Consider the following 112,172-nt stretch of genomic DNA (forward strand, 5'->3'; position numbering starts at 1 on the left):
CAGCAAGCTCTATGAACGCACCAGCATCATCATCACCACCAACCTCAGCTTCTCAGAATGGGCACAGGTCTTCGGTGACGCAAAGATGACCACAGCGCTCCTCGATCGGCTCACACACCGCTGTCATATCCTCGAAACCGGCAATGACAGTTCTCAGTGACATTCAACACAACTCAGTTTACAATCTACAAGGTTGTGAACTGACGCTGAAGTGCAGTTCCTGATATGTCTTTTTATTCCAATCGGTTCTGGATTTCCATCAGCTTGGTTTGGAAGACCTCGGCGGGCGTTTTGTAGCCCAAGCACTTGCGCGGCGTTGAGTTGAGGCGGTGGCAAATCGACCTCAAATATCGATTTGTCAGCGCCGTCGGTTCCGTTGATCTGGGGAGATATCGGCGCAGCCTGTTGTTCGTGTTCTCGACTGTACCCTTCTGGTAGGGTGCTTGCGGATCGCAGAACCAGGCGTCTGTGCCAATGCCATCCTTCAGGCGCTTCCAAGCTGAGAACTCAGTGCCGCGATCAAAGGTGATCGACTGGCGTACATCTGCGGGTAGGGGAGCCAAGCCGTTGATCAGCGCCTCCATGATCGGTTTAGACTGACGATCTTCGTTGCGCATCACAACAGCATAGCGGCTCATGCGCTCGACCAGGGACGTCACGTTGACCTTCCCATGCTCTTTGCGGAACATCATCAGATCGCACTCCCAATGGCCGAACTCCTTGCGATCCGCAACGCTTTCAGGCCTGTGGGACAAGCTTTGAACATCGAAGATGTGGGTTCGGTTGTGCCTGCGATATCCACGCGGCCTACGGCGTCTGCGATGTTCGGGAAGGTGGCGATAGAACTGCTCATCGCGACCGTCTTTGGAATAGGCGAAGCGATAGATCGTCTCATGGCTGACGCGGATCGGATGACGCTCCAGCCGCATGCGTCCAGCGATCTGTTCCGGCGACCATCCAGCCTTAAGCCGATCTTCGATGGCTTCCTTCAGTTCGGGATGCACGATCATCTTGCGATGGATCGCGCGGCGCTCCTCATACATGTCCTGAGCATTCAGCGCATAGTAGCCGTTCAGCTCAGGCAATTCGGTGTCCGTGTATCGGTTCCGCTCGATATCTCGGTAGATCGTGGAGGAGTCACGTCCCAGTCTATCCGCGATCTCGGAAATCGGCATCTTGGCTTCGAGCCACTTTGCGAGTTTGCGCCGTTCATCCAGTTTCAGGTGACAATAGTGGCTTCCCATTCTTCATACTCCATGCAGCTCTCTGTATTCGTACAGAATTTGCACTTCGTTTGTGAATCCACCCGACTACACTATGATCGGCGCGTAATCGGAATTATGTAAAATATTTCCAGTCTAGATAAGAGCGTAGGTCTGTGTTTTCTGCCTTTTCAAAAACAGGTTGTTTAGTGTTGTTCATGTCAGCTTAGCTTGGCTGATCACGTGTGTTGAAGGCTTGGCGCTGTCTGGCCGTCCAATTGACTGTGAGTGTCACACCGTCCTCGCTGGGCTCTTCGCCGTCAACCACACCCTGATCATATAACCATGCCCGCCCGCGGCCATCTTCGAATGGCAAATGGATCTCTTCAATTGTGCGGACACCATCCAGCGCCTGGGTGACGGTCTGGATCAATGGATCAAAACCCTCGCCCGTTTGCGCAGACAGTATCAGCACGTCATCGCGCCGGGTGGCTTGGGCACCGATTGTGGCGCGTCGGTCCGGTTGCAGCAGATCAACCTTATTCCAGACCTCGAATTGCGGCGTCGTCTCCGCCACGCCGAGATCAGCCATGATCGTAGCCACATCCACTGCTTGCTGTTCGGTTTCTGGATGCGCGATGTCCCGAACATGCAGGATCAGATCAGCGGCCAGAACCTCTTCGAGGGTTGCGCGGAACGCAGCCACCAACTGGGTCGGCAGATCGCTGATGAACCCAACAGTGTCTGACAGGATGATCTGCTGACCGGTGTTCAACGTTATGCCCCGCATGGTCGGATCCAGCGTTGCGAAAAGCAGATCCTGGGCAAAGACATCGGCGCCTGTCAGGCGGTTAAACAAGGTGGACTTGCCAGCATTGGTATAGCCGACCAAGGCCACAATCGGCAACGGCACCTTTGCACGGGCAGCACGGTGCAATGCGCGTGTTTTCACCACCTTGGCCAGTTGGCGCTTGATCCGGGTCACCGCCTCATCGATGGCGCGGCGGTCCGCCTCGATCTGGGTTTCCCCCGGACCGCCGACAAAACCCAACCCGCCGCGCTGCCGTTCCAGGTGGGTCCAGGCGCGTACCAACCGCGTGCGTTGATAGCTCAAGGCGGCAAGCTCAACCTGCAGCACACCTTCGCGGGTCTGGGCGCGGTCGGCAAAGATCTCAAGAATCAGCCCGGTCCGGTCAAGGCATTTGACCTTCCAAGCCTGTTCCAGATTGCGCTGCTGCACGGGCGTGACCGGACCGTCGATGACGACCAGCTCAACCTCCTGCGCCTTGAACAGCGCGTCCAACTCATCCAGCTTGCCCGACCCGAACAGCGCCGACGGCTGAACCGCGCGCAGGGTGACGACCTGCCCGTCCACCAGTTCAAGATCCGGCAGCGCATGGGCCAGCGACACGGCCTCAGCCAGTGCATTTTCGGGCGCACGCTTGCGATCTGCGCCTTGAATGTCAGGATGGATCACATAGCAACGGGTGCGACGATCACGGCTGTCAGCGGTATCGATTACTCTTCACCATCGTATAGATTGATGGGTTGCGCCGGCATGATCGTGGAGATCGCATGCTTGTACACAAGCTGCGACTGACCGTCGCGGCGCAGCAGAACGCAGAAATTGTCGAACCACGTAATGACACCCTGCAGCTTCACGCCATTGATCAGAAAAATGGTGACGGGAACCTTGGTTTTGCGAACATGATTAAGAAATGCATCCTGCAAATTCTGCTTGTCGGCAGCCATTGGATTAGCCTTTTTCTTGTGTGTTATCTTTGTTGTAGGTGGGTCAAGCGAGACCCGAAACTTCACTGACAATCCTGAGTATGGTCCGCCCATTCACAAGTTTCCAGCCCAAATGACCCTGGGTTAAGCCCGTTTTTTGCAGTTGCAGAAAGTACCGCCCCTCAGCGCCGCCAGAATTCCGGGTTCAGCAAGGCGATAATGGCCAAGGCTTCCAACCGGCCCACGACCATTGCAAAGGCCAGGATCAGCTTGGCGGGTGACGGGATGGCATTGATGACAATGGGCGCCTCAAGCGCGACGCTGGCCACAGGTCCGGTTGTCGACAGGGCAGCCACAGACAGCACGATCGCGTGTTCAAAGGACAGGCCCGTCGCGGTCAATGCCAAGGCGACAACCGCAAGGGACAAGGCAAACATCATAAAGAAGATCCAGGCGATATAGGCTCCCTGCCGCCGGATCCGCCGGGCCAACACGCCAGAGCCCCCCATGGAGGATGGGTGAACCAGGCGCTCGATCTCTCGGATGCCATGCTTGTAAAGGGCGTAAACCCGCATCAGTTTGACCCCGCCCGCGGTTGTCGCAACACCGCCGCCGATCAGAGAGAGGCCTAGCAGGATCACACCCGGCGTGCGCAATCCCGACCAGGCCCGCGCCGTATCCCAGTCCGCAGATTCAAATCCGGTGGTCGTCAGAAAGGACAAAACGCTGAAGGTGCTACCCCAGAAGGCCAGGATGGCCGCGCGCAGGTCGGCCTCCTCATCCACCTCATAGGCGCCGATCCAATGACGCAGGAACAGGATGGTGGGCACCATCAGAACCAGAAAGATCCCGATCCGGGCCTCTGGGTCGCTTTCCAGGCCCGTCACGCGGCCAGGCGTGAAGTCCGCGGCAAACGTGCGCCGCGTGATGGCGAAGACCAGAAAGGCAAAGATTGCGACCTCCCCGATGAACCCCGCCTTGGCATTGTCCAGCCCACCGACAGGGCTGATCCCGCTGGTGGCAAGCGTCGACATGGCGTGGCTGATGGCGACCAGCGGCGCCTCTCCGGCAATCAGCAGGCTGAGCCACAGGACCAAGGTCAACCCGCCATAGATTGGCAGGAACCGCCATGCATATTTCGCCAACCTGCGCCGGGCATCATCGGACCGGCGGGAGGCCGTGCGCTGGTATTGGCTGACCTCTGAACCAACGCCCGAGATCGAGGTGACCTCAAACCCGCCGAGGCTCATAGGGGCAAGGATCGCAATCGCAGCGACCCACATGAAATATCCACCAGTCCACCCGACCATGGCCCGCCACAGGTGGACCGCCGGGCTAAGCCGGTCCGGGGCAAAAAGCGTGGCGCCCGTCGTTGTCAGGCTCGACACCATCTCAACATAGGCATTCAGGAAAGTCGTGTCTCGCACGCTTTCATAAAACGGAACGGCCAGCACAACCGGCAGAACCGTGAATGTGGCGATCAGGGTGGTCAAATGGCTGCGCGCCAGGTTGACCACGGGCCGGTTGAACGTCGCCGCAGCAAACAGACCAGTCAACAAGAGGGTCAAGAAACCGGAATAGAAAAACACGCGGGCCGGCAACCAATCCCGCGTCGACAGCGCAAATCCCATGGGGATGAACATCAGGGCACCCATCCCTCCCAGCAGGACCACGAATAGCGGAAGCTCCAGTAGGCGGCGCATGGCCTAGAAGTAGTCGATGGAGACCTGCAAAAGCCGCTCCACCTCCGGCACATCATCCGTCAGGGCAAAGATCAGCACCAGGTCGCCTTCGGTCACCCGTGTATCGCTGCCCGGCGTGATCACCTTTTCACCGCGCATCATGGCGCCCACCAACACGCCTTCGGGAAAATCGACATCCCGGATCAGCTTGCCCGCAATGGGAGAGGTCGACAAAACCTGCGCCTCGATGATTTCGGCCTCTGCATCGCCGATGGAATAGACCCCCCTCACCCGGCCATGGCGGATATGGCGCAGGATGGAACTGACGGTGGTGGCTCGCGGGTTGATGTAGGCGTCAATGTCCAAAGGCCCCAGAAGCGGCACCAGGGTGGGATCGTTCACCAGGCAAATGGTCATCGGATCACCCGCTGATTTAGCCCGCACCGCCGTCAGCAGGTTCACCTTGTCATCATCCGTCACACACAGCACGGCGTCAGCCCGGTCGATGCCCGCCTCACTGAGCAGATCCATATCCAGGCCATCGCCGTTCAGCACGATGGTCCGCTCCAGCGCATCGGCGGCCCGTTCGGCGCAATGGCGGTTCCGCTCGATCACCTTGGCCCTGATGCGCTCTGCCCGGGCTTCCAGGGCCTGCGCCACGCCCAGGCCCACATTGCCGCCGCCGACAATCACGATGCGCTCTTGCTTGCGGGTGCTTTTGCCAAAGATCTCAAGTGTGCGGTTCACATCCGACATCTGCGCGATGATATAAACCTGGTCCCCGGCAAAAAGCTGATCCCGGGGTTCGGGCGCGAATAGCGTCCCGTCCCTGCGGACGCCAACAACAATGGCCCGGAGGGTCGAAAACAGATCGGTCAATTGCCGCAGCGGCGTGTCCAGCACCGGACAATCGTCATCCAACTGGATGCCCAAAAGCTGAACCTTGCCTTGCATGAAGCTTTCGGTGTCAAAAGCGGCTGGAGCTGCCAGACGTTGCAGGGCCGCCTCCGCCACCTCTCGCTCGGGGCTGATGACCACGTCAATGGGCATGTGATCGCGGCGGTAGAGGTCCGAATAGATCGCGGTCAGGTAGGATTGGCTGCGCAGCCGGGCGATTTTGCGTGGTACGTTGAACACCGAATGCGCGACCTGACAGGTGACCATATTCACCTCGTCCGAATGGGTTGCCGCAATCACCATATCGGCGTCGCGGGCCCCTGCCCTGTCGAGAATATCGGGGTAGCTGGCGAAGCCGGCAATGCCCTGCACATCCAGCGTATCGGTGGCGCGACGTACCAGATCGGCGTTGTTGTCGACCACCGTCACATCGTTCTGCTCGCCTGACAGGTGGCGGGCGATTTGCCAGCCGACTTGCCCGGCCCCGCATATGATGACTTTCATATGCCATCCCTGGCTGTTTCTGGGCGCTGTCCCCGCGGGGACAGAACCTGGTCGCGGCGCAATCCATGGCAGACTGCGCCGCTATGGTCAATCTTACTCGGCCGCGTGGACCTTGGCGACGGGCTCCTCCACATGGGCCACGCGCGCCCCTGCCTTGGAAGAGGTCACAACGCCCAGCGATTTTAGTTTTCGGTGCAAGGCCGACCGCTCCATCCCGACAAAGGTTGCCGTGCGGCTGATATTCCCGCCAAACCGATTGATCTGGGTCAGCAGATATTCCCGCTCGAACAACTCGCGGGCCTCGCGCAGGGGCAAGGTGGCCAGGGCGCCCGATAAAACAACGCGCCCTTCATCCGGTTCACTATGTTCGGCGCCTTGCAATTCACTGGGTCCGATGGGACCGGTCGTTTCACCCAGTATCAATACCCGTTCGACCATGTTGCGCAATTGGCGGACATTGCCAGGCAGATGCATGGTTTGCAAAAGGGCCACAGCCTCGTCACTCAGCTCGCGCAGCGGCAGGCCCTGGGTCGCATTCAGCGTCTCGATGAAATGGCGCGCCAGTTCGGGGATATCCTCGCGGCGCTCTTCAAGACCAGGCACACGGATCGGCACGACATTCAGGCGGTGGTACAATTCCTGCCGGAAATTGCCGTCCTGAATCTCTTGGTCCAGATCCTTGTTGGTGGAAGAGATCACACGCAGATCGACCCGGACGCGGTCCACGCCTCCGACCCGCGTAAACTGCTGATCCACCAGAACACGCAAGATCTTGGATTGGGTGCCGAGGGGCATGTCGGCCACTTCATCGAAATAGAGCACGCCCCCGTTGGCCTCTTCCAGCAAACCGGGCTCAACCCCACGTTCCGCGCTTTCGCGACCAAACAGCACTTCTTCCATCCGGTCCGGTTCGATCGCGGCGGAGGTGACGCTGACAAACGGGGCTGACGCCCGATTGGAGGCGGCATGGATATAGCGTGCGGCGATTTCCTTACCCGCACCGGCAGGTCCGGACAGCATAACGCGACCGTTGGATTTCGTGACCTTTTCCAACTGGGATTTCAAGGCCTTGAAAGACGGACTTGATCCGACCATATCGCTGGCCGACACATCCTTGCGTCGCAGTTCTGTATTCTCGCGCCGCAGACGAGAGGTTTCCATCGCCCGGCGCACGACGACCATCAACTGGTCGATATTGAACGGCTTTTCGATGAAGTCATAGGCGCCCTGCTTGATCGCGGCCACTGCAATCTCGATATTGCCATGGCCCGAGATGATGACGATCGGCACATCTGGATGGGACCGCTTGACCGATTTCAGAATATCGATCCCGTCCATATGGCTGTCTTTCAACCAAATATCGAGGACCATCAGCGCCGGTTGCTGCGCCTCGACTGCAGCGATGCAATCATCACAGTTCCCGGCCAGCCGGACCTGGTAGCCTTCGTCCCGTAAGATATCGCCGATCAACTCCCGGATATCCCGTTCGTCATCCACAATCAGTATGTCGCCCATTTCCTGCTCTCCCTCTTTTTATTCAGCCGCCTGTGGGACCGGGATCGCCCTGGGCAGGGTGATCTCGGCCAGCGCGCCGTGGTGAGTATTGCCGTCGAATAGCGGGGCATCGGTTAATTCCAATGTACCGCCATGTTCCTCGATAATCTTTTTGACAATCGACAGGCCCAGGCCCGTCCCCTTGTCCCGGGTGGTCACATAGGGCTCAAACAGCCGCGCCCGGTTCGCGGGCAGCCCAACACCATTATCCATGATACGAAGGGTGGCATGCTGTTCCGCCACCGTCAGCTCGACCCGCACCTCAGGTATGTAGTTTTCCGGCGCGCCGTTTTCCTGAAGGGTTTCAATAGCTTCACCGGCATTCTTAATCAGGTTGGTCAGGGCCTGCCCAATCATGGTCTCGTCCAGATCTGCAATCACGGCCATATCCGGCAGATCCGAGGACAGGGTTGGACCCAACGATTGCTCTTGCAGAACCACCGCATCGCGCACCAAGGCGGTCAGATCGCTGGGGACCCGGCTGGGTTCCGGCATCCGTGCGAATTTCGAAAATTCATCAACAATGCGACGCAAGTCGTTGGTTTGACGCACAATCACGTCGGTCATGTTCACAAAGGTTTCGCTGTCATGTTCTAGCTGGCGAGCATATTTGCGCTGGAGCCGCTCGGCAGACAGTTTGATTGGCGTCAGGGGGTTCTTGATCTCATGGGCGATCCTTCGGGCAACATCCCCCCAGGCCGCCATCCGTTGGGCGCTGACCAGTTCGGTCACGTCATCAAAAGCGACCACATATCCTTCTAGCCCACCTTCGGCATTGCGGCGCTTGGCCATGCGCACCAGAAAGTTCTCCATCTTGCCGGCCCGCGTCATGCGCAGTTCTTCCTGGGCCGTCTCCCGGGTGCCGTGGCGCAGTTTGTCAAATAGAACCTCAAATTCCGGAGCAATTGCCGCCAATTGTCCGGTCAGGGAGGATGCCCCCAAAAGTCGCAAGGCAGACGGGTTCGCAAATGTCACTTGCCCGTCCGGGTCGATCCCGATCACGCCAGCCGTGACAGAGGACAGAACGCTGTCAAACAACCGCCTGCGGTCTTCGATCTGGGCATTGGTTTCCAGCAGCGCATCGCGCTGGCCCTTCAATTGCCGCGTCATCTGGTTGAAGATCCGGCCCAGCATGGCGATCTCGTCATCGCCCTTTTCCTCGCGCACCCGCACCGATAAATCACCGGAGCCCACACGTTGCGCGGCACCCGCCAGCCGACCCACAGGGCGGGATAGACGTTCGGCAAACCACAAGCCGACCCAGATGGCGGCAAGCAGCAAGATGACGGCAAAGCCCAGATAAATCAGGCCAAAGTCGAACAGCATCCGCCCCCGGTCGCTCTCCAATTGCTGGTAGAGACCAACCGTTTCCTGGGTCTCGTCCAGCAGTTGCAGGATCGACCCATCGACCACGCGACTGACATACAGATAGTGATCGGGATAGGCGTTCAGCCGGATCAGCGCCCGGAATTCATTGTTGTCCCAATCCTCGATGATCAGCGGCGTGCCACTTTCCGCAGCGGCGATCTGTTCGGGTGTCGGCATCTCGAAGTCGAAGAGGTAGGATCGCTCCCCCCGCGCGCGGATCCGCCCGTCCGAATTGATGACAAACGCCTCCCGCAGGCCGCGCTGGATCTGCGACTGACCACGCCCCAGAACAAGCCGCAATTCACTTTCCGAGATCAACCGCTGCGACACCCGTGCGGCATTCAGATATTTGGCAAGGGCGGCGGCATCCTCCCGCAGATCCATATGGTGTTCGTCTTCGTAGGCCTGGGCCGCGGCCAGCGAATTGCTGAGCACGTTGCGCACCCGTTCAGAGAACCACCCTTCGAGACCAACATTGATGGTCAGCCCGGCAAAGACCGCCACCAGCACCGTGGGCACAAAGGCGATCCCGACAAACACGACCGTCAACCGCAGATGCAACTTTGATCCAGCTGATTTCGCCCGGCGCGCCGCAATCATGCGTGCGACCCGCACCATGACCAGGGCGGCAACAGCCAGAATGTACACGAGATCGGCCAGCAGGATCAGCCGTAGGGCTGGAGAGGTCGACGGCACCCCCTGCCCCCATGGCGCCAGGATCAAAAATGTCGCAACCGCCAAAAGCGGGCCTAACGCGACCAAACCCAACGTTGCGGCATTTTGAACGCGCCGTTCACGGCGCAACGCCGTCAGGTTATTCCAACGAAAAAAATTAGCGGGGCCTGCCACCTCGCGCCTCATTATTTTGTGCCGCCTGCACGGCTTACCGCCAAATACCGTGATCGTTAGCGGGGTCAGTCGCCCCTATGCCACGGCTCTGTTGCGGTTTTACATCAACTTGCGGCGCCGTGTCACGCGAATATCGAGGTCGGTGATCTTCTTTCTGAGCGTATTGCGGTTGATGCCCAGCAAATCGGCACATTTCGCCTGATTTCCACCGGTTGCGTCCAGCGCAATTTCAATCAGGGGCATCTCCACCTCCCGCAGGATCCGCTGGTACAGGCCCGGCGACGGCAACACACCGCCATGCAGGTCGAAATGGCGGCGCAGATGCTTGGCGACAGAGGTGGATAACTTCTCCCCCTCCCCGCCTCCGACAAAGGGTTCGATCTCTGGCTGGTTGCCCAGCACCAACTCCACTTCCTTGCGCCCGATCTCTTCCTCGGAGGATGTCACGACAAGCCGTCGGATCGTGTTTTCCAACTGGCGGACATTGCCAGGCCAGCTATAGGCGCGGATCAGGTCCATGGCGCCAGAGGAAAAACGGCGCCCGCCCGACACATCGCGGTCGGAGCGGCCCAGGAAATGCTCCGCCAGCAGGGGGATGTCATCCACCCGTTCGCGCAGGCTGGGCACAGTGATCGACACACCGCCCAGGCGGTAGAACAGATCCTGCCGGAACTGCCCCGTCTCCATCTTGTGCATCAGATCACCTTGGCTTGTAGCCATGACGCGCGGGGCGGTATCGCTGAAACTGTCGAGCATGCGCACGATGCGCGCCTGTGCTTCGGCATCCAGATCGCCAACTTCATCGAACAGGATCGATCCCCCCCTGGCCCGCGCAACAACAGAAGATGGCCCATCGACCCCTTCCAGATCCGATGCCGTGGCGACCACGAATGGCAAGGTCCGCCGGTCTGAAAAATCGTGGATCGCCCGCGCAATCAGCGATTTGCCCGTGCCGCTTTCGCCCGTGATCAAGACTGGCAGATCGGTGTTCATCACCCGCGCCACAAGCCGGTAGAGCGCCTGCATGACCGATGTGCGCCCCACAAGTGGCAGATCGTCGGTTTCACGTGGGGTCACCGGCTCAATGCGTTTGGCCACGTTCACGCGCCGCTTGGTCTCCAGCGCGCGGGCCGCCCGCTTCATCAGATCCGGCAGATCGAAGGGTTTGGGCAGATAATCATAGGCTTCGGCCTCCGCCGCCTGGATGGCCGTCATGATCGTGTTCTGGGCCGAGATCACGATGACCGGCAATCCTGGCCGTTCTTCGGTGATCTTGGGCAGGGTTTCCAACCCATTCCCGTCAGGCATCACGACATCCGAGATCACCAGATCCCCCTTGCCCTCCTCGACCCAGCGCATCAGCGTCACCAGGCTGGACGTGGCATGTACCTTGCACCCGGCCCGCGTCAGGGCCTGGGTCAACACGGTTCGGATCGTGCGATCATCATCTGCGACCAGAACTGTTCCGTCCATCAGGTGCTCTCCTCGGCAGTGTTTATATCAGTGGCCGCCCCCTTGGGCGCGACGGGTAGTGACAGTCGAAAAACCGTGCGCCCGGGCACACTGTCCACTGTGATCCAGCCATGGTGATCGGTGATGATTTTGGACACCAGGGCCAGCCCCAATCCGGTACCATTTTCCCGGCCCGATACGAAGGGTTCAAAGATATCGCTGGCAATGCCCGGCGGCAAACCGGGCCCGTCATCCACGACCTCAACCTGCAGGGGAACACGGGCGCGGCTTCCATCCGCGCGGCGCACCCGAAGCGACGCATCATAGAATGTGCGCAAGCGGATCACACCTGGCGCGCCGCCTGTCGCCTCTGCCGCATTCTTGAGCAAATTCAATAGGATCTGCAGAACCTGATCGCCATCCGCGTAAGTGGGTGGGAGAGAGGGATCATAGTCCTCGACAATACGCATATGGGCCGCGAACCCGACCATGGCCGATTTCCGCGCACGGTCCAGCAGGTCATGGATATTGACCTCCCGTCGCTCGGGCTCGCGCAGATTTCCGAACTGTTCGACCTGCTCTAACAACTTAACGATGCGGCGGCTTTCCGCCACGATCAGGTCGGTCAGTTCCAGGTCATCGGGACCCAGGTTCATGCTCAGCAATTGCGCGGCACCGGTAATCCCTGCCAGGGGGTTCTTGATCTCATGCGCCAGCATCTCGGCCATGCCGATGGCCGATTTGGCGGCTGTTTCCGCCTGGGCCGACCGCCCGATGCGGCCCGCCAATTCGCGCGGTGTGATCAGGATCAGGACGACGCCGGTCTCATCGGTTACCGGGGCAATCTGGACGGTGCAAATGGCAGGCGGGCGGTCCCCGGTGCCGACATCGACATCGTTCAGAACAAGCGGAGACTGGGCATCGCGCACCCGCGCAAAACTGCCGTCAAGCTGCGCATTGATCATCAACTTATCCCCGACCGGCGCACCCTTCATGTGTCTGAGCGAGGTGTTGAGGAACGCCTCTGCGGCCTGGTTCATGTCCAATATGCGATCAGACACATCCACCAAAAGCGCAGGCGACGGAAGCGCGGCCCAAATGGCATCCGACATGGCCGTCATGCGGCGACCGGAGCGTGATTGGCAAAGGCGCTGGTAATCTGGGTCAGCACCCGTTGGGGATCCCGCTGGGTCAGTACTTCGCGCCGCAGCGTCGCGGGTGTCACGATCTGATCCATGTACCAGCCCAGATGCTTGCGGGCGACCTTGCCGCCCAGATCGGCGCCGTAAAAGCGCAGCATCGCCTCATAATGCTCCGCGACAAGCGCCCCAAGGGCTGCACCGGTCGGCGGGGTCGGCGCCGGGGTGTCAAACAGTTCCGCCGCGACCTGGGCCAGCACCCAGGGCTTGCCCTGCGCACCACGCCCGATCATCACCCCATCCGCGCCCGACGCTGCAAGGGCAGCCCGCGCCGTGGCGGCATCGACGATATCCCCATTGGCGATCACCGGGATCTTAACCGCCGCCTTGACACCCGCGATGGCAGCCCAATTGGCGCGACCGTTGTAGAACTGACAGCGGGTACGACCGTGGATGACGATCATCCGAATGCCAGCCGCCTCGGCCCGTTGCGCCAGATCGGCGGCGTTCAGGCAATCATCATCCCAGCCCAGCCGGGTTTTCAGCGTCACGGGTACGTTGGTCGCGCCCACCACGGCTTCAATCAGGGTCAAGGCATGGTCCAGATCGCGCATCAAGGCGGACCCGGACAGGCCGTTCGTCACCTTCTTGGCGGGGCAGCCCATATTGATGTCGATTTGGCGGGCACCTTGATCGGTGACCATCCGCGCGGCCTCCGCCATCCAATATGCATCACGCCCGGCCAGTTGGACGGCGGTGCGGGCCGTGTCCAATCCCAACTCGGCCCGTTCGCGGACACCGGGCTTGGCCTGCACCATCTCTTGGCTCGCCACCATCTCGCTCACAACCAGCCCGACGCCAAACCGGCTGACCAACTGACGAAAGGGCAAATCAGTGATCCCGGCAAGGGGTGCCAGCAAAACAGGCGGTGAAAGGTCTAGGCCTGCCCCTGAAATCGGCATGTGCTTAATCGTTGAGCGCATATCCTGTGGTATCACGGCACATTGCCGGGATGCCAAGGGGGCAACTTACCTTTCCGCCTCTCAAACAGCATTCGCTTAATTTCTATGCAAGGTGACTGCGAAAACCGCACCCATTGCCCTCCCCGATGGCAGGTCTTACACCAAACGGGCCCGATATGAGCCTGACCATGCCAGACACGTCTTTGATCGCTGCCATCATTGTTGCCGCCGGGCGTGGTACCCGGGCTGGTGGCCCTGTTCCCAAACAATATCAGGATCTTGGGGGGCAACCGGTACTGCGCCGCACAGTCGATGCATTCCGCAATCATCCCCGGGTTGATCAGATCGTGGCCGTGATCCCGCCCGGGGATGACGCCGTGGTTGCCCGCTTATTGGGCATGGAAATCAGCCTTGTGCCCGGTGGGGCAACACGCGGTGAATCTGTCCTCGCGGGCCTACAGGCACTGCCTGAAACCATTGGCAAGGTCCTGATCCATGACGGGGCCCGCCCCCTGATCCACCGGGACGTCATCGACCGCGTGATCGATGCCCTGGCCGACCATCCGGGTGCCGCCCCTGCCCTGCCCGTCACCGACGCGCTGTGGCATGGCCGTCAAGGTCGCGTCCTGGCACCGCATCCACGCGACGGGCTGTGGCGCGCGCAAACACCCCAGGGATTTGACCGCGCCGCCATCATCGCGGCACATCAATCCCACCAGGGCGCGGCTGCCGACGACGTGGAGGTCGCCCTTGCCGCCGGTCTTGACGTCGCCATCGTCGCGGGGGACGAAGCAAATCTAAAGATCACCCATGCCCCGGATTTCGACCGGGCGCTGGCCCTGCGCGGCGGAGGACAGATGGATATTCGCACCGGCACGGGTTACGACGTGCACCGTTTTGGCCCCGGTACCGCCGTCTGGCTGTGCGGCGTCGAGGTGCCCCATGACAGAGCGCTGCAAGGTCATTCGGATGCCGATGTCGGCCTGCATGCCATCACGGATGCAATCTATGGCGCCTTGGCCGAAGGTGATATCGGACGCCATTTCCCCCCGTCAGATCCGCAATGGAAAGGGGCGGAGAGCCATATCTTCCTACGCCATGCCGTCGATTTGGCGGCCTCAAAAGGCTACCGGATCTCGAACATTGATTGCACGTTGATCTGCGAACGGCCCAAGATCGGCCCCCATGCCGCCGCGATGCAACAGGCCATCGCCCAGATCACGGGGTTGGCCCCCGACCGGATCAGCGTCAAGGCCACCACGTCCGAACGGCTGGGTTTTACCGGTCGCGAAGAAGGGATCGCCGCCATGGCCGCCACAACCCTGATCGCGCCATGAACCGCGCCATCGCAACCCTGTGTTATATCGGCCTCTTGCGGCCCGGTCCGGGGACATGGGGGTCGCTGGCCGCTGTTCCCATGGCGTGGATATTGCACGGTCTGGGCGGCTTTCTTCTGCTGGCTTTTGCCACCGTTCTGGCATTTTTCCTGGGCTGGTGGGCCACGGCGCAGGTCACCCGTGGCCAGACCGACCATGACCCATCCGAAATTGTGATTGATGAACTGGTGGGTCAGTGGATCGCGCTTTGGCCCCTCTCGGCGGGCCTGTGGGCCATGGGATCGGACCCTTGGATGTTTCCCTGGCCTGGTTGGGCGGGCGCGTTCCTGTTTTTCCGCGCCTTTGACATCTGGAAACCGTGGCCGGTTTCTTGGGCCGACCGGCAGGAAACGCCGCTGGGGGTGATGTTGGACGACGTGATCGCCGGTCTGATGGCCGCCTTGGTTGTTTCGGTCAGCGCTGCCATGGCGCATGGGATCTGATCCATGGACAAGGCCGCACATCTTCTGGGCCTGGCCCGGGATCGCGGCCTAAAGATCGCGACCGCTGAAAGCTGCACAGGCGGGCTGATCGCGGCGGCCATTACCGAGATACCTGGCTCCTCCGCCATCTTCGACCGGGGTCTGGTGACCTATTCCAACACCGCCAAGGAGACCGTGCTTGGGGTTCGCAAACAAACCCTGGCCGAGTGTGGTGCGGTGTCCAAAGAGGTTGCAGGTGAGATGGCCGCGGGGGCCCTCGCCCGCTCCGATGCTGATCTGGTTGTTGCCGTCACCGGGATCGCCGGGCCTGGAGGGTCAGAGTTCAAGCCCGAGGGCCGGGTTTGTTTCGCCATCGCCCAAATCGGCAAAGACCCAACCACCATGGTGCTTGATTTCGGCGCCCCGGGCCGCACAGCTGTCCGACAAGCCGCGGTCGATCAGGCGTTGGATTTGTTGATCGCCGCGATATTGGACGGCTAGGCCCCCCGCAACACCGCCGCAAGCCCGTCAACATCACCGGCTTCGATCGTCCGATGCAGGTGTTCGGCCAAGTCTGGGCCAAACAGCGATTGAGCCTTGTGGCGCAGGCGATCTTTCTTTTCAGCGATCATCAGGTTCTGATCAAGATCACCGTTTAAGACACTGCTTTCATTATCAAAGGTCAGCTCGACCCGTGCCTGCACCTCCGTCAAGCTGGCATCCTCTTGCACCGTAACTTTATCGCGTAATCGGACCAGATCAGGATCGCGACAGATATGGTCGCTGTAGGTTTCTAACGCCCCCGTATCGTGGTCATAAAGCGCCAGGGCGACCACGAAACGGAACGAGAATTTCGCCTCCAAACCTGTTTGCGGCGCGGGCTGATTGCACACGGTCAGCCACCGGGGATGGGTATGGATCACAACTTTGCGGATTGCCGAAGGGTCGACCTGCACGTCCCGCACTGCCTCGAGCATCGCATGTAAACCGTGGCAGCAGGCGTGGAACTTATAGCTGACCCTTTCCATTCGCCAATCATCGCCCAGCCCATCAAACGCCGTCGTATCTGCCATCCCCGCATGGGTTTCGGCAAAACCCTGGGAGCCATCCAGCGCGGCTGGGTCAGAAGTCATCCCAGCCGCAGCCAGCAGGGCGGCCTCCACCCCGTTACTGGAGGCAATTCCAGCATTAAGCGGCTTGCCCATTGTCCCAAATTGCGCCTTCAGGCCAGAGGCGCGAGTGCTGACAAGTGCCAAGGCATGCTCGATCTGTTTTGCGTTCAAATAAAGCAGCTTAGCGGCTGCAATGGTGGCACCGAATGCCCCCGCCGTGGCCGTCTGGTGGAAGCCTGCCTGGTAATGCGATCGCCCCAGCCAGACCCCGGCGGCAACAGACGCCTCAGCCCCGATCAGCGCAGCCTCCAGCAGATCGGGGCCAGTCGCCTGTGTCTTCTCAGCAAGGGCCAAGGCGGCGGGGATCACAGCAACCGATGGATGGCCGATATGATCAAAATGAGTGTCATCATAATCCAGCGAGTGGGAGGTCGCGCCATTGATTAAGGCCGCGATTTTGGCTGGTTGCTTGCCAGTCACACCGACGACGCTGGCATCAGCGGGGCCCCCCGAGCTGCCTTCAACATCCCGCAGGATCCGCGCGACAGGCTCCTCCCGACCAGCGATTGCCACAGCCGCCCAATCGAACAGCGATAACCGCATGATCTGCAGGGCAGATTCCGAAGGCGTTGCGGTGGAAGCGAAACTGGCCAGCCGGGCGGCAACGCTCACCCGTAAAGCTCCTGCGCGCGACGTTCAAAGGCGCGCACGACCCGCTGCATGGCATCGTTAAAGAACAGCCCCGCGGCCCCCTGCAACAGCGCATTCTTGAACTCGAAATCGACATCGAACCGAACCTCGCATCCCCGGTCAGAGGGCGCAAAGAACCACGAGGAATTCATGTGCCGAAACGGTCCGTCGATATATTCGCTGTCGATGCGGCTGCGGTCATTCCACAGGGTGACGCGGCTGCCGAACCGTTCGCGGAACACCTTGAAAGATATGACCAAATCGGCATCCATCACCTCCTGTATACCGTTATCCTTACGCGCCCGGATCCGGGCCGCAGCACACCATGGCAGGAACTGCGGATAGGAGCCCACATCGGCGACAAGATCGTACATCTGATCTGGGGTGTAGGGCAGTTGCTTGGTTTCAGAATGGCTGGGCATGAATCGTATTTTATGTTGGTTTGGTCGCGTGTCTTAGCGGATATAAGGCAGAAGATGGAGGAATTTATGGGGCAGCGACCCTATGTCATCGATCAAATGATCTCGGCCAAGGCGATTGCCGCCCGGATCGAAGGACTGGCGCGTGAGATCGAGGCCGAATTTGCCGGCACCGACAAGCTGGTTGTGGTGGGGCTGTTGCGCGGCTCGTTCGTGTTCATCGCCGATCTGGTGCGTGAATTGGACCTGCCGGTGGAGGTCGATTTCCTGGAGGCCAGCAGCTATGGTGACGGGATGGAAAGCAGCCGGGAAGTGCGCATTCTCAAGGACTTACGCGGCAAGATCGGCGGGCGCGATGTGCTGGTCGTGGAAGATATCGTTGATACCGGCCATACCCTGAACCACGTGGTGCAATTGCTGCGCGCCCGGGAACCCCGGCAGCTTGAAACGGTGGCCCTGCTAGACAAACCCATCCGCCGCGAGGTCGATTTCAAAGCCGACTGGACGGGGTTCGAGATCCCCGACGAATTCGTGGTAGGCTACGGCATCGATTATGCCCAACGGAACCGAAATCTACCGTTTATCGGCAAGGTGCGCTTCACCGACGAGAATCAGGGTTAATGCATTGAGCGGACTGTATTTTTGCTGGGCACAATCAATGCACAAAGCATGCACATTTCATGCATACGATTGGCGCCGCCGTTGCCGGTTAACACACCGCGCGGAGGTGAACGAATGAGCGCGGCAGAAGAGGCTTACTTAGTCGCTGAAAACATCATCGAACACGCTATTGCAGCAGGCGACTGGCTTATTCTTGGTGATGACGGAATTGATACTCCCGACTTAGAAAAGATTCCTCCTCGGATCGTGGAATTGAAAGATATGAAGGACCTGCATTTGTCGCGAACCCGCGTCACTGACTTGTCACCTTTGTCGGGTGCGACACAACTTGAAGCGCTCTGCTTGCACGGCTCGCCGATCTCCGACGTCTCGCCACTGTCACAAATGATTTCCATGACGAGTTTGGACCTCAATAAAACCTTGGTGAGCGACATCGGCATTGTGCGGCAGATGCCAAAGCTGACTGGACTGTTCTTCGAAGATACCAAAGTAACGACGTTGGAACCAATCCAAGACCTAGTTGAGCTAATAGACCTAAATTTGCGTGGGACACAGAACTTAGATTTGAGCATTAGCCGAGACGCTGGTAAGCAGAATTTGGGCTGTCTTGAAAGGCTCAAAAAACTGCAGCTTTTGCACGCCGCACGGACAAATCTAGACAGCCTCCAGCCCTTGGTCGCCCTAGAGAATCTTAACTACCTGGACATCGCCGACACCTCTGTTTCAGATCTTCGTCCTATGCTCGAAATTGGAGAGTTCTCGGAAAGGTCCGCTTTCGCGAATACCACGCTCATCTTCGCTGAATGTACCGCCACGAAAATCGATCCTAAACTCCGTGAGTTGTCCGAAATCGTAAACGACACCGAACGGACGCAGCAGACCTTAGCGTATTTACGGGAGACTGGGGAGAACTGGCCGCCGGTGGAGACAGAAGCTGACTTTCCGCCGATTAGTCTGAATTCGCCCGAGCAGGAAGCGGCGCCACGTGTGATCGCCACTGAAACCTCGGTCGATGTCGAGCGCGCTGTCGTCAGTGAAGCCAAGTTGAATGACTTGGTAAGGCAAAAGGCGTTGGAGCGTCTTCGGACCGCCGTGAATCAGCTCGTGCGTGCTGGGAACCGACATCCTGATCTCTACGATCCCTGTACCAGCCTGCGCGATCATATCTTGGGAGACTTGAGCGAGATTGACCTTCTGGAGGTCCATTTCGAACTGGAAGAGCTGCGCGGTATCTTTGACCGTCGGGATGAACGCACCGGGGAGGACGTTTTTGAGCCCGATGTTGTAAGTGCTTTGGATCGGGTCGGTCTCGTCGGACCGGGCTTGACGATGGACAACGCGGAAGTCGAACGGTTCGAGGCCCGTCGTGGCCGCTATCTGGATCTTCCGACTGCTCTGAAAGCGCTGCAAGAGAATGATGTGTTGTCACGCGCAATTTTGGACGATCCGCTATACGGTGAGGTTATCAAATCCTACAGCGACCTCTTCCTTCGGGGGGCCGCACGGGAACAAGAGCCAGCACGGTTGAGGGCTGGCCAATCATTCTTGAACCGCAATACCGTCATCACCGTCGGGTTGGTCTTTGCAAGTGGTTTTCTCGCAGGCCCGATGGAGCCAATTTCCATCGCGTCCATGCAGTGGTTGGCCAAGAATTACTATACGATCAATGCATTGGCACCGGGTTGGGGGCAGGCTTTTCAGGTTTGGATCACGCCCATCCTCATGAGAGCTCGTGAGTTATCGGTAGGAGCGCAACATATCCGACCATAGCCCCGAGTTATCGGATGGGGCGGTGGTGGGTGATAAGAGATTTGAACTCCTGACATCTTCGATGTGAACGAAGCGCTCTACCACTGAGCTAATCACCCGTGCAGGCGGAAATAGCGGCTTGGTGCGGGGGCTGCAAGGGGTTTGTCCGTTTGGGGCAAGCGCCATGTCACGGATCTGGCAGTGAGCACGGCAGACATCGTTGTCGCGCTGTGACGTTCACGCATGTCATGCTCAGGGCAATCTTGATATCACTATGGTTTGTTTCAGTGCGGGCGTTCAGTGGCCCGCCGCGTCGTAATCGAACACCACCCGGTCCGTGATCGGATAGGATTGGCAGGATAGGACATAACCTTGAGCGACCTCTCCGTCTTCGAGGGCGTGGTTGGCGATCATCTGGACGTCGCCTTCGACGATGCGGCAGCGGCAGGTGGAGCAGACCCCGGCGCGGCAGGCATAGGGGGCCTCGACCTGATTGCGCAAGGCGGCATCCAGGAGGGAGACGTCTTTGCCCGTCTCGAAACTGCGGCTTTCCCCGCCGAGCACGACCCGCGCCTGTGTGAGGCTGGGGGCGCTGTCCTCCGCCATGGCCGAAACGGTTTGCGGCACGCGCCCGGGCTGTGCGCTGGAGAACAGTTCGAACTTGATCTGATCCTCTTGCAGGCCGTGATCCCTGAGGGTACCTGCAATGGCCAGCATCATGGGTTCGGGGCCGCAGATGAACGCGGTGTCAATGCTGCTGATATTGACCCAGTGCCGGAAGAGCAGCGCGCATTTTTCCGCATCCACTCGACCGGTGAAAAGGTCAATCTCCTGCGCGTCCTGTTCCAGCACGTGGATGATGTTGATCCGGTCCATGTGGTGGTTCTTGAGATCCTCCAGCTCCTCCCGAAACATGATCGTGTTAACCGCGCGGTTGGCGTAGACGAGCGTGAACCGCGCATTGGGTTCACGCTTTAGGACGGTGCGCAGGATCGACAGGATCGGTGTGATGCCCGAGCCGCCGGCAAAGGCCAGGTAGTGCCGGTCGGATTGCGGATCGAGCGGGGTATGAAAGCGGCCCATGGGCGGCATCGCCTCAAGACGATCGCCGATCTTGAGGTCGGTATTGGCCCAGGTCGAGAATGCCCCGCCCTGCACCTTTTTGATGCCGACCTGGAGACGACCATCATCGCGTCCGGCGCAGATCGAATAGGAGCGGCGCAGTTCGGTTCCGTCAAAGGTATGACGGAAGGTCAGATATTGGCCCTGGGTGAAGGCGAACAGGGCCGGGTCATCGGGTTTGAGCGTGACCACCACCGCATCCCGGATGGTTTTGTGCAGATGCGTGACGGTGAGGGGATGAAAGCGCGCCATGGTACGGTGACCCGATCAGGAGTGGCGGAACAGTTTGGCGGTGATGCGCCAGGTGCTGTCGGCCTGTTGGACCAGATGAAAGTGGTTCGTGAAGGACAGACCGAGCAGATTGGTCTCCGCAAGCTCCGCGGTAGCAATGCGGTCGGTAACATCAACAGAGACGATGGTGGCCGTGTAATCCCGGCCCACTTCGTTCGCTTCGAGGGCCGCATAGAAAGGTTCAGGTCCCGCGGCCAAAAGATCGGAGCCAAGCCAACCGGACATCACGGCGCCCGTATCGAAAATCGATTTGAGCAGTGGGACATCCCGGGCGGCGGTGCCGGTCACATAGGCCTCCACGACGGCGCGGGGGGAGTGGGTGTGATCGCTCATGACGAGGCCCTTTAGATGCATTTGAAGTAGTCAAAGGGTTCCAGGCAGCTGCGGCACCGCCACTGGGCCTTGCAGGGCGTGGAGCCAAACTGGCTGATCCGTTCCACATCCGCAGAACGGCAATGCGGGCAATGTCCGGGGCCACCGGCTGCACGTGGTGGAGCGATGCCGTATTTTTCCAGCTGCGCGCGCCCCTTGTCCGACAGCCAGTCGGTTGTCCAGGCGGGGGCCAGCTTGGTCTGGATCGTGATCCGGTCAATGCCGTGGTCCCGCAAGGCGGTTTCGATATCCATCGCAATGACCGACGTTGCCGGGCAGCCCGAATAGGTGGGCGTCATTGCGACCTGCAGCACATCGCCGTGCCACGTGACATCCCGGACAATGCCAAGGTCTACGACGGAAATCACCGGAATTTCCGGGTCGGGCACAGCGTCCAGCCACTCCCAGATCTGGGCAACCGATGCCCGCGACATTGTCGTTGCGTCGGTCACCATCGCGCATCCGGGTAAGCGCGGGGCAGAAATTGCATTGTGGCCAGCATATGTCCCAGATGTTCGGAATGCCGCGCGCCCGTCTTGCCGCCCAACTGGGCATGGCTGCTTTCGGGCGGGGTCAGCATCGCCTCGGTAAACACCGCGTTGACCGTCCTGGTCCATCCAGGCTGAAGCTGGGCCAGATCGGGTACGGTGCCGTCTTGCGCCAGGGTGTGGTCGACATCATCCATCGCAAACATCTCCCCCGTAAAGGACCAGAGCAGGTCCAGCGCAGCCTGCATCCGGGCGTTGCTTTGCGCCGTCCCGTCACCCAAGGCGATCACCGTTTCGCGCGAACGTTCCAGATGATATTGCGCTTCCTTCACGGATTTGGCGGCAATCTCGGCGATGCGCGGATCGGTGGAACCCTGCAGGGCGGTCAAGTTCGCCACATCAAATGCATCGAACAGAAACTGCCGCATGACGGTCTTGCCGAAATCGCCATTGGTCTGTTCGACCAGCAGCAGATTGCGAAAGTCCCAGACATCGCGGCGAAAGGCTAGGTCGTCGGCGGTGCGCCCCTGCCCGTCAACCTCGGCCGCATAGCCCAGCCACATCTGGGTCTGGCCAATCAGGTCAAGCGCCGTGTTGGCCATGGCGATGTCTTCTTCCAGGGCTGGGGCGACCCCGCACCATTCCGACAGGCGGTGGCCCAGGATCAGCGCGGTATCCCCCTGGCGCAAAAGGTAATCAAACAGTGCGCCCTGCATCACATCGCGCCCACATCATCGGGGATGTCGAAAAAGGTGGGATGGCGGTAGACCTTGGAATTGGCAGGTTCATAGAGCGGGCCTTTTTCCTCGGGTGAGGAGGCCGCGATATGCTGCGCCTCGACCACCCAGATCGAGACACCTTCATTGCGGCGTGTATAGACATCACGCGCATTCAGGATCGCCATCCTTTCATCGGCGGCGTGAAGCGAGCCGACATGGCGGTGGCTCATGCCGTGTTGGCCGCGGATGAACACTTCCCAAAGGGGCCATTCCGGTTTCGTGTTGGTCATGCTCTCCCCTTCAGGCCGGTTCACAACGGGCATCACGCCATTTCGTGGCAGCCGCTAGGTGCGACCAGCCAAAGGCATGTTCCGTATCGCCATGGATCTGCAGATGGGCGAGCCGATCGGTGGCTTCGACGACAGTCGGGCGATGGCCCACCGGGACCCACCACATCGCAAAGGCCATTCTCTCCATGGCCCGAAACCATTCGGCCCGACGGCGATAAAACTGCACATGGGCGGTGCCCCAGACAAAGGTCTCCAGCACAGCCACATCCTCCCAGACGGAAAGATTTACAATCAGGCGCGGATCAGCGTCGATGCGCGTGTCGGTGGCGTTGCCCGTATCGTCAACATGACGCCAGACAAAGCCCGGCATCCGTTGGGCCAGACCATTGATTCGGCCAAGGTTATCAGCGAAATCGGCCACAGCCGGGTGGTCAATATCATGGGTCAGATGGGCGATATTGATCTCTGCCAGGTGCATCTTGGTCATTGGGCGGCGACTTTTGCGGCTTTTCTTTTCGCGGCATGGGCTGACAGGGCATCGCGGACCCAGGCACCATCATCCCAGGCCTTGTTGCGGGCCCCCAGCCGTTCGGCATTGCAAGGGCCATTGCCCTTGAGCACATCATAGAATTCAGACCAGTCGGGTTCGGTGAAGTCATAGCCGCCCTTGTCTTCATTCCAGGTCAGATCCGGGTCGGGCACGGTCAGGCCCAGATATTCCGCCTGCGGCACGGTCTGGTCGACGAATTCCTGGCGCAGCTCGTCGTTGGTGTTCATCTTGATCTTCCACCGCATGGATTGGGCGGAGTGAACCGAGTCCTTGTCCGACGGGCCAAACATCATCAGCGAGGGGCCCCAGAACCGGTTCAATGCATCCTGGGCCATGTGTTTCTGGGCATCCGTGCCCTGGCACATCTTCATCATGATGTCGAAACCCTGCCGCTGATGGAACGATTCCTCCTTGCAGATGCGGACCATGGCCCGCGCATAGGGGCCAAAGGAGGTGCGCTGCAACGGCACCTGGTTCATGATCGCCGCGCCGTCGACAAGCCAGCCCACCGCGCCCATGTCAGCCCAGGTTAGCGTCGGGTAGTTGAAGATAGAGCTGTATTTCATGCGGCCATCCAGCAACATTTCCGTCAGCTCATCACGGGTCACGCCCAGCGTTTCAGCGGCACAATAAAGGTACAGGCCATGGCCCGCCTCATCCTGGACCTTGGCCAGCAGGATCGCCTTGCGTTCCAGCGACGGCGCGCGGGTGATCCAGTTGCCTTCGGGCAATTGGCCCACAATCTCCGAATGCGCGTGCTGACCAATCTGGCGGATCAGTGTCTTGCGATACCCTGCAGGCATCCAGTCCTTGGGCTCAATCTTTTCGCCCGCATCGATCCTATCTTGGAACGACTGGAGCTGTGCGGGGTCTTCTTCACTCGCCTCGGATTTCACCATCTGAGCATACATCGGTCGGATCCTTCGTTGCACAGGTTTCAAGCCAACTTGAATCAACGATACCATCGGAGGCGTCCGCCACCAATAGAGATGTTACAGAAAATTAAAGGTTAACAGAAATTCGTAACGTTTTCAGATCACCGGATCAGGGCGCCACGATGCTGAACCACCTCTGCCGCGCAACATTGCCCGGCCTGAACCGACCGAACGATGTCTATAGAGCGGACATATTCGGCCAGGAACGCGCCATTAAACGAATCCCCCGCCCCGGTTGAATCGATGAGCTGGGGCACGGGCGCCGTCGGGTGATGCTGAACCCCGCGGCCTGTGCTGGTTTGAACCGCTGCCGCACCGTTTTTGAGGATCACGGTGCTGGCCCCGTAGCCCAGATAGCGATCAATCGTCTGTGCGGGTATGGCATCGTCAAAGCCCGCCTGTTCATCATCGAAGCTGGGAAAGACCAGATCCGAGATTGCGGCCGCCTGCGCCATCAAGACCGGCATCCGGGCCGGATCCGGCCACAACGCAAGCCGCAGGTTTGTATCGAATGCGATGAGCGCCCCGCGCGCCCGCGCAATCTTGAGGCTCGAGAGCAAGGTTTCCACATCCTCCTCGGGCAGGATGGCAAGGGTGATACCTGAAAAGTAGATCAGACCGGCCCGCGCCATATGGCGTTTCAGGTGATCGGGATCGGCAGCCAGCAACCGTGCGGCGGATCTGTCGCGCCAATAGGTGAAGCTGCGCTCCCCCTCATCAAGCTGGATCATATAGAGGCCAGGCCGCCTGTCGGGGATGCGGCGCACGGCATCGCAGGCGATCCCGGCATCTGTCAGAAAACCGATCATCTGATCAGATAGCGCATCGGTGCCAACAGCCGACAGAAGTTCGGACCGCCAATCCGGATCCAGGGCACGGCACGCATACCAAAGGGTATTGAGAACATCCCCTGCAAAGGATTGCCGGAACAGGCCCGGACCGTCCGGCGACAGCTCAACCATGCATTCGCCCAGCCCCATAATCACCTTCTGCATCGCCCATCCTTCGGTTGCACACTGGTATTCCAGTTAACTAAGCAGGCGGCGGATTGGACACAAGCGCGCCGCAGATCCAGGCCACTCGACAAGGGACAAGTCTGTGCGCTACGACACAGTGGGGATAAGGACAACGTCTTATGACATCATTACTGGTTCTAAATGGGCCAAATCTGAACCTTCTGGGGCAGCGGCAGCCGGAGGTCTACGGACACACGACGCTGTCGCAGATCGAGGAACAGTGTCACCAAATGGCCGAACGACTGGGGATCACGGTGGCGTTCGGGCAATCCAACCACGAAGGCGATCTGGTCGATGCCATCCACAATGCACGCGGCACCTATGCCGGGATCGTGCTGAATGCCGGGGCCTACACACACACGTCCATCGCGTTGATGGATGCCATTTCATCGACCCAGATCCCGGTGGTGGAACTTCATCTCAGCAACATCCATGCCAGGGAGGCGTATCGTCACCGCTCTTATATCGCTCCGGTGGCAGTGGGGCAGATCTGCGGGTTCGGGCCAGCCGGGTATTCCTTGGCGATCACAGCATTGGTCGGGCATCTGGAGGATGGGACATGATTGAATATACCGAAAAAGTCATGGCGGCCCGGGACATGGAAAGCCTGTGGCAATACCATCTGGAGCGCATGTCCCGGTTCGGGTTCGGCAAACTGCTTTACGGGTTTACCTTTCACCGGACGGAAACATCGCTGGGCGATCCGCAGGACTGGCTGATCCTGACCAATCACGGCAAGGGCTACATCGATCATTTCCTGAAGGACGGTCTGTATTTTCATGCACCCATGGTGCGCTGGGCGGTTGAGAATACCGGCCATTGCAGTTGGGCCTGGATCGAGGATCAGTCGCGCCAGGGATTGCTGACACCCAGCGAACAGCGGGTCTATGACTTCAACCGCGACCAGGGTGTGACAGCCGGTTACACGATCAGCTTCAACGATGTGTCCGCACGCACCAAGGGCGGCGTTGCCTTGACGGCAGCCGACGGCGTGAGCCAGGCGGAACTGGACGAGATCTGGGCGGTCCATGGCCGCAAGATCGTGGCCATGAACAACATCGCCCACCTGAAGATCATCAACCTGCCCTATTCGGGCGAACGCCGCCCCCTGACAAAGCGTCAGCGTGAAGCGCTGGAATGGGTGGGTGAGGGCAAGACGACTCAGGACATCGCGACCATCATGGGGCTGACTGCCGCTACGGTTGAAAAGCACCTGCGACTCGCCCGTGAAGCGATGGATGTCGACACAACGGCACAAGCGGTGCTGAAAGCGTCATTCCAAAACCAGATATTCGTGCTTGAACGTTAGGTTTGTTACAAACCTGGAAACAGTCTCGTGTGCGGAAATGTGGAAAAAGTAAGAGATTTTAGGTCATTTATGGCGTTTTTTGGGTCAGTTCAGGTCCATTTTGCCATCCGCCGTGAAACTAGCGTGAATAACCCGAAAGACTCGACCCGGTAACGGATTCCCCACTTCCTTTACCAAGCGTTAATTGGCATTTTGAGGTTGTTCCGTGAGTGGTGGCATTAGCCAAGGAACAGCAAGCACCAGACCCCGATATTATGTGGGAAACGTGTTCGCACCGGGAAACCGGATTGTCGATCTGTCTCGCGTATTCTCAGCGCGGCAGATCGACACCAAAGAGATTGGCGTCCTGTCCTCATCCCCAATAGATGTGGCGCCGTTCGGTAAAAGTTTGCGGGTTCGTGTGTGCACCCGCTTGTGTGTAAAAATGAGGTAATCAGTTCAGGCGTGCCGTCAATTACCGACGGCACGCCTTTTTCATTTCGGGATCAGCTTTGGCCGACTTTCGCCACTTCTGCCGCGAAATCCTCTTTCTCGACCTCAATGCCTTCACCCACTTCAAGGCGCTTGAACCCTGTAATGGCAACGCCAGCCTCTTCAGCGGCTTTTGCAACGGTCAAATCGGGGTTCACAACGAAAGCCTGGTTCAGCAGAGTGATCTCGGACATGAACTTTTTCATGCGGCCCACGATCATCTTTTCGATAACAGCCTCGGGCTTGCCGCTTTCGCGGGCAATGTCCATCTGAACCTGCTTTTCCTTTTCAACGACCGCCGGGTCCAGATCATCCTCGCTCAGGGAGGCTGGGTTGGTGGCGGCGATATGCATGGCGACCTGACGGCCAAATTCGGCATTGTCACCGGTCATCGCGACCAGAACACCGATCTTGCCCATATCGGTTGCGGCGGCGTTGTGGACATAGGTAACCACTGTGCCGCCTTCCAGCATCGCCATACGGCGCACGCCCATATTCTCGCCAATGGTCGCGATTTTGTCGGTCACGGTATCGGCGACCGACTTACCGCCCAGATCGGCAGCCAGCAACGCGTCCAGGGTATCAACCCCCAGCGCCGCGGTGGCGATGGCGTCGACCATGGATTGGAATTCCGCATTCTTGCCCACGAAATCGGTTTCCGAGTTCACCTCGACAGCCACGCCGCGGCCATCGCGGACCTTGACGGCCACCAGACCCTCGGCAGCTATACGCCCGGATTTCTTGGCGGCCTTGGCCAGGCCCTTGGTCCGCAGCCAGTCCATGGCGGCTTCCATGTCACCGTCGGTTTCGGTCAGGGCTTTCTTGGCGTCCATCATGCCTGCGCCGGATTTTTCGCGCAGTTCTTTCACCTGAGCGGCTGTAATGGCCATCTTGGCTCTCCTTGATCAGCAGTCGTGGTGTGGCGGGCCGTAACCCGCCACAGATGTCATTTCGATGACAGGTCGCCCTGGATCATGCCTCGGCGGGCAGTTCCTCGGCGGGCGGCTCGACAGCCGCGCCCGGGTCAACGGCCAGCTCTTCTTCCAGACCGGATTCCATTTCACCCAGATCGATTCCAGCGGCACCCATCTGTGCTGTCATGCCGTCCAGTGCGGCGCGGGCGATCAGATCGCAATACAGTGCTATGGCACGGGCCGCGTCGTCATTGCCCGGGATGATGAAATCCACACCATCGGGGGAGCAGTTGGTGTCAACGATACCAATCACGGGGATGCCCAGCTTCTTGGCCTCTGCGATGGCCAGGTCTTCCTTGCTGACATCGATCACGAACAGCAGGTCCGGGACGCCGCCCATTTCGCGGATCCCACCAAGGGACGCCTGCAACTTGGACTGGTCACGCTCCATGCCCAGACGCTCTTTCTTGGTCAGGCCCTCGGCGCCCATCGCCATCTGTTCGTCAATGTTCTTCAGACGCTGGATCGACTGGCTGACGGTCTTCCAGTTGGTGAGCGTACCGCCCAGCCAACGGTGGTTCATGTAGTATTGCGCACATTTTTCGGCAGCTTCAGCAATTGGCTTTTGCGCTTGCCGCTTGGTGCCGACGAATAGGACCCGCCCACCACGGGCCACGGTGTCACGGACAGCGACCAGAGCCTGTTCCAGCATGGGAACGGTCTGGGTCAGGTCCAGAATGTGGATGCCGTTCCGGTCACCATAGATGAACTCACCCATCCGGGGGTTCCATCGCTGGGTCTGGTGGCCAAAGTGAACGCCAGCTTCAAGAAGCTGACGCATTGAGAAATCAGGGAGCGCCATGTCTCATCCTTTCCGGTTTGATCCTCGGCAGGGCCATCAGGACAATTGTCCAACCGGCGGACCTTTGGGGATGTCTCCCCCATCGGCCCAAGCCCTACCTGTGAAGTGAGCGCGTCGTTAGACGAGCCGCGCCACCATTGCAACCCCTGTTTGCAAGCCGTCCCCGGTCAGGGCGTGCAACGGGCCGGTAACGCCGCGTCGAGCGTCGCCACCGTATCCAATCCCAAGGCAAAGGACGGAAAATCGGGGATCACCCCGTCCGCAACGGCCCCCTCGACACAGCGCGCGGCGGCAGAGGGATCCGTTGCCCCCTCAAGGCAGCTACTGACGGCTCTGCCCGCATTGCTCACCTCCAGATAGGCGCGCGCAGTTTCCACGGCTGTCGGATCACCATTGGCCGCACCATGGACGGCCAGGATCAACGTATCGCGGGTTCGACTGATCTGATCGCCAGCCAGACCCGGATAGTGAAAATCCCGCAGATACGGCAGCGTGGCCAGATCGGCCCGTGCCTGCACCTCGCCCGCCTTGGCGTGCGGCCACAACATGTCCCAGACCTTGGCACAATCGCCATTTTCCAAGGCGAACAGCGCTTGATCGCGGATCTGTGCATAATCCGCCGCCACGGGCTGCACGAAACAGATCAAGGCCGCGGCGCAAATGTTGGGTCTGACCATCATGGCCCCACCTCCTTTACAGCATGTTGGGTTAGGGAAGATGCGGGATCACGGCTTCATAGACCGACCGGGCGGGCCACCGCGAATTGGAATAGCCCTTGAGAAGATAGAAATAATCGCGAAAGATCTGCGCCTGCTGTTCGATCCCGTAAGCGTCAAAGTCATCGCTGGCGGCCAGCGGAAGGTAATCGTAGTCCCGCTCGACTGCACCGCGCACGGTCACCCATTGGCCCTGCTGATGCTGCCAGACATGGCCAAGCTCATGGATAAAGGTCGCCTTGTCGTGGATGCCGACACTGCGCGCTGAAAAATCGGCCTGATATCCCGGATCCGACGGCGCGAAATAGATGTTGCCATTGGGCGCCATCGCTCGGTCATCAGGTTGAAAAAACGCCCACTTCTCGTTGAAAATGCGCGGCTTTTTGCAGTTGATCGTGGATTTGTAGACGGATTGGGCCATCGCGATCTCTCCCGATGTCAGGGAACGTCCAGCCATGTGTAAACTCCAAGTCTTTGATCAGGATAATGTGGGGAAAATGCAAAAATAACTGCGCCCGCGGATGACAGGTATGAAGGGCTGCACGACAATACAACGGCCTCTATTGTGCCGGGGTCTCGACTGCGCGACAAGCATGGGCATGACACGTAAACCTGATATCCTTTGTATTGGCTCGGTTCTGTGGGACGTGATCGGGCGGCGGCCCGATGCCATGGAAAAGGGCGATGATCGTCCCGGGCAGATCACGCGGGTGCCTGGCGGTGTGGCCCTGAATGTTGCAATGGCCCTGCGGCGGGCCGGGTTGACCCCTGCCCTGCTCTCCTGCGTCGGGCAGGATGTTGAAGGGGACAGCCTGCTGGACACCTGCGCCGATCTGGGGCTCGATGCTGGCTACCTTTACCGCAGCAAAAGCCTGCGCACAGACATGTATATGGCGATCGAGGCTGCAGGCGATCTGGTCGCCGCCATGGCCGATGCCCGTTCGCTGGAACAAGCCGGTGCCGCGATCCTCAAACCCCTGGCCGATGGCCGGTTGGGCAGTGTCGACGATCCCTATCCCGGGACCATCGTGCTGGACGGCAACCTGACCCAGGAATTGCTGACCAAGATCGCGGAGAGCCCCCTGTTTCGGCGCGCCGATCTGCGGGTCGCGCCCGCCTCCCCCGGAAAGGCGGAGCGGTTGCGACCGATCCTGCTGCATCCCAGCCTGACGCTCTATGTCAATCTGCAAGAGGCGTCATTGCTATGTAATACGGCGTTCGACAGCGCCACCGATGCGGCCCAGGCCCTTGGCAAGATGGGCGCCCGGCGCGCCATCGTCACCAACGGGGACCAATCCCTGGCACAGATCTGCGAAAACGGCCTGGTGGAAGCAACGCCCCCGCCCGTCAATGTCACCCGCATCACCGGCGCAGGCGACACATTCATGGCCGGACATGTGGCCGCTGAATTGCGGGGCCTGACACGTCAGGAGGCCCTGACCTTCGCCCTCGACGTCACCGCAACCTACATTTCCGAAAGCGCAATTCAGTGACCCTACCCATGGATGTTTTGCCGCAGGTCGCCGCGGCATTGGCAGACGGCCAGCCGGTTGTCGCGCTTGAAAGCACGATCATCTCCCACGGGATGCCCTACCCCGATAACCTTGCCACGGCACAGCGTGTCGAACAGACCGTGCGCGACGGTGGTGCTGTCCCCGCGACCATCGCCGTTCTAAACGGGCGGCTCTGCATCGGGTTAGACCCGGATCAGCTTGAAATCCTGGCCCAGGCCAAGGATGTGGCCAAGCTCTCCCGCGCGGATCTGGCGATCTGCATGGCCCGGGGCGGGATGGGGGCGACCACCGTCGCCGCCACCATGATCGGGGCCCGGCTGGCCGGCATTTCCGTTTTTGCGACCGGCGGTATCGGCGGCGTCCATCGCGGCGCGGAAGAGACATTCGATATCTCGGCCGACCTGCGCGAACTGGCCGAAAGCCCGGTCAATGTCATCTGCGCCGGGGCAAAATCGATCCTGGATGTGCCAAAAACCCTTGAGGTTCTAGAGACCCTCGGTGTGCCGGTCATCACCTATGGTGCGGCAGAGTTTCCCGCCTTTTGGGCCCGCAGCGCCGGACAAGCCAGCCCGCAGCGAATGGAGAGCCCATCGGATATCGCACAGGCCTATCTGATGCGCCGCGCCATGGGGCTGCCGGGCGGCCAGTTAATCGCCAACCCCATCCCAGCCGCCGATGAGATCCCGCAAGATGTCATGGGCCCGATCATTGAACAGGCGCAGACGGATGCAACCGCCGCGGGCATCTCTGCCAAGGATGTGACCCCTTATCTGCTCTCCCGGATCGTCGCTTTGACAAAAGGCCGCTCCCTCAAGGCCAATATCGCCCTGGTGCTGAACAATGCGCGCCTGGCTGCCGCAATCGCACAGGAAATCAGCGCCGCACCCCGACTATAGACAGTTGTAGGCGTAACGTACCTTGCGTCCTCCCGGCACCGCCCCTAGTTACTACCGCAGACCGTTGCGAGTACCTCATGAAGTCCTCACCGCCTGAACAAAATCCGCTAAACCCCAAGAAGGCCCGGAAGCGTTTGGGCTGGCTCGCAGGGTTGCGCTCCAGCTTCCTGACGGGGCTGGTGGTGATCGCGCCCATTGGCATGACCGTCTGGTTGATCTGGACGGCGATTGGCTGGGTCGACGGTTTCGTTCTGCCCTTTGTGCCAGACCCCTATCAGCCCGACGTTCTGGTCAACCGCTTCTTCGGCGATCCCGATGGCGAACCGATCAAGGTCAATGTCCGCGGCGTTGGTGTGGTGGTGTTTCTTTTGTTCACCATCCTCGTCGGGTGGGTCGCGAAAGGGTTCATCGGGCGTTCACTGCTCCGCTGGGCCGAAGCCGCCGTCGAAGGCGTGCCCGTGGTGCGCTCCGTCTATGCGGGTCTCAAGCAGATTGCGGAAACCGTCTTTTCCCAATCCAACGATGCCAAATTCGACAAGGCGTGCCTGGTCCAATACCCACGTACCGGGATCTGGGCCATCGCCTTTGTCTCGACCCAAACCAAGGGGGAGGTGAACCGCAAGGTCCCGCGCGATGATGCGTTGGTGTCGATCTTCCTGCCGACCACGCCCAACCCAACATCCGGTTTTCTGCTTTTCGTGCCAGAGGCCGATGTGATCTACCTCGACATGACTGTTGAAGATGCGGCGAAACTCGTCATTTCCGCCGGGCTGGTCAATCCGCCCGATCGCAACCCCAATGACCCGGTGCCCCTGCCCATCCGCGAAAAGCGCGACGCCTGATTGCCTTGCCCTCGGCGCGTCAGTCAAACATCGCGCGCAGGTCGATACTGGACTCACGACCCAACTTGGCCTTGTCGTGTTCCAGAAAATTACTGGCCGCCCGGCGTCCCGCTTTCTTCAAACGATCTAGAATATAGGGTGTCGGCACCAATTTGGTGGCGACGCTCAGATCGTTCATCAGGTCGTCATCGGCGATCATGTGGATCAAGACATCCTTCATCGTGCCGGGTTTGACCTTGCCCGCGGCGATCAGCGTGCGCACAAAATTTATGGCCCGCAACTCCCGCAAAAGCGATGTGTTGAAGCTGATCTCATTGATCCGGTTCTGAATATCCTGCGCCGTGCGTGGTACGTCCGGACGACATAGCGGATTGATATTCACGACAACCACATCATCCGGCAGATGTGCCTCAAACAACGGAAACAGCGCCGGATTGCCCGTGTAGCCGCCATCCCAATAGGCCTCCACAGCGCCAGTCCTTGGGTCCTTGATCTCAACAGCGCGGAACAATGTCGGCAAACAGGCAGAGGCCATGATCACATCAGGTGTGATCTCTAAGCCTCTGAAAACGCGTATTTTTCCATTTCGGACATTCGTGGCGGATACAAAGAATTCCGGCCCGTCACCACTGCAAACCTCATCATAGTCGAATTTCGCGACGATGTCGGTCAACGGGTTCTTGTACAGCGGCCCAGACCCATACGGCGAAAACACCCGGCTCGCCGCGTCACTGATCTGAAATCCCGGGCTCATTTCAAGCAACTGGGACACGACCGCGGGGCTTGGCAGGAAAGGTTGCATCCAGGGGGCAATGCCCCCGTCATCCTTGGCGCCAACCTGGGTCCACAACGCATCCAGGGCGGCTTTGGCCCCGTCCCTCCCATCGCTGATCATGCCCGATTTGAACGCCGCCCCGTTCAGCGCCCCGGCGGAGGTGCCGGAAATCGCGGCAACCTCGATCTCCTCATCTTCCAGCAATCGGTCAAGCACACCCCAGGTGAACGCGCCGTGGGCTCCGCCGCCCTGCAGCGCAAGATTGATCTGCCGGACGCTCACAATGCGGTCCATCCGCCATCGACACTGATCGTCGTACCCGTGATCTGTGTGGCCGCGTCCGAGCATAAAAAGACAGCGACCCCGCCCATCTGTTCGGTCGTGGCAAATTCCTTGGACGGTTGGCGGTCCAATAGAACCTCCCGGATCGCGGTGTCGCGGTCCATGTCGTATTTCTTCATCGTGTCGGGGATCTGTTCTTCGACCAAAGGTGTCATCACGTAGCCCGGGCAGATGGCGTTGGCGGTGATCGGCTCCTCCGCCGTCTCTAGCGCCACGACCTTTGTCATGCCGACAACACCGTGTTTGGCCGCGACATAGGCTGATTTATAAGGCGACGCGGTCAGACCATGGGCCGAGGCGATGTTGATCACCCGGCCCCACCCAGCCGTCCGCATCATCGGCAAGGCAGCCGCCGTCGTGTGGAAGGCCGAGCTCAGGTTGATGGCGATGATCGCATCCCATTTTTCCATCGGGAATTCATCGATGCCAGCCACATGCTGGATCCCCGCATTGTTCATCAGGATGTCACAGGCCCCGGCCTTTTCCACCAAAGCACGGCATTCATCCGCCTTGGACATGTCGGCCTTGATGTAGCGCGTATTGGTGCCGGTTTCGTCGGCAATATCCTTGGCCAGGGCGTGGTCTTCATCGCGGTCGCTGAACGAATTCAGGACAACATCCGCCCCGGCCCGCGCCATTTCCCAAGCGACACCCAGACCGATGCCGGAATTCGACCCGGTGATAATTGCGGTTTTGCCTTTCAGTGACATGCAACGTCCCCCTGTTTGCAGTTGCCGCGAGCATGTCATGCTGCGCGTGCAAAGGAAACGGCTTAGGCGCCCGCATGTTCCCCGCGCCAGGGACCCACAGCTTCGTGAACGCGCCTTTGAATTGACACAGCGCAGACGCGCGGTTGCCCCGTTTCACTCCCAGATCTGGACCAATCGCACGCGGTAAGGATTACCCATGGAAAACACATTCTCAGATGTCAGCGAAACCGGATTTCGCTTTGGTTTTATGGATCCAGTTTTTGGTTTTATCGGCATTCAGATCGACGGCGCTGGCCTGACCTTTGACGCCACCACCGGTGCCCCGACAGGGGGCACAATCTCGACCCTTGATTTCTATTCCCAGGATGGTGCGGGCGGACTGGTGATTTTTCGTCTGACCAACTTCCCGGACCCCACCGTCGAAGGGCTGAACACCGCCCTACCGGAATGGTATACACCCGAAAAATTCTTTACGATCATTTTGACCCAGCCGGGTGTGCAGTTGACCACCGTGGATCTGCCACCCCCGCCTGCCGATGATCTGGTCCTCGTGGGCACCGCTGATGACGACACCCTGACCGGCCTGTCTGGCGATGACAGCATCCGCGGCAATGACGGCAATGACCGTATTTTCGGCGGTGCGGGCGACGATGATCTGCGCGGCAACAAAGGCAATGACCTGATCGAAGGCGGCGCCGGAAACGATACTCTGCGCGGTGGGAAGGGCGACGACCAGCTTTACGGCAATCAGTTGTTTTCGTTCGATACCGAGGATGGCGACAACACGCTTTATGGCGGGCGCGGCAATGATCTGCTGGAAACCGGGAATGGCAATGACCTGCTGAATGGCGGCAGCGGCAATGACCAGATCACCACATCCGGCGGCAACAACCGGATCATCGGCGGATCCGGTGACGATACCATCCTGGGCGGTGTCGGGAATGACCGGATCTCTGGCAATGACGGAAACGATACGATCGTCGACTTGGGCGGGGTCAACCGGATCTGGGCCGGTGCCGGTGATGACACCATTGCCGTTGTCGGAAATGACAGCCGTATCTGGGGCGGCAGCGGATCCGATACCTTTGCCTTTGCAGATACGACCCTCGCCAGTGGATTGCCCGAGCAGCCGACAGCCGGAACCGCGACCCTCTTTGATTTCGATGTGAGCGATGACATCTTTGCCGTTCAGTTCGACACCGATACCACGGCCCAAGAACAGTTCGACGCATTTCTAGCCCAGGCCAGCCAGAACGGCGCCAATGTGAACTGGACCAGTTCTGACGGGGCAACAACGGTGGTTCTGCGCAATACCGATTTGGACGATCTGATGTTGAGCAACTTCACCGATGTCGATGGCAGCCTTGCTGTGTTTGGCTGATGACCCGTCTCTTACCGGTGTCCCCGCGGGGACACAGATGTGTTGAGATTTACCAAGCATAAGAGTCTGTCCCCGCGGGGACAGTCCTCTTGGCAGGGGGATCCGGGCCGCCTACCTGTGCAACCACGCACGAATGCGTGATACGAATGAAGTGGACCTGTTTTGACGCCGTTAAAGACTGCCAACCTTACCCTGTTGATCCTGTTTCCCATCGCATGGTTCGCGCCGTTGATGCGCGCAGGCTTACTGCCGTTGTTCGGGCTGAGCGAAATCTCTGTCATCTCTGGCCTTCAGGCGCTTTGGAGTTCTGACGTCATCCTGGCGTTGATCGTCACCGCCTTTGCGATCTTTGCACCCTATCTCAAGACCATCGGTTTGGCGCTCATCCATTTCGGATTGATGAAACGCAAGGTCCTGCCGGTGCTGGGGATCCTGGGCAAGCTGGCCATGGCGGATATCTTTTTGATCGCGATCTATATCGTCGTCGTCAAAGGGATCGGTGTGGGCAAGGTTGAAACGGCCTGGGGGCTCTACCTGTTCACGGCCTGTATCCTCGCCTCGATCCTGTTCAGTTGGGCGACGGAGAAACACCGCAAATCAGACGCCACCAACACGCACGAGACCCGCCAGGTCGTTTGACCTTTCGCGCGGCGTCGGTCATCCCTGCCCCATGGCAAAGATGACATCGTTTTCCTGTTCGGCCTGCGGGGCGACCCATTCCAAATGGTCGGGGCGTTGCGAGGCGTGTGGTGCGTGGAACACCATCGTTGAAGAGGCCCCTCTTTCCGCGGGGCCTGGCAAAAAGGCACTGGGGGCCAAGCGCGGGCAGGCCATGGTCCTGTCGGATCTCAGCACCGACGAGGCCCCGCCTCCCCGGGTCAGTGCGGGAATGGTGGAACTGGACCGTGTGCTGGGCGGCGGGTTGGTCCCGGCCTCGGCCACGTTGGTGGGGGGCGATCCCGGCATCGGCAAATCGACGCTTTTGCTGCAGGCGGCGGCACGGTTTGCCAAGGCGGGCACCAGCACGCTTTATGTTTCGGGGGAGGAAGCCTCGGCCCAAGTACGGATGCGGGCCCAGCGACTGGGGCTGGCAGACGCACCGGTCAAGCTAGCCACGGAGACAAACCTACGCAATATATTGACAACGCTGGATGAAGAACGGCCAGATCTGGCAATCATCGATTCCATCCAGACCATGTGGTCCGACACGGTCGACTCGGCCCCTGGATCAGTCTCGCAGGTTCGCGCCGCCGCCCATGAGCTGGTAACATTCGCCAAACGCCGCGGCACCGCGGTGATGATCGTGGGCCATGTCACCAAGGAGGGCCAGATCGCCGGTCCGCGCGTGGTGGAGCATATGGTCGATACGGTCCTTTATTTCGAAGGGGAGCGCGGGCACCAGTTCCGCATCCTGCGGGCGGTGAAAAACCGATTTGGCCCGTCGGATGAGATCGGGGTGTTTGAAATGACCGGGGCAGGTCTGGCAGAGGTCACCAACCCCTCTGCCCTGTTCCTGTCGGACCGCGACGCCCCTGCCCCCGGATCGGTCGTGTTTTCCGGGATCGAAGGCACCCGACCAGTTTTGGTGGAGTTTCAGGCCCTGGTGGCGCCGACCCCGCATTCCCAGCCGCGCCGGACGGTCGTGGGCTGGGACAGCGGCCGGTTGGCCATGATCCTGGCCGTGCTGGAGGCGCGGTGCGGCATCCCGTTCACCGGCTTGGATGTCTACCTGAATGTCGCAGGTGGCTTGCGGGTCAGCGAACCGGCTGCCGATCTGGCTGTGGCCTCTGCGCTACTATCCGCCCGCGAAGATGTGGCTTTACCGAAACAAATGGTCGTTTTCGGGGAGATTAGTCTCAGTGGGGCGCTCAGACCGGTGGGGCAAACTGAAAATAGGTTGAAAGAAGCCCAAAAACTTGGTTTCAACGCGGCGGCTTTACCTGCCGGGTCCAAAGGCGCGGCTTCGGGGCTAGAGATCCGCAAGATGGCCGACCTGACGGCCTTTGTCGGAGAAATGTTCGGCGCAGGATAAGCGCCCAAATCGGCAGAGCAGGACGGGACAATGGAATTTACGATTTTCGATGCTGGGGTGGCCGTGGTCATCGTGCTGTCGGCGATACTGGCCTATAGCCGCGGTTTGGTCCGTGAGACGTTGGCGATTGCGGGTTGGGTGGCAGCGGCCATTGTCGCCTATCTGTTTGCGCCGCGGGCCGAACCGATCGTCCAGGAAATTCCCTATGTTCAGGATTTGCTGGATAATTGTCAGACCTCGACCATCGGGGCCTTTATCGGCCTGTTCGCGCTATGTCTGATCGTCTTTGCGCTGTTCACGCCGCTGTTCTCGTCCCTTGTGCAGCGTTCGGCCCTTGGCGGGCTGGACCAGGGGCTTGGCTTTCTGTTTGGCGCGGCCCGGGGGCTGCTGCTGGTGGCCATCGCGCTGGTTGTCTATGATTTCGTGGCGGGCACGCAGAACTTTGAGATTGTGGATAACAGCCAGTCTGCCAAGATCTTTGCCTCGTTCAGTGAGCAGTTGACGACCGAAATTGCGGATCGCGAGACAGCCCTGGCCTGGTTGACCGGTAAGTTTGAGGGTCTGATGGATGCGTCCTGCGGCGCACCGGCGACCACAACCGACAGCTGAACGTCAGGTCACGTGACAAGGGGATGACAGGGTAACGGCAACCCGTTAATCAACGGACAGCGACTCGTGTATCGGAGTGTGTCTTGCCGCTTGCCCCTTCCCCGCTGACAACCAACCCGTTTGACGATGACAAACTGCATGAGGAATGCGGGGTTTTCGGCGTAATCGGTGCCCAGGAAGCCGCCAATTTCACCGCCCTTGGGTTGCATGCGCTGCAACATCGCGGTCAGGAGGCCGGCGGGATCGTCGCATATCATCCCGATCACGGGTTCAACTCGGCCCGGCGGTTTGGTTATGTTCGGGACAATTTCACCGAAGCCTCGGTCATGGAGACGTTACCCGGGGCGCTAGCCATCGGGCATGTGCGCTATTCGACGTCCGGGTCCAAGGGGCATACGGCGATCCGCGATGTGCAGCCGTTCTTTGGCGAATTCTCCATGGGCGGCGCGGCCCTGGCCCATAACGGCAATATCACCAATGCTGCGGCCCTGCGGCGTGAATTGATCGACCGCGGTTCGATCTTTCAAAGCTCCTCCGACAGCGAATGCATCATCCATCTGATGGCGCGGTCCCTGCAACGCGATATCCCGGAGCGGATGAAGGATGCCCTACGCCGGGTTGAAGGGGCGTTCAGCATCGTTGCCATGACCCGGACCAAGCTGATCGGCGTGCGCGACCCGCTGGGTGTGCGGCCTCTTGTCCTGGGTCAGTTGGGCGACGGCTGGGTCCTGAGTTCTGAGACCTGCGCTCTGGATATCATCGGGGCGGATTACATTCGGGAGATCGATCCCGGCGAGATGGTGGTGATCACCGCAGCGGGTGTGGCCAGCCACCGGCCGTTCGAGCCCCGCCGCCCCCGGTTCTGCATCTTTGAACATGTCTATTTCTCGCGCCCCGACAGTATTCTGGGGGGGCAATCGGTCTATGAAACGCGCCGTCAGATCGGGGTGGAACTGGCACAGGAAGCCCCTGTTGAGGCTGATCTGGTCTGCGCCGTGCCGGATTCCGGGACACCCGCGGCGATTGGATATTCCGCAGCCAGCGGGATCCCGTTTGGGATGGGGATCATCCGCAATTCCTACGTCGGGCGGACCTTCATTGAGCCGACAGAGCATATTCGCAACATGGGTGTGCGCCTTAAGCTGAACGTGAACCGGGCCCTGATCCGCGGCAAACGGGTGATCCTCGTCGACGACTCGGTGGTGCGGGGCACAACGAGCCGCAAGATCAAGGAGATGGTCCTGGATGCGGGTGCGGCAGAAGTACATTTCCGCATCGCCTCCCCCCCGACGGCATGGCCCTGCTTTTACGGGGTGGACACGCCGGAACGGGAAAAGCTGCTGGCCTCGACCATGAGCGAGGCCGATATGCGCGATCATCTGGGTGTGGACAGCCTGAAGTTCATCTCATTGGATGGGCTGTATCGCGCTGTTGGAGAAACCCGGGGCCGAAACGCAATCGCGCCGCAATATTGCGACGCGTGCTTTTCCGGTGAATACCCTGTTGAACCGGCAGACATGATCAATCAGGGCTTCAAACTCAAACCGGCAGCCGAGTAATATCAGGCGGCTGTCTCTGCCTTACATAATGCGTTACGAAGAACCAAAAGCTCGTCGCGGCTGTTGGGGCACAAATCGGACCCAACTTTACCAAGTTCGTCCCGAAACAGGACAACCAACTCGTGTTTTGAAATACGCGGCTCTGCTTTCTCTTCCAAAGGCTTCGCTGTGCGGGAGCGCCAGGATGGGATCGCAATCCGAAGTAACGGAGCAGGCCGTTGGCTGAAACGTTTTGAAATACTCATGTCAACTCCCCCTCGTTCGATTCTCTAACGTTAATATTGTGTAAACAGGCGTACCAAACAGGGGGAACACAACGCAATAGTTGTCATTTTGGACAAAATTACCTCTTATCACCCCATAGTAATCTGAATTTAAACAGTTTTCTGACATGATTAACGGGCGTTACCCATCAAAAATTAACGCCACGTTAATAGGAGTTTTTTTGCCTACATATCTTTTTCGCCTAAAATAAAGGCAAATATATCGGCAAAAATCAGCGCATCGGTCAACTTGACCCCTGCGATACGACAGGTCACACACGACTCATGAAGACATGTTTAGTCACTGGAGCGTCTCGTGGGCTGGGTGCGGCGCTTGCTGAGTCGCTGACACCCTCCCATCACGTGATCGCGGTCGCCCGTACGGTGGGTGCGTTGGAGGAACTGGACGACCGTATCCGCGCGCGGGGTGGCGAAGCGACCCTGGCGCCGTTGGATGTGACGGATGCCGGCGCGATGTCTCATCTGAGCCGGTCGATCTTTGACCGGTGGGGGGGGCTGGATCTGTGGATCCATGCCGCGGTGCATGCCCCGCCCCTGTCCCCCGTGCCGACCGTGGACCAAAAGGACTGGACCAAGACCTACAAGACCAATGTCGAAGCGACGCTGATGATGATCACCAATATCGCACCGGTTCTGGCAGCGACATCGGGCGCCCGGGCCGTGTTTTTCGATGATCCCCGTCGTGGCCAGAAATTCTTTGGCGCCTATGCTGCCAGCAAGGTTGCCCAGATGGCCTTGGTGCAAAGCTGGCAAAGCGAGACGGTCAAGACCGGCCCCACCGTCACGATCCTGCAGCCAGCCCCCATGGCCACCGCAACCCGCGCGCGGTTCTTCCCCGGTGAGGATCGTTCAAAACTGGCCACACCCATGGACGAGGCACAGCGGCTGTTACCCCAAATCCTGAGCTAGAGCGTCGTGCGAATAGCTCAGGAATATCCAAAAAGCCGCGCCAAATTTTAGTACCCGTCTTCCCGGCGGCGATACATGATCCGTTGACGGGTATCTGACGCCTCAGTCAGCGCACCCTGATGCACGATGGTGTCTTGCTGCGCCCGGCAATAGGCATCGGCACTGATCCTGTTCTTGATATCTTCCAGCAGAACACTGAACTGATCCACAATATCGTCCATCTCTTCGCGGTCATCGGCATCTTCCTTGGCCAGAGTAACCCGTAAGTGCCAGGTCGATGTCTCGTACCGCAGGACAATCTGCCGGACATTCGACGAAATCGCGCCAATCATCGCCGCGCGAAACATGGATTCGATCCAAACCCAATCGGAAAGTGTGGGTTCTGCCATTAGTCGCTCCAGTTCGGATTGGTTGGGACGACACTGGGTTTGGCCGTGCCCTTGATAATGAAAATGTCCGTGGGTTGGTCCAAGTAACCCGCCCGCGGATTGTTGTTATAGCCCGTCACCCCTTTGACACGGACAATCGGGAACCCGTGCATATTGGTTCCCAGAACCTCGGCCTTGCCGTTTTTTGCTGCGGTCAACACAGCCTGTGCGTCATCGGTGCTATTGAAGTAGCTTCCCTGCCCCCGCTGAACCCATTCCGGACGATCCTTGACATGGCGGTATTGTTTTTGCGTTGAGATTTTACTGGCCACAGGTGTGAAATCATGGGTCGGTTTCGGCTTTGGGGCTGGCGCGTCTTCGGTTTTGTTCTTGGGCTTCGCTTGGGCCTCGGGGCCGTCGGCATCGCTGCTACGTTTGCGATTTGAATTGCCGCCGCTGCTTTTCGTGCGGTCAGTGCTGCCACCACCATTGCCGCCTTTGCCTTTTTTGCCGCTGCCGCCTTTGGGGATCTTGGGTGTGACGCGGCGCAGGAGGGCCTTGAAGCCTGCGACGGACAGGATGGTGATGGCGGCAGCCAGCAACCCGGCGGCGACCTTTAGGTCACGGTCAGATGTGGCACTGTCGACGGTTGTAAAAAACTCCCCCACCTTTTCGAAGGCCTTGAGCGCCTCCCATCCGGCAAAGGCCAGCCCCACGCCCAGCAACACGCCATCCACGATGAAACCCACGCCGACGGCATGGCTGCCCGCCCAGACCACCAGAATGCCTGCCGTGATGGCCAGGTTCTGGACGGAAAAGAACCCCTCGATCTCCTTGCGGGCCTGGGCGCCCAGCTTGTCGCCAACCTCGTCGGGGACCATCTCGCAGGCGCGCATCATCTTGTCGCCAAAGCTCATGCCCGCGACATTGTTCCCCGGGCGCGGCGGTGGCAGACGCTTGTCGATCCCTGCAGCCCGCAGATCCGCCTCTGTCGTGCCCGCCACATCATCAAGACGGACAAGGGCAGCCACCAGGGCACCTGTTTCGACGGCCCGCATGACGGCATCCACGACGTCGGCATGGGTGGCAGTGGGGCCAAAGCAGACGCCGATTTCGGGCCATTGCTCTGTCGCGAGGCGCAGCTGTTCCGCGCCGCCCAGCACCATCTCAGCCGACATCAGAAAGACGCGGATCGCACCGGCATCCGTGCTATTATCGACCTCGACAAACGAGGGAAACAGCTTTGCCGGTCCGATCACGGCGCGGTCGGGATGCAACGTGATGTCGCAAATCTCAAACGGGTTCAAAACACAACCATCCAAATAAGTCGGCATCTAATGCGTGAAGCCCGCCGATATGAGACCGTCAATGCCCCCGGAATTCAATGGAAAACTGTCGGCCCACCATAGCTTGCTGATGGCGCGGCCATCACCTAATCAGGAGGAAATGAACGGGGGCGCGCAGGATGCGTATTTTGATTACGAATGATGATGGGATTAATGCGCCTGGCCTGAAGGTCCTTGAAGAGATCGCAGCCACGATAGCTGGACCTGACGGGCAGGTTTGGGTCGTGGCCCCGGCATTTGAGCAATCCGGGGTTGGTCACTGCATCAGTTACACCCACCCCACGATGATCGCCAAGATGGGGGAGCGGCGGTTTGCGGCAGAAGGCTCCCCCGCCGATTGCGTGTTGGCCGGCATCCATGATGTGATGCAGGACAACCCGCCCGATCTGGTTCTGTCCGGCGTGAACCGGGGCAACAATTCTGCGGAAAACACCCTGTATTCCGGCACGATCGGCGGCGCCATGGAGGCTGCCTTGCAGGGTTTGCCCGCCATTGCCCTGTCGCAATATTATGGGCCGGGCAACACGGATCTGGCCAATACGTTCGAGGCGAGCGCGGATCACGGCGCCGCGGTCGTGCAATCGTTGCTGGACCATGGCGATTGGTCCCGCAGTGCCGGCTACATGACATTCTACAATGTGAACTTTCCCCCCTGCGCGTCGAAGGATGTGCAAGGCACGCGGGTCGTGGCCCAGGGCTGTCGCGAAGGCGTCCGGTTTTCGACCGTGCCGCACCAGGCCCCGTCGGGGCGCAGGTTTCTGTGGGTGCGGGGGGGCGCGCAGAACGTGGCGACGGCACCCGACACGGATGCGGCCGCCAATCTGGCCGGTTACATCTCTGTCACGCCGATGCGGGCGGATTTGACGGCCCATGACCAGTTGAACGCGCTGAAAGTAGCCTTGGAATGACGCTGGATGCCGAACGCAAGATGCAGTTCCTGTTCGCGCTCCGCTCAAAAGGGGTGACCGACAGGCATGTCTTGCAGGCCATGGAAAAGATCGATCGGGGTGCGTTTGTCCAAGGCCTGTTTGCCGACCGCGCCTATGAAGACACGCCGCTGCCCATTACCTGCGGCCAGACGATCAGCCAGCCATCGGTCGTTGGGTTGATGACCCAGGCGCTTCAGGTGACGCCACGCGACAAGGTGTTGGAGGTTGGCACAGGCTCGGGCTACCAGGCCACTGTGCTGGCCCATATGGCACGGCGCGTCTACACCGTGGACCGGTTTCGCCGCCTGACCCGCGCCGCCGAAGAGCTGTTTGCCCGGTTGCAACTGACCAACGTCATCACGTTTACCGCGGACGGATCGCACGGATTGCCCGACCACGCGCCCTTCGACCGTATCCTTGTGACCGCAGCTGCCGAAGACCCGCCCGGTCCCCTATTGGCGCAATTGCGGAACGGGGGTATCATGGTTTTGCCGGTTGGTCAGTCCGACACGGTCCAGACGCTGATCCGGGTGACGAAAACCGAGACGGGGCTGGATTATGACGAGCTGCGTCCGGTGCGTTTCGTGCCCCTTCTTGAAGGGCTCGGGCGGGAATAACAGAGTACAGTGAGCTGCGGTAAGGTAACACGAGATCAGGACATCCGATCAACGGATGCCGATATTTGAGGAAGAGCCCATGCAACGCGCCGTTTCGCGTCTATTCATTTTATCCGCGTCCTGCGTGGCCCTGGCGGCGTGCAGCGACTTTGACTTTGACCTGCGAGAGAACCTGGGCAACGGGTTCGACACGTCTCAATCGGTGGGCATTGCCGCCGGTCCCCGCCCCATCGCCGATGATCGCGGCATCATTTCGTATCCGAATTATCAGGTCGCGGTAGCCAAGCGCGGCGACACGGTGGCAAGTGTCGCCCGGCGCGTCGGCCTGCCGGCGGATGAGCTGGCCAAGTTCAACGGTGTCCCCGAAAACGCCAACCTGCGCGAGGATGAGATCCTGGCCCTGCCGCGCCGCGTGGCGGAACCGCAGGTCGTCCAGACCGCGGGCACCATCGCGCCTGCGGGTCAGGTCGATATCCAGACCCTGGCCGATGGCGCGATCCGTCGGGCGGAACCCACGCCTGCCGCGGCACCTTCCCCGGCGCCTGCGGCCCCGGCCAGCAACGAACCCGTGCGCCACAAGGTTGTTCGGGGGGAGACGGCCTATTCCATCTCGCGTCTTTACAACGTGACCATCCGGTCCCTGGCGGATTGGAACGGGCTTGGCAGTGATCTGGGCGTGCGCGAGGGGCAGTTCCTGCTGATCCCCGTGGCCAATGGTCAGCCGCCGGAACGCCGCGTGGCCGCGACCAAGCCGGGAACCGGCAGCCAGACCCCCCTGCCCCCGAGCGCGAAGAAGCCGCTGCCTGAAGAAAAGACCGAGGCCGCCGCCAAGACGCGCGAGAGCAAGCCGAAGGGTACGCCCCCCTCGCCCAAACTGGATCAATTCAAAACCCAGGCCAGCAGTGGCAAGATGACCACGCCCGCCTCGGGCAACATTATCCGCGCGTTCAAAAAGGGTAAAAGCGAAGGGATCGACATTGCCGCAGCCGCCGGTTCACCGGTCAAGGCTGCCGCATCGGGCACCGTTGCCGCGATCACCCAGGACACGGATCAGGTGCCGATCGTCGTGCTGCGCCATGATGGTGGTTTGCTGACGGTCTATGCCCAGGTTGACAATCTGAAGATCAAGAAGGGCGATAAGGTGCAGCGCGGTCAGACCATCGCGACGGTCCGCAATGGCAACCCGTCCTTTGTACATTTCGAGGTGCGCAAGGGTCTGGAAGCCGTCGACCCCGCGGAATTCATTGGAAATTGAACGCGTTGCGTGGCGCTGTTAAAGTGCCACGCCTTGTCGCCCCGCCAAGTCGATGAAATATTGCCACGCGACACGGCCTGACCGGCTGCCGCGCGTGGCTTGCCATTCGATGGCTTCGGCCCGCAGGGTATCCTCTGCAATATCAACGCCATATGCCCCGCAATAGCCGCGGATCATGGCCAGATATTCATCCTGACTGCAGGGATGAAAGCCCAACCACAGCCCGAACCGATCACTGAGCGACACTTTCTCTTCCACAGCCTCGGACGGGTTGATGGCACTGGAACGTTCATTTTCGATCATGTCGCGGGGCATCAGGTGGCGGCGGTTCGATGTGGCATAGAACACCACATTCTCAGGCCGCCCCTCGATCCCGCCATCCAGGACCGCCTTGAGGGATTTGTAGTGCTGGTCGTCATGGCTGAAGGACAGGTCGTCGCAAAACAGTACGAACCGCTGATTTGCCCCACGCAGCAGCGTCAGCAAACGCCCGATGGAGGGGAGATCTTCGCGCTGCACTTCGACAATCTTGAGGTCATGGCCACGGCGCACGGCCTCGGCATGGACTGACTTGACGAGGGACGATTTCCCCATCCCGCGCGCGCCCCACAAAAGGGCATTGTTGGCGGGCAGGCCGCGGGCAAATTGCAACGTGTTGTTCAGCAGGGTGTCGCGACTGCGATCCACCCCCAAAAGCAAAGCCAGATCCACGCGGTTGACCCGATCTACAGGCGCCAGCCGATCCGGGGCCACGTGCCAGACAAACGCCTCCGCCACGGTGAAGTCAGGGGCAGACAGCGGGGCCGGCGCCATCCGCTCCAGTGCGGCGGCGATCCGCTCCAATGCGGGGTCGGTCATACCTTGTCAAAGTCCTCATCATCGGCCCAGTCGTCGTCTTCATCGTCGAGCAGGCCCTGTTCGCGCAACTCCTTGTTGCGCTTGCGCTCTACGCGGGCGACGAGCCAGATCGAGATTTCGTACAGACCATAGACCACAACAAACAGGATCAACTGCGTGATCACATCGGGCGGCGTGACCAGCGCGGCCAGGCATAGAATGCCGACAACCGCATACTTGCGCACATCACCCAGCCCCTTGGCCGAGACGAGCCCAGCCTTGCCCATCAGCGTCAAGAGAACCGGGAGCTGAAAACACAAACCAAAGGCGACAGTCATCTTGAGCGTGATATCCAGCGTTTCATTCACCTTACCCTGGAACACGACATCCACGCCGGTGTCGTTTTCTGGCACAACCAGCGCCTCGGGCGTGGCTGGCAAGCCGTCCGGCAATTCAGGTGTCAGCACCGTCGACAACAAGGATGCCGCATCCGCAAAGCCAAGGAAGAACCGCATCGCCAGCGGTGTGACCACGAAATGCGCGAATGATGCCCCAAGCAGGAACAAGAGTGGCGAGGCGATGATGAACGGAAGGAACGCTGCCTTTTCATTGCGATAAAGGCCCGGCGCCACGAAACGCCACATCTGGTGGGCGATCACAGGAAAGGCGATGGCCAGCCCGAACACCATCGAGATGCGGACCAAGGTAAAGAAGTATTCCTGCGGCGCGGTGTACTGCATCACAGGGTTGGGATCACCCAGTTCCCGCATCGTCTTTTCGATGGGGATCAACATGAAATCCAGGATCGCGCCGCCGAAGGAAAAACAAATGACCATTCCGACAAGAAACGCACCAACCGAACGGATCAGCCGGGTCCGCAGCTCTGCCAGATGTTCGATCAGGGGGGCGGCACTGTCGTCGAGTTCGTCGGTATCGGTCGCATTACTCATGGCTTACTCTCCGCGAAGGTCTGGCTGTGCGGCGGGGCGAACCGCGTGCCAAAGCAGGGCCAGAACGGGGATCTGCGCCAACAGGCCCAGCATCCAGCCCCGGATCAATGTCAATTGCAAACCATCGGCCACCAGCCCCATCGATGCCGTAAGCTCCCCCAGATGGGCGGCAAGGTTGCGCAAGCTCTGGGGCGTCAGCACAAATGCCGCAAGGCTGATGCCAGCCAAAAACAGGAGCGGGGCTACGATCATATAGCCCCACGGTGCCTGATAGGCCTCGGGACGCTGTCCAACCCGAAATACCGCGCCCAGTTGGTAGATGATGACCGGCAGGGCCATAAAAACGCCCAACACGACGGACACTTGTGCAAATCGCAAAAAGTATTGCCCCGGTGAAGTGTAGACCATGACCGGATCGGGATCTCCCAGCGCCATCAGGGTCGTCTTGATCGGATGAAGTAATACGTCCAAGGCCGCGCCACTCACGGCAAAACTCAGGATACTGGCCCCGGTAACAGCCGCCGCGGACCATAGCAGGCGTTTGGCCAATTCTGTGCCAAACGTGCTCGGGCGCGCGATGGCGCTGCCCTGCGTCGGCATGGTCATACCTTGTTCTCTTGTTCAGGCGCGGGGGCGGCAGGTGCTGGATCAACAGCGGGCGCAGTTGTTTCGGCCTTGCGAGCGGCCGCCCGTTCAGCGGTTTCTTGCCGCAATTTGCGCGCGGCTTCGGCGCGGTCCTCGGCCAGTTTCTGAGTCTCTGTCCCCATGGGTTTGGCAGGCGCCGGTTTTTCGTCATCCCCGTCCAGCGACGTTGCCTTTTTCAAAGCGTCTATGCCATAGGCTTTGGGGTTGCTCGCAGTCCTCAACGTCTTGGCCATATCGTTCACGCCCGACTGGTCGGCGGCCTCATCCATGGCCCGCGAAAACTCCCGCGCCATACCGCGCACCTTCCCCGTGAACCGCCCTACTTCGCGGAACAACCCGGGCAGATCTTTCGGCCCCACCACGATCAACGCGACGATGCCGATCACCATTATCTCGGTCCAGCCGATGACATATCCTCCCGCTGGGTGGCCGACCGTTGGGTCAGGCTTTGTCTTTTTCGGGCGTATCGACCGTGTCAGCCGTCTCGGGCGTCACGTCCCGGGCATCAGCCACGCCGTCCTCGATCTCTTTCTTGCTGTCATCCACGCCGCGTTTGAACGCGGTGATGCCTTTGCCCACTTCCCCCATCAGGGACGAGATTTTGCCCCGCCCAAACAGGACCAGCACCACTACGGCAATCAGCAAAAGGCCCGGAAGGCCGATATTGTTCAGCATTGTCGTCTCCCATACTGCGCGAGGTCCAAGGCCTCACATTCGGTTCAGCACAAAGTTGTAAGGCGCAGATTGGTCCCGTTCAAACCTGATCGTCCGGGTTTTATCCGGAAATCACGCCCCGCACGGCGCCGTCGCGGAAAAAGAACTGTTTCGCCTTCTCAACTGACAGGTTTATGTCAGTTGGTAGAGGATAAACTCTGCAAAACCACGGGATCCAACCATGCGCCGTACTGACCGCCTTTTTGCCCTGATCCAGATCCTGCGGGATGGACGCCTACACAAGGCCCAGGATATGGCGGCGACTTTGGAGGTTTCCCAACGCACGATCTACCGCGACATGGACACGCTGGTCGCCTCCGGCGTGCCGGTTCAGGGTGAGCGCGGCGTGGGCTACATGATCACGGCACAGATCACCCTGCCCCCACTCAACCTCACAGCCGAGGAGTTGGAGGTGCTGCATCTTGGCATTGCCGTGGTCGAAGAAGTGGGCGATCCGGATTTGAAGGCCGCCGCCAAAAGCTTGTCCTCCAAGGTGGATGCGGTTTTGCCCGAAGGAACGCGCAAACCGCCCGAGGGCTGGGGCTTTGCCGTCTATCCCTTCATCGAAGGGTCAAACGCGTTTCACCTGATGCCCGGGATCCGCAACGCGGTGCAGACCCGCCATAAGCTGAGCCTGACTTATCTTGCCGCCGATGATATCGAGACCCGCCGCTATATCTGGCCGCTCAACCTGGAATATTGGGGTAAGGTCTGGACCTGCACGGCCTGGTGCGAGTTACGGCAGGATTTTCGCGTCTTCCGCGTAGACCGGATCAAGCAGTTGAAAACCTTGGACCAGTCGTTTCCGGATATGCCCGGTCGCCGCTATGCCGACTACCTTGCCACCTTGGCGGACAAGGCTGTCACGCCTCCGCCGGAAACACATGGCACCGATCCCGGCGAAGGCTAAGCCATAGGGCATGGCCGGGCTTGGGCAGGAACACGTTGGGCACGGTCGCCGTGATCAGGCTGCCATCATGGTCCATGCGAAACTCAACGAGGCTCTCGGATCCCATGAACCGCGCCCGCTGCACGATCCCGCGCGCCGGCACACCGTGGGTCTTTGACGGAACAGGCCCGACACCGGCCCGGTCAAAATCGATGGTCAGATGCTGCGGGCGCACAACGATTTCAACCCCATCCCCATCGCCCAGGCCCGGTGTCAGGAAACCGCCGAAGGCCGTCTCTACGAACCCACCGCGAACCTCGGCGCGCAACACGTTGATATCGCTGAAAAATGCCGCTGCATCCTTGTCAACCGGATAGGTGTAAACCTGATAGGGTGCCCCTTGCTGGACAATCGCCCCATCGCGCATCAAGGCGATCTCATCCGCCATGCGCATCGCCTCATCCGGCTCATGGGTGACGAGCAGAACAGCAGTGCCTTCTTCCTTCAACAGCGCCAGGGTTTCGTCCCGGATCCCGTCGCGTAACCGGTTGTCGAGGCCGGAAAACGGCTCGTCCATCAACATGATCCGGGGTTTCGGCGCCAGGGCGCGGGCCAGGGCCACGCGTTGTTGCTCCCCCCCCGACAGTTCATGGGGGAAGTTTTCGGCATAATGCGCCAATCCAACCCGCTCCAGCAATTCGGTTGCACGGGCTGTCTGGTGCTGCCGACGACCGGTCAGACCAAAGGCCACGTTTCGCAGAACGGTCAGATGGGGAAACAGGGCGAAGTCCTGGAACATCAGACCGATGGATCGCTGCTCTGGCGGGATATGGGTCTGGCTGTCTGACAGAACAGTGCCATCGACGTGAACAGCGCCCGCATCAGGGCGCTCGACCCCGGCCACCATGCGCAGGGTGGTGGACTTTCCGCAACCCGACGGCCCAAGAAGGCAGGTGATCTGACCAGCTCGCAACCTCAGGCTCACCTGATCTACGATAGCACGCCCTTCGATCAAGCGGGTTAAGCCGGTGATCTCCAAGCGGGCCGGGGCGGCGGCGGAAACAGAGGCGACGTGCTGCATTCTAATCCTAGCGAAAGACTAAGGTGATGTAGCAACCCTGCCCCAAGGCCACAAGGCAGACGGTGATGCGGTGCCGGGCCTCCATTGGAGGCCGGGGCCGCGGGAGGGCAGCCTTCAGGCTGCTTGAGCGCGGCCACCCTGCCCTCATCAGATCGTGGCGTTGGTCGCCCCGCCATCGACCAGGATGTTCTGCCCCACAATGAATGCCGCCTGACTAGAGCACAAAAAGGCGCAAACCGCACCAAATTCCTCTGCGGTCCCATAACGGCGCGCCGGGATCGTGGCTTCCCGCCGCGCGCGGGCCTCCGCCATGGAGATCCCCTGGGACTGAACCACACCCGTATCGAGCGAGACGGCCCGATCCGTGGCATGGATCCCCGGCAGGATGTTGTTGATCGTCACGCCATGGGGCGCCACTTGCCGTGATGTACCGGCCACATAGCCCGTCAATCCCGTGCGGGCGGCGTTTGACAGCCCCAAAGCGGGGATCGGCGCCTTCACGGATTGCGAGGTGATGTTTACCACACGGCCCCAACCACGCTCCATCATGGCGGGTAGAACCGCCTTCATCAGCGTGATCGGCGTCAGCATATTGGCATCCAATGCGGCGATGAAATCATCCCGCGTCCAATCGCTCCACATCCCCGGTGGCGGCCCACCGGCATTGGTCACAAGGATGTCTAGATCGCCCGCCGCTTCCAGCACCGCCGCTTGCCCATTCTCGGTGGTGACATCCGCCGCCACCTCTGTCACCTCAACGCCATGGGTGTCCCGGATGGCCGCGGCCGTTTGTGCCAATGTCTCAGGCGTGCGCCCGTTCAGGACGAGGGTCACCCCCGCCGCCGCCAACGCCTCCGCACATCCCCGGCCCAACCCTTTGCTCGACGCGCATACCAGGGCGCGCTTGCCCGACAATCCCAAATCCATGCTGATCTCCCGCTAAACCACCAGCTCGCCTTAGCAGCCCGCTACACTGACCGGTAGGGCATCGATCAGAAATCGCGGTTCTGATACGCTTCTAGGGCACGTTTACGCCCGTCTTCCGGGGATACGATCGGGGCCGGATAGGCATCTTCTGGTGACAGACCCCAGGATCGCGGGATCGCATCGAAATAAGACATCGCAGTCTCTGACGGGTTCGATTTCCCTTCCGCGATCCAGGCATCGACATAGGCGCGGGTCTTGTCGAATTTGTCCAATTGGGTCACCGGGTTGAATACCCGGAAATAGGGCGTGGCATCGGGCCCCGACCCCGCCGACCATTGCCATCCCATGGCATTGCTGGCGGGATCCCAATCGGTCAGACAGTCCTCGAACCAGCGCATTCCGATCTTCCAATCCACCATCAGATGCTTGGTCAGATAAGAGGCCACGATCATACGGCCCCGGTTGTGCATCTTGCCCGTGACATACATCTCTCGCATCGCCGCATCGACAAATGGGATACCGGTGCGACCCTGTTTCCAGGCGATCACATCAGCCGCATCCTCATCCGTCGACCAGGGAAAGGCCTGCCATTCCTCGCGCCAGTTATCCGACAGGATCCGCGGGGTATGAAAGGCGAGGTGATACGCGAATTCGCGCCAGACCAATTCCTTGAGGAAGGTCTCAGCTCCGGGCTTGCCATCCTGCAAGGCGCGATATCCGGCATGCCAACAGGTGCGCGGCCCGATTTCTCCCAGGCTCAGATTTTCAGAGAGCCGAGAGGTCCCATCCTCCGCTGGCACATCTCGGGTCGTGTCATAATCCGCCACTTTGCTGGCAATGAAGTTGTCCAGTCGCGCGAGCGCCGCCGCTTCACCGATCTGCCCATAGGCCCGCACGATTGCGGCACCTCTGTCCATCCCGGCGGCCAAGGCCCAATCCGACAGCGCATCCGATACGGGCCAGCCCTGCGGTGCCGTGACGTGCGAGGGGGGGGATTTCGGGTTCGCCACCTCGCGATCCTTCACCGATTTCCACATCGGTGTGTAAACCTTGAAAAAGCCGCCGGTCTTGGTTTCGACTGTCCAGGGCTCAAACAGTAAATGGCCGCCAAACCGTTTGGCTTCCAGTCCGGCATCGGACAAGGCAGATTTTACCGCATCATCGCGGACCTTTTCATCCGGTAAATATCCGTGACTCCAATAGACGGCCCCTGCTCCGGTTTCCGCGACCAGGGATTGCAGGACCTCCAGCGCATCCCCGCTGCGAAATATCAGGCGGCTGTCGACCTGGGCCAAACTGTCGGCAAATACAGCCAGCGCTTCGCCCAGCCGCCATTTCGGGGCGATGCCCAATCCGTCCACCAGATGGTCGCGAATGAAGACCGGGATCACCGGGCGACCCGATACGCAAGCAGCCGTCAGGGCCGGATGATCCCCAAGCCGCAGATCCCGCCGAAACCAAACGATGATCGGAGATGTTTCCCCCATAAATGCCCCCTATTCTTGATCGTGCCGGATTGGTCCGGCGCGTTACAAAACCTGATCTAGGGCCGTGATCAGGCGGTCAACCTCATCCGCGGTGGTGTAATGCACAAAGCTTAACCGCAGCACGCCATGGTCGGGATCGATCCCCATCGCCTGCAGCGGACGGCCTGCATAGAAATCACCGCCACCTGCCAGAATGCCCAGGGGTGACAGATCCCGGGCGACCTCCAGACCGGGCCGATCAAGGGCCAAGGCAACGGTCGGTGCCCGGTTCTGGGTCGTTCGCGGCCCAAGGATCCGGATATCGTTCCGCCCGCCTAAATAATGCATCAGCGGTTCAAGCAAGCTGACTTCGTGCTGGCGCATTAGATCATGGACCCACACACCCCGCGCTCCGGCATCCCGCCCGGCTTTCATGTGGTGATGGTAAAGTTTGTCGATGTAGTCGGCGATCCCGGCACAGGCTGCGACCTGCGCATGGTCCGGCCCGGCAGGCGTGAACCGATTGTAAAGAGTGCCACCGTTGAAGTGATGCCCCTGATTGGGCAACTGCGCCGCCAACATACGGCGCACCACCATGACGCCCTGATGCGGGCCGTAGGTCTTGTACGTAGAAAACAGGTAGATGTCGGCGTTCATGCGGCCCACATTCGGCAATCCATGGGGCGCGTAGGAGACACCGTCAACGCAGGCAAACGCCCCGGCGCGGTGGATGTGATACACCAGCCGGGCCGCATCATTGATCTCGCCCACCACGTTGGAGCAATGGGGAAAGCATACCAGCCTTACCCTGTCATCAGCCATCAGGGGAAAAAGATCATCGACGTTCAGGTGTCCGGTTTCCGGGTCGATCTGCCATTCCCGCACATCAATCCCGAATTCGGTCAGCCGCCTCCAGGGGCCCGAATTGGCTTCATGGTCCTGGTTGGTCACGACGATGGCATCGCCCACGGTCAGCATCCGCCCAAAGGCCTGGGCCAGGACGTAACTGTTCTGGGTGGTGGAGGGACCAAAGGCCACCTCATCAAAATTCACACCAAGGATGAGGGAGAGACGTCGCCGGGCTTCGTCCATCTCCCCCCCCGCAAGTTCAGAAATCGGATAGGCGCCGTAGGGCTGGACCTTACGTTCCCGGTAAAACCGGTTCAGCCGCCACGTTACATAGCGGCACGGGAACGATCCGCCGGCATTCTCAAAGAATGCCAGGTTGCGCAGGCCGGGTTCCTGAAAGGCCGGAAATTGCGCGCGTACGTAGTCCGTATCCAATTGCATGCATTTGACAGACTTCATGCCCCATCTTTAGGCAAGGCTCGCTTGCGACGCAGATTGTCGCGCCACCGACGCTGGGGTGCAGATTGCACCGCGACGCCACGTCAGAATGCCAGCGGGTGGCCGCCAAATGCCCTTTTGGGACGGGTGCGACAGGGGCCGGGCGACCAGCCCGCTTCGTTGGGCCGGCACCGGGTTCAAAACCAGGATCAGGCCGTGATATCGACCACGACCCGTCCCTTCACCTGACCCTTCAAGATATCAGACCCCAATTGCGGCAGATCCGCCAGCGTTGCGGGCTGTACCATCGCCTCCAGCTTATCCATCGGCAAGTCGGTTGCGATACGTTTCCAGGCTTCCACCCGGTTGACATAGGGCTGCATCACGCTGTCGATGCCCAAAAGGTTCACACCGCGCAGCAGAAAGGGGATGACCGTGGCCGGCAGAGCTGCGCCTCCAGCCAAGCCGACAGCAGCAACAGAGGCGCCGTATTTCATCTGACCAAGAACACGGGCCAACATGGCGCCACCCACGGCGTCGACACAACCGGCCCAGGTCTCCCCCTCCAGCGGTCGCTTTACGGTTTCGTTGATCTCCTCGCGGGCCACAATTTGCGTTGCACCGAGGTCTTTGAGGTAATCGACCGTTTCCGGTCTGCCGGTCACACCCGCAACCTCATATCCCAGATGGGCCAGGATCGCCGTCGCGACAGAGCCCACACCACCAGCGGCACCGGTCACCAGAACCGGCCCGTGATCCTTTTTCATTCCCTGTGCTTCCAGCGCCATGACGGCCAGCATTGCTGTAAATCCAGCTGTGCCCACGGCCATGGCTTGTCGCGTCGTCAGCCCATCGGGCAGTGGCACCAGCCAGTCCGCCTTGACCCGCGCTTTTTCGGCATAGCCGCCCCAATGGGCCTCGCCCACGCGCCAGCCGGTCAGCACCACCTTATCGCCGGGTTTGTAGCGGTCATCGCCAGACGCCTCGACCGTGCCCGCAAAATCGATGCCAGGAACATGGGGATAGTTGCGCACCAGACCGCCGCCTGGGCCGATGCACAGCCCGTCTTTGTAGTTCACGGTGGAATATTCCACGGCCACCGTCACCTCTGCCTCGGGCAACCGGTCCTCGGTGATATCCTGGACAGAGGCGCTGGTTTTGCCCTCATCATCCTTTTCCACGATCAGTGCGCGCATGCCTGTCTCTCCCCGTTGTATTTCCGATTGATCGAACTGGCCCGAGATGTCGGGCCTGTTCTTGTCACACACTCACCAGAGCTTAAATCCAAAATGTCTCATGCACAGTCGCAGTCCGTTCACCTTCGGGTGTCACCACCGTCAGGGTCGTGCCTTCGTCCCAGTGGCTCATACGGACCATGCCAATGGCAACATTGGTATCAAAGTCAGGCGACCAGGCGGCCGATGTGATGTGACCTACTTGCTTTGATGCGGCCATCAAGGGCCAGACGCGGTCGCAGCCCGGCACGGGATCTCCGGCGATACTGATCGGGCGGATCTGGCGGGAGGGTTCGTCGGTCGCCACCCGCAGCAGCGCGTCCCGACCGATGCACCCAATGGCGGTTTGCACGTCACAGAACCGGCCCAGCCCGCATTCATGGGGGGTGTTGGCGCGGGTCATATCATTGCCGTAGCTCAACAATCCGCCTTCGATCCGTTCAATCGCGTTAGGGCAGCCGGCGCGCACGTTCAGGTCCTCACCCGCCTCCATCAAGGTGTTCCAAAGCGGCATGCCCAGATGCCCGCCTTCCACGTAAATCTCGAACCCGCCTTGCTTGGAATAGCCAGATCGCGCGATGACAAGCTCCTGATCCTCGAACGGGAACAGGCCAAACCGGAAGAAACGAACATTGTGGATGCTTTCGCCAAAGACGCGCTCCATCAGCTCATCCGCCTTTGGGCCTTGGATGGCGAGCGGTGACACATCGGGCTCCTCCACGATCACCTCCATTCGCAGGCCGTTGGACAAACCCTTGACCCAGAACAGCAAATCACTGTCGGCGATAGAGATCCAATAGCGATCCTCCGACAACTTCACCGCCACCGGATCGTTGAGCATGCCGCCCGTCTCATCCACGATGGGTACATAATAGCAGCGCCCCGGCAGCATACCGCGCAGGTCGCGCGGGGTCAGCATCTGCATCAGGCGTCCGGCATCGGGGCCGCGCAGTTCCACCTGACGCTCGACCGAGACATCCCAAACCTGCACGTGGTTTTTCAGGTGATGGTAGTCGGCCTCGATACTCTCAAACACCGTGGGCAAGAGCATGTGATTGTAGATGGTGTAGGCCTTCACACCGGCCGCTTCGACACCTTCGGAAAACGGGGTCCGCCGCAACCGGCGGGAGGGAGAGATAAGCGCCATCAGAGGCCACCTTTTAAAGAGCGTTTACAATCCACCGGCGGACGGCCAGTCTGCGAATATGCGGTGACACCGCAGGTGCGACATCGATATTCTTGAAGGCCGGATCGTTTTCCGGCGGTGGACCATCGACACGCTTTGCGGCGAAGGAGGCGATCCAGCCTGGTTGAAACGGCAGCACCGGCACGGTGCCGCCCCCAGCTCCACCAAAGAAAGCCTGCAACGCCAATCAGGACGGCCATCAAAATGGGCATCGTGGGGGCCTACACCGTGTCGGGCATGAAGGGCAGATCAGTGTCTGCCGTCTTCACCCCTGCCGCGGTCAGCATCGCATGGACCTGGCCGCGGTGGTGGATTTGGTGGTTGAACATGGTCACAATGCACATGGTCATTGACTGGCTGATCGGCCCATCGACGACCGCTGAATGCCATGTCAGGTCACCGCGCAGATGGATTGGGCGCAAACCATCGGCCCAGACGCGGATCTGGCCATCGGTGCGCGATCGGTCGGCGGCCCATTGGGCGACGGTCTTGCAGTGTTTGGCGGTGTCCTGGGCGGTCGTGATTTTACCCGCAGGTGGCGGCATATCCGCCAACCGGCTGAGCCACATTTGGTCACCCCAAAGCAAGTGATTGAGCGTGCCAAAGATCGAGCCGAAAAACGCGCCACGATCCTTTGTGACATCGGCAGGCTTCATGGACTGCACAGCCTTTGCCACCCAACCGTTTTGCCAGGCATTGTAGCGCGCCATGGTCCGGGCATAGTCGACCGAGATCACTTCCCCGGCCCTTTCCAGTCAATCGGGCAGATCTCAGCTGATTTGCCCCCAAAATCCCAAACACGGCCATAGTCGCGCACGCGGCTTTTCAGACCGACAGCCGCGATGATATCGGGCCCCATCCAGTATTTGGAGTTGCTGATCATCACCGGGTGATCGTCGCTGGCGCCCTGGATCATCTCGATCTCGCCTTGGATCTTGCGTCCGATGGTGATGGAGCGGCGGCGCCCTTCGCGGGTGATCTGAACTGGCGCGCGTTCGGCGCCGATGATCTCTGATACCAGCATGGTGAACAGACCGGTCGTGCCACCCGCCGCGCCGGAAAAGATCTTGAGGATCCCGTTATAGGCTTTCTGGGTTGAACGCTCGTCAACGTAGGCCGCGACCTTCCAGTTGCCTTCGGCCATGCGGCCCGGGATCTCGACCATCAGACCGACATTCAGACCATCCAGGCTTTCGCCTTCGAAATGGCCCGTATCGATGGCAATGGCCATCCAGGCGATGCAGCGCCCTTCGGTCGGAGGATGCTTCCCCAGGGAGACCACGCAGGGACAAAAGAGATCGCAGGAGCAATTCAAAAACAGCTCGCCCTTGATGGCCCAATCCGTGGGTTTCATCTGGCGTCGCTTGGCGTCACTATCCATCTGCTGCACGATCTTGTCGCGCACCTGAAGACGGTCTGATTTGGTTACCGTGGTCGCCTCAGCCATTGTGCCCCCTCAACCTAAAATGCCGCTTGTCTTGGCGGTGAGCCCGATGGCCGCGACAATCAAAGCCACGCCAACGGGTTTCGTAATATAAGCCCCGACTTGCGGCAGTTTTTCAAGCACCATGATCACCGTCGCCAGCCCCATCCAAAGCAGGCTCATGACCCCGCCGACAAAGCCCAGGGCCATGAAGCCCCAACAGCAGCCGGCGCAATAGGCGCCAAGGCCCAATCCCATGCGCGTGCCGCCTGCAAAACCCGTGCGCCAATGGCCCAGGAAATAGTGCATCGGCGCATGGCATACGCCGTGGCACATTTCCTTGATCCAGGTGAATTGGTACAGGCCCACCACAAACAGCAAGGCCGCTGCGATGTAGCCGGACCGCGCGATCCCCATCCGGTCGATGAGCCCCCATTGCGCAAACAAAAGCTGGAGGATCGTGATGCCAGCGGCAAAGGTCAGCCACACAGCCGAATAACCCGCCAAAACACCCAACCATCCCGGGCGGGAGCCGTCGGCGCTGTGGATCAGGGTATCATACGTCGTCAATGTCGGCACCAGCGTCGGCAGCATCATGGCCGCCATCATCACCGTCCACATCAGGAATAGCGGCCAAAACCGTGCCATGTCCTGCATCATGTCCATGGGCATCATCGCATCGGGTCGCACGGCGCCGACCAGATCCAGCCCCATGCGCCGCGCCATGTCATACAGCCAAATCCAGCTGGCCAGAATCGCCGCGAAAAAGCCCAGCCAAAGGGCTGAGCGCAACGGTACTTGGCGTGCCGAATTCAGCATATTATCCTCCCCCCTTGCGCACTGTTGGAATTTTGTTCCTGCCCTGTCAATCGGTGTCTCAGTTTTTGCCCCATCCCACTGGCGGACTACCTTTGCATCAACGGAGAACCCCATGATCGACATACTGAATATCGTTGCCGCCGTAATCACAATCGGGTTGGGCTGCTTTGGCTGGCTCGCCCCGCGCTACACCGCCAGCGCGTTGGATCTGCAGACCGGCGCCACAACGATGGGACTGTCCGAATTACGCGCCTCGGTCGGATGCCTGTTCGTGGCACTTGGCGCAGGCGCGATCGTGCTTGGCACGCCCATGGCCTATTTCATGATGGGAGTGGCCTATGCTGGCGCAACTGTCGGGCGTGGATCATCTGCCCTGTTGGATGACCCACCCAAAATGAAAGTGTGGACCTATTTTGCGATTGAAGCCGCCCTGGCAGGTTGGTTGATCCTTGCAAATTGGGGCGCAGTATCGGCGATCTAATTCAATCTGTTGAACCAGAAACGTCCGAAGAGAAATACCGCCAATCCGATAGTTGGTCTTGAATTTTGTAGCCTCAATACGTAGTTAGATAATGTCTTTCGGGACTATGGCGATAAACGCGCCCGTAATAAGCGGATCGGACCCGGGGGCGGTACCCGGCGGCTCCACCAAACATCCTTCATTAGCAGGATCTTGGGGCCGAAATAGGATCGACGGACGTCTAAAGGGGTTAGCTTTTGCTCGGCAGGACGCCACCGTTACCGGCTCAAGCTTTATAGTTGCTAATGACAACAAAGCTCCGGTTGCGCTCGCTGCCTAAGCAGTGCGCAAGACCAAATCTTAAGTCCTAGCCTCTAGCAAGGTTAGGCGGGGTTCGCAGGCACCTGGCAACAGAAGCCTGCATTTTTAATATTTGTGTGTTGAACTCAGACACACCCGAATTGTGGATACCGATTTGGGCAACTGAGCACTTGTTGAAATATGCACCCGTTGGACGTTGTGGGTGACCCGCGTATGCTGCGGCGCGCCCAATGCCACCGCTCCCGCATGATTGACACGAACCGCGAAAATCATCAAATGTCCCCCCCCGGGGTCTGTGCGAACACCCCCTTAGGCGGTCGCCCAAGTTTCGCATCCCTACGCTATGGAGGGATGCAATGATTGGGACCCTATCACCCGAAAATCTGTTTGCCGGGATCGCTCGTGACGCGCCTCCTGTTGTTTTAGATGTGTGCATCGATGCGGATTTCACCAATGATCCCCGCCTTATACCGACGGCCCGACGTTTGGCCCATGACCGCGTCGCAGACGCCGATCTGCCACGAGACCGACCGATCGCTGTTGTCTGCCAAAAAGGCAAAAAGCTAAGCATGGGTGCTGCCGCCTTACTTTGCGATGCTGGCTATCAAGCCGCGGTTCTGGAGGGAGGCAACGAGGGTTGGGATCGTGCGGGCCTGCCGCGGATCCCCGTGGCGGTCTGCCCAGCCAATCGCCGGTGGGCCACGGCACATGGCGACGCCCGTGACACGACGTTATGCGCGTGGATGATCCGGCGCTTTTTTGATATCGAAGCCCACCTGATGATCGTTTCGCCGGTGGACTTGCCAAATGTCGCATCCCTGTTCCAAGCCGCGCCGTTTGGCCCGACCGAAGGTGGTTTTGCTGCCCTGCGCACCAAGTTGATGTTGGATCAGCCGCTATTTGATCGCTTTGCGACCGCTATCCGGGCCACGCCGTGGATCTTTGGCACCGCGGCCGATCCCACGGAACTGGATACTGCAACCCTGGCTGCCACATTTCCGTTGCTTGATCGCGCATATACTTGGGCGGTTGACCAGACAGAGGGCGCAGCGGCATGACAGGGCAGACATCCACCCAACAGCCAGACCTGACCGATGTTACCCGCGTTTTCGGGCGGATCGGGCTGCTATCCTTTGGCGGGCCAGCCGCTCAAATGGCCTTGATGCACCGGGAACTGGTCGAGGAGCGTCCTTGGCTGACCGAGCGACAATATCTGGGCGCGCTCAGCTTTTGCATGCTTTTGCCGGGGCCAGAGGCAATGCAGCTGGCGACCTATGCGGGTTGGCGTCTGCGCGGAATGACGGGCGGTTTGATCGCCGGCGGCCTGTTCGTGTTGCCGGGTTCCGTAGTGATGCTGGCCCTTGCCCTGATTTACGGCAGTTATGGCAACCTCCCTTTGGTTCAGGCGCTTTTTCTGGGGGTCAAGGCTGCGATCCTGATCGTGGTCTTCCAAGCGCTGGCAAAGGTGGCTGGGCGGGCCTTGGGGTCTGGCACCGCATGGATCGTGGCGATCCTAGCCTTTCTGGCGCTGTTTGCCTTTGGCCTACCCTTTCCGCTGGTTATTGTCGCCGCCGCCGCCTGGGGTGTCTCTACGGCGCGCGGGACTACAACGGATGTGATTGCACCGCCTGCGATATCTGCTGCGCAAACGGCCCGAACTGTCGCACTCGGTGCCGCAATCTGGGCGCTCCCCCTGATCCTGACTTTCGCGTTCGACGCGCGTCTTTTGACGGAGATCGGGTTGTTCTTTTCAAAACTCGCCGTGGTCACCTTTGGCGGGGCCTATGCAGTGCTGACCTACATGACCCAGCAGGTCGTGCAGGATTACGGTTGGCTCACCACCGCGCAGATGATGGACGGGCTGGGCCTTGCCGAAACGACACCCGGCCCACTCATTCTTGTCACACAATTCGTGGGTACGCTGGCCGCCTTTTCAGAGGGAGGGTGGGTTTTTGCCTTGGCCGGTGCAACGATCACGCTTTGGGTCACGTTCGTGCCATGCTTCATCTGGATCTTTGCCGGCGCCCCATACATAGAATGGATCACCCACCAGCCCCGCCTGAAAGGCGCGCTTGACGGGATCACGGCCGCCGTGGTGGGCGTGATTGCCAATCTGTCACTCTGGTTTGCGGCCCATGTGTTTTTTGCCGATGTGGGGCGGTGGCAAGCGGGACCAGTCGATGTCATTTTCCCTAACATTGCCACGCTGGACCTCACCGCCGCAGTCTTGGGTGTTGTGGCCTGGTTTCTGCTGGTGAGGCTGAGAGTATCGCTCCCCGTCGTCCTTGCGGCGCTTTCCATCGGCGGAGCCGCGCTGTTGTGGATCCTGGGCAGCATAACGGGCACATTTTTTTAACGGAGGCGGGGCTATCATTGCCCCGCCAAAAGCGCGTATGGTCAACACACTTTAAAGAGGTTTGGACCTTTTCCAATGGCGGATACCATCAAATACGGCCAGTTGATGCACCATGCGATGCGGGGGCTTATCCAGAATGTGCTGTCCATCGTGGCGCAGGATGGTCTGCCCGGCGCGCACCATTTCTTTGTGACGTTTCAGACGACGCATCCGGATGTGCGATTGGCGGATTGGTTGCGCGACCGCTATCCCGATGAAATGACCGTTGTGATCCAGCATTGGTTTCAGGACCTGATGGTGCAGGATGAAGGCTTTGCCATTACCTTGAATTTCGGAGACAACCCAGAGCCTTTGTATATCCCCTATGACGCGATCCAAACCTTCGTGGACCCGTCCGTGGAATTTGGTCTGCGGTTCGAAAGCCAGGATGACGGCGAGACCCCGGTCGAAACCGACGAAGCGCCCATGGTCGAAGCCGAGGCCCCCGAAAAGGAAAGCGAGGCCGAGGTAGTGAGCCTCGACAGCTTCCGCAAATAAACCTGCAGTTGCCCCCATGGGGGCGTATCGTTACATGGCTCTCGACCCAGTTCCGGAGGAAGCCATGTCTCAGACCCGCACAGAAACCGATAGCTTCGGCCCGTTGGAGGTTCCGTCCGACAAGTACTGGGGTGCACAAACCCAGCGCTCAATCCAGAACTTCCCCATCGGGTGGGAGAAACAACCGGTCGCAATCGTTCGGGCGCTGGGTGTCATCAAACAAGCCTGCGCCAAGGCCAATACAGCGTCGGGGAAGCTGCCCGCCAATATCGGTGATGCCATTCAAGCGGCTGCCGCCGAGGTTGTCGCGGGGAAGCTTGATGACAATTTCCCTCTGGTCGTTTGGCAGACCGGGTCTGGCACACAATCCAACATGAATGCCAACGAGGTCATCGCGAACCGCGCGATTGAGGCTTTGGGCGGCCAGGTCGGTTCGAAATCACCGGTTCACCCGAACGATCATTGCAATATGGGGCAATCCTCGAACGATACGTTCCCGACGGCGATGCATATTGCCGTCGCCACGACCGCCCATGACGTGACCTTGCCCGGGCTTGCGAAGCTCCACGCCGCACTGGAGGCGAAGGTTCTGGAATTCGACGGTATCATCAAAATCGGGCGGACCCATACCCAGGACGCGACGCCCCTGACGTTAAGCCAGGAATTTTCTGGCTACACCCATCAAGTTGCCATGGGCATTGCCCGGGTGCGCCAAGCGCTAGGGCGGATCTATGAGCTGGCCCAGGGTGGCACCGCCGTGGGCACAGGTCTGAACACCTCCCCTGGCTGGGCCGATGACGTTGCTGCCAATATGGCAGAGATCACTGGCCTGCCCTTCGTCACCGCACCCAACAAATTCGAGGCGCTGGCGGCCCATGATGCCATGGTCGAGATGTCGGGTGCGTTGAAAACCGTGGCTGCGAGCCTGTTCAAGATTGCCAATGATGTCCGGTTGCTTGGCTCCGGGCCGCGTTGTGGCCTGGGTGAGCTGGTCTTGCCCGAAAATGAACCAGGCAGCTCCATCATGCCCGGCAAGGTCAATCCAACGCAATGCGAGGCGCTTACCCAGGTCTGCGCCCATGTGATGGGCAATGATGCTGCTGTTGGTTTTGCCGGTAGCCAGGGCCATTTCGAACTGAACGTCTACAAACCCATGATGGCCTATAACGTGCTGCAATCCATGCAATTACTGGGCGATGCGGCAGTGGCCTTTACGGATAACTGCGTTGTTGGTCTGAAGGCCGACGCAACCCGGATTGACAAACTGATGCGGGAAAGCCTGATGCTTGTGACGGCGTTGGCCCCGACCATCGGCTATGACAACGCCACCACGGTCGCCAAAACCGCGCATAAAAATGGCACGACACTCAAGCAAGAGGCCATTGCACTGGGCTTTGTCGACGAAGCGACGTTCGACGAGGTTGTTCGGCCCGAACACATGGTCGGGCCGAAATGAGCAAACCCATCAATCTGAACCGCGCCCGAAAAGCCAGGGCGCGGCAGGAAAAACGCCAGAAAGCGGACGAAAACGCCGTTATTCACGGCAGAACAAAAGCTCAGAAAGCAACCGACGATGCGGCACGCGAATCATTGCAAAAGCATCTTGATCAACAAAATCTGAGACCCGACAACTAGTTTTCCGAAACAATTCACCTATTTTTATGTCGATATCCTAACAAAACGTTACCCCAAACACTCCTGATCATCGCCGCACTAAGGACAGATTTGTTGTTAGTATGCATACGGGAAGAAGTGCACGGGTAAGAAAAATGCAATTAAAAGCTGAAAAAACGCAACTTGGCGTTCTAAGCGATTCTATGCTGATGAGGCAGTCAGGCGGACCATCATGGAAATGAGCCGTCCTCGCAAACACTCCCTCACCTTGGCTGGGCATCGTACATCGGTCTCGCTGGAGGATCCCTTCTGGCGCGCCTTTCAAGACATTGCCTCCGAAGAAGGTTTGGCGCTGAATGCGCTGGCCGCCCGGATCGACCGGGAACGGGGTACCAATACCGGACTGGCATCCGCCATCCGTCTTTATGTGCTGGCCCATTTCCAGCGGAAGTGCATGCCGCAGCAGGCGTAGAATACCTGCGCAGGTCTCATCCCGGCAGAAGGCAGGGATTATGGGACCTGCGCCGCGCATGTCACTTGAGATGCCCCACGATCTTTGGATCGGTCGGGGCATTTTCCTGTTGCAAAATCGATACTATAATCGGGGGTAAGGCATGAGACGACGACAGCCTCCGCTTACGTGATCCTGCCCCAATGCAGACATATCAGCCGATAGCGGCCATCCAGGGAAAGACCTCAAGCAGCCAAAAGGCGAACTGCGAAAACCCACCGGTGATCATCAAAAGGCCGACCGTCCACAAGAGCAGGCCCATAACGCGCTCGATCCGGTCCATGTTTCGCTTCATCCACGCCATGAAACCGGTCAGGCGGGGAAAGAATATCGCCACCAACAGAAACGGGATACCCAATCCGGCGGCGTAGATCGCCAATAGGGTCGTGCCCTTTGCGACATTGGCCTCCGATGCGGCAAGGCTGAGGATAGCACCCAGCTGGGGTCCGATACACGGGGTCCAGCCAAAGGCAAAGGCCAGGCCCAGAACGTAGGCCCCAAGGGCAGATCCCCCGCGGTCGCCCGCATCCAGGCGGGCCTCACGTTCCAGGAAAGGGATCCGGTAGATCCCGACAAAATGACCACCAAACCCCATCACCAGGATGCCAGCAAACAGGTTGAAATACCCCTGATTCTGCAAAAAAAACTGACCAAAGATCGATGCGGTGAAGCCCAAAAACAGAAAGACGGTCGATAGACCCATCACGAAAAACAGCGCCGTGATGATCACCTTGCGCCGGTCGGCCTGACTGTCCTGCATGTCTGACATGCTGACGCCACCCATATAGGCAAGGTAAGGCGGCACGATAGGCAGTACGCAGGGGCTTAAAAAACTGATGATCCCCGCCATCAGAGCAACCGCCATGGCAGGCAATAAGCCTGCATCGATAATGTCGAATCCGAACATGTCCGCTCCTAGCCCCGAGCTTCTGATAACCAATGATCCGGCCAAGGTCACTCTAACAGCTGTCACATTGACGTGCTGTTTATGTCACCTAGGAAATCGAGACACGGCCAGTTAAATATCGACGCTATGACATACCATGCCGAACTTGATGCTTTGGGGCTGCTTTGTCCCCTGCCCGTTTTGAAGGCGCGCAAGCGCATGTCAGCGCTGGAGGCGGGGCAAGTGCTTCGCATGGCGACCGATGATCCTGCGGCGCTGATTGATGTGCCCCACTACTGTGCCGAGGCTGGCCATGATTTGCTCGATCAACAGGAGGCGGACGGTATCGCCACCTTCCTGATCCGCAAATCCGCCTGAAAGCCCACAGCGCCGATCCACCCTCAAAAAGAAAAAGCCGCGGATGATATAATCCACGGCTTTCTGTTGGGTGTATGATCAGATTAACGGCCGAGTGACCACCAGCCCTTTCGCTTTGGCTTGGCCGGTTTCTCCGGCTCGGGCACTACCGCAACCTCGACCGGAGCGGAAGCCAGGGCCGGTTCACTGACAACCGCTTCGGCCATGGGTTCTGGCTGTTTGACGTCTGCCACCTCCGCAACGACCTCAGGTGCAGGCTGCTCAGCTTCCACTTCGGGGGCCTCAACACTGGTGGGCGTGGCCTTGGTTGGTGCTGGCTCTGCCGGTGTACTTTCCGTGGCCTCAGCTTCCGTCTTGCGCTTGCGGGTCCGGGTGCGCTTTTTCGGCGCCGGAGCCTCCTCACCAGCGGTGGCTTCCCCTTCGACGACCTCCGGTTTGTCTTCGGTCTTTTTGGCACGGGTGCGGCGGCGCGGTTTCTTGGCTGGCTTCTCCGCATCCTCGGCGCTGGTTTCCGCGTCCGCGACTGGCTCCGGAGCAGCCTCGGTTGGGCCACCCGCATCCGCCGGAGCGTCTTCGGCCTCGGCAGCAGGCTTGTTGGCATCGCCGTCGGCAGCGTCCTGCGTGTCATCGTTGGCCTGTGTCTCTGCATCCGCGCCATTGCCGGAACCACCCCGGCGACGGCGACGGCGACGACGGCGCTTTTTGGGCTGGTCCCCTTCGTCGGCAGCCTCGGTAGCCGCCTCGGGAGCGGCCTGGTCTTCAACTTCCTCCTCAACATCCGGCATGTCAGACGTATCGATAGAGATCACCGGCGCTGTGGCAACGACGACGCGGGTCGCGGTCTTGAACTTCTCGATGCTGAAATCCGGGCTGATCAAATGCGGATCCGCTTCGATCCGAACGGATAACCCGTAGCGCGCTTCGATCTGGGCCACGTGATCACGCTTTTGGTTCATCAGGAAATTACAGATGCCCACGGGCGCCTTCACAAGAGCTTCACGCGTTTTCTGACGCGTTCCCTCCTCTTCCAGTTGCCGCAGGATCGTCAGGCCAAGGCTGTCATCGGACCGAAGCAGACCGGTGCCATGGCAATGCGGACAGGGTTGGGTTGTCGATTCCAACATACCCGGACGCAAACGCTGGCGGCTCATCTCCATCAGGCCAAAGCCCGAGATGCGGCCCACTTGGATCCGTGCACGGTCGGTCTTGAGCTTATCCTTGAACAGCTTTTCGACCTTGGCGTTGTTCCGGCGATCCTCCATATCGATGAAGTCGATCACAATCAGACCGGCGAGGTCGCGCAGGCGCAATTGGCGGGCCACTTCCTCGGCCGCTTCCATATTGGTCTTGGTCGCCGTTTCCTCAATCGAACCTTCCTTGGTGGCTCGGCCGGAGTTGACATCAATCGCCACCAACGCCTCGGTCACGCCGATGACGATATAGCCGCCCGATTTCAACTGAACGGTCGGGTTGAACATTCCGCTGAGGTAGCTTTCAACCTGGTGCCGCGCAAAAAGCGGCATCGGATCCTGGTACTGCTTCACGTTCTTGGCGTGGGACGGCATGATCATTTTCATGAAGTCTTTGGCCGTCCGGTAGCCTTTGTCGCCTTCGACCAGAACCTCATCGATATCGCGATTGTACAAATCGCGGATCGACCGTTTGATCAAGTCGCCTTCCTCGTAGATCGGCGCAGGCGCCATCGATTTCAGCGTCAGTTCGCGAATCTGCTCCCAGAGGCGCTGCAGATATTCGTAATCGCGCTTGATCTCTGTCTTGGTCCGCTTGGCACCAGCGGTGCGCACGATCAGGCCTGCGCCTTCCGGCACGTCGATCTCGCCTGCGATGTCCTTCAGCTTTTTGCGATCGGCGGCGTTGGTGATCTTGCGGCTGATGCCCCCGCCACGCGCCGTGTTCGGCATCAAAACGCAGTAGCGGCCAGCCAAGCTCAGATATGTGGTGAGGGCCGCACCTTTATTGCCGCGCTCTTCCTTGACGACCTGAACCAGCAGGATCTGACGGACCTTGATAACTTCCTGGATCTTGTAGCGACGCACGCGGGGTTTGCGGCGGGGGCGGATCTCTTCGGTGACATCCTCATCGGCCACGGATTCGATGCTCTCGTCCCGTTCGCTGGCATCCAGAACCTGGGCGTCTGCGTCGTCATCCTCGCCTGGGGGCGTGTCGGTGGATGCGGGTCCTTCAGCGACGACGAGATCAGCGTCGGCCGTAGCGGTATCGCTTTCAGCGACCGCATCCGTCCCTTCCTCAGGTGCAGGTTCCTGGATCTCTGCCTCTGTTTCCGGCGCTGCCTCAGTCTCTGCTGCGGCGGCCTCGGGTTTGGTTTCGTCATCAGCGGCGGCTGGCGCACCGTCTTCAGCAACCTCGATCGGCGCTACCGGGTCGTCATTGTCAGTGTCATCGTCAAGATCGACCACATCCATTCCACTGATCCCACCGGACTCAGATGAGGCGACATCGCGGGTTTCGACCGCATCCTTGTCAGCGCTCTTGGCGGCCTTGGTGGACCTGCGCTTGCGGGCCGGTTTCTTTTCAGGCTCGTCCTCTTCAGCCTCTTTGGCGTAAGCACGTTCTTCGGCCAGCAAGGCTTCTCGGTCGGCGACGGGAATCTGGTAGTAATCCGGGTGGATTTCCGAGAAAGCGAGAAAACCATGGCGATTGCCGCCATAGTCCACAAAGGCCGCCTGCAGGGACGGTTCGACACGGGTTACTTTGGCGAGGTATATATTACCGGCAAGCTGGCGCCGATTTACAGTTTCAAAGTCGAACTCATCAACCTTGTTTCCGTCAACCACAACCACGCGCGTCTCCTCGGCGTGGGTGGCATCGATAAGCATTTTCTTAGGCATGTGATCCAATCACATCTCAAAGCACCGGCCCCGGGCGGGGCCAGCACGCGTGTGAGATGTTTTGTAAAGGCGAAACGCGCGGCAGAGCATCGGCCGATTGGCCTGTCTATGTGTCTGTTCATCGACGGCGCGCGTTGCATCGCGGTTCTTCTCCGATGCGCTGTCGCAAGGCAACTAGCGCATCCATTCAAATCCCAAACATGTTTTCGTCTGGGCGTTACGTCAGGCCCAGGGGGCCAAATCGGTCCGATCACGAGGCAGAGCCACATGCCCTTATCCCCGGTGATCAGAGAAACTAACCGGGCCCACCAACCGTATTGGCCGCCCGTCTGACAACATTAAGGTGGATAAGGACGGGATTACAATGGGCAATTCTGCAACGGTACCACCCAACCTCCCGGTCGCGGCCAAACAGCTGCTGTTCCGTCCCGCCATGTCGGACGATTACATCACAGAGTTCCCGGCAATTTCTGACGGAGGCCGTTCAATACCGTTCATCGAAGAACAAGATGATCTTTCCCGTCAGAGCCAGATTCACGTCCCACGTCCAGATTTTTGGTCGCAGCAATCTACCGCTGCAGAACGGGACGACCTTCCGCGATGACAGGCCGGATACCCACCGCAACGATAATAGCGGCCAAAGCGGCATCCAGTGCCCGGCTGAAGCGAAGGACCACAAAGGCACCCAGTAGATGACCGAAATCAAACCAAAAAGCACAAGTGTTCGGGTACAGCCGGTTAGCCAAACGGCTTAGAACGGTATCCTCTCTATCAACAGAACCGTCGACCGAAGACCACTTTATCCAAGGTAATCAGAGCGTTGCAGGCCGTACTTCGCCATTTTTTCGTTCAACGTACGGCGCGGCAGGCACAGCTCTTCCATGACATTGACGATACTACCGCGATGGCGCCGCATGGTATTGTCGATCAGCATGCGCTCAAATGCTTCGACATATTCCTTTAGTGGTTTGCCATCTGTCGTCATGACAGGTTGGCTCTCATCCTCTTCGGTCATCAGAAGCGAGGCAATCGTGCCCGAGCCACGCCGATTTTGCAGCACGGCGCGTTCGGCCACATTGATCAACTGGCGGACATTGCCCGGCCAAGGGGCCTGCAGCAACTGTGCAGCCTCCTGCGCACTGACCTCCGGAGCGTCACAGCCATATTCATCGGCAAACTGCTCGCTCAGGCGGGTGAAGAGCATCAGGATGTCTTCCCCCCGCTGCCGCAGCGGTGGAAGCGTGATCTTCATCGCGGCCAGACGGTAGAACAGGTCGGGCCGCAACGCGTCTTCACAGGTCTTGCCTTGCTCCTGCAGGTTACAGATGGCGACAATACGGGTTTCGGCAGGTGTGCCCTGATCGTTGATAAAGGTCAGCAGCCGGGCCTGCAACGCCGCACTCAGCGCCTCGATATCCTCAAGGCAAAGGGTGCCGCCGCGCGCCTCTTCGACCAACGGCAGTACGCTGGCTTCGGGATCACCCTCAAAGAGCTTGGTCGTCAGTTCCTCCTCCGTATGGGCCGCGCAAGACAGGATCACGAATTTTCGTGCAGCCCGTGGGCCCACCGCGTGCAGGGCATGGGCGGCCAGTGTTTTACCCGTGCCGGTTTCGCCGTCGATCAGGACGTGACCATCGGCCTGCCCCAGATCCAGTATGTCTTCACGCAGACGATCCATGACTGGGCTGGCGCCAATCAGCTTTTTCATCAAACCGGTGCCATCGGACAGCTCTTTGCGCAAAGCGCGGTTGTCCATGGCAAGGCGGCGGCGCTGGGTGGCGCGTTTGGCCAGTTCGGTCATCCGGTCCGGGTTGAACGGCTTTTCCAGAAAGTCGAACGCCCCCACGCGCATCGCTTCAACCGCCATGGGCACGTCGCCGTGACCGGTGATCATGATCACCGGCAGGCTGCTATCCTGCGCCATCAGGCGCTTCAGAAAAGACATGCCATCCATGCCGGGCATTCGAATATCAGTAACCACAATGCCAGGGTAATCCGCGTTGATCGACTTCAGCGCATCTTCGGCCCCGGGGAACACCTCGGTATCGAACCCGCTGAGCGCCAGCCACTGGCTGATCGACTGCCGCATATCCTGTTCGTCATCGACAATCGCAATTTTCATCGCTTTCGCCATCGGGCTCACCTCACGTTCTTATTCCGCCGCTTGCATCTCGTTTTGCAAGATCGGCAATTTGACTTCAAATACTGCGCCGCCATCCCGGCCATTGCGGGCTGTCAGGCTTCCGCCGAAATCGTTTATGATCCCAGATGAGATAGCAAGACCCAGCCCAACCCCGTCTCCAGGCGCCTTTGTGGTATAAAATGGCTCAAACAGCGTTTCGAGATTTTCAATCCCTGTGCCATTGTCGCGCACGGTTATTGTTGCGGTCTCGCCCGTGGTCAGCATCAGATCAATGCGAGGGGTGGCATTGTTGCCCGTCGCATCAAAGGCGTTGCGGAAGAGGTTGATCAACACCTGCTCCAGGCGCAGCCGGTCAGCTTTCACCATGACCGGGTGGGGTGGCAGGTTACGCACGATCTCCACCTGTCGCCGTTTCAGTTGCGGCTCCATCATCGACAGGGCAGAGGACATGGCATCCCTTACATCCAAGGGTTCCATGGCCTGATCACCCTTCCGGGCATAGGATTTTAGCTGCCGTGTGATCGCCCCCATCCGGCGGATCAAATCATCAATCCGGTGAAAGCTCGATAATGCCTCATCCGGACGCTGCCGCTGTAGCAGCAATCGGGCACCGGCAAGGTAGGTTTTCATCGCCGCAAGGGGCTGGTTCAATTCATGGCTGACAGCCGCCGACATCTCCCCCAACGCGGCCAATTTCGAGCTTTGGGCCAGGGTCTGTTCGGCGACTTCCAGGTTCTTTTCAGCGCGTTTCCGCTCAGCAACTTCGCGCTGTAGGGCCTGATTGAGTTGGCGAAGCTCTGCTGACTCGCGCTGAAAGCGCTTTGATCGCGTCCGCTCGCGGCGCCCGATCATGTAGAACGCCACCGCCAGAAACAGCGCCAAACCCATGATTTCGAGCGCCAGAACACCGTTCACGCGTTCCCGCACGGATTGATAATTGGTGAAGGTGGTAATTCGCCACCCCTGAAACGGGATGCGAGTCTCTGATCGCATCACCGCCTCGCCCAGCAGATAGGCATCGGGCGGCAACGCAAACGAGAATTCCGCAGTGGCATTCCAGGCCCGCTTGATGGCACTGGGCGGCGACTGGCGCGCGAGCGCCTGTTCCACCGTTTCGCCACGCCAGCGCGGCTCGGTCGCCAGGATCACCTTGCCGGTGCTGTCCGTGACCATAACCGCATCAGAGATCCCCGCCCAACTGCGTTCGAACTTGGCCAGGTCAACAAACACAACGATCACACCGATCTGCTGCCGATCCGAGACCAGCTTGCGGGCATACGTGAATTCAATCGCACCGTTTTCCCGTTCAATCGTGCTGAAAACAGTGTCCTTTGCACGGATCGCATCAATGAAATACCGCTCTGACCGGTGCCGACTGCCCAATTGGTTCCGGTCTGTCGCGGCAACGGCCCGGCCATCTTCGTCCAGCAACAGGAAACCCGCTGCGCCGATCTCGTCCAGGTAACTGATCAGCCGCTGGGAGCTTGTGGAAAAATCGGCCGAATTCAGCGCGCCAACCAGGTTTGGATCCTGGCTCAGCAGCAAGGGCACAACGGAATTTCGCTGCAATTCGCTGACGATGTTGCCAGTATAAAGCGCCATGCGTAATTCGGCACGGTTGCGGGTATTTTCCGTAAACCGCTCGGTCAGCAACGTGTTGGTGACGTAAAGCAGTGCGGCGGCCAGAGTCAGGAATGCGCCGAGTGCCAGCCGCACGCGACGCGACTTGCGCCGTTGCACGGGTGTCAGCTTGTCACGTTTCTGCGGCGCATCGGACATAGGCGAAAGTCTACGTGAAAGGTTAGGAAAGCCCAAGCCCCGCGTTACGCGGTGTTCATCACCTCGATCAAGCCAGCAAAGAGCGGCGCACCATCAGTGTCCCCCAAGGCCGGATCAATGGCGCGTTCGGGATGGGGCATCATGCCCAGAATGCGGCCATTGGCAGAGGTGATGCCCGCAATATCGCGGGCCGCTCCATTTGGCGTATCAACATAGCGGAACGCGACCCGCCCTTCGGCGTCCAACTGGTCCAGCTCGTCATCCGATGCCTGATAATTGCCATCATGGTGCGCCACGGGCACCGTGATGCGATTTACCCTGTAGCCATCGGTAAAGATGGATCTCCCGGTGATGCGCAGGTCCACCGGCTTTGCGACAAAGGTCAGCCCGGCATTGCGCATCAGGATGCCCGGCAACAGGCCCGTTTCCGTCAGGATCTGAAATCCGTTGCACACGCCCAAAACGAAACCGCCACCATCGGCGAAGCGCACGACATCTCGGCAAATCGGGGACTGCGCAGCGATAGCACCGCATCGCAGGTAATCCCCAAAAGAAAACCCGCCGGGCAACCCGACGATATCGGTGTGTTCCGGCAACGTGGTGTCTTTGTGCCAGACCCGGGTCACATCAAACCCGGCATTGGCAAAGGCGATAGCCAGATCGCGATCACAATTCGATCCGGGAAAGGTGATGACGGCGGCGCGCATCAGGTCAGCTCGATCCGGTAGCTTTCGATCACGGTATTGGCCAACAGCTTTTCGCACATTTCGGTGACGGTCGCCTCAGATGTGCCCTCGGCCAGGTCCAGTTCGATCACTTTGCCCTGGCGTACACCGTTGACGCCGTCAAACCCCATACCGCCAAGGGCAGATTTCACAGCCTCACCCTGCGGATCCAGAACGCCGTTCTTCAACGTCACATGCACGATTGCCTTCATTGGCCTGTCTCCCGCTTGGTTTGGACGGTGCATTCCCACCCGTCATAATGCCAGCCCTGCCCCAGAAACACACCTGCCAGCTCCTCGGTATGACGATCGAAATCGTCCGAGGCGACCTCACGCGTTTCGCGCAAAATGGCGCCGGGGCGTAGAACTTCATCCTCGATGAATTCCATGTTCAGATACGCCAGCGCTAGCATCAAATCATCTCGGCCGGCCCCGGATCCGTCGGGTGCGGGATAGGCAAAATGCACAACCTCGCGCGGACCGGCACCGCTGTCGCCATAATCTCCCAACGCCGCGCGGATCTTGTCGTTCTTCAGAGCGCGATCGGACCGCCCATCGACCTTTGATTTGCGAAACCAGCCGAACATGGCACCTAGTTGATGAGGGTCGGTTTGGTGATCGGTGCGGCATTCATGGGCAACACTCCCAAACGGCGCGCCACCTCGGTATAGGCATCTGCCAGGTTGCCCAGATCGCGCCGAAACACGTCCTTATCCAACCGCTCACCGGTTTTTATGTCCCACAACCGGCAACTGTCCGGGCTGATCTCGTCGGCCACGATCAGGCGTTGGAAATCATTGTCCCAGATCCGCCCGATCTCGATCTTGAAATCGATCAGCCGGATGCCGACACCCATCATCACACCAGATATGAAATCGTTCACCCGCAGGGCCAGCGCCACCATGTCATCCATATCTTGCTGGCTGGCCCACCCAAAGGCGATCACATGTTCCTCAGTCACCAGCGGATCGCCCAGATCATCGTCCTTATAATAGAATTCGACGATGGGCCGAGGCAGTGGGGTACCCTCGTCGATCCCGAGCCGTTTTGAGATGCTACCCGCCGCAAAATTACGCACGACAACTTCCAGCGGAATAATCTCCACCGACCGGATCAGCTGTTCGCGCATATTGATACGGCGAATGAAATGGGTGGGCACCCCAATGGCATTCAGACCAGTCATGAAAAATTCGCTCAGGCGGTTGTTCAAAACGCCTTTGCCATCGATCACGTCGCGCTTTTCCGCATTGAATGCGGTCGCGTCATCTTTGAAATACTGGACCAGCGTCCCGGGCTCGGGGCCTTCATACAGAATTTTGGCCTTGCCTTCGTAGACCTTCTTACGCCGTGCCATGGGATCCTTTCCGTGCCGGGCAGCCGATGCCGCCGACCACCCCTTCGGCCTGCGCTATAAGGGAACGCGCGAGGGCAAGCAACCATCGCAGCGGCGGCGCGCGACCCGCTGGGCACTTGACGGCGCAGGATAGAGGCGGCACGGCTGTCCAGAGGAGTAAAGGGCCCCCCACGCTAATGATTGACGATTTTGCCGTTCTTGATTTCGCTTTGCTCGCGCTCCACCCGGCCCGGGTTGCCGCCGCCCTCAACGCGTTGCGTGTCAAAAACGCCGAAGATAAGCCTGCGTCCAAGGGGATTTTGACGCGGCTTTTCCGCGGTGACGGGCGGGGGCCACGTCCACTGTTGGTGCATGCCAATACCAAGTTGCGTCGTGGGCCCCATGCCCGCATCGATATCAGCGCCAACCGCAGCGGGTCGGATCTGCCGATCCGGATCTCCATCGCGCCCGGCCCGGCACAGATGACACTGGTCGAATTTATCGAGACGGAGATCGGCCAGTCTTCTGTCGCGCGGGGCCTGAGCGAACAGCATCCCGAGCTGGAGGTGTTTTACTTCCGCTACAGTGGTGCGCGCCATCCCGGTGCCGATTTTGCGTTCCACGTCTACCAGAATGGGCGGGCCCTTCGCCGAACCTCTGCTCTAAGCTTCAAGGGGGCGGGACCGGATGCGAATTGGACCGCCACGGATAGCGGCCTGCCCCATCCAGCTGAAACAGAATGCCTGTCGGATCCCGAAACGCCCCGCAATCAGGTGATGAGCCCTATCCATCAAGGCACAATTCTTGAAGCATTGGGGATCGATACCGAATGTCTGTTCAGCAGCCCTGATCCGTCGCGCACCGGTCTGGTCCTGTCGCCTGATGCGGGGGGCAGCCCGATCGACACCCTGCCGGTTCAACCCGTCACCGACCCATCGCGATTGGCGGACGAAAGCTCCCTACCACTCCCCCCTGCCCTGGAACCAACGGTAGCGCCGCGACCCATGCTCAAACCCGTCGCCACACCGGACCCGGGCAGCGAGGGGAAACTGAAGGCGCAACCCCGGCGCAAGATCCGGACCACAGGTCCGCCGAGCCACCCACCCGTGCCGGTCCCCGATCCCGATCCCGATCCCGATCCCGTGGGGGAAACTGTGGAGGCGGTTCACGCGCCAGACGATAGTTTGGAACCCGTGCAACCTGTTGAAATGGAGCCCCTTTCCGAAACCGCATCCCTGGCCGAATTATTGCCCGCCAGCACGTCAGGTGGTGAGCCAGTACCGATATTCATGCGCCCCTCAGCGTCCGAGCCGTCGGCAGAGGAGACGGCCGCTCCTGAACGGATCGATGATCACGTCCTGCCCGAACCGGAGCCTGTTGAGCCACACACAGCCGACATCACGCTGTCGGACGACGGCGAGGCATCGCCTGCCATACCTGCAATAGGCACGCGCGATTGGGAAACGGAGGTGACGCGCCTTTTGCTGGATGCCGTTGAAGCCGGCCTGCCCCCGGCCGAGCAGGTGCCCTGGCTGGATGACCTGACCAAGCAGCTCCAAGCGGGTGAGGTCAGCAGCGCATTGTCCCGTGCCACAGCGTTGATCGAGCGTGGCAACCGGCAAGACGATGAAAAACACCGCGCCATTGATCGCCTGACCGCTCTCTACCGCGCGGCAGAACCGCCGCTCGATTGAGCGGCGACACCGGTTAGCTGCCTGTGATCGGCCGCCATTGTTCAAATAGCTGTATAATACGACGCGACGGCGTCAAACAAACCTAGTGCCGGGTTACGGCAGTTTTACACCTAATTTGGTGCCCGAGGAGAGACTCGAACTCTCACGCCCGTGAAGGCGGGGGATTTTGAATCCCCTGCGTCTACCATTCCGCCACTCGGGCCACCGGCGGGCAGAAATATCAGATTGGACCGGCGAGGCAAGCAAATTCACCGAAGCAGTCACACAAAAACGGGAACCAATTTCTTAACGGCAAGTTACCTCAACAGGTAACAAAAGGAGATTGTCATGAACCGCATCATCTACCTCGTTGGACTTGTCGTCGTTGTCGGTGCCATCCTTGGTATCGTACTTTAACACGTGTGCTGAGCCGGGACACCTACACAGCTATTCCGACCAGCCACAGCGTTATGGCCGGGAAAGTGACCAAAATGATAACCCGTATGACATCCGAAATGACGAACGGCGCAACCCCGGCATAGGTTCTTGAGATCGGAATATCGCGGGCAACCCCGTTGATGATAAAGAGGTTCATCCCCACAGGGGGGGTGATCAACCCAACCTCCACCACGATCAGCGCGAGGATACCGAACCATATGGCGGTTTCTTCCACGCTCATCCCGAAATCCAGCACTTCGATGATTGGAAGGAAAATGGGGATCGTCAGCAATATCATCGAAAGGCTGTCCATCACGCAGCCAAATAACAGATAGCACAGCAACATCACGGTCAGCACCATGAGCGGTGTGAACCCTTGCATCGTGACCCAATCAGCAAGCAGGTCCGGTGCCCGGGTAAGGGCCAGGAACCCCTTGAACACCTCTGCTCCCAATAGAATGAAAAAGATCATTCCAGTGGCCTTGGCCGTCTCCAATACGGCTGCCAGGAAACCCGACCACGTCAACCGCCCGACCAGCATACCGTACAATGCAGTCGATGTGACGCCAAACGCCGCCGCCTCATTCGGGGTGAACAGAGCCTGCGCGTCAGGCTTGACCCAATTCCAGTCCCCTACAATCCCCCCCATCGTCAGACCAAAGATCACAATGACCGGCCAGATGGCGCCAAGAGTCTTTAACCGGGCCGCATATGGGATCCGTTCGGCCGCGGTTGCGCTATCGGGCCAAAGCCGGACATAAACGGATACGGTCAGCATATATCCCGCCGCGGCCAACAATCCCGGGATCAGAGCTGCAACGAACATCTTGACGATATTCTGTTCCGCCATGATCGCATAAATTACCAAAATAACCGACGGCGGAATGAGGATACCTAATGTCCCGCCCGCCGCCAAAACGCCCGTGCTAAGGCTGTCGGAATAGCCACGTTTGCGCATTTCGGGCAGGGCCACCTGACCCATGGTCGAGGCGGTCGCCAGTGACGATCCACAGATCGCACCAAACCCCGCACACGCCCCCACACTGGCCATGGCGACACCGCCACGCCGGTGGCCCAGCCAATCGCTGGCAGCCCGAAAAAGGGCAGCGGACATGCCCGTGCGTGTCGCGATTTGCCCCATCAGGATAAAAAGCGGCACGATTGCCAGCCCCTGATTGCTGAAGGTTTCATATGGCAGGCCCTTCATCTGGGCCAGGGGCGCATTGGGCGTGCCAAGCACATACCAAGAACCAAAAAAACCGGTCAGCCCCATGGCCAATGCGATAGGCACCCGCAGAAAGATACCAATCAGCATCAGACCGAAGGCGGTGAGGGCAAGGGCGATCCCGGTCAAAGCGGCTGCTCCTGCCCGTCACGCACCCAAACCACGCTACGCCAGACGGTGTAAAGGCTGACCACCACCAGGATCAGCGCCCCGAAAAGTGCCGCGCCGTAGAGCGTCCAAACCGGAACCTCCAGCTCATAGGTTGTTTCGGGGAAAAAGGGTTTGTACCCCATGCCAAGCGTGTTGCGCAGCGCGTCGGAGCCGTAGGGAAATTTCTCACCAAAGGCGAACCAGAGCTGCCGGAGGATCACAAGGCTAACCACCGCAATCAACAAGTCGCCGATCAGACCAAAGATGGCTTGAACCCGGGCTGGAAAGGCCTGGATCAGAATATCGACCGTGACATGCCCGCGTTTAAGCTGGCACCAGGGCAAAAAGAAAAACACCGCCAAGGCGCATCCATTTGCCACCATTTCATAGTCGCCGGGAACCGGGCCAAACGGACCAAGGCCATTCAGCGCGCGCCCGGTGATCGATGCCACCGTCATCACCGAAATGAAGGCCAGAATGCCGCCTCCCAGATAGGCCAGTCCGCGCGTTGCGGCTTCCAGACCCTGTGTCATACGTCTCTCCCTTGGATCGGCGCGAGGGCCGTCCATTTCCGACGTGTAATTCGGCATAGCCACACCCAAAGCGCAAGCCGCAAAAGGGCAGCATGTTCAATGCAGCGGCCGCCCTACGGTAAGCAAAGGCTTTGTTTAGCGGGTGGAAGGTTGCGTCTGGCAGTGGGGATCAAGATCGCTGGACGCCACCGGGGCTTCCCCATAAGTTGGTGAGTGTGTTCACTGTTTCGGAGTTCCCATGACCGACCAGCCCGACGGCTATCAGGTGCTCGCGCGGAAATACCGCCCGCTGACATTTGCCGATCTGGTGGGTCAGGACGCCATGGTGCGCACCCTGAAAAATGCGTTTGCCGCCGACCGGATCGCCCAGGCCTTTATGATGACCGGGATCCGTGGAACCGGCAAAACAACGACGGCTCGGATCATCGCCAAGGGGATGAACTGCACCGGGCCTGACGGGACGGGTGGCCCCACGACCGAACCTTGCGGGCAATGCGACGCGTGTCTTGGGATTGCCGAAGGGCGCCATGTGGATGTGCTAGAGATGGATGCGGCCTCAAATACCGGGATCGATGACATTCGAAACCAGGTGCTGGACAGCGTGGCCTATGCGCCGTCATCCGCGCGCTACAAGGTCTATATCATCGATGAAGTTCACATGCTGTCCAAATCGGCCTTTAATGCGCTGCTCAAAACGCTGGAAGAGCCGCCAGCCCATGTGAAATTCATCTTTGCCACGACCGAAATCCGCAAGGTCCCCGTCACGGTTCTGAGCCGATGCCAACGGTTCGACCTGCGCCGGATCGAACCGGAGGACATGGTGGCCCTTCTGCGCCGTATCGCCGATGCCGAGGGCGGCCAGATCACCGATGACGCGCTGGCCTTGCTGGTGCGCGCCTCCGAAGGGTCGGCCCGTGACGCCACCTCCCTTCTGGATCAGGCGCTGAGCCAGGGCACAGCTGAGGCCACCGCGGATACCGTGCGCGCGATGCTGGGCCTTGCAGATCGCGGGCGCATCCTGGATCTTTTCGACATGGTGATGCGCGGCGATGCGGGCGCCGCCTTGTCGGAGTTAAGCGCACAATATGCCGATGGCGCTGACCCGCTGGCGGTTCTGCGCGATCTGGCAGAGGTCACGCATTGGTTGTCGGTCACCAAGATCACACCGGATGCCGCTGACGATCCGGCCATTTCTCCCGATGAGCGCGACCGGGGCCGCACTATGGCAGAGGCCTTGCAGATGCGGGTGCTGACCCGGACGTGGCAGATGCTGCTCAAGGCGTTGGAAGAGGTTGCCGCGGCCCCCAATGCCATGATGGCGGCCGAGATGGCGATTATCCGGCTCACCCATGTGGCCGACCTGCCCGCGCCCGAGGATATCCTGTCAAAGCTCAAGGAATTGGGTCCACCGCCTCCGCAGCCCCCCGGCGGCGGACGCGCGACCCCGTCCCCTGCCCCGGTACAGGCTGCGGCCCCGCCGCCAAGTGCGCCCGCGGGAACACCGGCTGGTGCGGGGCCACAGGCCGCCTTGGCCACGGCACCCGCAACTGCGCTCGCCCGCTATCCGACCTTCGACAGCGTGGTCGAACTGATCCGCGCCAACCGCGATGTGCGGCTGCTGGTCGAGGTCGAAACGACCCTGCGTCTCGCCAAATACACACCCGGGCGGATCGAGTTTGAGCCTGCGCCAAACACCGCCCCCGACCTCGCCCAACGGTTGGGCCAACGGTTGAGCCAGATGACCGGCACCCGCTGGGCGGTATCGGTGGTCAATGAAGGGGGTGCCCCGACCATCGCAGACCTGCGTGACGCGGAGGATGCAGCCAGAAAGGCCGAAGCAATGGAACATCCCATGGTGCAAGCTGTACTGAAGGCGTTCCCAAAGGCGCATATAACCGACATCAGAACGCCGGGTCAGATCGCAACGGAAGCTGCAATCGACGCGCTGCCCGAGGTTGATGACGAATGGGACCCGTTCGAAGACAGCTAAAATACAAACAAATCGACGATATCACTCAATCTTGCTGAAGTGCGTTCAGAGTGATTGATCACAGCCATGTCCGCGCTTCTCTGGCCGGCCCTCGTTAAACCTAACCCACAGCAATCCGGCGTCCGAACTTGCGTCGCGGGGTTCGCGCAGGCATTACAGCGGTTGAACAATGACTGCCGGGAGAATGCAGATGCTGAAGGGATTAGGCGGCCTGGGCGATATGGCCAAGATGATGAAGGCTGCCAAGGACATGCAGGAAAAAGTGGGCGAGCTTCAGGCCAGCCTCGATGCGATCCTGGTGACCGGCGAAAGTGGTGCGGGCTTGGTCAAGGCCACCTGCACAGCCAAGGGCGAATTGAAGGGGCTGGACATTGATCCGACCATCTTTAACCCCGATGAAAAGGAAGTGGTCGAAGACCTCATCTTGGCCGCCATCACCGATGCCCAGCAAAAGGCACAAGCCAAACACAAGGAAGAGATGGGGCGGCTCGCCCAAGAAATGGGCCTGCCGCCGGGCATGGATCTGCCTGTTTGACGGGTCATGCCGGAGGCTCCCAGTCAGATCGAGGTGCTGATCGCGCTCATGGCCAAACTGCCTGGGCTTGGTCCCCGTTCGGCCCGCCGCGCCGTGTTGCAGTTAATAAAGAAGCGCAGCCTGTTGCTGATCCCCCTCGCTGACGCGATCCAAACAGTGGCCGAAACAGCGCGCGAATGCGTGAACTGCGGCAATATCGGTACCACGGATCTGTGCGAGATCTGCACATCCACAAAGCGGGACCGGAGCCAGATCTGCGTCGTTGAAGATGTTGCGGACCTTTGGGCCATGGAGCGAGCCGATGTGTTCAAGGGGCTCTACCATGTGCTGGGCGGCACGCTATCGGCTCTTGATGCCATCGGACCAGACGAGTTGCGGATCCCGCGCCTGGCCGAACGCGTCAAGACAGACCAGGTGAGTGAGGTTATTCTGGCCCTTTCCGCGACCATCGACGGCCAGACCACCGCCCATTACATCGCCGATGCGCTCGAAGGGACCGGGGCTGTCGTGACATCCCTGGCCCAGGGTGTGCCGATCGGAGGGGAGTTGGACTACCTGGACGATGGCACGATCACGGCCGCGTTGCGCGCAAGAAAGGCGCTTTGACGGTCAACTCCCTCACCTGAAACCTTGAAATGCCGCGCCGCAGCGACGAGGTAACCTCCAAAGGTATCACCGGGGGCACCATGGCGTTGGCCGGAATTCTTTTGGCACTGGGTCTGCTGATCTGGCTGGCCTATCGCGGCATATCGGTACTGATCCTCGCCCCGATCATGGCGGCCTTGGCTGCGGCATTCTCGGCAATGCCCCTCATGGCGACCTATTCACAGGTCTTCATGCCGGCCGCAGGCGCGTTCGTCGTGACGTATTTTCCACTATTTCTGCTGGGCGCGGTCTTTGGCCGGTTGATGGACCGTGCGGGATTTGCCCGCGCCATCGCTGACGGGATTGTCGGCTGGCTAGGCCCGTCCAACGCGATCCCCGCCGTCGTCATGGCCTGCGCCTTCCTGACCTATGGGGGCGTGTCCCTGTTCGTTGTCGTCTTTGCCATCTACCCGATTGCGGCGGCCCTGTTCCAAGCCGCGAACATTCCCAAGCGCTTGATGCCCGCAACAATCGCCCTGGGCGCGTTCACCTTCACGATGACGGCCCTGCCCGGAACGCCCGCCATTCAAAACGCCATTCCCATGCCGGTTTTCGGCACGACACCGTTTGCCTCCCCCGGGCTGGGGATGATCGCTGCGGTGATCATGGCGGCGTGCGGATGGGTCTGGCTGACCTACCGCGCGCGTCGCCTGGCCCATCAAGGGTATCACGGCGCGGTGGCGGCGGAGGTTGCCGCCAACCCACCTGCCCCCGCGGTTGCGATCCGATTTGCCTGGGCCATTTTCCCAATCCTTTGTGTGATCGCGGCGAATTACGTCTTTAGCGTTCAGGTGTTTCCACGGCTCGACACCAGCTACCTCGCCCTGCCGGAATATGGTGCCACAACCATTGATACTGTGCGCGGAATCTGGTCCATCACCCTGTCACTGATCATCGCGATCCTGCTTGTGGTTGGCCTGGGCCACCGCAACCTGACCCACCCAACCAAAACCATGGGGCGCGGGGCCGAAGCCTCCCTGGTGCCCATCTTCAATACCGCGAGCCTTGTCGGGTTTGGCGCAGTTGTCGCGGGCTTGCCCGCCTTTGCCCTTGTGCAGGAAGGGGTGGACGGGTTGGGCGGTGGGCCGGTCGTGGCGCTTGCCATTTCAACATCCGTGTTGGCGGGTCTGACAGGCTCGGCCAGTGGCGGCATGTCAATCGCGCTTGACGCTGTCGGAGCATCCTATCTGGAACAGGCGATTGCGCTCGGGATCTCTCCAGATTTGCTCCACCGCGTCACAACCGTGGCCACGGGCGGGCTGGATGCCTTGCCCCATAACGGTGCGGTCGTGACACTCCTGTCGATCTGTAAACTGACCCATCGGGAAAGCTATGGGGATCTGTTCATGGTCGCGGTGCTGGTCCCTGTTCTGGCCCTGGTCACCATTCTCGCAGTTGGGCTCAGCTTCGGCAGTTTTTGACCCCAAAGGCATGGGGAGCGGTCAGCTTGTGGTATATTGGGCCAGGAATTCGGGGCTCGGCGGGATGGGCTTGATCACATCGATCAGCACACCGTTGGGATCATGGGTGATGAAATGGCGCTGCCCAGAGAGTTCATCCTGGACGTGTTGCAGCATCGGCAGGCCCGCGGCGCAGATCCGGTCATAGACAGCATCGACATCCGCCACCTCGAAATTCAACAGCAATCCCTTGGTGCAGCCCCGCCCCACCGCTGGGATCGTCTCATGATCCTGCTGCAGGATGGCAAGATTGACCGATGCATCCTCCGCCGATTGCAGATGCACATACCAATCGCTGTCAAACACCGGCGCAAAGGCAAAATGATCACAATAGAACTGCGCAGTCTCGGTGACGCGGTCAGTTTGAATGACGGGGTAATATTGGGTGCATTTCATGGGTTCTCTCCACGTTCAGAAAATCATACACTCTGCATGTTTAATTAAATTAACATACAGGATGTATGTATGCAAGAGAAAGCGCCCCCCAAACCCAATGCCCAACGCTCCGCAGAGACAAGACAGGCTTTGATGGAGGCAGCACGCCGGTTGTTTCTGGATCAAGGCGTGGCAGAAACCGGCACCCCGCAAATCGTGAAGGCGGCCAAGGTGACACGCGGCGCGCTCTATCATCACTTCAGCGACAAGACGGACCTGTTTCGTGCGATTATCTCGTCAGAAGCAGAGGATGTGGCCAACCAAATTCAACGACAGACCCGAGACAGTACAGCGCCCATTGACGCACTGATCAACGGCGCCGCCACCTATTTTGATGCCATGGCCATTCCCGGTCGCGCGCGCCTGCTGCTGATCGACGGCCCTGCCATTCTGGGGGCCGATGAAATGCGCGATGTCGATCGTCAGACGGGGGGAGAGGAACTGCGTCTTGGGCTGCAGGCCATGGTTGATGCCGGGCTGATGGATGCGCCGGTCGATGCCGTCGCAGAGCTTTTATCTGCAATGTTCGATAAGGCCGCACTGGCCATTGCCGGGGGCCAATCCGCCGACGCCTACAAAACCGCCACGAACCGTGTGTTGCGTGGTCTGTTCAATACGACGGGTAACGCATAACGACATCACACCACCATGGATCATGGGGGCAGACTAGCCCGCAACGCTGTCACACATCGCGGCAGGCACGGGCAAGCTGACCCACCCCATCCCAATGATCTGACCATCCTCAACGATCTGGACAAAGTCCCAACCGTCCGTGGCCTCGTGTTGGTAGATCAGGATGGCCCCCGGCGTGATCTCACCTGTCACGCGCGCCCCCGCACGGCGTGCGGCCAGCAACGGAACCGACCGCCCCCGCCATCCAATACACGCGCTTTCGCCTTCGAACGGCACCGGTAGATCCACCATCTGCTTGCGCTGCTCCCATGACGGGACATTCAAGAGGGTCCGATCGGTATCGACGTTGCAGGCCCATTCCCGCTCTGCCGCCTGCATTCGGCTGACCAATCGTTTGTCGGATGAGGTCAGAGCTGGTTGCGTCGTCCGGCAATCCCTGTTGTCGAACACGACCTGCCCCAGTACGGAGCCAAAACAATAGCCCGCGCGGTCAAAGACCAGATTGCGCGTGAACCATAACTCTGCACACATATCCAAGGCAGCTGCTGGCGATGCAGCCATCACAGCGCCACAAAACAATAGGATCCGGCGCATGGGAAACCTCCTGAAACTGGCCACGAAAAAGCCCGGCACGTAACTGTGGTGCCGGGCTCAAATTACGCATCCTGTGAAAGGAGGAAAGCCGTTTAGGGCTGTTCATCCTCATCCGTGTTGCTTTCAGGTAGGTTGAACAAGCTCTCGGCATCGAGGATCTGTTCTTTTTCCTCATCCTCGGCATCACCACGCGGATCTTCACCGAAGGCAAAGGTTTCAAGCCCACTCATGGACGATGGCATCTTGGGCTCTGGCTCCGCGCCCAGGCTTTGCTCGGTCGATACCAGCTTGCGGCGTTCATCGTCTGACATGACCGCGCCCTCGGCCGCCTTTTTGGCGGCGGCCTTTTGCACGGCGGCATCCAGTTCCGACTGCTTGCACAGCCCCAAAGCCACCGGATCGATCGGTTGGATCGCGCTGATATTCCAATGGGTCCGCTCGCGGATCGACTGGATCGTGGGCTTGGTCGTGCCGACCAGCTTGCCGATCTGCCCGTCGGTCAATTCGGGATGGAACTTAACGAGCCACAGGATGGCCGCGGGTCGATCCTGCCGCTTTGACAAGGGCGTGTATCGCGGCCCGCGCCGCTTTTCTTCGCCGACGGCGGCAGCGTTAAATTTCAACTTCAGCTTGTGCAGGGGGTTAGCCTGCCCTTTCTCGATCTCGTCCATCACTAGCTGATTGTTGGCGATGGGATCGAACCCTTTCACACCGGCGGCCACATCACCGTCGGCGATGCCTTGCACCTCCAACTCGTGCAGACCACAAAAATCCGCGATCTGCTTGAAGCTGAGCGTCGTGTTGTCCACCAGCCAGACGGCTGTCGCTTTTGCCATGATGGGCTTGTTCATCCGCCTCTCCTTGGGGCAATACCTATCCTGCGCCGGAAACTCGGCTGCGCCGCGTGGCGCGATCCTCGATGTCGGGGATGATATGGATATAGGCGGCGGGCGGTTGAAAGGAAAGAGGCAATGCGGCAGATCATCGTGGCGTCATTGGTCCTGTGGGCGATCACCGCGCAAGCCAAGGCCGATGGAGAGCTTGCCGGGCAGTTCGATTACTATGTCATGGCGCTGAGCTGGAATGCCACCTGGTGCGCCGTCGAAGGCGACGGGCGTGGTGCAGATCAGTGCAACCGGGGGCGTGGTCTGGGATGGACCCTGCACGGGCTGTGGCCGCAATTCGAAAAGGGCTGGCCGAGTTATTGCCGAACGGCCGCGCGCGATCCATCCCGCCGCCAAACCGCCGGGATGGCTGACATCATGGGATCCGGTGGATTGGCCTGGCATCAATGGAAAAAGCATGGCCGATGCTCGGGACTAGAGGCCAGCGCCTATTTTGACCTTAGCCGCAAAGCCTATGGCAGCGTCACCCGCCCTCCGGTTCTGCGCAAGCTGGACAAGGATATCAGTGTCCCCGTGTCAGTCATTGAGGAGGCGTGGCTTGAAGCGAACTCGACCCTCTCTGCCGATCAGATCACGCTGACTTGCCGCGATGGCCATATCCAGGAGGCGCGCATCTGCCTGACCAAGGATCTCAAGCCGCGCCGCTGTGGCCGCGACACGATCCGCGACTGCCAAAGCGATGGGGCCCTCCTGCCCGCGATGCGGTAACGCGAATGGCTGACAGAGGATTGGTCTGCGTGGCAACTCGGGTTTGTCAGGTCTGACGGCGCGCCAGTTCGATCACCCGTGTCCAAAGCGGGTCAGGCACATCGACCGGGTCCAGCTTGCGACGTGGAACACCGGGAATACGTACATCCGGATCCAGCGCCACGGCCTCTGCCACGCGGGCAAACCTGTGCGCAACGTCGCCGCCATGGGCCGCTGGATCGATCAGCAGATAGACCTGCCCCAGATCGTGCGGCGCCCCGTCGGGCAGTTTCAAACCGCGCACGTCAAGCGAATTGACCGATCCGGTGAGCCCCGCTGCCATGGCTTCCACCAACAGTCCAAGCGCCCAACCCTTGTAATCCGCGGCAGAGATCAATGCCCCTTCCAACGCGCGCGCCGGATCGGTCGTCGGCGCACCGGTGGCATCTACTGCCCAGCCCAGGGGGATCGCTTCTCCCGCGGTTTTGGCCATTGTGATCTTACCAAGTGCCACAGCGGCGGTTGAAAAATCGGCATGCATCAGCGGTGCGCCATCCCCCGGCAGGGTGATGGCAATCGGATTTGTTCCCAGGACGGGATGTTTGCCGCCGGGTCCGGCCACGATGGCAGAGGCATTGGTAAACCCAATCCCGATCAAACCCTCCGCCGCGATCTGCTCGGTGAAGTAACCAAGCGAGGTGCAGGTATGGGAATGCGCCACCGCAAGGGAGGCGATCCCGTTCGCGCGCGCCGCCACAACAGCGGTTGGCAAGGCCCGGGCAAAAGCGGGTTGGGAAAATCCGAACCGGGCATCAGCGCTGATCGCCCCCGGCCGGGAGGTCGTCACACGCGGCTCAATCGTCCCGTTCACCCGGCCAGACAGCAATTGGAGGCAATAGCTCTCCAGATAATAGAGGCCGCAGATGATGTTGCCGGTTTCCTCTGCACGCGCCACGGCCGTGGCAACCGCATCGGCCTGCCAAGCGCCGGCACCATGCGCAACAAGCGCGGTTTCACTGCGCGCTTTAATTTCCGCAATTGATATCTGCATGGACCACCCCCTTGAGTTTACCCAAACCCGCCCCGCGTCGTATCAAGGGTTTGATCAGCCCCCTGCCCGGCTTTACCGGCAGATCAGCTTACTTTCAGGACGATCTTGCCAATGTGGTCAGAGCTTTCCATGCGGGTATGGGCCTTGGCCGCATCGGCCAATTCAAACTCGCTGTCCATGACGGGGGCAATCCGGCCATTGGCCAAGAGGGGCCAGACCTGCCGGCGCAAGGCATCCGCGATGCGGGCCTTGGCAATTTCCGATTGAGGACGCAGGGTTGATCCGGTGATGGTCAGCCGCCGCATCATCACATGGGCAAAGTTCAACTCCACCTTGGGCCCCTGCAGAAATGCGATCTGAACCAGCCGCCCATCATTGGCGAGCGCTTTCACATTCCGCGGCAGATACCCACCACCGACCATGTCCAAGATCACGTTGGCGCCGCCTTGGTCCCGGAGGATCTGGACAAAGTCTTCGTCGCGATAATTGATGGCCCTCAGCGCACCCAACGCCTCACTGGCATCACACTTTTGCTGCGATCCGGCGGTTGCGAAAACGCGCGCGCCAAAAGCCTTGGCCAATTGAATGGCCGTCGTCCCGATCCCGCTGGACCCGCCATGGACCAAGAACCGCTCCCCCGCCGTCAGACCACCGCGCATGAACACGTTGGACCAAACCGTGAAAAATGTCTCTGGCAGACAAGCGGCCTGTCCCAGGGATAAGGGTTTTGGCACAGGCAGGGTATGGGCCGCAAAAGTGCAGACATATTCGGCATAACCGCCCCCCGGCAGCAACGCACAGACCGGATCGCCAACAGCCCAATCCATGACGCCTGGGCCCACAGCCGCCACATGGCCCGATGCTTCCAAGCCGGGCAAATCACTGGCATCTGGCGGCGGAGCATAAGATCCGGCCCGTTGAAGCGCATCCGGCCGGTTCACACCCGCATAGGCCACCTTGATCACGATCTGACCCACAGCCGGTTCAGGGACGGGCCGTTCGGTCACCTGCAAAACCTCTGGTCCGCCCGGCTGCGTAATTTCAACCGCTTGCATCGTCTTTGGCAGGCTCATCTGGTACTCCGGCGCTTGATTGCCGGCCTTTATGATGCCGTAGCGTTAAGGATTGCAATCCGCTATTATCGGCTAGTCTGGAGCACGCGTCAGGGATTAACCGGCGCGTCCTCCTGCCATGTGCCCGGCATATCGGACTGCCCTTTTTTCGAAGGCGCCTTGACCTGTGACGCCATCCAAAGCGGACCGGCAAACATCCGCTTTAGCACCGGATTGTCATTGACCTGCGCTTTCAGCTTTTCGAACTGCATGACGTTGTCGATGCGACGATCCAGGAAATCCCAGGTGCATTGATGCGCGCTGCTGTCATCCCCCAACCAGTACAGAACAGTGGCACCATAGACACCCGACAGCGTGCCACGCTTTGTATACCAATTGATATCGTCGGATTGATCATCCAACGCAGTCCAGATCGCATCTGCGGTCCCCCAAAGCGCCTTAGCGCCGTCACCGGCATATTGCGGCAGCGAAAACAGCGTCGTGCCGCGGCGCACCAATTCCTTATCGTCGACCGCCTCAAGCCGCAGGCGCACGGCGCGCGCGATACGGTCTCGAAACCGCAGATCGGTCAAATCTTCATCCTGCAACTGCTGGATCATCTGGGCATCGCCCTTGGCATGGAAGGCAAGCGCCAGATCGATTGCACCGCGCGGGCAGGCCGTCCGGGCAAGAGCCGGGTCGATCTCAGTATCAGCCATCGCTGCGCGAAAGCTGGTCTCGGACCAGCCGTCAAAGGGCACATGGGCCTCCGCTGCGGCCAGCAAAGCCGCCCGAATATCGTCGATGGATCTGTTGGCGGTATCGGACATGGATCTCTCCCGGTGATGAAAGGCGTTGCTAGACAAGCTAACTCGCGTTTGCTATACGGCTACTTCCTGCGAATGACGCAACTTTAACCCGGAAAGGTGGTGACAACCACATGCAGGTCAGTGTTCGTGACAACAATGTCGATCAGGCGCTCCGCGCCCTGAAGAAAAAGCTCCAACGCGAAGGTGTGTTTCGCGAGATGAAGCTGCGGCAACATTTCGAAAAGCCGTCTGAAAAGAAGGCACGCGAAAAAGCCGAGGCGATCCGCCGTGCGCGCAAGCTCGCACGCAAAAAGGCGCAGCGCGAAGGTATGCTCTAAACGACATTCCGTCCGATACGCAAACGTCTGTGACGTTCCAAAGGCCCGGCATAATTGCAGGGCCTTTTTCTTTGTTTGGTTTCTATTTCAACGCAATTGCGCCCAACTAAGACCTAACGAATTGTTAAACTCTTGCGGTGACACAGGATTGAATGGCTGCGCGACAAAGCGGGCTGACGTTCCGGTAACAGTGCATGTGTGAGAGCAAAGACATGGTTTATACGACAGCGGCCCACCCCATCCCGTTTGATACGGCGACCAAAGCCCTGACATGGGCAACCACGCCTGTTTCTTATGAATTCGGCGCAGGCCCCAGTTTTGCACATGATACGCGGCTCGGCGGTACGCTTAATCTAACAGTGGCTGCCTTCGAACAGGATTACGATGCGCAGCTTATGTCGGGTCAGGCAGGCATCATTGCCCAGAATGACCAGGGTTGGGGCATTCAAGGCGACCGGACATACGACCGTATCGGGGCCGGACAGGCCTTGCTTCTTGAATTCGGCATGCAGGTGGATTTGATCCGGTTGACCCTGGCGACCTTCGGACCGGCTTCGCAGTCTTTCGACATTTACGTCGATGGCAGACGTGCATTGAGCCGCGAAACGCCGCCCGACGCTCCGGCTGGAATGGTCGAAATTGCTTTGTCAGATCTGTGCGGACGTCAGTTCGCCCTTGTGGGGCGCGGTGAAACCGTTGCGGATTGTGGCATCACCCTTTGCGGATTGGCGGCAGAGGCTGTCGCGGAACATGGCCAATCGGACAGCGGGCGCGGTGTGACACATGCCCTTGGAGACTTGCTTGCCGGATGGGCCGGATGGGCGCCGCGATCCACAAGGACCATTCGGTAAACCAACGCGCAAAAAAAGCCCGGCCATGACCGGGCTTTTCAGGGAGGCAATTGGTGAGACGTAGCCTATTGTTGTTTCAGCGCGTCCCGGATTTCGATCAGGATGTCCTTTTCGCTTGGACCGGCCTCCGATTCCGCGGCCTCTTCTTTCTTTGCGGCGGCCTCTTTCAACCGGTTCACCGCCTTGACCAGCAGAAAAACGACAAAGGCAATGATTAGGAAATTGATCACCGCGGTGATGAATTTGCCGTACATGAACTGCGCGTCGGCGACACCAAAACTCAGCCCGCTGAAATCCAGCCCACCGACGATCAAGCCGATCAATGGTTGAATCAAATCGTCGACCAGCGATGTCACAATTGCCGTAAAAGCTGCACCGATGATGATGCCCACGGCCAGATCCATGACATTGCCCTTGGCAATGAAATCGCGAAATTCTTTAATCATGATGTGTCCCCCACACGTTGTCTTTGTTTTCACGTCCACCGGTTGTTCCGGTTGCGCGCACAACTATTACCACATGGGTACACAGAAACAGCCCTTTTTGTGGTTCAGCCTTCGCGTTAGGTGGAAGTACACCGAAATGGAGACACCCCCATGACAGCGCTTAGCAGTTTCCCCATCACGCAGCGATGGCCCGCCATCGATCCCACCGTGATCCAGCTTTATTCCTATCCGACGCCAAACGGTGTGAAGGTTTCCATCGCGCTGGAGGAAATGGGCCTGGATTACGAGGCCCACAAGGTGACGCTGTCGGATGCCGATGTGAAAAGTGACGCGTTTCTATCGCTGAACCCGAACAACAAGATCCCGGCGATCATTGATCCGAACGGGCCCGATGGGCAGCCGGTTGGCATGTTCGAGTCAGGTGCGATCCTGCTTTATCTGGCAGAGAAGACGGGCAAACTGATCGGCAGGTCGGCCATAGACAAGGCGCATGTCACCCAGTGGCTGATGTTCCAGATGGGCAGTTTGGGCCCGATGTTGGGCCAGCTTGGGTTCTTCACCAAATTCGCAGGTGGTGCATGGGAAGATAAGCGCCCCCAGCAGCGTTACATCGCAGAGGCCAAGCGATTGCTGGCGGTTCTGGACAAGGAACTGGACGGGCGTGATTGGATCGCCGGCGCGTATTCCGTCGCGGATATCGCCATCGCCCCCTGGCTGCGGGCGCTGGATTTCTATGGCACAAGAGAAACCGTTGGTTGGGACAACCACCCTGCCCTTGTGGCCTATCTTGAGCGGTTCCTGGAGCGCCCTGCCGTTCAAAAAGGCATGGTGACACCGCCCCGCGACTGAAACCAACCGGTGGTGCTCCCGCCCCCTTGGGCAAAGCGGCAAAGCCGCCGGCCCAAGGCGTTGGGGCCGGCGGCGCCCTTGCGGGCAAGGTTATTATGCCTCCGGCGGGAGTATTTTCGCCAATAAGAAAGGAGGGCAGTTCCTGCCTATTCAGCCGCCTCGGCAGATCCTGCCTGGGGCAGTGCTCCGGTGAGGATGTAGGTCAGGATCTCGACCACCTGGGAGGGTGTTTCCGCCACGGCGAGGGCGGCTGCGTCGACTTCCTTGAGCGCGTGCTGGTGGTCGGCACCGTGCAGGATGATCAAGGACTTGCCCAAGGCGGCCGCATAGCCCGCATCGAAGGCCGCGTTCCATTGTTTGTATTTCTCGCCAAAGCGGACGACCACGATATCGGCATCGGCAAGACCCTTGCGGGTGCGGATCGCATTGACCATGGCGCCCTTGTGGTCGTGCCAATATTTGTTGGGCTCTGCCCCCAATATCGTCACGCCGCAATCATCGCTGGCCCCATGGTCTGTCACCGGACTGTGGAACGCCACATCCAGCCCTGCCGCACCGTCAATGATCTGTTCGCGCCAATCGGTGTGGATCTCGCCGGAGAGATAGATGTTGAATGTCATGGCTTTTCCCTTCGATCTGGGCCTGCTCGTATGTGATCGAGCAAGCGGCGGTGTGTAGGGGTCAGTTCTGATTCAGCGAAATAAAGGGCGGGTGTTAGCTGCGCAAGGTGCCGCCCGTCGCCTTGGTGACCTTTTCGATGATCTTGGCACCGACCGCTTCAATATCGGTTTCGGTCAAGGTCTTGTCGCGGGGCTGCAAGCGGACGCTGATGGCCAGGGATTTCTTGCCCGCGCCCATCTGCGCCTCGGCCTTGTCGCCTGTGAATTCATCAAAAACATGGACCCCTGCGATCAGGGCCTTGTCAGCACCGGCAGCGGCATTGACCAGGGTCAGCGCCTCGATATCGTGATCGACGACAAAGGCGAAGTCCCGTTCGACCATTTGTAGATCTGGCAGGTCCAGAACGCTGCGCGCGGCGCCTTTGGATTTCGGCTGTGGCACGGCATCGAGAAACAGGGTGAAGCCCACAGCCGGGCCTTTCACATCCATCTCGCGCAGGACCTTTGGGTGGATCTCGCCAAAGATGCCCAGGACGTTTTTGGGGCCCAGGCACAGCTTGCCGGACCGCCCGGGATGCCACCAATCCTGCACGCCGCGCAGGATCTGCATTTTCGCTGGCGCACCGATGGCGGCCAGCGTCGCCTCGGCATCGGCCTTGGCGTCATACACATCCACCGCGCGGCGGGCGCCGTGGACATCACGCGGTCCGGTTTGGCCCACCAGCAGGCCCGAGGCGAGGATATGCTGCTCATCCGGCTCGCCGCCATGGAAGGCCGCGCCAATTTCGAACAATGCAAGATCAGCAAAACCGCGGGCCTGGTTGCGCGCGGCCGCCTGCAGCAGACCAGGCAGCAGGGCGGGCCTGAGATGGCTCATCTCCGAACTGATCGGGTTTTCCAACTCGGTCGCCCGCTCCCCACCGGCGAACAAGGCCGCGGCCTTGCGGGCAATGAAGCTGTAGGTCACGCATTCATTATACCCCAGCGCCGCGATGGTCCGCCGCGCATTGGCCTGGCGCCGTTGGATCGTGGTGAGGATCGGCTTGGGCACGCCGGAGGCTGCGCGCGGCATCGGGCGGCCCTGCAACTTGGTAAGCGACGCGATGCGGGCCACTTCTTCAACCAGATCCGCCTCGCCCCGCACATCGGGCCGCCACGACGGCACATGGGCTATGTCGCCGTCCATCCGGAACCCCAGCGCCTTCAGACTGGCGCGTTGTGTGGCCTCGGGGATCTCCATCCCGACCAGGCTTTCGACGCGCTTGGCGTCCAGCTTGTAGGCGCGGTCCGTATCCGGCATCTGGCCAGCCACAACGATTTCAGACGCCTCACCACCACATAGATCAAGGATCATGCAGGTGGCATGTTCGATGCCAACCGGGGTCCAAGACGGGTCGATCCCGCGCTCAAACCGATAGCGGGCATCGGAATTGATCTTGAGCGCGCGGCCCGTATAGGCCGTGCGGATCGGATCGAAGTAAGCGGCCTCCAGAAAGACATTGACCGTCTCATCGGTGCAGCCCGTGGGCAGCCCCCCCATAACGCCGCCTATGGATTCGACGCCCGCCTCGTCCGAGATCAGGGTCATCCCTGCTTCAAACATGTACTCCTTTTCATCCAGGCCCGTCAGGGTCTCACCCCCCGCAGCCTTGTGGACGCGCAGATCGCCTTGCACCTTGTCGGCGTCAAAGACATGTAGGGGCCGGTTGCGGTCAAAGGTAAAGAAGTTGGTGATATCCACCAGGGTCGAGATCGGGCGCAATCCGATGGCACGCAAAATATCCTGCAGCCAATCCGGGGAGGAGCCATTTTTCACGCCGCGAATGACCCGACCATAGAAAACCGGGCATTGGTCCAACGTATCCGCGTCAATGCTGACGCTGATGGGACAGGGGAACGTGCCCGCGACCGGGTCAGCGTCACGCGGTTTCAGCACCCCAAGGCCACGGGCCGCCAAATCGCGGGCAATGCCGCGCACGCCCAGGGCATCGGGGCGGTTCGGGGTGATCGCAATCTCGATCACCGGATCGACCTTGGCCGGATCGTGTTGGGCCAGCCAGTCGGTGAACTTTTGGCCAACCTCGCCGGAGGGCAGTTCGATGATCCCGTCATGCTCGTCTGACAGTTCCATCTCCCGCTCCGAGCACATCATGCCGAAACTGTCGACGCCGCGGATCTTGCCCACACCAATCGTCGTGTCGATCCCGGGCACATAGGTGCCGGGTTTGGCGATGACAACCGTGATCCCGGCCCGCGCATTCGGCGCGCCGCAGATGATCTGCGTTACACCCGCATCCGTCTCAACCTGACATACGCGGAGCTTGTCTGCGTCCGGATGCTTTTCCGCTGTCTGCACCTTGCCGATGGTAAAGGCCGCCAACCGCTCGCCCGGATTTTCGACGCCTTCGACCTCCAGCCCCAGATCGGTCAGGGCATACAGAATGTCGTCAAGCGTGGCTTCCGTCTCCAAATGATCCTTCAGCCAGGACAAGGTGAATTTCATGGCGCGCTGGCCTCCCTCAGATTGCGCGCTGTGCTTAGCGCATCACCTGGCGGGCGGAAAGTGCTGTCAGTACCCGTGGAAGATACCAGTTTAGGCAAAATTACGGCCAAACCGCGATTTGTTGACTCGTCGCCTAATTCAGTCAGGTTGACGTTTGTCAAGGGCTTAGGGGGTGCCATCCTTGTTTTCGGCTGAATGATGCCTTATTAACAAATTGGTAACCAGTTCGCGACGATTCTGCATTTTCCTTTGGGAGTTCACCCCATGACTTTTTTCAGCAATCTGTTCTACGGTTTCGGTCGACCGGTTGTGTTGGCCCTGGCATTGATCATTGGCCTCGGCATGATCTCGGATGACAGTCAGTCCGGGTTGCGTGGTGCCGATGGCTTCGCCTGCCGGGGTATGACGAACAACCCTGATATCAACCGGGCTCTCTGCCGTTTAAATCCCGCACGGATCTGGAATACCCCAATTGCGGAGCTTATATCGGGCCTAGGCGGTTGAGGTTGTTTTTGGGCCGAAATTAGTAGTCTCAAACAATCTCGACAGTTAAATATTGATTGTCCCTAAAATTGCCTAAATTGCCAACTAATTGTTCTTTGTTGGGCGATTGGGGGCAATTCTCATGTCATTATTCGAGGGGCCAGGATCGGGTACGATCACGCTCTTGGCGGCCATCGTCATAGGCGTGGCCACCGTAGGTGTCTCTGTGTCTGACAGCGTGGTGTCGCAAGCCGGCCCAAAACGGATCGAGATGAATTCGGCCACCAAGAAAACCTGTGCCAATCCCGGTCAGCGGATCGCGCAATATATTTGTTCGTTCTCCGCCAAGCCAACCTATGGGCGCAAGATCGTCATCGGCGACTAAAGGTACTGAACAGCCTGGATTTATCGGTTCAGACCGGCATGCAATGTGGGCGTGTCCAGGGCCGAAAAGCCGAAATGGCGCAGCCAACGCAGGTCTGACTCGAAGAAAGCGCGCAGATCCGGCATCCCGTATTTCAGCATCGCAATCCGGTCGATCCCCATGCCAAACGCGAAACCCTGCCACTCGGCCGGGTCGATCCCGCCCGCTTCCAACACTTTGGGATGCACCATGCCGGAACCCAGGATCTCAAGCCAATCATCCCCCTCGCCCAGCTTGAGCGTACCGCCTTCCCAGGAACAACGAATATCAACCTCCGCCGATGGCTCCGTGAACGGAAAATGCGAGGCGCGAAACCGCAGTTCGATCCCGTCCAGGCCGAAAAAGGCGCGGCAAAACTCTTCGAGCACCCATTTCAGGTTGGCCATACTGATATCGCGATCCAGCGCCAGCCCCTCAATCTGGTGAAACATCGGCGTATGGGTCAGGTCATAATCACTGCGATACACACGACCCGGGCAGATGATCCGCAACGGCGCGCCATGTTCCTGCATCGACCGGATCTGCACCGGCGATGTATGGGTCCGCAACACATGGGGCGGGCGATTGTCGCCCTCCGCCCGCGCCATATAGAACGTGTCCATCTCCGCCCGCGCCGGATGGTGGCCCGGAATGTTAAGCGCGTCGAAATTGTACCAATCGCTTTCGACCTGCGGCCCCTCGGCCACGGCAAAACCCATATCGGCAAAAATCGCGGTCACTTCCTCGGTCACCTGGCTGATCGGGTGGATCGTGCCCTGCCCGCGCCCGCGTCCGGGCAGCGTCACATCCAGCCATTCGTCCTTGAGCCGCGCATCCAAAGCGGCATCAGCCAAGGCGGATTTCTTGGCCGTCAAAGCCGAATTGATCTCATCCTTCAGGGCGTTCAACGCAGGGCCTGCCACCTGCCGCTCCTCGGGCGTCATCTTGCCCAGCTCGCGCATCTTCAGGCTAACCTCGCCCTTCTTGCCCACGGCCTGCACGCGCAGATCTTCCAGCGCGGCCTCATCGGCGGCTCCGGCAATCGCGGTGATGTATTTGTCGCGCAGGTCATCCATGGCGCAGCCCCCTGTCTCACTATCGCGCGGGTCCTAGCCTGTTCCCCCGGCACGGGCAAGGATCACGATGACGTCAGGCACCTGCACAGTCCCGCGCAAACTGCCGGCCACCCCTCGACATTCTCCAATCTCTCACGATAGCGAAAGCCAATCATTGACCAAACCCGAGCTTTCGACGTGCCCATTGCCAAGATCCTCGCCGCCCTTTTTCTGACCGTCACTCTGGCCGCCTGCGGAGGGACACCACAGGTCGCCACCCAGACCGAGATTGCAGAGCTGGCCCGTGGTATCCGCGCCCTGGGCCCCGATGTCGACCCGGTCGAGGCTGAGCGCGCGGCCCAGATCACCTACAGCTATACCCGCCAATTGGCGATCCAGTACCAGATCACCGATCCGCCGCTGGTCCATAACACCAAGGTCAATCTTGGCTTCAAGCCGCGCGGCCTGTGTTGGCACTGGGCCGAAGATATCGAACGCCGCCTGAAACAGGAGGGGTTCAAAACCCTCACCATGCACCGCGCCATCGCCAATGCCGATAATCAATGGCGGATCGACCACAGCACGGCGATCATCAGCGCGCGCGGCGATGACATGTATGATGGCATCGTGCTTGACCCCTGGCGCAAAGGCGGCGTCCTGTTTTGGGACGAACTGCGCGACGACACCCGCTACAAGTGGCGGCCCCGCGCCGTGGTTCTGGCCGAAAAGCGCGGCAAACGTGAAGAAGAGGGCGGCCTGCCCGCGGCGGCATTCGAATAGCACAAGGGGCCCGCCCCATAGGATCAATCACGGCGCTCAGATGATCGCGGCGGAAAAACCGCCACCAGGCCAGCCGCCGCGATGAGGCCCATGCCGATCAAGGCGGTCACATCCGGGATCTCTGCAAAAAACAGCCGCCCCCAGGCAAGGCTGAACCCCAGATAGGCGTAATCAAAGGCCGCAATCGTGGCAGGCGGGCCGTTCTGATAGGCGACCGCCGCGCCAACACTTCCAATCAGCAACAGCACGGCCAGCGCCGCAACGGTGGCGATCAGGCCGGGATCCACAGATTGCCATGGACCAAGCAAGACCGACCCGTCCCGCCCCGCAACCGACGCAAGCGCGGCGCCGCCAAGGATGAACGCCACGTTCAAGGCCAGGGCGAGCGAAAACGGGTCCTCCCCTCGGCATTTCGCCGATGTCAGAACCATCGCTGAAGCATAGAGCATCGCCGCCAGAACAGGCAGCAGCGTGTGCGCGTCAAACCCGGACGCGTCGGGCCGGATGATCAGCACAACACCGATAAACCCGCTGGCAGAGGCGGCCAGGGCCAACATGGGCGGCCATTGCCGCGCAACCAAGGCAGACAACACGACAATGAAAACCGGCCCTGTGTAATAGGCCGCCGCGGCCACCGGCAGGGGCATCCTCGACAGGGCCGCGTAATAGCTCAGCCACATGGCGACCAACAGCGCGCTGCGCAGCACAACCCATCCGGGTGCGGTTAACCGCACCATCCCACGCCTGCGCGCCAGCCACCAAAGCAGCGGGATCGTCAGGGCTGATCGCAGGATGAACATCTGCCAAAGCGGCAGCGACAGGCCCGTCCCCTTGATCAGCGCATCGCCAAGGGACAAGGCGCACACCGATGCGAGTATCGCGGCTATGGCATATCCGGTTTGGCGGCGTTTGGTTTGGGGCATCTTGCGATCTCGATGTCTTGCTTTCGGTCGGCAGCCCGTTCAAATCATGTATTGTGACGTTCTAAAAAAGAGTTCTGGGCAGTTTTGCATGAGGCCAAGTTATGGATAGTCCAACCCTGCCCCCGCTCTCTCGCCTCAAACCGTTCGAGGCTGCGGCCCGCCATGAAAGCTTTTCCCGGGCCGCTGCCGAACTTGGCATGACCCAGACGGCAATCAGCAAACAGATCGCACTGCTGGAACACGAGTTGGGGACCGCGCTGTTCGAACGGCGCAACCGTGCGGTGTTTTTAACCGATGCCGGGCGCCGCCTTGGCCGTGTCGTCAGTGCCGCCTTGGCCGAGATTGTAGCAGAAGTCGCCCGTCTCAGCGGGCAACGGCGCGCCGGTGAAGTGATCCTGCATTGCCAGCTTTGCGAGGCCTTTTACTGGCTGATGCCACGGCTCGCCCGGTTTCACGGGCGGCATCCGGATGTCGAACTTCGCGTCATCAGCACTCTCAAACCGTTGACCGAAACCACGGAACAGTTTGACGTCGCGATCCAGACAACCGGCCGCCCATCTGGAACAGCTCGGCTGGTGGGCACGGCAAGCGATGACATCTTCCCGGTCTGCGCCCCGTCCCTGATCCAGGGTCACGCATGGCCGCTCCCGGTGACAGACCTCGCAGCCTTTCCGCTGTTGTCACACATGGTCGTGCCGCAGGATTGGATGGAATGGCAGGATTGGTTCATAGCCGTCGGGGCGGTGCTGCCCCCCGCCCATCCACGCCTTGTTGCCATGGACAGTTACCCACTGGCCCTGCAGGCCGCTGTGGCGGGGCAAGGCATCGCGCTGGGATGGCAACGCACGACCGAGGGGATGATCGCCGAAGAGAAACTCATACGCCCCTGTGCCGAATACGTGTCACGACCGACCGAGCTTTCGATCTATCGCAGCACAGCCCGCGACCGGCATCCCGACACAGAAAAGCTCCTTAGCTGGATTTCGGATGAGCTTTCGGCCTGACAGATCTCCGTATAAGCCGTTTGAAAGACCCAGCGATGGTTGCCGTTCGAGCAGCGAACTGATCGGCAAAGGATGAACGCCACCTAACCAGATCGCGCGCCAAATGCTGCGCTGCGATATGCATGGTTTCTGTATCGAATATGCATGCTTTGTGCATCGCAGTTTCGGCGCAAATTCAACACCTTGCACGACGATCTGGGCGACCGCGCTCACTGAGCCATAGACCGATCACTACGCAACAAAAAACGCGCCCTCACAATGGGGCGCGTTAATGCTCTCGCAACTGTGGAAGCGGTCAGACCAAAGCGGCCTTCGCCTTATCCACGATGCTGTTGAACGCGTCGGGTTCGTGAACCGCCAAATCGGCCAGAACCTTGCGGTCAACCTCGATCCCGGCGAGGGACAGACCGTTGATGAAGCGCGAATAGGTCAGGCTCTCATCATGGGCGCGCACCCCGGCATTGATCCGCTGGATCCACAGCGCGCGGAACTGGCGCTTGCGGTTCTTACGGTCGCGGGTTGCGTATTGATTCGCCTTATCAACGGCTTGGGTTGCGGTCTTGAAGTTCGTGGACCGGCGACCGTAATAGCCCTTGGCGGCGTTGATGATCTTCTTGTGGCGTGCGTGTGTGACGGTTCCGCCTTTAACTCTCGACATCTATCACTCCTCCTTCAGCGGGCATAGGGCATGAAGCCCTTGACGATTTTTTCGTCGGCGGCGCACAGGGTCGTGGTGCCGCGCGCGTTACGGAGGAATTTGTTGGTGCGTTTGATCATGCCGTGGCGTTTGCCCGCCTGGGCGGCCTTCACGCGGCCCGATGCCGTCACTTTAAAGCGCTTCTTGGCGCTCGATTTCGTCTTCATCTTGGGCATTTTCGTCTCCTTGGCTTGGACGTTCAGCGCGGTGAAAGGCATGCCACTTGGCCCACCCGCGTGGTTAGAGAGCCGTTGATTACGGCCCCAAACCCTTTTACGCAAGAGAAAAAATCGCCCTCAGTTGATCCCGCCGCTTAGCACCCGAATGATAATGCCCGGCGCTTCTGCCACGCTGTATCCTGTGGGGCTGTTGGTGGCGGCATAGCCAAAACTGCCAGCGGAAATCAGGAATAACAGGGCCGCGCCGCGCACACCACGGCCATGGGTGAACGAGCTAAGCAACGTGGGGATCGCGGCCGCACCGCTAAACACACCGATGACGAACAGCAGATCGGGATCCAGGTCCAAGTCCATAATGCCAATGTCCTCTCTGCCCCCGGCGATGACATTACTCTGGATCGGCGCTGAAAATCAACCTTTCCTCGCATGGGGCGACCCGCAGGATATTGGTTGTTCCCGGGACGTTAAAGGGCACACCTGCGGTTACCACGATCTGATCCTGGGGGGTGGCAAAGCCGCTATTGCCGGCAACCCGAACCGCATTCACCACAGCCATCTTGAACCGGTCGACCTCCTCCGTCAGGAAACAGTTGGTCCCCCAATGCAGGCTCATCCGCCGCGCCGTGCCCATCAGAGGGGTCAGCGCCAGGATTGGCACACGGGGCCGTTCACGGGAGACTTTGGTGGCGGTCGTGCCCGAATGGGTGAAACAACAGATCGCCTTGATATCCGTGCTTTCCGCGATCTCCCGGGCGGCGGCTACGATCCCATCAGACACGCTTTCACGATGGGCTGACCGGCTTGCTTCGATCACGGCGCGGTAGGTGGCGTCGCTTTCCACTTCGACGGCCACGGCGTTCATCGTCGCCACAGCTTCGATTGGATAGGCACCGGCGGCACTTTCCGCACTCAGCATGATCGCGTCGGTGCCTTCATAGATGGCGGTGGCCACGTCTGACACTTCGGCACGCGTAGGCACCGGGCTTTCAATCATGCTTTCCAGCATCTGGGTCGCGACGATCACGGGCTTGGCCGCCGCCCTGGCCCCCCGGATCAAACGTTTCTGAATCGGGGGCAGTTTTTGCACAGGCAGTTCCACACCCAGATCACCCCGGGCCACCATGATCCCGTCAGACGCTTCAAGGATCTCCTTATACGCCTCAACCGCGGCAGGCTTTTCGATCTTTGACATGATCGCCGCGCGGCCGCGGGCCAGCGTCTTGCCTTCTTCCACATCCGCCGCGCGCTGGACAAAGGACAGGGCCAGCCAGTCCACGCCCAACTCGCAAACAAATTCCAAATCCGCGCGATCCTTGTCCGACAAGGCTGCCAGCGGCAACACAACGTCGGGCACGTTGACGCCCTTGCGGTCCGAGATTGTGCCACCGGCAATCACTGTGCAATCGGCATGACCGTCGCTGCAATCGGTCACCTTTAGCTGGATTTTGCCGTCATTGACCAAAAGGGTCGCACCCGGTTTCAGGGCGGCGAAAATCTCGGGATGTGGCAGGGTGACCCGCGCGCCATCGCCGGGCTTGTCCTCCAGATCCATGCGAAAGCTTTCTCCTTCAACCAGGTCCTGCGGGCCACCGGCAAAGGTGCCGACGCGCAGCTTTGGTCCCTGAAGGTCGGCCAGGATGCAAATGGGGCGCCCGGTATCGGCCTCCACCTTGCGGATGATCGCGTGGCGTGCGGCCACATCCTCATGGGTGCCGTGGCTCATATTCAGGCGAAACACATCGACGCCGGTATCGAACAACGCCCGGATTGTGTCGTGATCGCTAGATGCCGGTCCCAACGTGGCGACGATTTTTACGTTGCGCATACGTCTCATGGTGTGCCCCCTGTCCTCTTTCGTTTCTGCCTGTTAGCGCTAAAGATGCAGGGTCACAACCGGACCCGGACCGCACCACGAGCGTTCGACATGGTATATCGAGGTAACAGGACCATGACCTACACACCCTACCGCGTCCATGGGCAGAACCGTCAAAGCCCCTGGTTGATCAGCTGTGATCACGCCACCAATACGGTGCCAGATGACGTCAATGGCGGCACATTGGGCCTGCCCGAGGCAGAGATGAAACGCCATATCGCCTTTGATCCCGGCGCAGCCGGACTTGCCTTGACCCTGGCCGATGCGTTGGGTGCACCTGCAATCCTGTCGAATTTCTCACGCCTGGTGATCGATCCAAACCGCGGGCTGGATGACCCCACACTGGTGATGAAGCTTTACGACGGTACGATCATCCCGGCGAATCGATCCGCAGACGCGGCAGAGATCTGCAGGCGGCAAATCCTGTGCTACGATCCGTACCACGCTGCCTTGGGTGATCTGGCCGCGCGGCCCGGCATGATCCTGGTATCCGTCCACTCCTTTACACCGCAGTTGAACGAGCATGCCCCCCGCCCGTGGGAGGTGGGGGTTCTCTCTGCCGGGGATCGACGTTTGGCCGGCCCGCTGATTGCGGCACTCGCCGCCCAGGGCGGCCCGCCCGTGGGGGACAATCAGCCCTATGCCGGACATCTGCCCGGGGATGCGGTGGACCGCCACGCCCTGCGCTTTGGCCGGCCCAATGTCCTGTTGGAACTGCGGCAAGACGTGATCGCGACCGCCACCCAGCAGGCCGATTGGGCCGCGCGATTGGCCCCCTTGCTTGACGCGGCCCGGGTGACGGCCCAGCTATGACAGATCACCATTTGGGGGAATATGACATGGATGACCAAACCCGGATCGAACTTGAGGCCGCCGCGTTTCGCTGCCTGCGCGATCACCTGGCGGACCGCACGGATGTGCAGAACATCGACATGATGAACCTGACCGGATTTTGCCGCAACTGCCTGAGCCGTTGGTATCAGGAAGCCGCCAATGACCGCGGGATCGAAATGTCAAAGGAGGACGGACGCGCCGCGTTCTACGGTATGCCCTTTGCCGAATGGAAGGCCAAGCACCAGACAGAGGCGTCACCGGCCCAGCAGGCCGCCTTTACCGACAGTCACAACACGTAAGGGTGTATCAATCCGTGCGGTGACCGCGCGCCAGGATCCTCGCTTGTTCCACCCAGCTCGCACTGCTTTCGGTCAGGTCCAGCTTGGTGTCGATCCAAGCGATCACGGCGGCATCCCATCCCGCGATCTGATCGTGGTGATAAATGCCCAGACCACGGCAAGCCTGTTCCAGATCCGTGTCGATGCCGCGGATCAGCGTCAGATCATCGGGGGTGCCATCTCGTGCCTGAGTCAAGCACTCTGGTGCGCGCGGCATCGCCGGTGATGGCGCAGCTTGCGGCACGGGGCTGGGCGCCGGGACCGCCCCTGAAGTGAAGGCCAATTGCCCGCGCAACCCGTCCAGTTCCACTTCCAGCGCCCGAACGCGCATGTCCTTTCGGCCCAAATCCGCCTTTGCCCGGTCCAGCTTTGCACCAATCTCGACCAACCGGGTTTTGGCCGCCTCCGCCTCGGCCGCGCGGGCCTGATCCAACGCGCGGTCCGGGGACGGGTCCGGACGGCTCCCCCAGATGATCCAGCCACTGATCAAGCCGATGATCCCGGCCAAAACCAGCAACGTCCAGATCTCCAGCAAAAGAAGGCCCCATCCCTCGAACATCACCTGCGCCTACCGGGCGAACGGGGCGATGGGCGCCGGTGTCACGGTGATGGCGGGGTGCCACCGCGGCGGAACATGGGCCAAGGCATCGCGCAGCTTCATGTCCTGATCCGGCGTGGCGACTGTACCGGAAACGGTCAAGCGATCGCCAGACAGCCGCACGACCCCATCGCGCAGGTGTGGCAACGCCGATTTGACGGCCTCCACGGCGACGGGCCATTCGGTTAGCGCGTCCCCGATCCGCGCGATCTGTACCGCACCGTCTGCCGGGCCGATCACCCCCGCCGCACTGGCTGGCACCTTGCCGCGTAAGCTGACAATGCCGCGCGTGACCTCGGCATGGAGGGCGAACGGCAAGCCATCATCGGCCAGCGTTATCTCGGCCATCACGGCAAAATCCTGTGGAATACGGGCCAGCAGGGCCTGCGCCCGGTCGGAATGGTCAGGGATCTGGGCGAGGCCCTTCAGGATCACCTGACTGGCACGGATCTCAACCTGTCCGTCCTCCAAGGCGGCCAGGGCCGACACGCCAAACCGCACGGCATCGCGCCAGACCTGCTGATCAGGCCCGGTAAAGGAATGGATCACATTCTCCGCCTGCCCGCCCTCCGGCAGCCACGTGGCCAGGTCGCGCCGCGACACCGCCGCAGGCACCTTGCCCGCCACGCGCATCTCACCCGCCTGTTTCGAAAGACTCAAAAAAAAAGGCCGCCCATCGTCTTCGATCTCAAGGTTCAGTACCGCAAGAAACCCCTCCGGCAGAACGGCAAGCTCAGCCTCGGCCCGCGCGATATCTTCCGGCGTGGTGGCAAATCCAACCAACGACAGCTTTCCACCGGTCAGATCCAACTGCCCGCGCGACAAATAAGACAAGGCCCGCAATGCACTGACCAAAGCGCTGGCCCAGTCCCCGCTCTGGTCGGAAATGGCCGCAATCGCGGGCGGTGTTCCCGCCAGCGCCCGGTTCAGGGTCTGCGCCACCCGCGCGGGACGCACGCCCTGGGGAAGCTTGCCGCCTTGCCAAACCGCACCAGCGGGCGTCACAGCGATGCGCGCGGCAAATGGCGTGCCATCATCCAACACGTCGATCTGGGCCGTGGCGACATAACCGTAAGGCAAAGCTGCCAGGACAGCCTGCGCCGCATGAACCTCCACCGGTGTGCGGGCAGTGCCTTCCACTGTGATGGTTCGGTCCGACATCTCGAACCGACCGGCCTCCAGATGCGCAAGCGCCGCGTGGCAATCCAGTACCGCCTGTTCCCAGTCGCCTTGCGGCGCACCGGCGGCCAGGGTCAAAGCGCCCGATTGTGCCAGACCGATCTGGTGGGCAATGCGCCGGCGCGCCGGTTCCGTAGGAACATGCCCCTGCCAGGTGATCCCCACCGCTGTCTTGGTGGCCGCGATGGTGAACGGATCCGCCGTGGGCACAACCACCAGATCGGCCGAGGTCTGCCGATGGCCGGGCAAATCGGCCAATGCCTGCAGGATCCGCCGCTCTTCCGCCACGCCGTCGGCGATACCTGTAACCCGAATGTCGCGGCCCGTGACCTGGCCGGTCATGCCATGCACCGCGGTCAACAACACGCCATTGGCCTGCTGGGCCAACCGGTGCTGCACCACCGCCGCCTGACGAGGCCCCAGCCACAAGCCCAGTGTCAATAATCCGGCCGCAAAAACTGCAAGGCCAAGAGACATGCGTAATTCCACGGGACGTCCCGTCCTGAAAATCCTAGCCAAACCTGCACGTCAACAGGGCAGGAAGGCAAGAGGTTAACAGATCGGGTCAGGCGTCAGACAGCGACCTTGCGGCTTTCATCCAGGTAGATTTCGCGCAGCCGCTTGGCCACGGATCCTGGCACGCCATCGCCCACCGGTTCGCCGTCAATCTCAACGACCGGCATGACAAAGGTCGAAGCAGAGGTGATGAACGCCTCATCGGCCTCCTGCGCCTCGGCAATGGTAAAGCTGCGCTCCTCGACCTGCATCTGCGCCTCGCGGGCAAAACGCAAAACAGCGGCGCGGGTGATCCCGTGCAGGATCTCGGTCCCCAGATGACGGGTGATGATCTTGCCATCCTTGACGATATAAGCGTTGTTCGATGTGCCTTCGGTGACGGCACCGTCTTCGACCATCCAGGCATCGTCACAGCCTGCCGCCTTGGCCATCATCTTGCCCATGCTCGGATAAAGCAGCTGCACCGTCTTGATGTCACGGCGGCCCCAGCGCTGATCGTCGATGCTGATCACCTTCATGCCCGTATCGGCCATCGGATTGTTCGCCAGACTTGGTTTGGACTGGGTAAACAGGATTAAGGTCGGCTTGGTATCCTTTGACGGATAAGCAAAATCCCGGTCTGTCGCCGCCCCGCGCGTGACCTGTAGATAGATCATCCCGTGGACCAGATCGTTGCGCCGCACCAGTTCGCGATGGACCCCCAACAGGTCCTCACTGCTGATCGGTTCCGCCATGTCCAGCTCACCCAGGGATCGTTTCAACCGCTTGGCATGGCCGTCGAAATCGATCAACTTGCCGTCCAACACGCTGGTCACTTCGTAAACGCCATCGGCAAACAGAAAACCGCGATCAAAGACCGACACCGTCGCCTGTTCCTCTGGCAGATACTCTCCGTTCACATAGACGGTGCGGCTCATCTCAATTCTCCCGTTCAACCCCAAAGCGCCGGTTCCGGCGGATAGACGATACTTCCGTCATAGCGTAGCGGCGTGGCACGGTCCTCTGCCAGCAAAAGAGGTGCGTCAAGATCGACCACCGCCATGCCCTGCGCAGGCAGCATCCCCGGCGCCATGGCCAATGAACTGCCGACCATGCACCCCATCATCAGGGTATAGCCCTCCGCCAAGGCGGCCTCTTTGACCGCCAGTGCTTCGGTGAGGCCGCCGGTCTTGTCCAACTTGATGTTCACCATGTCATATTTGCCCGCAACCTTGGCCAGCGAGGCGCGGTCGTGAAAGCTTTCATCGGCACAAACGGGCACGGGCCGCGCAATCTCCCGCAGCGCCTCATCCTCCGCCGCGGGCAAAGGCTGTTCGACCATGGTGACCCCCAGCCGCTGCAGATGTGGCACAAGATCGGAATAGACCTCCGCCGTCCAGCCTTCATTGGCGTCGACCACGATGGGAGGCTTGGGCGCACCGGCCCGCACCGCTTCAAGCCGCGCCAGATCATCCGGCGTGCCCAGCTTGATCTTAAGCATCGGCCGGTAAGCCTGCGCGGCGGCGGCGGCCTTCATCTGTTCCGGGCTTTCCAGCGACAGCGAATAGACCGTGGTCACGGGACCAGGTTCAGCCAGTCCTGCCAGGGCCCAGGCGGGCTTTCCAGCACGCTTGGCCTCCAGATCCCACAGGGCGCAATCAACAGCATTGCGCGCGGCACCGGGGGGCAGCATCTCTTGCAAGGCGATGCGATCAAACGGCGGCTCCAGCCCCTCGATCTGCGCGGTGACACTCTCCAGGCTCTCGCCATAGCGGGCATAAGGGACGCATTCCCCCTGACCCATATGGTCGCCATCGCGGATCCGAACGGTCAGCACCTTGGCCTCCGTCCGACTGCCCCGCGCGATGGTAAAGACCTGGGCCAGCTTAAAGCTGTCGCTTGTGACGGTCAGTTCCATCATCCCAACGCCACCAACGCATCAACCAACCGGTCCGATCCCTGGCGGAACGGATCAACCGTTGGCAGGCCCATCCGCCCCTCGATCTCTTCCAGACACGCCATCGCCGCGTCTTCCTCCAGATGCTGGGTGTTGACCGAAATCCCAACTACCTGACAGGTCGGGTTCACGACCCGCGCCATCCGCAGGGAGACGTCGCGCAGATCTTCTAGGCTCGGCAGGCTGTAATCCGGCAGGCCGCGCATATGGGTCCGCGTCGGCTCGTGGCTCAGGATCAGCGCATCGGGTTGGCCACCATGGACCAGGGCCAGCGTCACCCCGGAATAAGAGGCGTGGAACAGGCTCCCCTGCCCCTCGATCATGTCCCAGTGATCCGCGTCATTGTCAGGGGTCAGCCATTCGACGGCGCCGGCCATGAAATCCGCGACAACCGCATCCAGCGGCACACCGTCGCCGGTGATCAGGATGCCGGTCTGCCCCGTCGCCCGAAAGCTCGACTTGATCCCGCGGGCCCGGGCATCGCGGTCCATCGCCATGGCCGTATACATCTTGCCCGCCGAACAATCCGTGCCCACGGCCAGGCACCTTTTGCCTGACCGGCGCACGCCATTGGCGATCGGATACTGTACCTCCGGCACCCGCACATCATGCAGCGCGCATCCCGTGGCCTCCGCCACGGCGACCAGGTCAGCCTCATCCCGCAACAGGTTGTGCAGCCCACTGGCCAGATCAAAGCCCAGATGCATCGCTTCCCGCAACACACCCTTCCAGTTTTCAGAGATCACGCCACCCCGGTTCGCCACCCCGATGACCAGCGTCCGGGCCCCCGCCGCCTTGGCCTCTTCCAGCGTCATATCCTGCAGTTTCACATCCGCACCACAGCCCGGCAGCCGGAACTGCCCCACGGCATTCTCCGGGCGCCAATCCTTGATGCCCTGGGCGACCTTGGCCGCCAATTGGTCAGGGGCATCGCCCAAAAACAGCAGATAAGGTGTTTTTATCATGGTGAAACTTTCAGTTGAGGCAAGGTCTTCACCCAGCGTCAGGGTCGGATCGCGCGCACCCTAGCCAGCCTATTCCCGGGCCATAGGGCCAGTTGCACGATATGTCTTAAGCCAGAGCGGGATCCGGCTAAACCCGCCCCCTGCCTTGCAAAACCCCATCGCTAAGCAGCCAGCCCCTGGCGGCCCATGCTCAGGAACTTGGTCCGGCGTTCTTCAACCAACTGCGCGCGGTCCTTGCCCTCCAACTCCCCAAGCATCGCCGAAATGCCGCGCCCCACACGGGCGATGACCTCGTCCCGGTGCCGCTGCGCACCACCCACGGGCTCACTCACGATCAGGTCGATGATGCCCAGATTGCGCAGGTCATCCGCAGTCAACCGCAACGCCTCCGCCGCCTCGCGCATCTTTTCGGCATCCTTCCACAGGATCGACGCACAACCCTCGGGGCTGATCACCGAATAAACCGAATGTTCCAGCATCGCCAACCGGTTGCCCGTCGCCAGGGCCACGGCCCCACCAGAGCCACCTTCGCCAATGATCACACTCACCAGGGGCACGCCGATCTGTAAACAAGTCTCTGTCGACCGCGCGATCGCCTCCGATTGTCCGCGCTCCTCTGCGCCCTTGCCCGGATAGGCGCCGGGCGTGTCGACCAGGGTGATCACAGGCAGGTTGAACTTGTCGGCCATCTCCATCAGGCGGATCGCCTTGCGGTAACCCTCGGGCCGGGCCATGCCGAAATTGCGCATCAGCCGCGTATTGGTGTCATTGCCCTTCTCGTGGCCAATCACGACGACAGGGCGGTCATTGAACCGCGCAAGCCCCCCCATGATCGCCAGATCCTCCCCAAAGGCGCGATCACCCGCAAGCGGCATGTATTCGGTAAACAATGCCTCGATGTAATCAGACGTATGGGGCCGGTCCGGGTGTCGTGCCACCAGACATTTCCGCCACGGGCTCAGCCCATCATACAGATCCGCCAGCAGCTCCACCGCCTTCACATCCAACGCGGCGGCCTCATCCGTGACGTCCATCTCTTCATTTGACCGCGCCATGGCGCGCAATTCTTCCGCCTTGCCCTCGATCTCGGCCAGGGGTTTTTCAAAATCCAGATAGTTCATCGGCTGCCTTCCGCATTTTCATCCTATATGCCCACGGGCCTGATGCAGCGCAATGGGCCGCATCTAGGGAACCGGCCCGGCACTGCGCGCCCGCCCCCCGATGAGAATGGCCGGAAAAGAGGAGCGGTCTGCAAGGACGTAAATCCCCCCGGTCAGGCCATAAACGGCCGCAATCAACAGCAACAATTCCCACCCCCAGGGCCAGGGCACCTGCGCCAAAACGGCCAAGGTGATCAGCGTGATCGGAAAATGCAGCACATAAATCGGAAAGGTCGCCCGGCCCAGCGTGGTCAAGGCCCGGCCCGGACGGTTCAGATATCGCGCCGCCATCCCCAACGCCGTCAGCGACAGGCACCAGGCATTCACGCCCTTAACGGTGGCAGAGATCACGGGAACCGCACCATAGGCCGGTGCCAGACCCGCCGCTGCCCAGCCCCCTTCGGACAACGCGATGCCAAGCGCCGTGTTGCTGGCCAGGTATGTGACCAGGATACCCACATCGATGGCAAACCCGACCAATCCCGCCACAAGCAGCGCCCACCACCAGCGCGCCAGCCAGGCCAACACCGCCCCGTGCTGCGCGCCGATCAGGAACCCACTGGCAAAGATCCCCAGATACCAGGGAAACTGATACCCATCCCCCGCGATCGCGCTGGCATAGGGTTTGAATGCGACGGCAATCAGCGTCACGATACCGACAAGGGCCGCCACCATCAGAGGCGGCGACAGGTCCAACCGCTCCAACCGCGCCCGCAGGGCAAAAAGCGGCCAGCAGAGTATGGTGTAAATCGTCAGGTTGACCAGAAACCAGACATGCATAACCTGCCGCGGCTCTGGTGACAGCCACCAGTCTGTCAACGTGTCGGCAAATCGCGCGGTCGGGTCGTTGGCCCAGGCAATCGCATGACCCGCGAACAGGTTCAGAACAAAGGTCGCAAACATTGCGGGCAGCACCAAATTCAGCACGCGCCGCCCGATGAAGCGCGCACCAAACCCGCGTGAGGTCGCGAAATACATCCCGATCCCCGCGATCAGGAACAGCGCGGGAAGCCGCCAGGTATGGCTAAAGTAAATCGCCAGCGACAACCCGTCGCCAGCCAGCCGGTCATTGGCAAAGCCATAGATCTCTGCCCCGAACGGCGCAAAGCCCACGGCGGCATGGTGCACAACCAGAATGCCAAAGAGGATGACACGCAGCCAATCCAGATCATACCGACGGGTCATCCAACCGCTCCTGCGCGAGATGGCGCAAGGGTATGCCACACCGCCGGAGGCACAATCGAAAATTCTGTCGCCGGACCACAAAAATGCAACTTCAGGGTGGATGACAGACGTTAACCCGC

The 112,172-nt window shown here is 60.1% G+C and carries 121 protein-coding genes, 2 tRNA genes and 1 other RNA gene; 47 read left to right on the top strand and 77 right to left on the bottom strand.

What is annotated here, in order from left to right:
• Positions 1–160, top strand: a 160-nt coding sequence (locus IU397_RS09505) for an ATP-binding protein (protein ID WP_204413315.1), incomplete at its 5' end; no start/stop codon positions are given.
• A 73-nt stretch (positions 161–233) separates the two neighbouring features.
• On the opposite strand, the gene IU397_RS09510 is transcribed toward IU397_RS09505, so the two are convergent.
• The 10 genes from IU397_RS09510 to dusB all read right to left on the bottom strand — a co-directional run bounded on the left by IU397_RS09510 (position 234) and on the right by dusB (position 13,340).
• Positions 234–1,244, bottom strand: coding sequence for an IS30 family transposase (locus tag IU397_RS09510; RefSeq protein WP_204412799.1), 1,011 nt, complete (start codon positions 1,242–1,244; stop codon positions 234–236).
• A 184-nt stretch (positions 1,245–1,428) separates the two neighbouring features.
• The gene (gene hflX, locus IU397_RS09515; RefSeq protein WP_204413323.1) at positions 1,429–2,721 is read right to left on the bottom strand and encodes a GTPase HflX; all 1,293 of its coding nucleotides are present in this window, start codon (positions 2,719–2,721) and stop codon (positions 1,429–1,431) included.
• Positions 2,721–2,954 carry an RNA chaperone Hfq gene (gene hfq / locus IU397_RS09520; RefSeq protein ID WP_037206760.1) on the bottom strand — a complete coding sequence of 78 codons (234 nt, stop codon included), beginning with the start codon at positions 2,952–2,954 and terminating at the stop codon, positions 2,721–2,723. The genes hflX and hfq overlap by 1 nt, the downstream gene beginning before the upstream one ends.
• A 161-nt stretch (positions 2,955–3,115) precedes the next feature.
• Entirely contained in the window at positions 3,116–4,636 is a 1,521-nt protein-coding gene (locus IU397_RS09525) for a TrkH family potassium uptake protein (protein ID WP_204412801.1), read from the bottom strand.
• Positions 4,637–4,639: 3 nt separating this feature from the next.
• Entirely contained in the window at positions 4,640–6,016 is a 1,377-nt protein-coding gene (gene trkA, locus IU397_RS09530) for a Trk system potassium transporter TrkA (protein ID WP_204412803.1), read from the bottom strand.
• 93 nt (positions 6,017–6,109) lie between these two features.
• On the bottom strand, positions 6,110–7,531 hold the full coding sequence (locus IU397_RS09535; protein ID WP_204412805.1) for a sigma-54 dependent transcriptional regulator: 1,422 nt from the start codon (positions 7,529–7,531) through the stop codon (positions 6,110–6,112).
• Between the two features lie 18 nt (positions 7,532–7,549).
• Positions 7,550–9,799, bottom strand: coding sequence for a PAS domain-containing sensor histidine kinase (locus IU397_RS09540; RefSeq protein WP_204412807.1), 2,250 nt, complete (start codon positions 9,797–9,799; stop codon positions 7,550–7,552).
• Between the two features lie 87 nt (positions 9,800–9,886).
• Positions 9,887–11,260, bottom strand: a complete 1,374-nt coding sequence (locus tag IU397_RS09545; RefSeq protein ID WP_204412809.1) for a response regulator — start codon at positions 11,258–11,260, stop codon at positions 9,887–9,889.
• Entirely contained in the window at positions 11,260–12,360 is a 1,101-nt protein-coding gene (locus IU397_RS09550) for an ATP-binding protein (protein ID WP_204412811.1), read from the bottom strand. The genes IU397_RS09545 and IU397_RS09550 overlap by 1 nt, the downstream gene beginning before the upstream one ends.
• Positions 12,357–13,340 carry a tRNA dihydrouridine synthase DusB gene (dusB, locus tag IU397_RS09555; protein WP_204412813.1) on the bottom strand — a complete coding sequence of 328 codons (984 nt, stop codon included), beginning with the start codon at positions 13,338–13,340 and terminating at the stop codon, positions 12,357–12,359. The genes IU397_RS09550 and dusB overlap by 4 nt, the downstream gene beginning before the upstream one ends.
• 188 nt (positions 13,341–13,528) lie before the next feature.
• On the opposite strand from dusB, the gene IU397_RS09560 reads away from it, so the two are divergent.
• The 3 genes from IU397_RS09560 to IU397_RS09570 are packed head-to-tail and all read left to right on the top strand — an operon-like array spanning position 13,529 to position 15,639.
• The gene (locus tag IU397_RS09560; RefSeq protein WP_204412815.1) at positions 13,529–14,677 is read left to right on the top strand and encodes a bifunctional 2-C-methyl-D-erythritol 4-phosphate cytidylyltransferase/2-C-methyl-D-erythritol 2,4-cyclodiphosphate synthase; all 1,149 of its coding nucleotides are present in this window, start codon (positions 13,529–13,531) and stop codon (positions 14,675–14,677) included.
• The gene (locus tag IU397_RS09565; RefSeq protein WP_204412817.1) at positions 14,674–15,159 is read left to right on the top strand and encodes a phosphatidylglycerophosphatase A; all 486 of its coding nucleotides are present in this window, start codon (positions 14,674–14,676) and stop codon (positions 15,157–15,159) included. Before IU397_RS09560 ends, IU397_RS09565 begins: the two co-directional genes overlap by 4 nt.
• A gap of 3 nt (positions 15,160–15,162) precedes the next feature.
• Positions 15,163–15,639: a CinA family protein gene (locus IU397_RS09570; RefSeq protein WP_204412818.1), complete on the top strand. Its 477-nt coding sequence runs from the start codon at positions 15,163–15,165 to the stop codon at positions 15,637–15,639.
• Here the strand turns inward: IU397_RS09570 and IU397_RS09575 are convergent.
• Positions 15,636–16,922 (bottom strand): MmgE/PrpD family protein, encoded by a 1,287-nt coding sequence (locus IU397_RS09575; protein WP_204412819.1) that lies wholly within the window; start codon positions 16,920–16,922, stop codon positions 15,636–15,638. The two genes, IU397_RS09570 and IU397_RS09575, sit on opposite strands and share 4 nt — an antisense overlap.
• On the bottom strand, positions 16,919–17,362 hold the full coding sequence (locus tag IU397_RS09580; RefSeq protein ID WP_204412820.1) for a type II toxin-antitoxin system RatA family toxin: 444 nt from the start codon (positions 17,360–17,362) through the stop codon (positions 16,919–16,921). The genes IU397_RS09575 and IU397_RS09580 overlap by 4 nt, the downstream gene beginning before the upstream one ends.
• A gap of 66 nt (positions 17,363–17,428) precedes the next feature.
• On the opposite strand from IU397_RS09580, the gene hpt reads away from it, so the two are divergent.
• Positions 17,429–17,980 (top strand): hypoxanthine phosphoribosyltransferase, encoded by a 552-nt coding sequence (hpt, locus tag IU397_RS09585; protein WP_204412821.1) that lies wholly within the window; start codon positions 17,429–17,431, stop codon positions 17,978–17,980.
• Between the two features lie 114 nt (positions 17,981–18,094).
• On the top strand, positions 18,095–19,750 hold the full coding sequence (locus IU397_RS09590) for a leucine-rich repeat domain-containing protein (protein WP_204412822.1): 1,656 nt from the start codon (positions 18,095–18,097) through the stop codon (positions 19,748–19,750).
• Between the two features lie 23 nt (positions 19,751–19,773).
• Here IU397_RS09590 and IU397_RS09595 read toward each other — a convergent pair.
• From IU397_RS09595 to IU397_RS09635, 9 genes are all read right to left on the bottom strand, one after another.
• Positions 19,774–19,848, bottom strand: a tRNA-Val gene (locus IU397_RS09595).
• Positions 19,849–20,026: 178 nt separating this feature from the next.
• Entirely contained in the window at positions 20,027–21,103 is a 1,077-nt protein-coding gene (locus IU397_RS09600) for a 2Fe-2S iron-sulfur cluster-binding protein (RefSeq protein WP_204412823.1), read from the bottom strand.
• Between the two features lie 15 nt (positions 21,104–21,118).
• On the bottom strand, positions 21,119–21,475 hold the full coding sequence (locus tag IU397_RS09605) for a nuclear transport factor 2 family protein (protein ID WP_204412824.1): 357 nt from the start codon (positions 21,473–21,475) through the stop codon (positions 21,119–21,121).
• 11 nt (positions 21,476–21,486) lie between these two features.
• Positions 21,487–21,969: a 1,2-phenylacetyl-CoA epoxidase subunit PaaD gene (paaD, locus tag IU397_RS09610; protein WP_370541647.1), complete on the bottom strand. Its 483-nt coding sequence runs from the start codon at positions 21,967–21,969 to the stop codon at positions 21,487–21,489.
• Complete coding sequence (gene paaC, locus IU397_RS09615; protein ID WP_204412831.1) at positions 21,963–22,718, bottom strand: 1,2-phenylacetyl-CoA epoxidase subunit PaaC; 756 nt, start codon at positions 22,716–22,718, stop codon at positions 21,963–21,965. The genes paaD and paaC overlap by 7 nt, the downstream gene beginning before the upstream one ends.
• Positions 22,718–23,011: a 1,2-phenylacetyl-CoA epoxidase subunit PaaB gene (paaB, locus tag IU397_RS09620; protein ID WP_204412833.1), complete on the bottom strand. Its 294-nt coding sequence runs from the start codon at positions 23,009–23,011 to the stop codon at positions 22,718–22,720. The genes paaC and paaB overlap by 1 nt, the downstream gene beginning before the upstream one ends.
• Positions 23,012–23,021: 10 nt before the next feature.
• Complete coding sequence (locus IU397_RS09625) at positions 23,022–23,498, bottom strand: DUF3291 domain-containing protein (RefSeq protein ID WP_204412835.1); 477 nt, start codon at positions 23,496–23,498, stop codon at positions 23,022–23,024.
• Positions 23,495–24,472, bottom strand: coding sequence for a 1,2-phenylacetyl-CoA epoxidase subunit PaaA (gene paaA, locus IU397_RS09630; RefSeq protein ID WP_204412837.1), 978 nt, complete (start codon positions 24,470–24,472; stop codon positions 23,495–23,497). Before paaA ends, IU397_RS09625 begins: the two co-directional genes overlap by 4 nt.
• Positions 24,473–24,597: 125 nt before the next feature.
• Entirely contained in the window at positions 24,598–25,491 is an 894-nt protein-coding gene (locus IU397_RS09635; protein WP_204412839.1) for a sugar kinase, read from the bottom strand.
• Positions 25,492–25,631: 140 nt separating this feature from the next.
• Here IU397_RS09635 and aroQ point away from each other — a divergent pair, with 140 nt between their 5' ends.
• Both aroQ and IU397_RS09645 read left to right on the top strand, forming a co-directional pair.
• Positions 25,632–26,075 (top strand): type II 3-dehydroquinate dehydratase, encoded by a 444-nt coding sequence (gene aroQ / locus IU397_RS09640; RefSeq protein ID WP_204412841.1) that lies wholly within the window; start codon positions 25,632–25,634, stop codon positions 26,073–26,075.
• The gene (locus IU397_RS09645; RefSeq protein ID WP_204412843.1) at positions 26,072–26,821 is read left to right on the top strand and encodes a LuxR family transcriptional regulator; all 750 of its coding nucleotides are present in this window, start codon (positions 26,072–26,074) and stop codon (positions 26,819–26,821) included. Before aroQ ends, IU397_RS09645 begins: the two co-directional genes overlap by 4 nt.
• Before the next feature lie 485 nt (positions 26,822–27,306).
• Here the strand turns inward: IU397_RS09645 and tsf are convergent, their stop codons facing one another.
• From tsf to IU397_RS09665, 4 genes are all read right to left on the bottom strand, one after another.
• Positions 27,307–28,182 carry a translation elongation factor Ts gene (tsf, locus tag IU397_RS09650; protein WP_204412845.1) on the bottom strand — a complete coding sequence of 292 codons (876 nt, stop codon included), beginning with the start codon at positions 28,180–28,182 and terminating at the stop codon, positions 27,307–27,309.
• 82 nt (positions 28,183–28,264) lie between these two features.
• On the bottom strand, positions 28,265–29,068 hold the full coding sequence (gene rpsB / locus IU397_RS09655; RefSeq protein WP_204412847.1) for a 30S ribosomal protein S2: 804 nt from the start codon (positions 29,066–29,068) through the stop codon (positions 28,265–28,267).
• Between the two features lie 167 nt (positions 29,069–29,235).
• Positions 29,236–29,748: a hypothetical protein gene (locus IU397_RS09660; RefSeq protein ID WP_204412856.1), complete on the bottom strand. Its 513-nt coding sequence runs from the start codon at positions 29,746–29,748 to the stop codon at positions 29,236–29,238.
• A 28-nt stretch (positions 29,749–29,776) separates the two neighbouring features.
• Positions 29,777–30,241 (bottom strand): hypothetical protein, encoded by a 465-nt coding sequence (locus IU397_RS09665; protein WP_204412858.1) that lies wholly within the window; start codon positions 30,239–30,241, stop codon positions 29,777–29,779.
• A 142-nt stretch (positions 30,242–30,383) separates the two neighbouring features.
• Between IU397_RS09665 and IU397_RS09670 the strand changes: the two genes are divergently transcribed.
• The 3 genes from IU397_RS09670 (at position 30,384) to IU397_RS09680 (ending at position 33,036) form a co-directional block, all read left to right on the top strand.
• Positions 30,384–31,277 carry a PfkB family carbohydrate kinase gene (locus IU397_RS09670; protein WP_204412860.1) on the top strand — a complete coding sequence of 298 codons (894 nt, stop codon included), beginning with the start codon at positions 30,384–30,386 and terminating at the stop codon, positions 31,275–31,277.
• A gap of 8 nt (positions 31,278–31,285) precedes the next feature.
• On the top strand, positions 31,286–32,194 hold the full coding sequence (locus IU397_RS09675) for a pseudouridine-5'-phosphate glycosidase (RefSeq protein ID WP_204412862.1): 909 nt from the start codon (positions 31,286–31,288) through the stop codon (positions 32,192–32,194).
• A gap of 77 nt (positions 32,195–32,271) precedes the next feature.
• Entirely contained in the window at positions 32,272–33,036 is a 765-nt protein-coding gene (locus IU397_RS09680; protein WP_204412863.1) for a DUF502 domain-containing protein, read from the top strand.
• A 19-nt stretch (positions 33,037–33,055) separates the two neighbouring features.
• Here IU397_RS09680 and IU397_RS09685 read toward each other — a convergent pair whose 3' ends face one another.
• On the bottom strand, positions 33,056–34,093 hold the full coding sequence (locus IU397_RS09685; protein WP_370541648.1) for a patatin-like phospholipase family protein: 1,038 nt from the start codon (positions 34,091–34,093) through the stop codon (positions 33,056–33,058).
• The gene (locus tag IU397_RS09690) at positions 34,090–34,863 is read right to left on the bottom strand and encodes a 3-hydroxybutyrate dehydrogenase (protein WP_204412865.1); all 774 of its coding nucleotides are present in this window, start codon (positions 34,861–34,863) and stop codon (positions 34,090–34,092) included. The genes IU397_RS09685 and IU397_RS09690 overlap by 4 nt, the downstream gene beginning before the upstream one ends.
• A gap of 196 nt (positions 34,864–35,059) precedes the next feature.
• On the opposite strand from IU397_RS09690, the gene IU397_RS23710 reads away from it, so the two are divergent.
• The 6 genes from IU397_RS23710 (at position 35,060) to IU397_RS09720 (ending at position 41,637) form a co-directional block, all read left to right on the top strand.
• Complete coding sequence (locus IU397_RS23710) at positions 35,060–36,244, top strand: calcium-binding protein (protein ID WP_204412866.1); 1,185 nt, start codon at positions 35,060–35,062, stop codon at positions 36,242–36,244.
• Between the two features lie 162 nt (positions 36,245–36,406).
• Positions 36,407–36,883, top strand: a complete 477-nt coding sequence (locus IU397_RS09700; protein WP_239479710.1) for a paraquat-inducible protein A — start codon at positions 36,407–36,409, stop codon at positions 36,881–36,883.
• A gap of 31 nt (positions 36,884–36,914) precedes the next feature.
• Entirely contained in the window at positions 36,915–38,276 is a 1,362-nt protein-coding gene (gene radA / locus IU397_RS09705; RefSeq protein WP_204412869.1) for a DNA repair protein RadA, read from the top strand.
• A 30-nt stretch (positions 38,277–38,306) separates the two neighbouring features.
• Positions 38,307–38,885 (top strand): CvpA family protein, encoded by a 579-nt coding sequence (locus IU397_RS09710; protein WP_204412871.1) that lies wholly within the window; start codon positions 38,307–38,309, stop codon positions 38,883–38,885.
• 83 nt (positions 38,886–38,968) lie between these two features.
• The gene (gene purF, locus IU397_RS09715) at positions 38,969–40,444 is read left to right on the top strand and encodes an amidophosphoribosyltransferase (RefSeq protein ID WP_204412873.1); all 1,476 of its coding nucleotides are present in this window, start codon (positions 38,969–38,971) and stop codon (positions 40,442–40,444) included.
• Positions 40,445–40,992: 548 nt separating this feature from the next.
• Positions 40,993–41,637: an SDR family oxidoreductase gene (locus IU397_RS09720; protein WP_204412877.1), complete on the top strand. Its 645-nt coding sequence runs from the start codon at positions 40,993–40,995 to the stop codon at positions 41,635–41,637.
• Positions 41,638–41,684: 47 nt separating this feature from the next.
• On the opposite strand, the gene IU397_RS09725 is transcribed toward IU397_RS09720, so the two are convergent.
• Both IU397_RS09725 and IU397_RS09730 read right to left on the bottom strand, forming a co-directional pair.
• Complete coding sequence (locus IU397_RS09725) at positions 41,685–42,026, bottom strand: hypothetical protein (protein ID WP_204412878.1); 342 nt, start codon at positions 42,024–42,026, stop codon at positions 41,685–41,687.
• Entirely contained in the window at positions 42,026–43,339 is a 1,314-nt protein-coding gene (locus IU397_RS09730) for a hypothetical protein (RefSeq protein WP_204412879.1), read from the bottom strand. The genes IU397_RS09725 and IU397_RS09730 overlap by 1 nt, the downstream gene beginning before the upstream one ends.
• Positions 43,340–43,470: 131 nt before the next feature.
• Here IU397_RS09730 and surE point away from each other — a divergent pair, with 131 nt between their 5' ends.
• The 3 genes from surE to IU397_RS09745 all read left to right on the top strand — a co-directional run bounded on the left by surE (position 43,471) and on the right by IU397_RS09745 (position 46,152).
• On the top strand, positions 43,471–44,259 hold the full coding sequence (surE, locus tag IU397_RS09735; protein WP_204412880.1) for a 5'/3'-nucleotidase SurE: 789 nt from the start codon (positions 43,471–43,473) through the stop codon (positions 44,257–44,259).
• Positions 44,256–44,897: a protein-L-isoaspartate(D-aspartate) O-methyltransferase gene (locus tag IU397_RS09740; protein ID WP_204412882.1), complete on the top strand. Its 642-nt coding sequence runs from the start codon at positions 44,256–44,258 to the stop codon at positions 44,895–44,897. Before surE ends, IU397_RS09740 begins: the two co-directional genes overlap by 4 nt.
• Before the next feature lie 79 nt (positions 44,898–44,976).
• Entirely contained in the window at positions 44,977–46,152 is a 1,176-nt protein-coding gene (locus IU397_RS09745) for a peptidoglycan DD-metalloendopeptidase family protein (RefSeq protein ID WP_204412884.1), read from the top strand.
• 18 nt (positions 46,153–46,170) lie between these two features.
• Here the strand turns inward: IU397_RS09745 and IU397_RS09750 are convergent, their stop codons facing one another.
• From IU397_RS09750 to IU397_RS09770, 5 genes are read right to left on the bottom strand one after another with little or no spacing between them, the layout of a single operon-like run.
• Entirely contained in the window at positions 46,171–47,010 is an 840-nt protein-coding gene (locus IU397_RS09750) for an ATP-binding protein (protein ID WP_204412886.1), read from the bottom strand.
• Complete coding sequence (locus IU397_RS09755; RefSeq protein WP_204412888.1) at positions 47,007–47,939, bottom strand: twin-arginine translocase subunit TatC; 933 nt, start codon at positions 47,937–47,939, stop codon at positions 47,007–47,009. Before IU397_RS09755 ends, IU397_RS09750 begins: the two co-directional genes overlap by 4 nt.
• 3 nt (positions 47,940–47,942) lie before the next feature.
• Positions 47,943–48,545 carry a twin-arginine translocase subunit TatC gene (locus IU397_RS09760; protein WP_204412890.1) on the bottom strand — a complete coding sequence of 201 codons (603 nt, stop codon included), beginning with the start codon at positions 48,543–48,545 and terminating at the stop codon, positions 47,943–47,945.
• The gene (gene tatB / locus IU397_RS09765; RefSeq protein WP_370541653.1) at positions 48,542–49,051 is read right to left on the bottom strand and encodes a Sec-independent protein translocase protein TatB; all 510 of its coding nucleotides are present in this window, start codon (positions 49,049–49,051) and stop codon (positions 48,542–48,544) included. The genes IU397_RS09760 and tatB overlap by 4 nt, the downstream gene beginning before the upstream one ends.
• Positions 49,026–49,259: a twin-arginine translocase TatA/TatE family subunit gene (locus IU397_RS09770; RefSeq protein WP_204412894.1), complete on the bottom strand. Its 234-nt coding sequence runs from the start codon at positions 49,257–49,259 to the stop codon at positions 49,026–49,028. Before IU397_RS09770 ends, tatB begins: the two co-directional genes overlap by 26 nt.
• Positions 49,260–49,479: 220 nt before the next feature.
• Between IU397_RS09770 and IU397_RS09775 the strand changes: the two genes are divergently transcribed.
• Complete coding sequence (locus IU397_RS09775; protein WP_204412895.1) at positions 49,480–50,208, top strand: YafY family protein; 729 nt, start codon at positions 49,480–49,482, stop codon at positions 50,206–50,208.
• Here IU397_RS09775 and IU397_RS09780 read toward each other — a convergent pair.
• From IU397_RS09780 to IU397_RS09825, 10 genes are all read right to left on the bottom strand, one after another.
• Positions 50,162–51,268: an ABC transporter ATP-binding protein gene (locus IU397_RS09780; protein WP_204412896.1), complete on the bottom strand. Its 1,107-nt coding sequence runs from the start codon at positions 51,266–51,268 to the stop codon at positions 50,162–50,164. The two genes, IU397_RS09775 and IU397_RS09780, sit on opposite strands and share 47 nt — an antisense overlap.
• Before the next feature lie 147 nt (positions 51,269–51,415).
• Entirely contained in the window at positions 51,416–52,195 is a 780-nt protein-coding gene (locus tag IU397_RS09785) for an SDR family oxidoreductase (protein WP_204412898.1), read from the bottom strand.
• A gap of 65 nt (positions 52,196–52,260) precedes the next feature.
• Entirely contained in the window at positions 52,261–53,682 is a 1,422-nt protein-coding gene (locus IU397_RS09790; protein ID WP_204412900.1) for a deoxyribodipyrimidine photo-lyase, read from the bottom strand.
• Between the two features lie 42 nt (positions 53,683–53,724).
• Positions 53,725–54,951: an aminotransferase class V-fold PLP-dependent enzyme gene (locus IU397_RS09795; RefSeq protein ID WP_204413345.1), complete on the bottom strand. Its 1,227-nt coding sequence runs from the start codon at positions 54,949–54,951 to the stop codon at positions 53,725–53,727.
• Positions 54,952–55,157: 206 nt separating this feature from the next.
• Positions 55,158–56,144, bottom strand: a complete 987-nt coding sequence (acuI, locus tag IU397_RS09800; RefSeq protein WP_204412902.1) for an acryloyl-CoA reductase — start codon at positions 56,142–56,144, stop codon at positions 55,158–55,160.
• Between the two features lie 82 nt (positions 56,145–56,226).
• Complete coding sequence (locus IU397_RS09805; protein ID WP_204412904.1) at positions 56,227–57,330, bottom strand: dimethylsulfoniopropionate demethylase; 1,104 nt, start codon at positions 57,328–57,330, stop codon at positions 56,227–56,229.
• A gap of 13 nt (positions 57,331–57,343) precedes the next feature.
• On the bottom strand, positions 57,344–57,556 hold the full coding sequence (locus IU397_RS09810; RefSeq protein WP_204412906.1) for a hypothetical protein: 213 nt from the start codon (positions 57,554–57,556) through the stop codon (positions 57,344–57,346).
• Between the two features lie 34 nt (positions 57,557–57,590).
• Positions 57,591–58,106 carry a DinB family protein gene (locus IU397_RS09815; protein WP_370541649.1) on the bottom strand — a complete coding sequence of 172 codons (516 nt, stop codon included), beginning with the start codon at positions 58,104–58,106 and terminating at the stop codon, positions 57,591–57,593.
• Positions 58,103–58,750 carry a DUF1326 domain-containing protein gene (locus tag IU397_RS09820; protein ID WP_370541654.1) on the bottom strand — a complete coding sequence of 216 codons (648 nt, stop codon included), beginning with the start codon at positions 58,748–58,750 and terminating at the stop codon, positions 58,103–58,105. Before IU397_RS09820 ends, IU397_RS09815 begins: the two co-directional genes overlap by 4 nt.
• 75 nt (positions 58,751–58,825) lie before the next feature.
• Complete coding sequence (locus IU397_RS09825) at positions 58,826–59,611, bottom strand: DUF2182 domain-containing protein (RefSeq protein ID WP_204412910.1); 786 nt, start codon at positions 59,609–59,611, stop codon at positions 58,826–58,828.
• 112 nt (positions 59,612–59,723) lie between these two features.
• Here IU397_RS09825 and IU397_RS09830 point away from each other — a divergent pair, with 112 nt between their 5' ends.
• The 8 genes from IU397_RS09830 to IU397_RS09865 all read left to right on the top strand — a co-directional run bounded on the left by IU397_RS09830 (position 59,724) and on the right by IU397_RS09865 (position 65,371).
• Positions 59,724–60,092, top strand: a complete 369-nt coding sequence (locus IU397_RS09830; protein WP_204412912.1) for a DUF4345 family protein — start codon at positions 59,724–59,726, stop codon at positions 60,090–60,092.
• 54 nt (positions 60,093–60,146) lie between these two features.
• Positions 60,147–60,496: a transfer-messenger RNA gene (gene ssrA / locus IU397_RS09835) on the top strand.
• Between the two features lie 252 nt (positions 60,497–60,748).
• Complete coding sequence (locus tag IU397_RS09840; protein WP_204412914.1) at positions 60,749–61,450, top strand: rhodanese-like domain-containing protein; 702 nt, start codon at positions 60,749–60,751, stop codon at positions 61,448–61,450.
• Entirely contained in the window at positions 61,447–62,748 is a 1,302-nt protein-coding gene (gene chrA / locus IU397_RS09845) for a chromate efflux transporter (RefSeq protein ID WP_204412915.1), read from the top strand. Before IU397_RS09840 ends, chrA begins: the two co-directional genes overlap by 4 nt.
• 75 nt (positions 62,749–62,823) lie before the next feature.
• On the top strand, positions 62,824–63,285 hold the full coding sequence (locus IU397_RS09850; RefSeq protein WP_204412916.1) for an SspB family protein: 462 nt from the start codon (positions 62,824–62,826) through the stop codon (positions 63,283–63,285).
• A gap of 64 nt (positions 63,286–63,349) precedes the next feature.
• Positions 63,350–64,741 (top strand): class II fumarate hydratase, encoded by a 1,392-nt coding sequence (gene fumC, locus IU397_RS09855; protein ID WP_204412918.1) that lies wholly within the window; start codon positions 63,350–63,352, stop codon positions 64,739–64,741.
• Positions 64,738–64,920: a DUF4169 family protein gene (locus IU397_RS09860; RefSeq protein WP_204412919.1), complete on the top strand. Its 183-nt coding sequence runs from the start codon at positions 64,738–64,740 to the stop codon at positions 64,918–64,920. The genes fumC and IU397_RS09860 overlap by 4 nt, the downstream gene beginning before the upstream one ends.
• A 211-nt stretch (positions 64,921–65,131) precedes the next feature.
• Positions 65,132–65,371: a ribbon-helix-helix domain-containing protein gene (locus tag IU397_RS09865; protein WP_204412921.1), complete on the top strand. Its 240-nt coding sequence runs from the start codon at positions 65,132–65,134 to the stop codon at positions 65,369–65,371.
• Positions 65,372–65,564: 193 nt separating this feature from the next.
• Here the strand turns inward: IU397_RS09865 and IU397_RS09870 are convergent, their stop codons facing one another.
• On the bottom strand, positions 65,565–66,317 hold the full coding sequence (locus tag IU397_RS09870) for a cytochrome c biogenesis CcdA family protein (RefSeq protein ID WP_204412922.1): 753 nt from the start codon (positions 66,315–66,317) through the stop codon (positions 65,565–65,567).
• A gap of 126 nt (positions 66,318–66,443) precedes the next feature.
• On the opposite strand from IU397_RS09870, the gene IU397_RS09875 reads away from it, so the two are divergent.
• Positions 66,444–66,674, top strand: coding sequence for a sulfurtransferase TusA family protein (locus IU397_RS09875; RefSeq protein WP_204412923.1), 231 nt, complete (start codon positions 66,444–66,446; stop codon positions 66,672–66,674).
• A gap of 83 nt (positions 66,675–66,757) precedes the next feature.
• Here IU397_RS09875 and IU397_RS09880 read toward each other — a convergent pair whose 3' ends face one another.
• A complete protein-coding gene (locus IU397_RS09880; protein WP_204412924.1) occupies positions 66,758–69,544 on the bottom strand; it encodes an Rne/Rng family ribonuclease in 2,787 nt (928 codons plus the stop codon).
• A gap of 364 nt (positions 69,545–69,908) precedes the next feature.
• On the opposite strand from IU397_RS09880, the gene IU397_RS09885 reads away from it, so the two are divergent.
• Positions 69,909–70,148, top strand: a complete 240-nt coding sequence (locus IU397_RS09885; protein ID WP_204412925.1) for a hypothetical protein — start codon at positions 69,909–69,911, stop codon at positions 70,146–70,148.
• 195 nt (positions 70,149–70,343) lie between these two features.
• On the opposite strand, the gene IU397_RS09890 is transcribed toward IU397_RS09885, so the two are convergent.
• The 6 genes from IU397_RS09890 to purC are packed head-to-tail and all read right to left on the bottom strand — an operon-like array spanning position 70,344 to position 75,544.
• On the bottom strand, positions 70,344–71,678 hold the full coding sequence (locus tag IU397_RS09890) for a sigma-54 dependent transcriptional regulator (RefSeq protein ID WP_204412926.1): 1,335 nt from the start codon (positions 71,676–71,678) through the stop codon (positions 70,344–70,346).
• Positions 71,679–71,696: 18 nt separating this feature from the next.
• Positions 71,697–73,466 carry an ATP-binding protein gene (locus IU397_RS09895; RefSeq protein WP_204412927.1) on the bottom strand — a complete coding sequence of 590 codons (1,770 nt, stop codon included), beginning with the start codon at positions 73,464–73,466 and terminating at the stop codon, positions 71,697–71,699.
• Positions 73,467–73,510: 44 nt separating this feature from the next.
• Positions 73,511–74,173 (bottom strand): phosphoribosylformylglycinamidine synthase subunit PurQ, encoded by a 663-nt coding sequence (gene purQ, locus IU397_RS09900; RefSeq protein ID WP_204412928.1) that lies wholly within the window; start codon positions 74,171–74,173, stop codon positions 73,511–73,513.
• Complete coding sequence (gene purS, locus IU397_RS09905) at positions 74,173–74,403, bottom strand: phosphoribosylformylglycinamidine synthase subunit PurS (protein WP_204412935.1); 231 nt, start codon at positions 74,401–74,403, stop codon at positions 74,173–74,175. Before purS ends, purQ begins: the two co-directional genes overlap by 1 nt.
• Positions 74,400–74,777: a hypothetical protein gene (locus IU397_RS09910; protein WP_204412936.1), complete on the bottom strand. Its 378-nt coding sequence runs from the start codon at positions 74,775–74,777 to the stop codon at positions 74,400–74,402. Before IU397_RS09910 ends, purS begins: the two co-directional genes overlap by 4 nt.
• A gap of 5 nt (positions 74,778–74,782) precedes the next feature.
• On the bottom strand, positions 74,783–75,544 hold the full coding sequence (gene purC / locus IU397_RS09915) for a phosphoribosylaminoimidazolesuccinocarboxamide synthase (protein WP_204412937.1): 762 nt from the start codon (positions 75,542–75,544) through the stop codon (positions 74,783–74,785).
• 176 nt (positions 75,545–75,720) lie between these two features.
• Here purC and IU397_RS09920 point away from each other — a divergent pair, with 176 nt between their 5' ends.
• The gene (locus IU397_RS09920) at positions 75,721–77,217 is read left to right on the top strand and encodes a hypothetical protein (protein WP_204412938.1); all 1,497 of its coding nucleotides are present in this window, start codon (positions 75,721–75,723) and stop codon (positions 77,215–77,217) included.
• Positions 77,218–77,333: 116 nt separating this feature from the next.
• Here IU397_RS09920 and IU397_RS09925 read toward each other — a convergent pair.
• The 3 genes from IU397_RS09925 to IU397_RS09935 form a co-directional block, all read right to left on the bottom strand.
• Positions 77,334–77,419: transfer RNA gene (locus IU397_RS09925), tRNA-Leu, on the bottom strand.
• Between the two features lie 216 nt (positions 77,420–77,635).
• Positions 77,636–78,988 (bottom strand): TRAP transporter large permease, encoded by a 1,353-nt coding sequence (locus IU397_RS09930; protein WP_239479712.1) that lies wholly within the window; start codon positions 78,986–78,988, stop codon positions 77,636–77,638.
• Entirely contained in the window at positions 78,985–79,542 is a 558-nt protein-coding gene (locus tag IU397_RS09935; RefSeq protein ID WP_204412939.1) for a TRAP transporter small permease, read from the bottom strand. The genes IU397_RS09930 and IU397_RS09935 overlap by 4 nt, the downstream gene beginning before the upstream one ends.
• Positions 79,543–79,780: 238 nt before the next feature.
• Between IU397_RS09935 and IU397_RS09940 the strand changes: the two genes are divergently transcribed.
• From IU397_RS09940 to IU397_RS09955, 4 genes are all read left to right on the top strand, one after another.
• Positions 79,781–81,532, top strand: coding sequence for a DNA polymerase III subunit gamma/tau (locus IU397_RS09940; protein WP_204412940.1), 1,752 nt, complete (start codon positions 79,781–79,783; stop codon positions 81,530–81,532).
• 190 nt (positions 81,533–81,722) lie between these two features.
• Positions 81,723–82,067, top strand: a complete 345-nt coding sequence (locus IU397_RS09945) for a YbaB/EbfC family nucleoid-associated protein (RefSeq protein WP_204412941.1) — start codon at positions 81,723–81,725, stop codon at positions 82,065–82,067.
• Between the two features lie 6 nt (positions 82,068–82,073).
• Complete coding sequence (recR, locus tag IU397_RS09950) at positions 82,074–82,673, top strand: recombination mediator RecR (RefSeq protein WP_204412942.1); 600 nt, start codon at positions 82,074–82,076, stop codon at positions 82,671–82,673.
• Positions 82,674–82,702: 29 nt separating this feature from the next.
• Positions 82,703–84,133: a GntP family permease gene (locus IU397_RS09955; protein WP_239479713.1), complete on the top strand. Its 1,431-nt coding sequence runs from the start codon at positions 82,703–82,705 to the stop codon at positions 84,131–84,133.
• Positions 84,134–84,154: 21 nt separating this feature from the next.
• Here IU397_RS09955 and IU397_RS09960 read toward each other — a convergent pair whose 3' ends face one another.
• Positions 84,155–84,568 (bottom strand): VOC family protein, encoded by a 414-nt coding sequence (locus IU397_RS09960; protein WP_204412952.1) that lies wholly within the window; start codon positions 84,566–84,568, stop codon positions 84,155–84,157.
• Between the two features lie 69 nt (positions 84,569–84,637).
• Between IU397_RS09960 and IU397_RS09965 the strand changes: the two genes are divergently transcribed.
• Positions 84,638–85,240, top strand: a complete 603-nt coding sequence (locus IU397_RS09965) for a TetR/AcrR family transcriptional regulator (protein ID WP_204412956.1) — start codon at positions 84,638–84,640, stop codon at positions 85,238–85,240.
• A 33-nt stretch (positions 85,241–85,273) separates the two neighbouring features.
• On the opposite strand, the gene IU397_RS09970 is transcribed toward IU397_RS09965, so the two are convergent.
• The gene (locus tag IU397_RS09970; protein ID WP_204412957.1) at positions 85,274–85,834 is read right to left on the bottom strand and encodes a DUF4453 domain-containing protein; all 561 of its coding nucleotides are present in this window, start codon (positions 85,832–85,834) and stop codon (positions 85,274–85,276) included.
• Positions 85,835–85,926: 92 nt separating this feature from the next.
• The gene (locus IU397_RS09975) at positions 85,927–86,685 is read right to left on the bottom strand and encodes a DUF1013 domain-containing protein (RefSeq protein ID WP_204412958.1); all 759 of its coding nucleotides are present in this window, start codon (positions 86,683–86,685) and stop codon (positions 85,927–85,929) included.
• Between the two features lie 120 nt (positions 86,686–86,805).
• Here IU397_RS09975 and IU397_RS09980 point away from each other — a divergent pair, with 120 nt between their 5' ends.
• Positions 86,806–87,447 (top strand): ribonuclease T2, encoded by a 642-nt coding sequence (locus tag IU397_RS09980; protein ID WP_204412959.1) that lies wholly within the window; start codon positions 86,806–86,808, stop codon positions 87,445–87,447.
• A gap of 46 nt (positions 87,448–87,493) precedes the next feature.
• On the opposite strand, the gene IU397_RS09985 is transcribed toward IU397_RS09980, so the two are convergent.
• The 3 genes from IU397_RS09985 to IU397_RS09995 all read right to left on the bottom strand — a co-directional run bounded on the left by IU397_RS09985 (position 87,494) and on the right by IU397_RS09995 (position 90,359).
• Complete coding sequence (locus IU397_RS09985; protein ID WP_204412967.1) at positions 87,494–88,477, bottom strand: Ldh family oxidoreductase; 984 nt, start codon at positions 88,475–88,477, stop codon at positions 87,494–87,496.
• Between the two features lie 83 nt (positions 88,478–88,560).
• Complete coding sequence (locus tag IU397_RS09990) at positions 88,561–89,544, bottom strand: NAD(P)H-quinone oxidoreductase (protein WP_204413354.1); 984 nt, start codon at positions 89,542–89,544, stop codon at positions 88,561–88,563.
• A gap of 95 nt (positions 89,545–89,639) precedes the next feature.
• Positions 89,640–90,359, bottom strand: coding sequence for a COQ9 family protein (locus IU397_RS09995; RefSeq protein WP_204412975.1), 720 nt, complete (start codon positions 90,357–90,359; stop codon positions 89,640–89,642).
• A gap of 110 nt (positions 90,360–90,469) precedes the next feature.
• Here IU397_RS09995 and rpsU point away from each other — a divergent pair, with 110 nt between their 5' ends.
• Both rpsU and IU397_RS10005 read left to right on the top strand, forming a co-directional pair.
• Complete coding sequence (rpsU, locus tag IU397_RS10000) at positions 90,470–90,676, top strand: 30S ribosomal protein S21 (protein ID WP_036556662.1); 207 nt, start codon at positions 90,470–90,472, stop codon at positions 90,674–90,676.
• Positions 90,677–90,888: 212 nt separating this feature from the next.
• Complete coding sequence (locus tag IU397_RS10005) at positions 90,889–91,527, top strand: hypothetical protein (RefSeq protein WP_204412977.1); 639 nt, start codon at positions 90,889–90,891, stop codon at positions 91,525–91,527.
• A gap of 65 nt (positions 91,528–91,592) precedes the next feature.
• Here the strand turns inward: IU397_RS10005 and mscL are convergent, their stop codons facing one another.
• Entirely contained in the window at positions 91,593–91,973 is a 381-nt protein-coding gene (gene mscL, locus IU397_RS10010; protein WP_204412979.1) for a large-conductance mechanosensitive channel protein MscL, read from the bottom strand.
• A gap of 150 nt (positions 91,974–92,123) precedes the next feature.
• On the opposite strand from mscL, the gene IU397_RS10015 reads away from it, so the two are divergent.
• Positions 92,124–92,822 (top strand): glutathione S-transferase family protein, encoded by a 699-nt coding sequence (locus tag IU397_RS10015; protein ID WP_204412980.1) that lies wholly within the window; start codon positions 92,124–92,126, stop codon positions 92,820–92,822.
• Between the two features lie 146 nt (positions 92,823–92,968).
• Here the strand turns inward: IU397_RS10015 and IU397_RS10020 are convergent, their stop codons facing one another.
• On the bottom strand, positions 92,969–93,442 hold the full coding sequence (locus IU397_RS10020; RefSeq protein WP_204412983.1) for a YtoQ family protein: 474 nt from the start codon (positions 93,440–93,442) through the stop codon (positions 92,969–92,971).
• A 94-nt stretch (positions 93,443–93,536) separates the two neighbouring features.
• Positions 93,537–95,945, bottom strand: coding sequence for a phenylalanine--tRNA ligase subunit beta (pheT, locus tag IU397_RS10025; protein ID WP_204412985.1), 2,409 nt, complete (start codon positions 95,943–95,945; stop codon positions 93,537–93,539).
• A gap of 264 nt (positions 95,946–96,209) precedes the next feature.
• Between pheT and IU397_RS10030 the strand changes: the two genes are divergently transcribed.
• Together IU397_RS10030 and IU397_RS10035 are read left to right on the top strand one after the other, a co-directional pair.
• Positions 96,210–96,449, top strand: coding sequence for a hypothetical protein (locus IU397_RS10030; protein ID WP_204412987.1), 240 nt, complete (start codon positions 96,210–96,212; stop codon positions 96,447–96,449).
• Positions 96,450–96,570: 121 nt separating this feature from the next.
• Positions 96,571–96,813 carry a hypothetical protein gene (locus tag IU397_RS10035; RefSeq protein ID WP_204412989.1) on the top strand — a complete coding sequence of 81 codons (243 nt, stop codon included), beginning with the start codon at positions 96,571–96,573 and terminating at the stop codon, positions 96,811–96,813.
• 20 nt (positions 96,814–96,833) lie between these two features.
• On the opposite strand, the gene pheS is transcribed toward IU397_RS10035, so the two are convergent.
• The gene (pheS, locus tag IU397_RS10040) at positions 96,834–97,907 is read right to left on the bottom strand and encodes a phenylalanine--tRNA ligase subunit alpha (RefSeq protein ID WP_204412991.1); all 1,074 of its coding nucleotides are present in this window, start codon (positions 97,905–97,907) and stop codon (positions 96,834–96,836) included.
• 183 nt (positions 97,908–98,090) lie between these two features.
• Here pheS and IU397_RS10045 point away from each other — a divergent pair, with 183 nt between their 5' ends.
• Positions 98,091–98,666 carry a hypothetical protein gene (locus tag IU397_RS10045; protein ID WP_204413356.1) on the top strand — a complete coding sequence of 192 codons (576 nt, stop codon included), beginning with the start codon at positions 98,091–98,093 and terminating at the stop codon, positions 98,664–98,666.
• 23 nt (positions 98,667–98,689) lie between these two features.
• On the opposite strand, the gene IU397_RS10050 is transcribed toward IU397_RS10045, so the two are convergent.
• Complete coding sequence (locus tag IU397_RS10050; RefSeq protein ID WP_239479714.1) at positions 98,690–99,589, bottom strand: DMT family transporter; 900 nt, start codon at positions 99,587–99,589, stop codon at positions 98,690–98,692.
• Positions 99,590–99,690: 101 nt separating this feature from the next.
• Between IU397_RS10050 and IU397_RS10055 the strand changes: the two genes are divergently transcribed.
• Positions 99,691–100,593, top strand: a complete 903-nt coding sequence (locus tag IU397_RS10055) for a LysR family transcriptional regulator (protein ID WP_204412993.1) — start codon at positions 99,691–99,693, stop codon at positions 100,591–100,593.
• A gap of 295 nt (positions 100,594–100,888) precedes the next feature.
• On the opposite strand, the gene rplT is transcribed toward IU397_RS10055, so the two are convergent.
• From rplT to pyk, 4 genes are all read right to left on the bottom strand, one after another.
• Complete coding sequence (gene rplT / locus IU397_RS10060) at positions 100,889–101,251, bottom strand: 50S ribosomal protein L20 (protein WP_204412995.1); 363 nt, start codon at positions 101,249–101,251, stop codon at positions 100,889–100,891.
• Positions 101,252–101,265: 14 nt separating this feature from the next.
• Positions 101,266–101,466, bottom strand: a complete 201-nt coding sequence (gene rpmI, locus IU397_RS10065; protein WP_204412997.1) for a 50S ribosomal protein L35 — start codon at positions 101,464–101,466, stop codon at positions 101,266–101,268.
• Positions 101,467–101,586: 120 nt separating this feature from the next.
• The gene (locus IU397_RS10070; RefSeq protein ID WP_204412999.1) at positions 101,587–101,823 is read right to left on the bottom strand and encodes a hypothetical protein; all 237 of its coding nucleotides are present in this window, start codon (positions 101,821–101,823) and stop codon (positions 101,587–101,589) included.
• 34 nt (positions 101,824–101,857) lie between these two features.
• On the bottom strand, positions 101,858–103,303 hold the full coding sequence (pyk, locus tag IU397_RS10075; protein ID WP_204413001.1) for a pyruvate kinase: 1,446 nt from the start codon (positions 103,301–103,303) through the stop codon (positions 101,858–101,860).
• Between the two features lie 114 nt (positions 103,304–103,417).
• On the opposite strand from pyk, the gene IU397_RS10080 reads away from it, so the two are divergent.
• Both IU397_RS10080 and IU397_RS10085 read left to right on the top strand, forming a co-directional pair.
• On the top strand, positions 103,418–104,155 hold the full coding sequence (locus tag IU397_RS10080; protein ID WP_204413010.1) for an N-formylglutamate amidohydrolase: 738 nt from the start codon (positions 103,418–103,420) through the stop codon (positions 104,153–104,155).
• Positions 104,156–104,181: 26 nt separating this feature from the next.
• Positions 104,182–104,475, top strand: a complete 294-nt coding sequence (locus tag IU397_RS10085; protein ID WP_204413012.1) for a DUF1244 domain-containing protein — start codon at positions 104,182–104,184, stop codon at positions 104,473–104,475.
• A 7-nt stretch (positions 104,476–104,482) separates the two neighbouring features.
• On the opposite strand, the gene IU397_RS10090 is transcribed toward IU397_RS10085, so the two are convergent.
• From IU397_RS10090 to IU397_RS10120, 7 genes are all read right to left on the bottom strand, one after another.
• Complete coding sequence (locus IU397_RS10090) at positions 104,483–105,073, bottom strand: hypothetical protein (RefSeq protein ID WP_204413014.1); 591 nt, start codon at positions 105,071–105,073, stop codon at positions 104,483–104,485.
• Between the two features lie 9 nt (positions 105,074–105,082).
• Positions 105,083–106,768, bottom strand: a complete 1,686-nt coding sequence (locus tag IU397_RS10095) for a hypothetical protein (RefSeq protein ID WP_204413016.1) — start codon at positions 106,766–106,768, stop codon at positions 105,083–105,085.
• 95 nt (positions 106,769–106,863) lie between these two features.
• A complete protein-coding gene (locus IU397_RS10100; RefSeq protein WP_204413024.1) occupies positions 106,864–107,724 on the bottom strand; it encodes a D-amino-acid transaminase in 861 nt (286 codons plus the stop codon).
• A gap of 14 nt (positions 107,725–107,738) precedes the next feature.
• Complete coding sequence (gene dgcA, locus IU397_RS10105) at positions 107,739–108,704, bottom strand: N-acetyl-D-Glu racemase DgcA (RefSeq protein ID WP_204413365.1); 966 nt, start codon at positions 108,702–108,704, stop codon at positions 107,739–107,741.
• A complete protein-coding gene (gene dgcN, locus IU397_RS10110) occupies positions 108,704–109,708 on the bottom strand; it encodes an N-acetyltransferase DgcN (RefSeq protein WP_204413026.1) in 1,005 nt (334 codons plus the stop codon). Before dgcN ends, dgcA begins: the two co-directional genes overlap by 1 nt.
• 161 nt (positions 109,709–109,869) lie before the next feature.
• Positions 109,870–110,829, bottom strand: a complete 960-nt coding sequence (locus IU397_RS10115; RefSeq protein WP_204413028.1) for an acetyl-CoA carboxylase carboxyltransferase subunit alpha — start codon at positions 110,827–110,829, stop codon at positions 109,870–109,872.
• A 63-nt stretch (positions 110,830–110,892) separates the two neighbouring features.
• On the bottom strand, positions 110,893–112,053 hold the full coding sequence (locus IU397_RS10120) for an acyltransferase family protein (protein WP_204413030.1): 1,161 nt from the start codon (positions 112,051–112,053) through the stop codon (positions 110,893–110,895).
• Positions 112,054–112,172: the final 119 nt, after the last annotated feature.

The organism is Actibacterium sp. 188UL27-1 (assembly GCF_016901225.1).
In the GTDB taxonomy this organism is placed as follows: Bacteria; Pseudomonadota; Alphaproteobacteria; order Rhodobacterales; family Rhodobacteraceae; genus 188UL27-1.

Coding starts and splice junctions, on each gene's coding strand:
- IU397_RS09945 (WP_204412941.1), top strand. CDS start 81,723: ATGCTGAAGGGATTAGGCGGCCTGGGCGATATGGCCAAGATGATGAAG.
- mscL (WP_204412979.1), bottom strand. CDS start 91,973: ATGATTAAAGAATTTCGCGATTTCATTGCCAAGGGCAATGTCATGGAT.
- IU397_RS09975 (WP_204412958.1), bottom strand. CDS start 86,685: ATGAACAAGCCCATCATGGCAAAAGCGACAGCCGTCTGGCTGGTGGAC.
- IU397_RS10115 (WP_204413028.1), bottom strand. CDS start 110,829: ATGAACTATCTGGATTTTGAAAAACCCCTGGCCGAGATCGAGGGCAAG.
- IU397_RS09600 (WP_204412823.1), bottom strand. CDS start 21,103: ATGGCGCGCTTTCATCCCCTCACCGTCACGCATCTGCACAAAACCATC.
- IU397_RS09825 (WP_204412910.1), bottom strand. CDS start 59,611: ATGCTGAATTCGGCACGCCAAGTACCGTTGCGCTCAGCCCTTTGGCTG.
- purQ (WP_204412928.1), bottom strand. CDS start 74,173: ATGCGCGCCGCCGTCATCACCTTTCCCGGATCGAATTGTGATCGCGAT.
- IU397_RS09840 (WP_204412914.1), top strand. CDS start 60,749: ATGATTGGGACCCTATCACCCGAAAATCTGTTTGCCGGGATCGCTCGT.
- IU397_RS09885 (WP_204412925.1), top strand. CDS start 69,909: ATGGGCAATTCTGCAACGGTACCACCCAACCTCCCGGTCGCGGCCAAA.
- IU397_RS10100 (WP_204413024.1), bottom strand. CDS start 107,724: ATGAGCCGCACCGTCTATGTGAACGGAGAGTATCTGCCAGAGGAACAG.
- IU397_RS23710 (WP_204412866.1), top strand. CDS start 35,060: ATGGAAAACACATTCTCAGATGTCAGCGAAACCGGATTTCGCTTTGGT.
- IU397_RS09755 (WP_204412888.1), bottom strand. CDS start 47,939: ATGAGTAATGCGACCGATACCGACGAACTCGACGACAGTGCCGCCCCC.
- IU397_RS09890 (WP_204412926.1), bottom strand. CDS start 71,678: ATGGCGAAAGCGATGAAAATTGCGATTGTCGATGACGAACAGGATATG.
- pyk (WP_204413001.1), bottom strand. CDS start 103,303: ATGAGACGTATGCGCAACGTAAAAATCGTCGCCACGTTGGGACCGGCA.
- paaB (WP_204412833.1), bottom strand. CDS start 23,011: ATGACCAACACGAAACCGGAATGGCCCCTTTGGGAAGTGTTCATCCGC.
- dgcA (WP_204413365.1), bottom strand. CDS start 108,704: ATGGAACTGACCGTCACAAGCGACAGCTTTAAGCTGGCCCAGGTCTTT.
- IU397_RS10015 (WP_204412980.1), top strand. CDS start 92,124: ATGACAGCGCTTAGCAGTTTCCCCATCACGCAGCGATGGCCCGCCATC.
- IU397_RS10055 (WP_204412993.1), top strand. CDS start 99,691: ATGGATAGTCCAACCCTGCCCCCGCTCTCTCGCCTCAAACCGTTCGAG.
- IU397_RS09635 (WP_204412839.1), bottom strand. CDS start 25,491: ATGCAGAAGGTGATTATGGGGCTGGGCGAATGCATGGTTGAGCTGTCG.
- IU397_RS09985 (WP_204412967.1), bottom strand. CDS start 88,477: ATGCAGATATCAATTGCGGAAATTAAAGCGCGCAGTGAAACCGCGCTT.
- purS (WP_204412935.1), bottom strand. CDS start 74,403: ATGAAGGCAATCGTGCATGTGACGTTGAAGAACGGCGTTCTGGATCCG.
- IU397_RS09780 (WP_204412896.1), bottom strand. CDS start 51,268: ATGCAGCACGTCGCCTCTGTTTCCGCCGCCGCCCCGGCCCGCTTGGAG.
- IU397_RS09690 (WP_204412865.1), bottom strand. CDS start 34,863: ATGTCACTGAAAGGCAAAACCGCAATTATCACCGGGTCGAATTCCGGC.
- IU397_RS09820 (WP_370541654.1), bottom strand. CDS start 58,750: ATGGATAGTGACGCCAAGCGACGCCAGATGAAACCCACGGATTGGGCC.
- IU397_RS09785 (WP_204412898.1), bottom strand. CDS start 52,195: ATGGATTTGGGATTGTCGGGCAAGCGCGCCCTGGTATGCGCGTCGAGC.
- IU397_RS09995 (WP_204412975.1), bottom strand. CDS start 90,359: ATGTCCGATACCGCCAACAGATCCATCGACGATATTCGGGCGGCTTTG.
- IU397_RS09725 (WP_204412878.1), bottom strand. CDS start 42,026: ATGGCAGAACCCACACTTTCCGATTGGGTTTGGATCGAATCCATGTTT.
- IU397_RS09670 (WP_204412860.1), top strand. CDS start 30,384: ATGACACGTAAACCTGATATCCTTTGTATTGGCTCGGTTCTGTGGGAC.
- paaD (WP_370541647.1), bottom strand. CDS start 21,969: ATGGTGACCGACGCAACGACAATGTCGCGGGCATCGGTTGCCCAGATC.
- chrA (WP_204412915.1), top strand. CDS start 61,447: ATGACAGGGCAGACATCCACCCAACAGCCAGACCTGACCGATGTTACC.
- IU397_RS10035 (WP_204412989.1), top strand. CDS start 96,571: ATGTCATTATTCGAGGGGCCAGGATCGGGTACGATCACGCTCTTGGCG.
- purC (WP_204412937.1), bottom strand. CDS start 75,544: ATGGCACGGCGTAAGAAGGTCTACGAAGGCAAGGCCAAAATTCTGTAT.
- rpsU (WP_036556662.1), top strand. CDS start 90,470: ATGCAGGTCAGTGTTCGTGACAACAATGTCGATCAGGCGCTCCGCGCC.
- IU397_RS09970 (WP_204412957.1), bottom strand. CDS start 85,834: ATGCGCCGGATCCTATTGTTTTGTGGCGCTGTGATGGCTGCATCGCCA.
- IU397_RS10005 (WP_204412977.1), top strand. CDS start 90,889: ATGGTTTATACGACAGCGGCCCACCCCATCCCGTTTGATACGGCGACC.
- IU397_RS10090 (WP_204413014.1), bottom strand. CDS start 105,073: ATGTTCGAGGGATGGGGCCTTCTTTTGCTGGAGATCTGGACGTTGCTG.
- IU397_RS09675 (WP_204412862.1), top strand. CDS start 31,286: ATGGATGTTTTGCCGCAGGTCGCCGCGGCATTGGCAGACGGCCAGCCG.
- IU397_RS09625 (WP_204412835.1), bottom strand. CDS start 23,498: ATGACCAAGATGCACCTGGCAGAGATCAATATCGCCCATCTGACCCAT.
- IU397_RS09875 (WP_204412923.1), top strand. CDS start 66,444: ATGACATACCATGCCGAACTTGATGCTTTGGGGCTGCTTTGTCCCCTG.
- IU397_RS10080 (WP_204413010.1), top strand. CDS start 103,418: ATGACCTACACACCCTACCGCGTCCATGGGCAGAACCGTCAAAGCCCC.
- pheS (WP_204412991.1), bottom strand. CDS start 97,907: ATGGATGACCTGCGCGACAAATACATCACCGCGATTGCCGGAGCCGCC.
- IU397_RS10020 (WP_204412983.1), bottom strand. CDS start 93,442: ATGACATTCAACATCTATCTCTCCGGCGAGATCCACACCGATTGGCGC.
- IU397_RS09570 (WP_204412818.1), top strand. CDS start 15,163: ATGGACAAGGCCGCACATCTTCTGGGCCTGGCCCGGGATCGCGGCCTA.
- IU397_RS09525 (WP_204412801.1), bottom strand. CDS start 4,636: ATGCGCCGCCTACTGGAGCTTCCGCTATTCGTGGTCCTGCTGGGAGGG.
- IU397_RS09935 (WP_204412939.1), bottom strand. CDS start 79,542: ATGACACAGGGTCTGGAAGCCGCAACGCGCGGACTGGCCTATCTGGGA.
- IU397_RS09760 (WP_204412890.1), bottom strand. CDS start 48,545: ATGACCATGCCGACGCAGGGCAGCGCCATCGCGCGCCCGAGCACGTTT.
- IU397_RS10030 (WP_204412987.1), top strand. CDS start 96,210: ATGACTTTTTTCAGCAATCTGTTCTACGGTTTCGGTCGACCGGTTGTG.
- surE (WP_204412880.1), top strand. CDS start 43,471: ATGCGTATTTTGATTACGAATGATGATGGGATTAATGCGCCTGGCCTG.
- tsf (WP_204412845.1), bottom strand. CDS start 28,182: ATGGCCATTACAGCCGCTCAGGTGAAAGAACTGCGCGAAAAATCCGGC.
- IU397_RS09720 (WP_204412877.1), top strand. CDS start 40,993: ATGAAGACATGTTTAGTCACTGGAGCGTCTCGTGGGCTGGGTGCGGCG.
- acuI (WP_204412902.1), bottom strand. CDS start 56,144: ATGCGCGCACTGATCGTGGAAAAGGATGATGAGGGCAAAACCAGCGCC.
- dgcN (WP_204413026.1), bottom strand. CDS start 109,708: ATGATAAAAACACCTTATCTGCTGTTTTTGGGCGATGCCCCTGACCAA.
- IU397_RS09895 (WP_204412927.1), bottom strand. CDS start 73,466: ATGTCCGATGCGCCGCAGAAACGTGACAAGCTGACACCCGTGCAACGG.
- IU397_RS09730 (WP_204412879.1), bottom strand. CDS start 43,339: ATGCCGACTTATTTGGATGGTTGTGTTTTGAACCCGTTTGAGATTTGC.
- IU397_RS09955 (WP_239479713.1), top strand. CDS start 82,703: ATGCCGCGCCGCAGCGACGAGGTAACCTCCAAAGGTATCACCGGGGGC.
- IU397_RS09540 (WP_204412807.1), bottom strand. CDS start 9,799: ATGAGGCGCGAGGTGGCAGGCCCCGCTAATTTTTTTCGTTGGAATAAC.
- IU397_RS09545 (WP_204412809.1), bottom strand. CDS start 11,260: ATGGACGGAACAGTTCTGGTCGCAGATGATGATCGCACGATCCGAACC.
- IU397_RS09605 (WP_204412824.1), bottom strand. CDS start 21,475: ATGAGCGATCACACCCACTCCCCCCGCGCCGTCGTGGAGGCCTATGTG.
- rplT (WP_204412995.1), bottom strand. CDS start 101,251: ATGTCGAGAGTTAAAGGCGGAACCGTCACACACGCACGCCACAAGAAG.
- hpt (WP_204412821.1), top strand. CDS start 17,429: ATGGGGCAGCGACCCTATGTCATCGATCAAATGATCTCGGCCAAGGCG.
- IU397_RS09790 (WP_204412900.1), bottom strand. CDS start 53,682: ATGGGGGAAACATCTCCGATCATCGTTTGGTTTCGGCGGGATCTGCGG.
- radA (WP_204412869.1), top strand. CDS start 36,915: ATGGCAAAGATGACATCGTTTTCCTGTTCGGCCTGCGGGGCGACCCAT.
- IU397_RS09830 (WP_204412912.1), top strand. CDS start 59,724: ATGATCGACATACTGAATATCGTTGCCGCCGTAATCACAATCGGGTTG.
- aroQ (WP_204412841.1), top strand. CDS start 25,632: ATGACATCATTACTGGTTCTAAATGGGCCAAATCTGAACCTTCTGGGG.
- IU397_RS10120 (WP_204413030.1), bottom strand. CDS start 112,053: ATGACCCGTCGGTATGATCTGGATTGGCTGCGTGTCATCCTCTTTGGC.
- IU397_RS09870 (WP_204412922.1), bottom strand. CDS start 66,317: ATGTTCGGATTCGACATTATCGATGCAGGCTTATTGCCTGCCATGGCG.
- trkA (WP_204412803.1), bottom strand. CDS start 6,016: ATGAAAGTCATCATATGCGGGGCCGGGCAAGTCGGCTGGCAAATCGCC.
- IU397_RS09535 (WP_204412805.1), bottom strand. CDS start 7,531: ATGGGCGACATACTGATTGTGGATGACGAACGGGATATCCGGGAGTTG.
- rpmI (WP_204412997.1), bottom strand. CDS start 101,466: ATGCCCAAGATGAAGACGAAATCGAGCGCCAAGAAGCGCTTTAAAGTG.
- rpsB (WP_204412847.1), bottom strand. CDS start 29,068: ATGGCGCTCCCTGATTTCTCAATGCGTCAGCTTCTTGAAGCTGGCGTT.
- IU397_RS09680 (WP_204412863.1), top strand. CDS start 32,272: ATGAAGTCCTCACCGCCTGAACAAAATCCGCTAAACCCCAAGAAGGCC.
- dusB (WP_204412813.1), bottom strand. CDS start 13,340: ATGCCGATTTCAGGGGCAGGCCTAGACCTTTCACCGCCTGTTTTGCTG.
- IU397_RS09740 (WP_204412882.1), top strand. CDS start 44,256: ATGACGCTGGATGCCGAACGCAAGATGCAGTTCCTGTTCGCGCTCCGC.
- IU397_RS09880 (WP_204412924.1), bottom strand. CDS start 69,544: ATGCCTAAGAAAATGCTTATCGATGCCACCCACGCCGAGGAGACGCGC.
- IU397_RS09580 (WP_204412820.1), bottom strand. CDS start 17,362: ATGCCCAGCCATTCTGAAACCAAGCAACTGCCCTACACCCCAGATCAG.
- IU397_RS09775 (WP_204412895.1), top strand. CDS start 49,480: ATGCGCCGTACTGACCGCCTTTTTGCCCTGATCCAGATCCTGCGGGAT.
- IU397_RS09750 (WP_204412886.1), bottom strand. CDS start 47,010: ATGACCGACCCCGCATTGGAGCGGATCGCCGCCGCACTGGAGCGGATG.
- IU397_RS09860 (WP_204412919.1), top strand. CDS start 64,738: ATGAGCAAACCCATCAATCTGAACCGCGCCCGAAAAGCCAGGGCGCGG.
- IU397_RS09920 (WP_204412938.1), top strand. CDS start 75,721: ATGATTGACGATTTTGCCGTTCTTGATTTCGCTTTGCTCGCGCTCCAC.
- IU397_RS09550 (WP_204412811.1), bottom strand. CDS start 12,360: ATGACGGCCATGTCGGATGCCATTTGGGCCGCGCTTCCGTCGCCTGCG.
- IU397_RS09510 (WP_204412799.1), bottom strand. CDS start 1,244: ATGGGAAGCCACTATTGTCACCTGAAACTGGATGAACGGCGCAAACTC.
- IU397_RS09865 (WP_204412921.1), top strand. CDS start 65,132: ATGGAAATGAGCCGTCCTCGCAAACACTCCCTCACCTTGGCTGGGCAT.
- IU397_RS09565 (WP_204412817.1), top strand. CDS start 14,674: ATGAACCGCGCCATCGCAACCCTGTGTTATATCGGCCTCTTGCGGCCC.
- IU397_RS09590 (WP_204412822.1), top strand. CDS start 18,095: ATGAGCGCGGCAGAAGAGGCTTACTTAGTCGCTGAAAACATCATCGAA.
- IU397_RS09660 (WP_204412856.1), bottom strand. CDS start 29,748: ATGATGGTCAGACCCAACATTTGCGCCGCGGCCTTGATCTGTTTCGTG.
- IU397_RS09910 (WP_204412936.1), bottom strand. CDS start 74,777: ATGTTCGGCTGGTTTCGCAAATCAAAGGTCGATGGGCGGTCCGATCGC.
- IU397_RS09960 (WP_204412952.1), bottom strand. CDS start 84,568: ATGAAATGCACCCAATATTACCCCGTCATTCAAACTGACCGCGTCACC.
- IU397_RS09965 (WP_204412956.1), top strand. CDS start 84,638: ATGCAAGAGAAAGCGCCCCCCAAACCCAATGCCCAACGCTCCGCAGAG.
- IU397_RS09770 (WP_204412894.1), bottom strand. CDS start 49,259: ATGCTGAACAATATCGGCCTTCCGGGCCTTTTGCTGATTGCCGTAGTG.
- IU397_RS09940 (WP_204412940.1), top strand. CDS start 79,781: ATGACCGACCAGCCCGACGGCTATCAGGTGCTCGCGCGGAAATACCGC.
- hfq (WP_037206760.1), bottom strand. CDS start 2,954: ATGGCTGCCGACAAGCAGAATTTGCAGGATGCATTTCTTAATCATGTT.
- IU397_RS09665 (WP_204412858.1), bottom strand. CDS start 30,241: ATGGCTGGACGTTCCCTGACATCGGGAGAGATCGCGATGGCCCAATCC.
- IU397_RS10070 (WP_204412999.1), bottom strand. CDS start 101,823: ATGGACTTGGACCTGGATCCCGATCTGCTGTTCGTCATCGGTGTGTTT.
- IU397_RS09710 (WP_204412871.1), top strand. CDS start 38,307: ATGGAATTTACGATTTTCGATGCTGGGGTGGCCGTGGTCATCGTGCTG.
- fumC (WP_204412918.1), top strand. CDS start 63,350: ATGTCTCAGACCCGCACAGAAACCGATAGCTTCGGCCCGTTGGAGGTT.
- IU397_RS09850 (WP_204412916.1), top strand. CDS start 62,824: ATGGCGGATACCATCAAATACGGCCAGTTGATGCACCATGCGATGCGG.
- IU397_RS09560 (WP_204412815.1), top strand. CDS start 13,529: ATGCCAGACACGTCTTTGATCGCTGCCATCATTGTTGCCGCCGGGCGT.
- IU397_RS10095 (WP_204413016.1), bottom strand. CDS start 106,768: ATGTCTCTTGGCCTTGCAGTTTTTGCGGCCGGATTATTGACACTGGGC.
- IU397_RS09795 (WP_204413345.1), bottom strand. CDS start 54,951: ATGCAATTGGATACGGACTACGTACGCGCGCAATTTCCGGCCTTTCAG.
- IU397_RS09805 (WP_204412904.1), bottom strand. CDS start 57,330: ATGGCGCTTATCTCTCCCTCCCGCCGGTTGCGGCGGACCCCGTTTTCC.
- IU397_RS10085 (WP_204413012.1), top strand. CDS start 104,182: ATGGATGACCAAACCCGGATCGAACTTGAGGCCGCCGCGTTTCGCTGC.
- paaA (WP_204412837.1), bottom strand. CDS start 24,472: ATGTATGCTCAGATGGTGAAATCCGAGGCGAGTGAAGAAGACCCCGCA.
- recR (WP_204412942.1), top strand. CDS start 82,074: ATGCCGGAGGCTCCCAGTCAGATCGAGGTGCTGATCGCGCTCATGGCC.
- paaC (WP_204412831.1), bottom strand. CDS start 22,718: ATGCAGGGCGCACTGTTTGATTACCTTTTGCGCCAGGGGGATACCGCG.
- IU397_RS09980 (WP_204412959.1), top strand. CDS start 86,806: ATGCGGCAGATCATCGTGGCGTCATTGGTCCTGTGGGCGATCACCGCG.
- pheT (WP_204412985.1), bottom strand. CDS start 95,945: ATGAAATTCACCTTGTCCTGGCTGAAGGATCATTTGGAGACGGAAGCC.
- IU397_RS09645 (WP_204412843.1), top strand. CDS start 26,072: ATGATTGAATATACCGAAAAAGTCATGGCGGCCCGGGACATGGAAAGC.
- IU397_RS10050 (WP_239479714.1), bottom strand. CDS start 99,589: ATGCCCCAAACCAAACGCCGCCAAACCGGATATGCCATAGCCGCGATA.
- IU397_RS09745 (WP_204412884.1), top strand. CDS start 44,977: ATGCAACGCGCCGTTTCGCGTCTATTCATTTTATCCGCGTCCTGCGTG.